A 115,343-nucleotide genomic window follows, 5' to 3' on the forward strand; every position below is an offset into this window, starting at 1 on the left:
GCGCCGCTCGGCGTCGGTCGGCGTGCGGACCGGCGAGGGGGCGGGTGCGGGCGTGGGGATCTCGCGGGCCAGCGGAACCCTGCGGCCTTCCTGCGCCGCGACCAGGCCGAGCTTCTGGAGAACCGGGATCGGCGCCTGCGGATAGATTGCGAGCCGCGCCTTGACGGCCGCGCGCGTGGCATCGTCGACCTGGTCGATCAACCGCGTCGCAAGCTCGATGAATTGCCGCTGTTCGTCGTCGCTGTGGGTGTTCTTCTGGACGTAAAGGTCGGTCAGCACGCGCAGCAGCGTCGGCCGAACATCGACGCCTTCGCGACGGGAGAGCGACATCAGCCCGTCGAATCCGGGAAACAGCGACTTGGTCATGGAGGATACGCGACCTGGAAGAGATACTCGTCGCCAGCCTATCGCAGGCTCCTTTAAAGGCTCGTTAAGGAAAACGAGGCGTGAAATCCAACGCTCGATTTGAAGCGATCTCGTGCCGCAGCGGGACGTCGCGGCCGGCCCGTGCGGTTACGGTTCCACCGCGACGTTTACACCCCGTTAACCATGAACTGATCTTAATGAATGCATGTTGCACGGGCGCGCATGATCGCGCGGCAATCGAAGAGAGCTGACATGGGGACCATCATTGAATTTCCGGCCGGTCGCCGGGTGGGCTCGTCGGGGGATGTCGCTCCGCGCGCGGACATGGGAACGATCCTGATCCTTCCCGTCATCCGTATCGAGCGCGAGGCAGACGAAGCCAGCGGAGATCACGGGCCGGAGCAGGGCACAGCGCCGGGGCGCCGTCGTCGCCGTCGCTGATTCCAGGCTTTTGCAATGCCGGACACCGTCCGCCAGATCCGGTCTGTCCTGTCGGCCGTCTTGCTCGCGCTTTTGGCTGCGAGCCTCGCGGCCTGTAGCGGCGGCGATTTCGGCCGCACCCGTGAGAGCATGCGCAGCGACGACATGCATCGCTGGCTGGGCGCGGAGGTCACCGGCAGCGTCGGTCTGAAGCCGTCGCAATTTCAGCTGACCGACGAGGAGCGCCAGCTGCGCGACCTCGCCTATCCCATGATCGAGCCGCCGCTGTCGCGCCCCGCATGGAAGAGCGTGTTCGGCGACTACAAGGCGATGCCCTCGCCGTGGCAGCAGAAGATCGTGTTCGACCGCACCATGTACGGCCGCACGCTGATCGACGAGCCGCACCGCTCGCATTCCTCGCGCTACGCGCAACTGATGGAGGACGTGCGCAACGACATCACCCGCTTCGAGCCGTTCTTCGCCAGTGCGATCCGCGTCATCGACCTCGACAGGAAGCGCAATGCCAGCATGGCCCGCGTCTCCGCGCTCTCGCCGAGGGAGAAGGACGACGCGGTCGCGCGCATGCAGGAGAACTCGCTGATCGTGCAGTGGGTGCAGCAATGCCTGGAGCAACGCATCTCGTCCTACCGCTGGGCGCTGGAGCGCCTGGTGATCCAGGCCCCCGACGGCCTGGCCGCCGACGCCGACCGCCTGATCGGCGAGCTTGCGGCCCAGACCGCCAACCCGCCGGTCCAGGCGCAACCGCCCTATGGACGTGCGGTGGTTTCGAAGGGCTGAGACCCGCAAAGGCCGCTCGTGGCGAGCGGGCCGTCCCCGTCAATCGGCTGCATTGGGATGCGAATCCCGCGCTCTTGCAGTGCTCCCAGGCCGCGCCGCGCTGCATCATAACCTTCATCCCAGCCCAGACTTCGTTCAGGAACCCTGATTGCGCTTGTCCTTCGGGGCCGGATGACTAGGATTATTTTGTTTCTTCAAGTCATTTGCCCAAAGGTCCATAGAGATGCTCCTAGACGCCCTGCGTCCTTTTACGAGCCGTCCGGACGTTTCCCACCGCACCCTGCTGGCTCTTGCCATCCTGCTCGGAACCACCGGTTCGGCCGCCGCGCTTAGCAAGGAAGCGGCGCTGGAGAATTGCCGGATGACCATCGGCAAGCCGATCGTGCAGGCCTGCATGCGTGCCGGTGGCGGCGCCAATCTCGAAGCCTGCCGCGCCAAGGCTTCGCCCCAGGTCAGATCCTGCGTGATGGCGGCGCTGAATGCCGCCAACGGCCGGGCCAATGTGGCTGTCGAGGTTCCCAAGGAGAGCGCGCCCAAGCTCGAGGCGGGCACGGCGCTTCCGAAGGACTTCGTCGCGCCGCCCCGCAGCATCGCGGACATTACCGCCGTCCTCGACGGCGACAGGCCCGACGCGAAGATGATCGCGGAACTGAAGTCCGATGCCGACGCCGTCCCGACGGGCAAAGAGTCGCGCCAGGATCTCGCCCAGCTCTATTTCGATCGCGCCAACGCGCGCGCCCAGCTTGGCCGGCTCGCCGAAGCGATGGCGGACGCAGACAAGGCCGCGGAGGTCGGGCGCGGCGCGGTGGGGCCGAACCTGCTGGGTCGTATCCTGCAGCTTCAGTCCTTGCAGCACGCCCTCGCGGGCGACCCGAAGCGGTCGCTCGAGATCATGCAGAGGCTGCTGCGCGAATCGGCCAGCATGCCCGGCGCCAAGGGATTGCAGTTCAACACCAACCGCGGCATCGCGAGCGTTCTCATCCAGATGGGCGACGTCGCGCAGGCCGAGGGCTATCTGCGCCGCAGCCAGACCGCGATCCAGGAGGCCCGCACCAGCGGTCATCCCAACTGGCGAGCGTCCTATGCCAAGTTCGGCCAGGGCTGGGAAGGCGAGCTGGAGCTCGGGCGAGCCCTGATCTTCGAGGCGCGCGGACAGTTCGCCGACGCCGAGGTCGCCTATCGCAATGCCGAGCTGCGCAAGCGCGCGAGCACGAAGGCGATCCTGGAAGCTGACAATCCGCCCGCCGAAACCATCCTGCTGCAGGCGATCGACGGCATCATCCTGAACCAGGCGCGCATGAAGGCGAAGCAGGGCAGGCTCGCCGAGGCCGAGGTGGATGCGCGCCGCGCGCTGCTCTCGCGCCTGAAGGATACCGGCAAGTACAATTCCGTCACGCCGCGTTTCGTGATGGGACTTGCGGGTATCCTCGTCGACCAGGGCCGCTATGAGGAGGCCGAGAAACTTGGACGTGTCGCCCTTGAGATCGCCAACAAGGTGGGCGTGCCAGAGGATTCGCAAGCGACGGTGCAAGTGTTGTCGCAGCTCGCCGGGATCCTGACGCTTCGGCGTCAGAATGCTGAAGCCGGCGCAATGTTCGCGCGGATCGACAAGGCCGTCACGGGTTGGGATCCTCAGCGCCGTCAGGTGTTCGAGCTCAATCCCTCCCGCATCCTGTCGCTCTATGGCTCCGGTCAGTTGGACGCCGGCATCGCGGCCGCCGAGCAGCTCGTGAAGAAGCAAATCGCGCGCGTCGGCGAGAATCATTTCGACGCCGCATCGGCGCGCGGCACCCTGGCCATGGGCTTGATGCGCGCCGGGCGTGACGCCGAGGCGATCCGAGAATACAAGGCCGCCATCCCGGTCATGATGGCTGGCGCCAACGAGAACGCCGACGACGAGAACACGACTGTCGTCGCCGCACGCAGCCAGCGGCTGCAGGCCATCGTCGAGAGCTATCTGATGCTCCTGGCGAGGGCCGAGGGGACCAATAAGACTGTCGGCGAAGAGACGTTCAGCCTTGCCGACGCCATCCGCGGCCGTTCGGTGCAGCAGGCGTTGGCGGCCTCGAGTGCGCGCGCGGCCGCGAAGGATCCTGCGCTCGCAGAACTCGTGCGCAAGGAGCAGGACCTGACCAAGCAGGTCAACGCCCAGCTCGGCACTCTCAACAACGTGCTCGCCCTTCCGGCGGCGGAGCGCGACGACAAGGGTGTCGCGCAGATCCAGGCCTCGATAGCGGCCCTGCGCGGTCAGCGGGACAAGGCGCGCCAGGAGATCAAGCAGAAGTTTCCAATCTACGCCGATCTCGTTTCGCCGAGGCCGCCCAGCGTCGCCGATATCCGCGCCACGCTGGCCGACGACGAGGCCATGCTGTCGTTCTATTTCGGCCAGAACGCCAGCTTCGTGTGGGCTGTACCGAAATCGGGGCCGGTCGCCTTCGCCGCGGTACCGGCCAAGATCGGCGACATCGAGAGCAAGATCCGCAAGCTGCGTGAAGCGCTTGAGCCGCAGGCTGCGATGATCTCGGATATTCCGCCGTTCGACCTCGCGCTCGGCCATGAACTCTACGAGCTTCTGCTCAAACCCGTCGAGAGCGGATGGAAGCCGGCGAAGAACCTAATCGTCGTGACCAATGGCGCGCTTGGGCTGTTGCCGCTGTCCCTGTTGCCGACCGCAAAGGTGGAGGTGGCTGCCGACGAGGATCCGCTGTTCGTCGGCTATCGCAACGTGCCGTGGTTGGCGCGGACCCATGCCGTGTCGACGGTGCCGTCGGCGGCGGCGCTGCGCACGCTGCGGCAATTGCCGCCGGGCAAGGCCGGTCGCGGCGACCTCGTTGCCTTCGGCGATCCCTATTTCAACAGGGATCAGCAGACCGAGGCGGACGGCGCCGGGGAGAAGGTGCAGGTTGCCGATGCCGGCGGCAATGTCACGCGCGGCGGCCCGCTGAAGCGGCGCAACAGTCCCAAGCTCGAGGGCGTCGACAGCGCCGAGCTTGGTCTGCTGCCGCGCCTACCCGACACCGCGGACGAACTGAAATCGATCGCGCTCGCGCTGCAGGCCGATCCCTCGAAGGTGCTGTTCCTTGGGAAGGACGCCACCGAGAGCGCGGTGAAGACCATGAATCTGTCCGGCTTCAGAATTCTGGCCTTTGCCACCCACGGCCTCATTCCGGGTGAGCTGAACGGGCTGACGCAGCCGGCGCTCGCTTTATCCTCGCCGGCCGTGACAGGCGAGGGCGGTGACGGTCTCCTGACCATGGAGGAGATTCTCGGCCTCAAGCTCGATGCGGACTGGGTGATCCTCTCGGCCTGCAACACCGGCGCGGGAGCGGGCGCCGGGGCCGAGGCGGCGTCCGGGCTTGGCCGCGCGTTCTTCTATGCCGGAACGCGTGCGCTGCTGGTGACGAACTGGTCGGTGCATTCGCAGTCGGCGCGGCAATTGGTGACGGACCTGTTCAAGCGGCAGGCGGACGATCCCAAGCTGTCGCGCAGCGAAGCGCTGCGCCAGGCGGCGATGGCGCTCGTCGATGGTCCCGGCTATCTCAACAGCGAAGGCAAGACCGAGTTTGCGTATGCGCATCCGTTGTTCTGGGCGCCTTACACGATCATCGGCGATGGCGGCTTGCGGTGACCAACAGGTGACGGAAGGGGTGAAAAGACGATGACGCGGAATGTCTTGTTAGGCGTTGTGGCGGCAGGTTTATTGCTTTCGGCTCCTGCGCGCGCCACGCAATTGATCACCGAGGAAGAAGCCAAGCTGCCGCCTCCGAAGGGAGCAATCGCAGCCGACCGGCGCGGCATCCTGCGCGGCCCGAAGGTCGAGTTCATCTCGCCCGGCGATTCCATGAGCTCGCCGATGCCGCTGGTGCTGAAGTTCGAATCGTTCGGCGGAGCAAAGATCGACCCGGAATCGGTCAAGATGATCTTCCTCCGCACGCCGAACGTGGACCTCACCCCGAGGGTAAAGCCCTTCGTGAAGCCCGAGGGCATCAACATGCAGGATGCCGAACTGCCGCCGGGCGAATACACGGTGCGGGTCGATATCAAGGACAGCGACGGCCGGGCCGGTACCACCATCTTCACCTTGAAGGTCGGGCCGAAATGAGCTGTCCTTACTGCTGCGCCGGCACTGCGGAGGGCGCAATGGTCTGCCCCTCCTGCGGGCGCGACATCGCCGTTCCCGCCACCCTGCTCGCTGAGCGGGACGATCTCCTGCGCAAGCGCGAGGAATTGCGCGATGAGTTGAGACGGGCCAGAGACGAGGTCGAAGCCATCACAAGGCGAAGGAAGTCGCGCTAGCGATGGAGTGTCCGTTCTGCGCCGAGACGATCAAGGACGAAGCGATCGCGTGCAAGCATTGCTCGCGGGACTTGCGCATCGTGCGCCCGATGCTGATCGAAATCGACGCCATCGTCGCCGACCTGGACAAGCTCAGGCGCGACCTCGACCGCGTCCATGTCCGGCTTGAACGCTACAAGAACCCGCTGCGCTATTACCTGACGCATGCGGTGCTCTACGTTGCGATTCCGTCCGTGCTGCTGGTGATCGCGCATGTGCTGGTGACCATCACCCTCAACGTGTCTCCGATCCCGCTCCGGATCGCGTCGATCGTGATACCGCTTCTGTTCGGCTTCGTGGCCTATCCGCTGCACCGTGTCTCCGCGCTGACGGCCCTTGTGCTGGCTTTCCTGACGGCGACGGTCAGCGTGCTTTCGATGCTGACGGTCACCGGCGTTCACGATCATGTCCCGATCCTGCCGGAAGCCTGGATCGAGTGGCGCGAGGTGTTCGAATACGGCGCCAGCATTCTGCTCGCCTTCGTCTCCGGAAACATCTTGAGCGTGGTGATCTTCCAGGTGCTGCCCCGCGTGTTGACGCAGGGCGGCAAACCGAACGCATTCGCCTTCCGCGTCGCACGCCTCTTGGGGCAGCACGTCGGCGAAGAGCAATTGCGCCGCCGTGCCCGGCTGATCCAGGACCTCATGCAGACGATCGGCCCGCTGGCGGGCGTCGCGGCCACGGGCGTCGGCTCAATCTATGCGGGATTGAAAGGCCTGCTCGGATAGGGAGGACGCAACGCCTCTCGCCGCCAAGGCGTGAGTTCATGCGCAGCCAGCCTCCGGTGATGGTGCTCATGCGTTTCTCCGATCGACGATGGGTTCGCCGATCGATGGCGTGCTCGTGATGCGCGGGTTCAACCACGCGGGCGTCTCGAAGTTGCGTCCTGCTGTCGCCTGACAGCTGCTGCCATCGAGGCCAGTCTACCGCGCGTCGACCACTTCGCCGTCTTCCTTGACGAACCGGCCGACCGGACGATCCAGGAGACCGATGACGGCTTCGGAGGGCCGGCACAAGCGCGCGCCCATCTCCGTCACCACGATCGGGCGGTTGATCAGGATGGGATGCGCGAGCATCTGGTCGATCAGCTCGTCATCGGTCCATTTGGGATCGTCGAGGCCGAGCTCGCGAAAGGGCGTGCCCTTCTCGCGCAACAGCGCGCGGACGGAGATGCCCATCGCCTTGACGAGCTCGAGCAGCTTGTCGCGCGAGGGCGGCGTCTTCAGGTATTCGACGACGACGGGCTCGATGCCGCTCTGGCGGATCATCGCCAGCGTGTTGCGCGAGGTGCCGCAGTCGGGGTTGTGATAGATCGTGACACTCATGCTCGGGTTTTCCGCTTCACTGGCGCGCTTCCAGGGCTGTGGTGGCTTTGCCGGCGCCCGCTTCGTACCAGCCCCGGGTCGCCTTGACGATGCGGACGACGGACAGCATCACCGGGACCTCGACGAGCACACCGACCACGGTCGCCAGCGCGGCGCCGGAGTCCAGGCCGAACAGGCTGATCGCGGCGGCGACCGCCAGCTCGAAGAAGTTGCTCGCGCCGATGAGGGCGGCTGGAGCCGCGACGCACCAGGCTACGCCAAATCGTCGGCTCAGCCAGTACGCCAACCCCGCGTTGAGATAGACTTGCACGAGGATTGGAACGGCAAGGATGGCAATGACGAGCGGTTGCCTGACGATCTGCTCTCCCTGGAAGCCGAACAGCAGCACCAATGTCGCGAGGAGCGCGACCAACGACAGTGGCTGCAGCGCCCGCATGACGCGGTCGAAGCCGGCCGCGCCGCTTCGGAGCAGCACCTTGCGCCATAACTGCGCGACGATCACGGGAACCACGATGTACAGCAGGACCGAGAGCAGCAGCGTGCCCCAGGGAACACTGATCGAGGCCACGCCGAGCAGCAGTCCCACCAGCGGCGCAAACAGGAACACCATGATCACGTCGTTCAGGGCGACCTGGCTCAGCGTGTAGTTAGGCTCTCCCTCGCACAAATTGGACCACACGAACACCATCGCGGTGCAGGGCGCGGCCGCCAGCAGAATCAAGCCGGCGATGTAGGACGAAATCTGGCCAGCCGGCAGCAGCGGCGCGAAGAGGTGGCCGATGAAGAAGGAGCCCAGCAGGGCCATCGAGAACGGCTTCACGGCCCAATTGATGAAAAGGGTGACGCCGACGCCGCGCCAGTGCTCCCGGACCTGACCGAGCGAGCCGAAGTCGATCTTCAGCAACATGGGCACGATCATGAGCCAGATCAGCACTACGACCGGCAGGTTGACCTTGGCGACCTCAGCGGCTGCGATGGCTCCGAAGAAGCCCGGCAGGACGTGTCCCAGTGCGACGCCGACGACGATGCAAAGCGCAACCCACAGAGTGAGGTATCGTTCGAAGATGCCCATCGTCACGCCACGTCGTCTCGGTGGGATGTCGCGCCATCGGAGCGGCCGATCTCGCGCAGCCTGGTTCCGAGCGACAGCCTGTCGATGCTCCTCAGCGGCAGGTTCAGGAAGGTATCGATCCGATTCTTGAGATAGCGGAACGCAGTGACGAACGCCGCCTGCTTCTGCAACTCGGAACCTTCGGCCGCAGCGGGATCTTCAATGCCCCAATGCGCCGTCATCGGCTGGCCCGGCCAGATCGGGCAGGATTCGCCCGCTGCGTTGTCACAAACAGTGAAGACGAAATCCATCACGGGCGCATCGGCGCTCGCGAATTCCAGCCAGCTTTTCGAGCGCATCCCGTCGGTCGGGTAGTCCATGGCCTCGAGCGTGCGCAGTGCGAGCGGATGCACCTCGCCCTTTGGCGTGCTCCCGGCGGAGAAGGCTCGAAAGCGGTTGGCGCCGTCCCTCCGAAGGATCGACTCGGCCAGGATCGATCGCGCCGAGTTGCCGGTGCAGAGAAACAGCACATTGTAGATCTGGTCAGACACGGCTTCGTTCCTTCCGTTTCGGCGAGCAGCAGGATTGCAATGTTTCGACGACGGGATCGCAGACCTCCGGTCGCCCGCCGCAGCAATCGCGAAGCAGGAAGAGCGTGACGTCGCGGAATTCGCCGAGATTGGCGCGGTAGACGATCGAGCGGCTGTGCCGCTCGGAGGAGACGAGGCGCGCCCGGCTCAGGATCGCCAGATGTGCGGAGAGCGTGTTCTGGGGAACCTCCAGCAGGCGGGCGAGGTCGCCGGCGGCGAGACCCTCGGGCTCGTGCCTGACCAGCGTCCGGAACGCCTCCAGACGGGTCGACTGAGCCAAAGCGGCAAGGGATAGGACGGCTTCTTCGTTTTCCATATATCCAGATTTATGGAATAGATGAGGAGGCGTCAATCGGAATCTCGTATCCCCAGCCGGCTATAATTCGAATATTCTAGAAATATGGTTTGACAGCCGGCATGGACAAGCGCAGCGTGAGGGTCATGAAGATCGCCGACGCAGCAGCACGTTTGGAGGCCCTGGGTAATCAGACCCGGCTTCAAATCTATCGGGCGTTGGTCCGTGCCGGGCATGCCGGCATGCCGGTCGGTCGCCTCCAGGACAAGCTGAAGATCCCGGCGTCGACACTGTCGCATCACATCAAGACCTTGGTCTCGGTCGGCCTCGTCAGCCAGATCAGGGAATCGACCACCCTGATCTGCCACGCCAATTTCGATGCCATGCGGGGCCTCGTCGATTTCCTGGCGGCGGAGTGCTGCGCGGACGAAGTCGGATGCAAGGATACGCAGACGGCCGCCTGACGTTTACGGTTCATTATTCGATGATTCTAGAAAGATGGGAGAAGCTCAATGAACGCCAGGACGGTCGCCATCATCGGAGCCGGGCCGGTTGGCCTTGCTGCGGCTGCGCATGTGCTCGAACGCGGCATGTCTCCCATCGTGATCGAGGCCGGCCCTGAAGCCGCGCACGCGATCCGTCAGTGGCAGCACGTCCAGCTGTTCTCGCCATGGGAATACAATGTCGACAAAGCGGCGGCACGGCTGCTCGCGCCAACCGGATGGAATTCGCCGGACCCTCACGCCTATCCGACCGGCGGCGAGCTGATCGATCGATATCTCACCCCGCTCGCAACACGCACGCCGCTTCGGGAGACAATTCGGACTTCGAGCCGGGTCACGGCCATCAGCCGCGTCGGCTTCGACAGGGCGAAAACGAAGGGCAGGGAGCAGGCGCCGTTCGAAATCCGCTATCAGAACGGCGGGGGTCCCGAGATGCTTCGCGCCGATGCCGTGATCGACGCGTCAGGCACGTGGTTCTCTCCCAATCCCGCCGGCAGCAACGGTCTGCCTGCGATCGGCGAACGCGAGCGCGCCCGCCGCATCGCTTATGGTATGCCGGATGTGCGGGGCGCTGATCGTGCCAGATATGCCGGCAAGACCGTTGTCGTGCTCGGTGCAGGCCATTCCGCCGTGGGTACGCTGATTGATCTCGCGCAGCTCGCGGGTGAGGTGCCGGGCACGCAAGCGATCTGGCTGTTGCGCGGCACTGATCCTTCAAAGGCGTACGGTGGCGGCAGCAATGACAAGCTTGCTGCGCGCGGCGCGCTGGGCTCGACTTTCGCCGCGCTGGTGGCCGCAGGAAAGATCAGGGTCGAAACAGGCTTCGGCGTCACGCATCTCTCGGAGACCGACGGCCGTCTCAGGATTTCAGCGGGCAGCTGCTCCGGCGCGCAGAGTGTGGTGGCGGACGAATTGGTCGTCTCGACTGGCTTCCGTCCCGATCTCTCGTTCCTGTCCGAGCTGCGGCTGCGGCTCGACCCGGCGATAGAGGCGCCGGTTGCGCTCGCGCCGCTGATCGATCCTAACGAACACAGCTGCGGCACGGTCCGTCCCCACGGCGCCCGCGAGCTCGCGCATGACGAGCCGGGCTTCTATCTCGCCGGCATGAAGTCCTATGGTCGTGCGCCGACCTTCCTGATGATGACCGGATACGAACAGGTCCGTTCCATCGTGGCCGACATCGCGGGCGACAAGGAGGCCGCGGCCCGGGTCGAGCTCGTGCTGCCGGAAACCGGCGTCTGCACGCGCGGCGGTGTCGAGGCGGCGGGTGCGGGATGCTGCGGCGGTCCCGCGAAGGCGGAGCCGTCAGCCTGCTGTGCTGCCGATGAAACCGCCAAGACGGAAGGTCGCGCGGGGTGCGGCTGCTCGTGACGCAGGTCCCAACGGACCGGGAGACAGGTCCGCTCGCAATTGTCTTCGCACTCGGAACCGCGCAGACCATCGCGTGGGCATCGAGCTATTATCTTCCTGCCATCCTGGCGGCGCCGATTGCGCGCGATCTCGGTCTTGCGCCGACCTACGTGTTCGGCGCGCTCTCGGGGGCGCTCGTCATCTCCGGCCTGCTCGGGCCACGCGTGGGGCATGCCATCGATACGTTCGGAGGGCGTGGCCTGCTAGCGGTCTCGAACCTCGTCTTCGTGGCAGGCTTGCTCCTCTTGTCCGTAGCTCACGGCGTGGTGGTGCTCGTTGCAGCCTGGGTGTTGCTCGGGATCGGCATGGGCATGGGCCTCTATGAAGCGGCCTTCGCGACGCTTGCGCGCATCTATGGCAGCAACGCGCGACGAACCATAACCGGCATCACCCTGATCGCAGGTTTCGCCAGCACTCTCGGCTGGCCCCTCACGACGTGGCTGGCTGCCGAGTACGACTGGCGCGTGGCCTGCCAGGTGTGGGCGGCGATTCACATCTGTCTGGCGCTGCCGCTCAATCTGTCTCTGCCGCGCGCCGTTCCTTTGGACCAGCAGCCTCGTCCGGATCCGGGAGCGAGCCCAATATCCGGACAGCAGAGCGAGACGTTCGCGATGGTGCTGCTGGCCTACATGTTCGCGGCGGCGAGCTTCGTCAGCTCGGGTGTCTCGGCCATTCTACCGACCATGCTGGTGGCGTTCGGCGCGACGCCAGCACAGGCCCTGCTCGCAGGCACCCTGGTCGGGCCTGCACAGGTCGGTGCCCGCCTTCTGGAAGCAGGGTGGCTCGGCCGGTTTCATCCGCTGTTGTCGGCCCGGCTCGCCATGCTGATGAATCCGATCGGCGTGGTTGCTTTGGTCGCGGGCGGCCCCTTGCTCGCATCGACTTTCACGGTGCTGTATGGCGCAGGCAACGGCATCATCACCATTGCCCGCGGCACGCTTCCTTTGGCACTGTTCGGGCCGGCGGGCTTCGGCCGGCGCGTCGGCACGATCTCGCTGCCGTCGCGGGCGACCGGCGCGCTCGCTCCGCTCGCGCTCGGAGTGATGGTGGAGCGGTTTGGCAGCAGCGCGCTCTGGATCAGCGCGGTGGCCTCGATCTCCGCGTTTTTCGCGCTTCTGTTGCTGCGTGCGGACCAGACAAAATAGGGACGGAGGGGAGGCGAGCATTCGGAGTTTGAGCGGGGGGCCGCTGATCGCGGTGATGTGTATCGGCCAGCTCGGCAATCTGCTGCCGCACGTGACGTTGTCCGCGAATCTGGCGCAGCATCTGATGCCGGCGTGGGGGCTGTCCGCCGCCGAAGGCGGCCTGATGGCGAGCGGCTATGCGTTCGGCTACATGCTGGCCGTCCCGGTGCTGACGACGCTGACCGATCGCCTCGACGCGCGGATCGTGCTGTTGTGCGGCTCCGTCGTCAGCGGCATGGCGACCATGGCCTTCGGCATCTTTGCCCAAGGATTCTGGTCGGGCACCATCATCTGGTCACTCGCGGGACTGGGCTTTGCCGGCGCCTACATGCCCGGCCTGAAGGCATTGACCGACCGTTTGCCCGCAGGCGACACCTCGCGGGCGGTGACGCTGTACACGTCGAGCTTCTCGGTCGGCGTCGGCCTGTCGTTCCTCGTTGCACAAGTCCTCGCCGATCGCTGGGGATGGCGGACCGCGTTCTACGTCACCGGCGTCGGCCCCATCGCGATGGTGATCGCGTGCCTTCTGATCGGGGGCCATCGGCCTGTCCCGAGGACGGGACGGCTGCTGAATTTCGCACCCGTGTTCGCCAATCGTGAGGCGCTCGGCTACATCCTCGGTTACGGTGCTCACTGCTTCGAGCTGTATGGCATTCGCACCTGGCTGGTCGGGTTCTGGACCTTCGTCGTCGCGCATCAAGGCGGGCCGTCCTGGATGACGCCCGTGCTGATGAGCTTCTGCTTTGCGGTGATCTCGATGCCGGCCAGTATCCTCGGCAACGAGGCCGCTCTGAAATTCGGGCGGCATCGGGCCATCACGGTCGTGATGGTCGCTTCGGCCTGTGTCGCGCTGGTGATCGGTCTCAATGCAACGGCCCCCGCATGGGTGCTCGCGCTGCTGCTGATGATGTACGGCCTGACGGTGCCGGCTGATTCAGGCGCATTGACCGCAGGTATGTCGGCCGCGGCCGTCTCCGAGCATCGCGGTGCAACGCTGGCCCTGCATTCCACGGTCGGCTTCGGCTTGTCGGCGCTCGGCGCGTGGGTCACCGGCGTCGCACTCGACATGGCCGGCGGTCCGCAGAGTGCGGGCGGATGGCTGCTGGTGTTCATCGTGCTGGCGGCCGGAATCGCGCTGGGGCCGTTGGCGTTGCTGTGGGCGCGACGAGCCGGTGCCGAGGGCGTCGCGCGGCGGACGTGATGACGTCGCCGCGTGACGTTCGACGTGTTCAGAAGCTGATCCCCAGCCGCGGTTGCCTTCGCTTTCGGATCGCTGGCGATCGGAACCAGGGAGCTGCTGGTCGACGATTGACGGCACGTAGCGGGACTTTGACCTGGCGCAATGCCGTCAAGGACGAATTCGGATGAATTGCGTCCGCAATGTTCGATTTCGACCAGCCGCTGTTCATCGCCGGGCTCCTGCTGGGCTTTTCCTCGAGCCTGCATTGCTTCGGCATGTGTGCAGGCATCGCTTCCTCCTTGCACTTCGCCGCCGACTTCGGTTCGAACCGGCCGCGGCGGGGTCTGCTGACGACGACGGTTCTGATCAACGCGGGGCGCATCTCGGCCTACATGCTGGCAGGCGCCACGGTGGGCGCGATCGGATCGAGCGTGTTCGGATCGTTCGACCACGCATTCGCCCATGCGATCCTGCGCTGGGCCGCGGCCGCGGCTCTCGCCTGGATCGGACTTTCGATGCTCGAAGTGCTGTCGCTGCCGGCGGGGCTGTCGCGGCTGGCTGGGGCGGTCAGCGCCAGGATCAGCACGGCCGCGCGTGCGACGAATCTGCCACCGACGCTGGGGCTGTTCGTCAGCGGTGCGGTCTGGGGCTTTCTGCCTTGTGCCATGGTCTATGCGGCATTGTTCTACGCCATGCTGTCCGGCTCGTGGCTCGGAGGCGCGCTGGCGATGAGCGGCTTCGGCCTCGGCACCCTTCCGGTCCTGCTCGGTGCCGGGTTGGGACTTCCGTTGCTACGGCGCCGTGCGACCGCGGGATGGCTGAGAAACACGGTGGCGCTCGCCATCATCGCGGTGGGGATCGTCAGCGCCGGCGTGTCGCCTTCGACCTTGGCCGTGTGGTGCCGAACCTGACCGGCTTGCCGACCTCTTCGATCGTCGGCCGCAAGCGGTGCCGGGCCCATTGAGGGGGGAGGCCGCAGCAGTGTCGCCCGCTGTGGCTCTTTCCGCCGCTATGGCTGCGGCGGATAGCGCTCGAACGTCGGCAGTTCGTGCGCGTGCTCCATCCAGGGAAGCCGCTCGGCGACCTGGATGTGCATCGTCGCCGGCACGGCATCGGGATCGTCGTAAGTCGCGCTCTGGATGTCGATGATGCCGGGCAGCATGTCGGCATTGACATAGAACAGGCCGGTGCCGCAATGGCCGCAAAAGTGTCGCCGGCCGTGTTCCGAGGAATTGTAGACCTTGGGCTCGCCTTTGGTCACCTTGAGTGCGCTCTCCGGATACATCGTCCAGCCGACGACGGGAGCGCCGGCGTGGAGCCGGCAATCGCGGCAGTGACACAGCGCATGCACGATCGCGTCGCCCTCGACCTCGTAACGGATTGCGCCGCAGTGACAGCCGCCGGTGATGGTGCTCATTCGTTTCTCCCGGTCGAAGGCAGGTATCGCAGATCGATAACTCCCGGGACGCGCGGCTTCAACGACGCAAGCGATTTGAAGTTGCGTCCTACTGTCGCTTGACAGCTGCTGCCACGCCGGGCCTTCGACGCCAGGCCTTCGGTGTCGCGGCATCGCGGGGGGATCTGCAGCGCCGGTTTTCCACACCCACGACCGGCAGCATCAAATTGCGGATCCAGCCTACCAGCTATCGATAATTTGCCAGCGCCGCCGAGCGCAGCTTTGATCGCGGCATGAGCACCAAATCACGCGAGGTCATCTGGGGCGGCCGAATTCTGGGTGCGGAAATTTCGGCCAAGCACGCGCGCGAGGAGGCCAGGAAGGCCGTTCGCGAGGCCGACCGCGCTGAAGCCGAAGCCTGGTCGGTCCGGATGGAAGGTTACGGTGGCCCTTCACAGCCGTCTCCGACGATCGCGCAATGCCTCAACGGTGGCATGGGCTGGCTCGAGGTCGAGTGCAACAGGTGCAAAGCACGCGCGAGCCTGCCGCTCGATGCGATCCGTCGTCCCCGCGATACGCCGATCTGGAAGCTGGAGGCTTCGCTCAAGTGCCGGTCATGTTCCGCACCGCCGGTCCACATGATCAAGCTGACCGCCACGCGAAGCATCACGCCCTACAAATGGGTGCATCCGACCGAGGAGAGATAGGCGGCGAACATCGCAAGCTACGTGCCCGATTTCACCGCGAAAGCCCTTCCTTGCCGGACAGTTTCGAGTCGCGACACCGCCGCATCCAGCTCAAGACGTCGTTGGGTTTGCCCTGCAGCACGCGAAGCGACTTGCTTCCGCGTGACTCGGCTTTGGCGTCGCGGAAACGCCAGAGCTCATTGATGATGACGACGTGCCAACGCTGCCTCGACGGTGCTTCGAGCCGCAGGTCCAAGACCTCGAAAACAAAGGCGTAGGCCTGGCCGCTGAACCGGTGCCGGTCAATCGAGCATGTCACGCCATGCGACGTCCAGGTGGTCACGTCACTCCCCGCCCCCGGGGGATCGACGACGTACTCTATGTCGGCGATCGTCCGGGCATTTCCAATCCGCGCCATGACGCTGCCTACCGCGTGAGGAGCATGTGCGAGACGGTCCGGGCGAACGTGACGTCCATCGCGTCGGTGCCGCTCCAGAACCAGGGAAAATGGCCGTAACGGAATGAAAGTTGAGCCGCCGCCTCCGACGGGGGGCTCTTGTCGATCATCAGCTTATACAGCGCCGAAGCCAACCCGGTGCGATCGGCTCCACCCTCGCAGTGAATGAGGATGGGCCGTGGCGAGGTGGTCAGCAATCCAACGAGTTGGGCAACCTGCTGATCGTTCAATTCCCGGCTCGCCGAGATCGGGAAATCGACGTGACTGACGCCGGTTGCATCACTCGCCTTGAGCTCGTCGTCGTACCAAGGGCTGCCGGCGTTGTTGCCGCGGAGGTTGATGATTGTGCGGATGCCGTTCTCACGGATACGGGTCGAGAACTGAAAGCCGCTAAGCTGCCCCGATCGATAGACGGCACCGTCGTCGACGACGTGAAAATTGCCGCTCAAGCGCAAATAGCCGGCCCATCCGCCGGCCAAGGCAGCGACGACGCCGACCGCTGCGCCGAACAGCCTGAGTGACTTGATCGCTCTTCGGTCCATCGACGACCGCCTTAGGCTCTATACGCGATCAGCACCGCCCCGCAGGCGATCATGACCACACCGAGCCAGTTCGGTAGGGCGAGCCGCTCGCCCAGGAACATGACCGCGAACAGCGATACGAACACGACGCTCAGTTTGTCGATCGGCGCGACGCGGGCGGCCTCGCCCAGTTTAAGGGCCCGGAAATAGCAGATCCACGATGCCCCGGTCGCAGCCCCTGACAGGACCAGGAAGACCCACGTCTTCCCGGAGACTCCTGAGGGGTCCTGCCAGTGCCCAGTAGCCCAGACGATGGCGCCTGCTGTGGCCAGAATGACGATGGTCCGGACGAGCGTCGCGAAGTCGGAATTGACGTTCTCGATACCTACCTTGGCGAAGATCGCCGTGAGAGCGGCGAACGCAGCCGAAAGGAGAGCCCAGAAGAACCACGAACCGATGATGCTTTTCACGACGGCTACGCGCGCAGCACTTCTTCGATCTTGACCACGTCCCCCGTCAAATTCCAGTGTTCGACGTGCTTGTAGACGATAACCTTGCGTTTGAGCATATCGCCGTGCGTGCGGCAAAATTCCTCGAGATCCGACCGCGGCGCGATGAGTTCGACGCACATCGTCAATTCCGGGTTGGGCACTTCATAGCCTTCTTCTTCGAGCTTGCCGCGGTTGCTGTAGCCGAAATGGGTGTGATGCGCGGTCGCATTCATGATGCCCGCGGCCTTCGCCTGCATCACCAATTCGCGGTAGAGCGGACGGGCGCCAAAGAAGCGACGACCAACTCCAACGGCCTTCTCGCGCGGCTTCAGGTAGATGCGAATCATACCGATTTCCTTGTGGGCGAGCGTATGGCGGGCCATGACGTCTTCTTTCTTTTGGATTGGGAGGATGTTGGAGCGTGACTGGACCCGGTCGACGAAGTCGCCGAGGGCCTGGACGTTCAGATCCCGGACCTGCCGCATGGACAGATCGGGAGGAATGTACGCAGCTGCCGTCTTGGGTGTGCCGAGGCGCTGCGACATGTAAATGCTGGAGTGCCCGCTGCAGAGGTACGCCACGAAGCAGGCGACTGCGATGTAGACGGAATGAAGTGAGCCGAAGAGTTCCACTCCCATGATCATGCAGGCGAGCGGCGTGTTGGTCGCGCCGGCGAACACCGCGACGAATCCGAGACCCGCGAACAGATCCGACGGCGCGCCGAATAGCGCGGCGAGAGCGTTTCCAAGCGCCGCGCCGATGAAGAACAGAGGCGTCACCTCGCCGCCCTTGAAGCCGCTACTCAGTGTGACGACGGTGAAGACCGTCTTCCACAGCCAGCTCCAGTGATCGACATGGCCGGGCAGAAAGAATCCGGCGATCGTGGCGTCGGCCGGGTTGGGCGACCAGACACCCAGGCCCAGATATTCCCGCGTACCCAAAGCGTAGACGAGACCGATCAATATGACGCTGGCAATGACCGGGCGCAAAGGAGCGTATGGACATATGGCCTTGAAGGACGCCGTCACCAGGTGGGAGAATTCGCTGAAAAAGCGGGCCGCGAGACCGAAGAGACCGCCGGCGATAATCACCTTGAACAGCAACAGCGCGTTCAGGTGAAAGCCGGTCGCGTCGGTCGCGTTCGCGAGATAAGCGATCGAGTAGTGGGTGTGCTCGATCCCCCAAGCGTGACAGCTCCAGTCGCCGGCGATGGCTGCCATCAGACACGGCAGCAGCGCTTCGTACTGCATGCGGCCGATCGTCAGCACTTCGAGTGCGAATACCGCTCCTGCGATAGGTGTCCCGAAGACCGCGCCGAAGCCGGCGGCGATACCGGCCATCAGGACAATGCGCAGGTCCGCCTGCGAAAGCTTGAACGTCTTCGCGAAAGCAGCAGCGATGCTGCCGCCCAGTTGGACGGCCGTGCCTTCGCGGCCGGCTGAGCCGCCGACCAGATGAGTCAACACGGTCGTCACCAGGATGAGCGGCGCCATCCGGAGCGGGACGCCGCCACCCGGCTCATGGATCTGCTCGACGATCAGATTGTTGCCGCCCTCGGCGGACCGACCGAAGTGCTGATAAGCCAGCACCATCAAAAATCCGGCGATCGGCATGCCGTAGATGAGCCAGGGAAAATCGAAGCGAGCGCGAGTTGCCTGGTCCAACGCCCACAGGAAGAGGGCGCACAGAGATCCGACGGCTGCGGCCATCGGCACGACGATGCCGATCCACTTGACCAGACTACGCAGTTGCTCGGCGCGGAGACCGAAGAAGCCAACCGGCGACATCACGATACACCGCCTGAACGGCCGGTTATCACGATCGACAAGATTGAAATCAGAACTCGAAGCACGACCCTACTCCTTCGCCGCAAGGGCAAATCAAGTAGGAATCATCAGCTTCTCCTGGAAGCGGTTCGGCACTAAGCCCGGCAGAAATCCATTACCGTGGGCTTAGTTATCGGTAGGACAGCAAAGCTGTCAATATCACTTTGTTGGGCAGCAGATGCCTAGAAAATGTGTCGATACGGCGTAGCGCCGTCCGCCGCAGTTCGGTTCCTAACTGTTGAAAGAAGCCTTGCCTCAAAAGAAGTCGTGCGTAATTCTTCGTATCGATGGGGATGGAGTCCCCCGACAACCGCCGCGAGGCTGATGGCTCCTACCGGGTGCAACGCGCCGGTAGGAGCTTGTACGCTGCCGGTCCCGTTGCCCTCAACCAAAGGGGTGACAGATGACAAGACTTCCGAACTCTCTATCAATCGCGCTCTGCCGGCAATTCGTGATGGCCGGTTTCTGCGGTGGATACGCCACACGCTCCCTTATGGGATTGAGTACATTCATCCTGATTTTGGACGGGCACTGGCTGCTCGGCGTTGGATACGTCATGGGGTTGTTTTCGCAGTTTTTGTTTTGAGCGTGCGCGAAAGGCGTGCAATCACCGCCGGCCGCGCGGCGCCTCGGCCTTGGCGGGCTGCTCGGTCTGCGGGCCGCAGCTCGCGGCTTGAAGCGTGGCTTGCGCCTGCGGCATCAGGCCGGGCTCGGGGGCGAGCGCCTTCATCAAGATCAGGCCGGTGGTGCTGGGAGAATCGATGATCAGGCGGTCGGCCGCGGTGATCTCTTCGTCTTCCGGCAACTCGCTGTGCTGCGCTTCCGTCATCAGGTCGAGCTCGATCACCTTGCGGCCCGCCGAGCGGTCGTTGATGGCGTAGTAGGCGATCTCGTTGCGGGTGTAGAACGACACCGAGGTGTAGGCCTGGCTCACCGGCACCGTCAGCTTGATCGGTCCGCTCGAGAGGTCGTAGCGGCAGATCGCCAGCGCAAAGGCGGGATCCATGAACGGCATCGGCGACGTCTGCGGATCGGCGAGGGGAAGCTCGCTGACGCCGTTGAGCTTTGTCATCGGCGTCAGCCGCGAATAGGCGTCCTGCGTCGCGATCCGCGGCAGCGCCAGCACGCTGACGAGGTGGACCACGAGGCCCAGCACCACGCCGGCAACGACGGTGAACAGCAGGCGGATCATGAGCAGCCCACGGTCGAGATGGAGGGCATCGGCGCATCGCGCTGGGTGCGCGTGGCAACGCCGACCGGGGTGTCGTAAAGGCGGAGCATCAAGGCGTAGCGCTCGATGCCGCCGGTCGGCAGCCAGTTGCCGGCGCGCGAGCGCGAGGCGATGCGTATCTCGAACGAGCCGTCGGATTGCCGCACGATCTCCTGGCTGGTGAAGCCGTAGCGCTGCAGCGAATTGGCGACGAGGTGGCCCTTGCGGTCGTAGAGCGTCAGCGTCCAGAACCGCGCCGGCGGCGTCACGCCGGAGACGATCACGTCGCAGCGGCCGTCGAGCGCCTTCTTCTTGTCGTCGGTGGTGGCGGTGAAGGCGACGCCGTCGCCGGTGCCGATCGGCAGCTCGCCGTTGCGCACGATGGTGGCGCGCGAATAGGGATCGACGTCGGCGGTGCCGGTGCGCGGGCGCGCGGTCCAGGGGCCGATGGTCAGCGCGCCGATCTCGGTGCCGCGCGTCGTCGTCATCCAGGTCGCGCCCAGGCCGACCACCGTCGCGAGCAGAAGGGCCGTCAATGTGATCAGGATCAACCGCACTTGTTTCGATCAGTTCTTGCGCGGGGCGGAAGCGTTGGCATTTTCTTCCGCATAGTTCTGCGGAAAGGCGAGCGCGCTCGTCGCCGAGGACGGCCTGGCCGCCTTGGTGCCGGCATCCGCCGATTTCCTTGCGGTCTTGGCTGCGTCGTCCAGCAGCTTCTCGACGCGCACCAAAATGTCGGCGCCGCGCTTGGTCAGCACCGGCGGCGGACCGGGCTTGGTCTCCAGCACCTTCGGCGCCGCGTTGGCCTGCGCGTTGCTGATATGCTGCGGCGGCAGCTTCTGGCCCATGCCGACGCCGGGGATTTCCCGCACCTCGACGCCCTGATGGGCCGCGAGCATGATGTCGTGCCAGGTCTGCGCCGGCAGCGAGCCGCCGGTCATGCGGTTGGTCGGCGAGTAGTCGTCGTTGCCGTACCAGACCGCGCAGGTGAAATTGCCGGTGTAGCCGACGAACCAGGCGTCGCGATACGCGTTGGTCGTGCCGGTCTTGCCCGCGGTCGGAATGCCGTCGAGCGCGGCGCGGCGCGCGGTGCCCTCGCTGACGACGTGGCTCATCATGCCCGCCATGTCGGCGGCGACGGAGGCGGGAATCGCCTGCCGCGGCTTCGGCCCGTCGCGGTCCCAGCGCCAGACTAGGTCGCCGGCGCCGGTGCGCACTTCGAGCACCGCATGCGGCGTCACTGCCTTGCCGCGGTTGGGGAAGGTCGCGTAGGCGACCGCGTGCTCGAGCACGGTGACTTCGTCCGAGCCGATCGGCAGCGACGGCGTATCGGGCAGCGGCGCCTTGAGGCCGAAGCGGCGGGCGACCTCGACGATCTTGGCGCGGCCGACCTTGGCCGGGTTCTGCGCCTTGGGCTCGTTCTTCCGGCCGATCTCGATCGACAGCTTGACCGGCACGACGTTGATCGAGCGCGTGATCGCCTGAGTCAGCGTCACCGAGCCGGAATAGGAATGGCCATAATTCTGCGGACACCAATTGCCGATGCAGACCGGGCCGTCGACCACGATCGAATTCGGCGTGTAACCGTTCAGCAGCGCGGTGGTGTAGACGTAGGGCTTGAACGACGAACCCGGCTGGCGGTAGGCGTCGACGGCGCGGTTGAACTGGCTGGCGCCGTAGTCGCGGCCGCCGACCATGGCGCGGATGCCGCCGTCGAGATCGGACACCACGGTCGCCGCCTGCGTTGCGTGATAGTCGCGGCCGAACTGGCGCAGCTGGTTCTCGACCGCGTCCTCGGCGGCCTTCTGCACGTTGGTGTCGATGGCGAGGCGCACCACGAAGACGCGCTCGGTGTAGGATTTCGGGAAGGTGTCGACCAGCTTGCGCATCTCGTCGAAGGCGTAGTCGAGATAGTAGTTCGGCGAAGCTTCGTCGCGGCGGTCGACCGCGAAGGCCGGGTTGCGGCGGGCGCCGAACACCTGGCCCTCGGTCATGAAGCCGGCATCGACGAGGTTGTCGAGCACGACGTTGGCGCGGGCGCGGGCGGCGGGCAGGTTGATGTGGGGTGCGTATTTGGTCGGCGCCTTGAACAGGCCGGCGAGCATCGCGGCTTCCGCCAGCGTCACGTCGCGCACGGACTTGTTGAAGTAGAAATGCGCCGCGCCGTCGACGCCGAAAGTGCCGCCGCCCATATAGGCGCGGTCCAGATACAGCTTGAGGATCTCGTTCTTGGTCAGGCGCCATTCCAGCCAGACCGCGAGGAAGGCCTCGTTGACCTTGCGCTCGATGGTGCGCTCGTTGCTCAAAAACAGGTTCTTGGCGAGCTGCTGGGTGATCGAGGAGCCGCCCTGGCGGACGCCGCCGGCTTGCGCGTTGGTGACGAGCGCGCGCGCGGTGCCGGCGATGTCGATGCCGAAATGGTCGTAGAAGCGGCGGTCTTCGGTCGCCAGCGTCGCCTTGATCAGCACGTCTGGAAAATCTTCCAACGGAATCGAGTCGTTATGCTTGATGCCGCGGCTGCCGATCGGGTTGCCGTAGCGGTCGAGGAACGTTACCGCGAGGTCGGACTTCTTCAGCCAGTCCTCGTCCGCAGTCTCGCGGAAGGCGGGGATGGCGAGGGTGAGCATGACCACCAGGCCGCCGAGCCCGAGGGTTGCGGCCTCCGACAGCGGCTCGATGAACACCCAGCGCTTCCAGCGCCCGACATAGAAGCGGTCCATGAAGGTCGAGTAGCGCTCGTAGAGCTCGCGGATGCCCTTGGCCGAGGAGAACAGCGAGGAATCGATGCGCGCATCGAGGTCCAGGAAGAAATTCCGGGCCTTCTGCTTCCAATGCGATGGTATGATCTGGCGCACCTAGAACCCTTGAGGCTCGCTTCAAAAGCGTTCAAGCACCCGGCCGGGGGCGGCATCGAGACGTCTTGAGGGAATGTTGCGGCAAACCCAAGGCGCCCGGCCAGCATCCGAGGGACTTGCTGTTCCTTCTAGCCGAGCGGGGCCCATAAACCAATGGTCACGCTCGCGATTTTGAGCAACAGGCTGAATTGACCCCGGTTCATTACGGGCCTCGAAGGCGCCTTGCTTGCACCACCCCGGCCGCACGCCCTAGATGGCTTCAGCCGTAGCTCTTTCGAACTTTTGTTGAGGCGCATGACCGCAGCTCCCAAACGACCTTCAGGCCAGGAAGGATTCTTCTGGAAAACCAAGACGTTGGAAGAGATGTCGGCGGGCGAATGGGAAAGCCTGTGCGACGGCTGCGGGCGCTGCTGCCTGAACAAGCTCGAGGACGAGGACACCGGGCAGATCTATTTCACCCATGTCGGCTGCAAGCTGCTCGACGGCGCCAGTTGCGGCTGCAAGGACTATCCGAATCGCTCCAACAAGGTTCCGGATTGCGTCCGCCTGACCCCGGCCAATGTCCGCACCCTGAACTGGCTGCCGCCGAGCTGCGGCTACAAGCTCGTTGCCGAGGGCCGCGACCTCTATTGGTGGCATCCGCTGGTCTCCGGTGATCCCAACACCGTGCATGAAGCCGGCGTCTCCGTGCGCGGCCGGGTCGAAGGCAGCGAGGTGGAGATTCCGGACGACGAACTCGAGAACCACATCGTGCAATGGCCGGCGCAGCTGCCGAAACGGGCCCGCCTGAAGCGACGCCCGAAGGACTGAGCCGCCGCGCGGCGCCCATCACGTCTTCGGGATGACCCGGGGGCGGGATGCACCCATGCGCCGCGATGCCTGCCCGGGACAAATTTTGCTGTCTACATTGGACTGCATAGAACGAATCCTTCGCGGCGTTGCGCCGCCACACGGCACCCGAGCGAGATGAACAAGTTCGACCGGCGGAGCAGTTCTGCCGACATCCAGACTTTGCCCGACGACATCGCCGAGGAGCTGTCCCGGCTTCCGAGCGAAGTCATCAGCGTCGATGATGCCCCGTCGATTGCGCCGCCGGTGCCGCTGTCGCAGGACGAGGTCCGCACTATCGTCATCAGCCTGATGCTGACGATGTTCCTGGCCGCCCTCGACCAGACCATTGTGGCGACCGCGCTGCCGACCATCGGACGCCAGTTCCAGGACGTCTCCAATCTCTCCTGGGTCATCACCGCCTATCTGCTCGCCTCGACCGCGGTGGCGCCGGTGTTCGGCACGCTCAGCGACATCTATGGCCGCCGCGCCATGATCATCATCTCCCTCAGCCTGTTCGTGGCGGGCTCGGTGCTGTGCGCGATCGCGCCGAGCATGCCGATGCTGATCCTGGCGCGCGGCCTTCAGGGTCTCGGCGGCGGCGGCATCATGCCTGTCGTGCAGACCGTGATCTCCGACGTCGTCTCCCCGCGCGAGCGCGGCCAGTATCAGGCCTATTTCTCCAGCGTGTGGATGGTCGGCGGCATCCTCGGTCCGGTCATCGGCGGCGTGTTCGCCGAGCATCTGCACTGGTCGATGATCTTCTGGATCAATCTGCCGCTGACTGCCGCGGCGCTCGCGCTGCTGCTGCCGAAGATGAAGAAGATCCCGGTGTTCCACCGCAAGCGCAAGGTCGACTGGCTCGGCGGCGTGCTGCTGATGGCCTCCGCCGTCGTCTTCATGCTGGTGCTGACCTGGGGCGGCACGCGCTATCCCTGGCTGTCGCCGACCGTGCTGGCGATGGTGGGCGGCGCCGTCGCGCTCGCGGTCAGCTTCGTCTGGCACGCGCGTCGCGCGGACGAGCCGTTCCTGCCGTTGAAGATGCTGACCGGATCGGTGGCGCCGTTCGCGATGACCGCCGGTGGCTGCGGGCTCGGGGCGATCACCGGCCTCACCGTGCAGCTGCCGCTTTATTACGAGCAGGTCTACCATCTGAGCGCGAGCGAGGCGGGGCTTGCGCTGATCCCGCTCGCGGCGGTTTCGACCGTTGGTGCCGCCGTCGCCGGCCGCACCATGGCCCGTGCAAAACACTACAAGCGCGTCGCCATCATCGGCACGTCCTGGGCCGCGCTGTGCGGCCTCGGCCTCACGCTCACCACTCTGCCGCTGTGGGGCCTGCTGATGCTGATGGCGGCGTTCGCGCTCGGGCTCGGCACCACCTTTCCGGTCTGCGTGGTCTCGCTCCAGAACTCGGTCGCGCGCCCGCAAGTCGGCACCATCACCGGCGCGATGAACTTCTTCCGCTCGCTGATGTCCTCGTTCACGGTCGCCGCCTTCGCCGCGATCCTGCTGATCGCGCTCGGCATCGACGTGCCGCTCGCCGGCGAGCACCACGCCGCAAGCGCCGTCGCTATTCCCGCCGACGACATGCGGCACGCCTTCCGCTACGTGTTCGGCGCCGCCACCGCGCTGATGACCACCGCCGCGCTGTGCCTGATCGCGATGGAGGAGCGGCCGCTGGCCGGTCCCTCGGTGACGCAACCCGTCGAGATGGCGGAGTAGGGCTCAGCCCGCGCCGTTCGGGAAGCTGCTCTTCCGCGGCAGCACAATGGTGAATTCGGTGAACTCTCCCGGCATCGTCGCGACGTCGATCGTACCGCCATGCTGCTTCACCACGATGTCGTGGCTCATCGACAGGCCGAGGCCGGTGCCTTCGCCCGCCGGCTTGGTGGTGAAGAACGGATTGAACATCTTCTCCTTCACCTCGTCCGGAATGCCGGTGCCGTTGTCGCGGATGCGGATCTCGACGTGGTCGCCGCGGTCGCGGGTCGCGGCGGTCACGACCGGCTCGTACCCCACCGCCCCGGTCTCCGCCTTGCGGCTGGCGACCGCATGGAATCCGTTTCCGATCAGGTTCAGCAGCACCCGCGTGATCTCCTGCGGGAACAATTCGGCCGAGCCTGCGGCCGGATCGAACTCGCGTTTCAGCGTCACATCGAACTGCGGCTTCTCGGCGCGGGCGCCGTGATAGGCGAGGTTGAGGCTCTCCTCGACCACCGCGTTGATATCGCTCGACCGATGCTCGCCGCCGCCCTCGCGCGAATGCAGCAGCATGTTCTTGACGATGGAATCGGCGCGCTGTCCGTGCTGCACGATCTTGCCGAGATTGTCCTTCAGCAGCCCCGTGAGCTCGTCGACCTCGCTGCGGACGTCGTCCGCGAGCGTCACGGGCGCGAGCACCTCGTTCAGCTCGTCGGTCAATTCGGCGGACAGCGCGGCAAAATTGTTGACGAAGTTGAGCGGATTCTTGATCTCGTGCGCGATGCCGGCGGTGAGCTGGCCGAGCGATGCCAGCTTCTCGGTCTGGATCAGCCGGTCCTGCGCCGCGCGCAGATCGTCGAGCGACTTCGCGAGCTCCCTGGTGCGGTCCTGCACCTCGTTGAACAGCCGCGTGTTCTCGATCGCGATCACGGCCTGGTCGGCAAAGGTCTTGAGCAGGGTGATGGCCTTGTCCGGGAAATGGCCGGCTTGCGGCCGCGTCACGGCGATGGTGCCGATCGCGATGCCGTCGCGCAGCATCGGCACCGCGAGAATGCTGCGATAGCCCCGCGTCCGCGCCAGCTCCTTCATGGCCTCGGTGAGATCAGGCTCGTTCTGCATGTCGCTGCGGAAGGCATATTCTCCGCTTGTCGCCACCCGGCTGTGAATGCCCGACGATGTCAGCGCTGCGGGGAACGAGCCGAGCAGATCGGCGTTGCCGGCTTCATTATCCGTGGTGAAGGCGGCCAGATGCAGCATGCCGTCGATGACGCGGGTGACGGTGGACGAATGTCCGCCGACCAGCGCCTTGGCGCTGTCGGAGATGGCCTGGAACACGGGCGTGACGTCGGCGGGCGAGGCCGCGATCACCTTGAGGATGTCGGCCGTCGCGGTCTGACGCTCCAGCGCCTCCTGTGTCGCATTGAACAGGCTGACATTCTTGATCGCGATCACCGCCTGGTCGGCGAAGGTCTGCAGCAGCCGCACGTGATGCTCGGCAAACGCGCCGGTCGCGCGCCGCGTCGTGATGATGAGGCCGATCGCTTCGCCCTCGCTCATCAAGGGCGCGAACAGCATGCTGCGATAGCCGCGGGCGCGGGCGATGTCGCGCGCGGCCGGCTCAAGCTCGGTATCGGGCAGTTGCGCCGCCGCGCCGTTGGCCACGAGCGAATAGGGCGGGAACTGCGCGAACGGTACCGGGAACGAGGCCTGCAGCACGTGATCGCCGGCAGGATCGGTCGGTGTGAATGCGGCAAGGTGCGCAGCGCCGTCGACATAGCGCAGCACCGCCGTGGAGAAGCCGCCGATCAGCCGGTTGGCGTTGGCGGCGATGGCGTCGAACACCGGGTGCACGTCGGACGGCGAGGCTGCCATCACCTTCAAAATGTCCGCCGTTGCGGTCTGGCGTTGCAGCGTCTCTTTTGTCTCGTTGAACAGCCGCGCATTCTCGATCGCGATCACGGCCTGGTCGGCAAACGTCTGCAGCAACTGCACGAGATCGGCCGCGAATGCACCCGGCTCGGCGCGCGTGACGCTGATCATGCCGACCGGCGTGCCCCGGTTCATCAGCGGCATGAACAGCACGCTGCGGAAGCCGCGCAGCCGCGCCAGATCGCGGTTCAGCTGCGGCACGTCATCGGCTTCGCTGTCGGGAAACTGGATCGTCTCGCCGCCACGCACCAGGGCAAAGGTCGGAAACTCCGCAATCTTGCGCGGAAACGACGCCTTCAGCCCTTCGTCGGCTTCCGGGCTGGTCGGCGTGTAGGCCACGAGATGCAGCTCGTCGCCGATGAACTGGAGCACGGTGGCGGAGAAGCCGTCGAGCAGGCGTTTGGAACTCGACGCGATCGCCTCGAACACCGGCCGGGCATCGGAGGGCGAGGCCGCGATGGTGCGCAGGATTTCGGCACTGGCACTTTGGCGATCCCGCGCAGTCGCGAGCGCGCTGCGCAGCTGCGCATTCTCGGCTGCGAGCTCATCGGCGACGTCATGGAAAGGGTCGGTCATTTGCAATCCGGCTTGATGCCGCGACAGGCGCGGCACCGGGGCGGATTATCACATCTCCTGCGGCCGGAGCCAGCGTCCGGCTTGCCTCACGTTCCCGGCCGCGACACCTCCGTCTCCTTGCTGGTGATGAACTCCAGCAGCACCGGAATGCCTTCCTGCGTCTTCTGGATGCCGCGCCTGATCGCAGGGATGATGTCTTCGGGCTTGGTCACCCGCTCGCCATAGCCGCCGAAGGCGCGCGCCATCGCGGCGTAGTCGCCGGAAATGTCGGTCGAGCGATATTTTTCGGTCGAGATCGGCATCACCTTCAATTCGATCGCCATCGAGAAATTGTTCAAAAGGATCGACATGATCGGGATGCGCTCGCGCACCGCGGTCTCGAAATCCATGCCGGTGAAACCGATCGCCGCATCGCCCCAGACGTTGATGCAGAGCTTGTCGGGCTTTGCCAGCTTCGCGCCCATCGCAAGGCCGAGACCGTAACCGAGTTGCGTCGTCTTGCCCCAGCCGAGATAGGTGAGGGGTTTCGTCGATTTCCAGAACGGCGAGAGCTGATCGCGCGGGCTGCCGGCATCGTGCGTGATGATGGTGTTGTCGATGTCGACGGTGTGCTGCAGGTCCCACAGCACGCGATACGGACTGAGCGGCGCGTCGTTGCTGGCGAGCTTCGGCATCCATTTCGCCAGCCACTCCTTGTGCGAGGCTGCGATCTCGGCCGCGACGGCGGAGGCGTCGCGATCGGATGTGACGGTCTTGCCGATCTCCTCCAGCAGCGCGTCGAGCACGAGGCCGGCGTCGCCGACCAGGCCGATCGCAGCCTCGACGTCCTTGTTGAGATGATTGGGATCCAGCGTCGAATGGATGATGGTCTTGCCCTTCGGCATCGCAATGCCGAAATTGGTCTCGGTGAAGGAGCAGCCGATGCCGAAGATGACGTCGGCCTCGCTGAGGAATTTCGGCACCGCGCGCGGCACCGCGAGGCCGCCGGAGCCGAGCGAGAGAGGATGCGTTTCCGGGAACGACGATTTGCCGCCGAGGCTGGTGGTCACCGGGATCGCCAACCGCTCGGCGAGCCGCTTCAGCTGCGGCCAAGCCTGGGCGTAATGCACGCCCTGGCCGGCATAGATCACCGCACGCCTGGCATTGACGAGCAGGTGGGCTGCCTCCTTCACATGCACGGGGTCGGCGCCATAGCGCGTGCGCAGCACCGGCGTGTAGTCGAGCGGCTTCGGCACCTCCTCGTTCCACATGTCCGAGGGAATTTCGACGATCACGGGCCCACCACGGCCGTTCTTCAGCTTGGTGAAGGCGCGGCGAAAGATGTTGGCGACCTCGGCCGCGAGGATGATCGGCTCCGACGATTTCGCGAACGGTTTCATCGCCTCGCTGGAATTGAAGTTCGGCTCGATATGCGCCAGCCTGCGCTGATAGCCCATCGGCAACACCAGCACCGGCACGGATTCGCCGAAGCACTGCGCGACGCCGCCCATCGCATTCTCCGCGCCGGGCCCATGCTGCATGCAGAACGCGCCGATGCTGCGCCCCGACGTCACCCGCGAGATCGCGTCCGCGATGTGGATGCCGACGCGCTCCTGCCGCACCATCACCGGTCGGATATCGGCCTTGGCGGCGTGCTCGATCAGATGGTTGACGGGGTAGCCGCAGAGGATCTCGATCCCCTCGCGCCGCATGATTTCCGCAATGGCGGTGCCGAGCTTCATGGCGTCTCTCTCCCTGGCGAGGCCTGGCCGGTTGATCCGGCCGCTTGGCAAGAGAGGATCAGGAAATTCGGGAAGCGTAAAGCTGGCGCGGCGAACACTGCGGTAGGCCAGCCATGCATCGCCCGGGTGTAGCAGCGCACGACAGCAGCGACTGCCGCAGTCAGGGGTTGGCTTGCAGTTCGGCCAAAAGGCGTGAGGCGGCAATGAGGTCCTGGGTTTCAAAGCCCTCGGCGAAGTCGCCATGGATTGGAGCGAGCAAGCGCGCGGCTTTTGGTCTGCGGCCGGCCGCCATCCAGTGCGCGGCCAGATCGGCGGCGATCCGCAGCTCGAAGGTTTTGGCCCCTATGCTGCGGGCCTCGGTAAGCGCCTGCTGCAGCCGCTTTTCGGCGCGCACCGGCTCGCCGGTATGGAAGAGGACAGATGCATCGACGCGCACAAGCTCCGAACGGCACCAGCGTTCGCCCTGCCGCTCCTGGTAGTCGAGCGCTTCCGCGATGGTGCGCTGCGCTTCCTGGATCCGGCCTTGCCTGAGAAGCGCGCGGGCGAGCACCGCGAGATAGCTGCCGATCCGCATCAGGAAGCGGCATTCGATCAGTTCGTCGATCGCGGCCCGGATATCGTCCACCGCGCGCGGATCGCCCCTGAGATCGCGGAGGCAGGCCGAGAAATAACGCTCAACCGGAACCCAGCGGGAGATGCGCTCCCGTTCGAGATTTCCACGCAGCCGTTCCGCGTAGCTTTCGAGCGCATCCAAATTGCCGGTTTCGAGCGCAATGGGGAGCGCAGCAAGTCCGAGCGCATTCGACTGGGATACCCATTGACCGCTGCGATCCGCCGCATCGACGGCATCGCGGGCCAGCCTGGCCGCGGTGTCGGGTTGTCCCTGCATCCACGCAACGAAGGGCAGATTGAAGCGGACGGTGATGAACCGGTAGACCTCGTTGGCATCGTTGCGAGACCTGCCCTCGGCCAGCGAATGGGTTGCCGCGAGACGATCCAGAACCGCGCGGCTCGTGTTCAATTCACCCGCAAATGCTTGCGCCCAGGCCAGCGCCCGATCGGCTTCTGACGTCGATGTCAGGTTGCGGTCGCGGTCCGCGAGCCCGGTCGCTTCCTCGAGATAGACGGTGGCACGCGGGATATGACCGATCTGCAGCAGGTAGAAGGCGAAGCCGACCAGTGCGCGTTGCTGATAGTCGTTGTCCTTGGCACCTCTTGCAAAGGCGATCGCATCGAGCCACGCAAGCTCGTTTTCGTTGGATAGTTTGCGTGCGTAGAAAAGGCTCCATCCGAGCGCGCAGGCGAGCTTCGCCCGCAGCAGGTCGTCGCATTCGATGGTTTTGGCCAGCGCCAGTGCCGAGGCCAGCCGCGCCTGTGCCTCCGACAGGATGGCTGTCTCCGACCACAAGGTGATCCCCGCAACCGTCAGCCTGATGCCGAGCAAGGTATCGCCGTCCTCGCCAAAGGCCCACGACAATGCGGCCCTGAGATCACCGATGCGCCAAAGGTAGCGTTGGGTCCAGTCGGCCGGCTCACGCCAGCTCCACTCGTCCTCGGACTGCTCGAACAGGGCAAGGATGCGCTGCGCGTGGTGGTTGAGCGCTTGCTCGCAGGCGGGATCGGCGCGCCGCCGGTCGGTCGCATAACGCCGCGTGCTGTCCAGCAGGCGGTAACGCAGGCCGCGCCCGCTGGACTGCGCGCTCAGAAGGGATTTTGCGACGAGACTGCCGAGCCCGGTGACGACGTCGACCAGATCGAGGCCGGCCGCTCCGGCCACGAAAATCGCGTCCTCGGCTTCGAACGCGTCGCTGAACACGGAGAGCAGGGCGAACAGCCTGGCTTCCTTGAAAGGCAGCAGCCTGAAGCTCCAGTCGATCGTGGCCATCAGGGTTTCATGGCGCGGCGAGGCGCCTTCGGCCCTTGGTGCGCGAAAACTCAGATTCTGATCGAGCGCATCCAGCAGTTCGCGCGGGCTGAACGTTCGGATCTGGGCGGCCGCCAGTTCGATCGCCAGCGGGAGGCCGTCCAGTGCAAGGCATATCGAGGCGATGGCCGCGTAGTCGTCATCGACGAACTCGTAGTCCGACCATTCTGCCGCGCGGCGAACGAACAATTGAACCGCCGGGAATTCGACCGCCTGCTCCGTCGTCGGCGCCTGGCCCGGGCCTGGCGCGGGGAGCGATCCGAGCCGCACGACGTGCTCGGTCGCGTTGCCCAGCGGTTCACGGCTGGTCGCGAGCAGCTTCGAAGGCGAGGTGTCCGCCAGGAATTTCCCGGCAAACATGGTGGCGGCCGGCAGCACATGCTCGCAATTGTCCAGAACGAGGAGCATCTGGCGCTGCCTGAGATAGTCGAGCACCGCGGTCAGGCCGTTGTCCGGATTGCCCCTGATGCCCAGCGCCGTGACCATCGCCGCGCCGAACAGGGTCGGGTCCGAGATTGTGGCGAGATCGACGAAGCAGACGCCGTCGCGATATCGCGACGCGATGGCCTGCGCCACCGCAACGGCAATGGTCGTCTTGCCGATCCCTCCCGCGCCGGCCAGGGTCAGGTGCCTGAGGTCGACCAGCAGACGAGCGATATCGGCGATCTCGACCCTGCGGCCGACGATGCCGCGCCGTGACGGCGGCGGGGAGGCGGGGATCGGTTCCGCCTGCGCCGGGTGCTCCTCGATCTCACCGATGCTCGTTTGCACGTCCGCAACGAACCTGTAGCCCCGGCGGGCCACCGTCGCGATGTAGGCAGGCTCGGTCTGGGTATCACCCAGCGAACGCCGCAAACTCCACATGTTGACCTTGAGATTGCTGTCGTGGAGGAACGTGCCCGGCCACGCCGCTTCCATCAATTCGTCCTTGCTGACCAGCTCGCCGCGACGCTGTATCAGCAGGTGCAACAGCTCGAATGCGCGTCCGCCCAGTTTCACGGCGCGCCCATCGAGGAGAAGCAATTGGCGGCGGGGAACCAGCTGGAATCGGCCGAAGGAGAAGGTGAGTTCCTGTCGGCGTACGTCCGGTTGTTGTATCGCCGTGGCCGGCCGCATTGATCATTACCAATCCAACTACAATTATCGCCTGCAATTATCATGCGGTGCGAAAGTGTTGAACATGCTCCACAAGATTTCCGTGTGAATGCGCAAGGAACCGGCGTCGCCTGCGACCAATCGTCCCCAACAATGCTCTCTGCTCGTCGCAGATGCAGCGGTCCTTACCCACCATGGATCATTGGTCGCGATTGCGGAGATCCGTCCTCTGCATCCCCTGCACGCCGCGCAGCCTCATTCCCAAGTCTACTCATTGCCAAGTCTACTCATTGCCAAGTCTTTGCCCGGCCTGCCTTTTACCTCATTTAACCGCTGGGCCTCTGGACTTCGTTGCGGGCGCTTGTGAGAAATTCCTCATCGGCGTGGCCGCGATCGGAACGCAATTTTTGATGGAATGAAATGATCGTTCGCTCGCGATGCCGGGCCAGAGTTCGCCGCAGCTGGAGCGGAGGTCATGATGCCAACAAGCGACACGAAGATCGACCCGCGCGATTCGGAAAGATCGCGCGGCAGCATCGGGCGGGGTTGCGTGATGATCGCCGGTTCAAGCGCCTGAGTTTCAACAATCCGCAAATGGATATAGCGACATGATCGAGCTCACCGTCAACGGCACCAAGCACCGTGTCGACGTCGTTCCCGAGATGCCCTTGTTGTGGGTGTTACGCGACGAGCTCGGCATCACCAGTGCAAAATATGGCTGCGGGGTCGCGCAATGCGGCGCCTGCACCGTTCACATCGACGGCAAGGCGGTGCGGTCCTGTCAGTCGCATATCGGCGAGGTCGCCGGCAAATCGGTCGTCACGCTCGAAGGCCTGAGCAACAAGGACCAGCATCCGGTGTTGCAGGCCTGGATCGAGCATCAGGTTCCGCAATGCGGCTACTGCCAGACCGGCCAGATCATGCAGGCGATCTCGCTGCTCACGAAGATCCCCAAACCGACGGACGAGCAGATCAATCAGGTGATGTCGGGAAACCTCTGCCGCTGCGGCACCTATCCACGCATCCGCGCGGCGATCCATGCGGCCGCAGCCAAGAAAATGGCGGAGAAGTGATATGGGCCATATGCAGGACCTCTCGCGCCGCGCGTTTGTCTTCGGCTCGGCCGCGATGGCAGGCGGGATCGCCTTCGGATCCTACAGCGGTGCTGAAGCGGCTGCACCGGCCGCCGGCGACAATCCCTTGACCGCAGGCCTCGGGCCGAATTCCGTGACGTTCAATCCCTGGGTCGAGATCAGCCCGGACAAGATCACGCTGATCGCACAGCATGCCGACATCGGTCAGGGCGTCGGCTCGGTGCAGCCGATCATGATAGCCGAGGAGATGGACCTCGATCCCGGCCAGTTCGAAGTTCGCTTCGCTGGTCCCAGTCCCGCCTATTTCAACACCGGGTTCAAGGAGGAACTGGCGCCGTTCCTCGCCGCGGATCAGAGCCCCGCGGCCGAGGCGGGTCGCGCCGCGGCGCTCGAAGGTCTTCGAAAGTCCGGCATGCAGATGACGGGCGGCTCGAGCACGATCCCCGACACCTATGAGAAGCTCCGCAAGGCCGGCGCCATAGCGCGTGAAACGCTGAAGGCCGCCGCTGCCAAGCGATCGGGCGTCGCGGTGGCTGACATCCGCACCCAATCCGGGCACGTGATCCTCCCCGACGGCAAGAAGATTCCGTATGTCGAGCTCGCGGCGGACGCCGCCGGGATTCCTCCGGTGCTCGATGCGCAGACGCGCGATCCCTCCACCTGGCGCTTGATCGGCAAGCCGATGATGCGCCTTGACGTTCGCGCCAAGGTTCTGGGCGAGCTGAAGTTCGGCATCGACATGAAGATGGAGGGCATGCTGTACGCCTCCGTCAAGCTGAACCCCAACAAGGGGCAGCCGCTGAAATCCTATGACGCGAGCAAGGCGCAATCGATGCCGGGGGTGAAGAAGATCCTCGAAATCAAGAACGGCGTTGCGGTGATCGCCACCAACAGCTGGTACGCGATGAGGGCCGCCGATGCCGTCAGGTGCGAGTGGGCGCCTTCAGTGTACCCCGCCGACCAGGCCGACCATTGGAAGGTGCTGCAATCCTCGTTCAAGCCGGAGTTCCTGGGCAAGGAATGGCGCAAGATCGGCGATGTCGAAGCCGGCCTGAAGACGGGCAAGCGGATCGAGGCGGAGTATCGCGCGCCCTACGTCGCCCATCAGCCGCTCGAACCGCTCAACGGGATCGGCCTCGTCACCGACAAGGGGATGGAGATCTGGGTCGGCCACCAGAGCCCTCAATTCGTGCAGCATGTCGCGGCGACCGCGATCGGCCTGAAACCGGAACAGATCACCTTCCACAATCAGTGGACCGGCGGGAGTTTTGGCCACCGTCTCGAGTACGAGAACGTACGTGTGCTTGCCGAGATCGCAAACCAGATGCGCGGCACGCCGATCAAGCTGGTGTTCTCGCGCGAGGAGGATTTTCTCCAGGACATTCCGCGGCAGATCGCGCTCGCCCGGCACAGAGGCAGCATCGACAAGGGCAAGATCGTCGCGGCCGATCTGCAGCTGGCCTCGACGGCGCCGCTCAAGGGGCTGCTCGAACGTTCGGGCGCCCCCTCGAAGGATCCCGACGCTCAATTGGCGGCCGGCCTCTGGAACGTCTACTACGACATCCCCAATTTCCGGGCCACGACTTACGAGGCGCAGGGACTGTCGCCGAGCACCACGTGGCGGTCGGTCGGCGCCTCGACGGCCGGCTTTTTCACCGAGAGCTTCATCGACGAATTGATCCATGCGGCGGGGCTTGATCCGATGAAGGCGCGGATCGAGATGTGCGCCGTGCCACACTACCGCAAGCTGCTCGAGACGCTCGCGGAGATGTCGGACTGGAAGGGACCGCTCGGTAACGGCCGAGGCCGGGGCGTTGCCTTCGTCGAGTCCTTCGGCACACCGGTTGCCGAAGTCATCGAGGTCACCAAGACCGACCGGGGCATCAGGATCGACAAGGTCTGGGCCGCCGTTGACGTCGGCAAGGTGATCGACCCCGTCAATTTCGAGAACCAGGTGCAGGGCGGGGTGGTCTGGGGTCTCGGCCACGCCATCAACTGCGAGCTCACTTACGCCAAGGGCGCGGTGCAGCAGACCAATTACAATCACCACGAAGCCATGCGCATGTACCAGTGCCCGGTGATCGAAGTTCGCGGGCTCGAGAACGATCCCAAGGTGAGGGGCGTCGGAGAGCCGCCCGTTCCGCCGGCCGCGCCTGCGCTCGCCAACGCGATCTTCGCTGCGACCGGGCTGCGCATCCGCGAAATGCCCTTCAACAAGTTCATCGATTTCGTGTGAGGCAGGCCATGAAGATATCGCTGATCGCGCTGCTTCTCGCGGGCGTCGCCGTGTCCGCCGTCACGGGCATCGTTGCCGCCAAAGACGAGGCCAAGCTGGCGGCCAGGGACTTGCTGCCGCGGGGCAGCGTCAGCCGCGTCGAGGGGCTTGAGGCCTGGAAGCGGATCGAAGCGGTGGTGACGCATCCACGTTGCGCCAATTGCCATGTCGATGCCAGGGCCATTCCGATCTGGACCCTGGCCGGCGAAACCAAGCCCCGCGTGCACGGCATGAACATCCACGGCGGCGAGAGCCGCATCGGCACGGAGGCGGTCCCGTGTGCGACCTGTCACATGACGTCGACCCAGGCGAACGAGCCTGCGCCGTCGCCGCCGCGCGCCGGCATCGACTGGCAGCTTGCCCCGGTGGCCTTCATCTGGTTCGGCAAGAGCGGCAAGGAAATCTGCGCGCAGATGAAGGATCCCAAGCGCAATGGCGGTCGCGATGCCGCCGGGCTCGTCGAGCATTTGCGCCACGATGCTTCGCTGAACGGCTTCATTCCGCGAGGCTGGGCGCCCGGAGAGGGACGTTCGACGCCGCCGGGCACGTTCGAGGATCACGTCAAGGATATGGCGAGGTGGGCGGCGGCTGGGCAACCCTGTCCGAATTGACGGCCGGATTTCATGGCGGCCTGGCCGGTCCACCCACCATCCGTTGTGGTGCCCGACGAGCAAAACACGCTAGCGCTGGGTCGAGTGCCCCACGTCAAAATATTCGTATTTACAGAAGTTCGGTTTTGCCGTACAACCTTCCGCATCCCGCCCGCCACAAGGGGCGTTTCGCGATCGTCACGAGACGCGGGCCGGGATGCGGTGGCCGCGACGGCGTCGGCGCGCGATGGAGCTGCAGGGCGGGAAACCGTGAGCAGCGGCAGGCGCGGTACGACACGGCGCTGACAGCGTCCTCGAATGGACTGCACGGTGAGCGCACGCCAGCCGTGGAGAACCCAGCGAAGATGTGCGCGGACGGAGAAGTCGTGTGGTCCTGACGCCCGGGGTCTGTGCGTCAAGTCATGTGGTGATGTGCGGCCAACCGGCGCGCGCATCTGAAATCCGCAAGGCGACGGGGGCAATAGTGCAGCGCTCCCCGAGGAGAGCACGAAGGACACCGTGAAAACCATCGCGCAGGGAAGGCCGGGCGACCGGCAACACCTGTCGTCCACCCCGTGCGCGCTTCTTTCGCACGCGGGACTTCGGGTGCCAGCCGGCGCCCGGCCTTCCCTGCGCCCTTGCTTTCGAAGAGGGGCGAAGAACACAGCAAAGCTCGGGCGAAACCAGCCGCGAGGATGCGAAGGTATGTCCGCGATGTCGTAGGATGGGTAGAGCACTTGCGAAACCCATCATGCTTCAACGTGAAAGAACTGCTGATGGGTTTCGCGTCGCTCTACCCATCCTACGAATTGAACAACGGTCTCGTGCCCCGGAGGCAGCGCAGCGCGCCGCGTCTTCGCGGCGTGGTGCGCTGCAGAGCCGGGGCCCATGCGTCAGCGGAGCGCGCAGCTCCTGGGTCCGGCTCTGCGCAGCAGCGTAAGAGCGCTGCAGCGCATCTGGGACACGAGGGAGCCGCGCTTCAGCTGCCGTCATTGCGCAGCGACCGGCCTCCCGCTACGCCTTCTCCTCCAGCGCGCGGCGCAGCCGTCGGATGATGACGCCGCGGGCGCGGTCGTCGGCGGCCGCTCCAACCCTGTCGTTGATGTCGAGCACCAGCTCGGACATCTCGTTGTGCCAGTCGAGGCGGGTCACGGCCTCCGGTGCGAGGCGCCGGCGGTGATCGACGTCGAGCACCCGCGGTTCGGGCGCGGCGAGCTCGTAGATGTCGTCGAGCAGCGGCTGGTACACCCGGGCCGCCGGAACGATGCGCTCGGCGACGCGTTCGGCGAGCCCCGCGATCGCGGCTTCCTCGCCATGGACCAAGAACAGCCCGCGGGCGATGGGCCGGCGTGCGGCGATCCAGCCGGCGATGCCGGCGGCGTCGGCGTGGCCGGAATATTCGTCGATCATGCGGATGCGGGCCGCGACCTTGATCTCCTCACCCTGGATCCGTACGGCCTTGGTCCCGTTCTGGAGGAAGCGGCCGAGCGTGCCGTTGGCCTGGAAGCCTGCGAGCAGCACGGTCGCGCGCTCGTTCCACAGCCAGCGCTTCAGATGATGGCGGATGCGGCCGGCGTCGCACATGCCGCTCGCGGCGATGATGATATGGAATCCGGACAGGCGCATGATCGCCTTGCTCTCGTCCGCGGTCTCGGTGAATTTGAGATGCGGCGAGTTGAGCAGGCGCGCGGCATCGACGGTCGGGTCGAGGCTCTCGGCATGGCGGCGGAACACTTCGGTCGCGCGGATCGCGAGCGGAGAATCGAGGAAGATCGGTGCGGTCGGAATCTCGCCATGCTCCATCAGGTCGACGAGATCGACGATCAGCTCCTGGGTGCGCTCGACCGCGAAGGCAGGCAGCAGCAGCGCGCCGCCGGCCGCCGCGGCATCGCGCACCTCGGCCGCGAGGTGCTTGCGGCGGAGCGCGGGTGTCGTGGCCTCGCGCAGGCGGTCGCCATAAGTCGATTCCGAGATGACGTAGTCGAAATCGGCTGGCGCTTCGGGATCGGGCTGCAGCAGCTTGGCCTCCGGCCCGACGTCGCCGGACAGCAGCACGCGCATCGGACGCGGCGCGCCCTGCTCGGCGATTTCGAGCTCGATCGAGGCCGAGCCGAGCAGATGGCCGGCGTTCCAGTAGCGCGCGCGAACACCCGGGATCACATCGGTCCAGCGTTCATACTCGACAGCGCGAAACGATTGCAGCGATGCGATCGCATCGGCCTGCGTGTAGATCGGCTGCACCTCTTTGCGCCCGCGCGAGGCGTTGCGCCGGTTGAGCTGGGTGACTTCCGATTCCTGGATGCTGCCGGCGTCGGGCAGCATGTAGGAGCAGAGGTCGATGGTGCCGCGCGTCGCCAGGATCGGTCCCTCGAATCCCGCGCGCACGAGTTTCGGCAACAGGCCGCTATGGTCGATATGGGCATGCGTGAGCAGCACGGCGTCGATATCGGCGGGCCGGAACGGAAAGGCGCCGTAGTTGAGCTCCTTCAGCGTCTTCTGGCCCTGGAACAGGCCGCAATCGACCAGGAAGCGGCCGGTCGCGGTCTGGAACAGATAGCTCGAACCGGTCACGGTGCGGGCGGCGCCGCAAAATCGAACGGTGATGCTCATGGCGTCGTCTCCGGAGGAAGTGTCGTGGTCAGTTCGGACCGCAAGGCGGCCGCGAGACTCTCGTCGAGCGCAATCGCATTGGTCGGATGCGGCACGCTGTCGGTCGAGCGGATCGAGCGGATGCCGGCCCCGGTGAACGCAACGATCATCGCAGGCGGAAACAGCGCGTGCGTCACGACCGCATCGACGGCGGTCGCGCCCATCGCAATCAGCGCCTTCGCCGCGGCCATCAGCGTCGTCCCGGAGGAGACGATGTCATCCACCAGCAGCGCCGGCCGTCCCGCGAGCAGGTCGGGATCGGCAAAACTGATCGCCACGGAACGATCGCCGTGCCGCGTCTTTTTCGCCACCGTGTGCTGCAGCCGCAGCCGGCTCGCGATATCGTTCACCCAGGGCTCGGACTCCATGTCGGGTCCGATCACGATGGTCGCGGGGTCGATGCTCTCAGTTGCCAGCGTGTTCGCGATCGCAGGCATGGCGGACAGGTTCTCCGCTTCGATGCCCGGAAAGACCGACCGGATGTCGGTGGTGCGATGCAAATGCGCATCCACGGTGACGACGCGGTCGACGGTCGTTGCAAGCAGAGCGCCCATCGCGCGCTGGCTGATGGCCTCGCCGGCATGAAACGCAGCATCCTGCCGCATATAGCAGAGATAGGGCGCGACCAGCACCAGCCGCTTCGCGCCGTTGCGTCGCAGCGCCTCGGCCGCGAACAGCAGGGCGATCAGCTTGTCGTTGGGTTGATCGAGCGGGGCATAGAGGATGGTGGTGTCGGTCGCCGGCGCGACGGCGACGCGCAGCTCGCCGTCCGGAAAACGGTGCACGGCGATCTCGCCGCAAGAAAGCTCGAGCCGCGCCGCGAGGCGCTTCGCCGCATCGCTGCCGCCGGGCAGGGTCTGGAGCGCGATCGTGCTCACGACGCCGACTTGTCCTGGAGGGGCTCGTGACCGTTGACGACGTAACCGCTCTCCTCGGTGGCGGCATCGGCAGCCAGATCGTGCTCGGGGCGGTCGAACGTGTAGACGCGATAGAGCGGCTCGCCTTGCTCGACGCGATCGCCGATCTTCCTGAACAGGCGGATGCCGGCGCCCTTGTCGAGCGGCGCGCCGGCGGTGCGGGCCAAGCGGTTCAGGCGCAGGCAGTCGATCGCGGACACGATGCCGTCATGCGCCGCCTTGACGTCGAAGCTGAGCGATCCGAGCTCGCTGCTGCAGGTCGACGGGCCCTGGGCGTCGATGATCTTCTGCATCTGCTTCAGCGCCGCGCCGCTGTCGAGCAGCTCGCGCGCCCTCGCATAGCCGGCGCCGCCGCGCAGCTTCGGATCGTATTCGAGGAGATGGGCGGCGAGGCGGAGCGATTTTTCGCGCAGGTCGCGCGGCGCATCCTTGTCGTTGCCGAGCACCGCCATGACGTCATTGGCCTCGAGCACCGGCCCGATGCCGTTGCCGATCGGCTGGCTTCCGTCGGTCGTGATCACTTCGACCGTGCGGCCGAAGCGGTCGCCGACGAATTCGAACAGCTTGCGCAGCCGCATCGCCTCGACGCCATTGGTGACCTTCGCGGTCGGCCCGACCGGAATGTCGATCAACAGATGCGTCGAACCCGCCGCGATCTTCTTGGACATGATGGAGGCGACCATCTGCTCGCGCGTATCGAGGCTCAGCGGTCGCTCGACCGAGATCAGCACGTCGTCGGCCGGCGACAGGTTCACATGCCCGCCCCAGATCAGGCAGCCGTTGCAGGCCGAGACGATCGCCTTCATCTCCTCGACGCCGACATTCACCCGCGCCAGAACTTCCATGGTGTCGGCGGTGCCGGCAGGCGAGGTGATGGCGCGCGAGGAGGTCTTGGGGATCGGCAGGCCGTGCGCGGCGACGATCGGCACCACGACCATCGAGGTGCGGTTGCCGGGTATGCCACCGATGCAATGCTTGTCGACCACGACAGGGTTCGGCCACACCAATTGCGTGCCGGCCTGCGCCATCGCCCCGGTGAGCGCAAGCAGCTCGTCGCTGGTGATGAAGCTCGCCGAACCGATCAGGAAGGCGGCGATCTCCATGTCCGAGTAGCGGTAATGCGCGAGGTCGTCGATGATCGCGCCGATCTCGGCCTGGCTCAGCGTTCGCCCGCGGATCTTCGCGCGCACGGCTTCCAGGCTCTCCGGTGGCACGGCGGGCCTGACCGTGACCAGCGTGCCGACGCCTTGCCCGAAGCGCCGGAACGCGGGTTCAGAGAGACCGATTTCGTCCGGGGCCGCCATCGTATCGTCGTCCGTGATCAGCAAGGTCGCCAGCAGGACTTTGTCGCCATGTCGCAGCTCGACGCGGCTGAAGCCGCGGAAGATCTCGGCGCGCAGCGCCTTCGACTGCCTGGAGACGACGACAACGTTCTCGCGGCCGGTATCGAGCCGGACGCGGCGGATTTTCAGTTGGGAGCGCGGAAGGTCTGGATGCATGGACAGGCCGGCGGGGAGGGAACGCGACCTCCATGCTTAGACGTCGCCGTCCTGATGCTGTTGACCCAGATCATGGCCCGCGCGAAGGACACGGGTGAGCTGTGGCGGGCTGTCACGCAGGCGCGCTGCTGCAGGCGCGTCGGTCTGGAAATGACAGGGGAAGCCGAATGCCGTGGCGATATCGCCGATGTCGGCCGGCCAAATCGGGGATCGGGCTACTTTATCCCCGTGCTGATCGCGACAAACTTGTTGTTGAGGAGGGCGCCACCCATCGTGTTCACGGCCGTTATGATAGCCAGCGCAATGCCTGCGGCAATCAGGCCGTACTCGATCGCGGTTGCACCATTCTCATCGGCAAGGAAGGACCTAAGCAAACGCATTGCCAACTCCCGTTCATCCGATCCAACGTATGGCCGCGTCGTTATCGGACCTGCAAATAGATCGAATAAGTCTTTATGCGCGCCAAAAGAATTAAGCCCGGGCGGGCGCGCCCCTGCTCATACGACGGCATTCATTAAATTAAGGTTCCATCGATCCGTCCAAATGGATTCACCCCGGCCGGCCTCGGCCGGGCTGCGCGGGCGCAGCGTCCGTCAGGGCACCATCGCGCGGCAGCTTAACCGATTGTTGAGCCTGTTCGTCAGGCGCTCAATCGCGCCGGTCCGCATTCAGCGCCCGCAACATCGCGATGCGGGCGAACATCACCCAGCCGCCGCCCGTTTCGGCCGCATTGATCAGGGTCTCGATGGCTGTCTGCCAGCGCGGCTCGTGCTGGGCGTCTTCGGGCAGCCGCATGACGTAGTCCGCGGCCTCTTGAAGCGTGCGCAATTGCAACTTGTTGCTCACGCGAACGGGTTCGTCGAACGCCGCCGACCAGGGCATGTCAGGCCGCCTGATCGGCGAGGGGTGGCATCACGGCGCGATCGCGGGGGGATGCGGCTAACCGGCCTTCTTCGCCCGCGCCGGCGCGCGCACCGGCTTGTCGGCCTTCTTCGGCGTGGTCGCTGCCTTGGCCGCGGCCTCCTTGCCGCCCTTGCCGGATATCGGCAACAGCATCTCGCGCTGGCCCTCGACGCGCTTTTTCGGCTTCCTGGCCTTGACGGTCTCCTTGGCGACCTTCGCCGCGGGGGCGTCCTTCTCGTTCGCGATGCTCTTCTTCAGCGCGTCCATCAGGTTGATGACATTGCCGCCGCCCTTCGGTGCGGCCTTGGCGGTGATAGGGGCGCCGCTGCGCTTCTTGTTGATGAGATCGATCAGCGCGGTCTCGTAATGATCTTCGAACAGCTCGGGCTCGAATGCGCCGGACTTCTTCTCGACGATGTGCTTGGCGAGGTCGAGCATGTCCCTGGTCAACTTCACGTCCTGGATGTCGTCGAAATACTCGGTCTCGCTGCGGACTTCATAGGGATAGCGCAGCAGCGTGCCCATCAGCCCGCTCTCGAGCGGCTCGAGCGCGATGATGTGCTCGCGGTTGGTCAGCACCACGCGGCCGATCGCGACCTTGTCCATGCTCCGGATGGTCTCGCGGATCACCGCGTAGGCGTCGTGGCCGACCTTGCCGTCGGGCACGAGATAATAGGGGCGGATCAGATAGCGGTTGTCGATGTCGGCCTTCGGCACGAACTCGTCGATATCGATCGTGTGGGTCGAGTCGAGCGCGATGTCGTCGAGCTCGTCCTTGGTGACCTCGATATAGGTGTCGGTGTCGACCTTGTAGCCCTTGACGATGTCCTCGGAGGTCACCTCGTCGCCGGTCTCGGCGTCGACCTTGAGGTACTTGATCCGGTGGCCGGTCTTGCGGTTGATCTGGTTGAAGGAGACCTTCTCGGTATCCGAAGTGGCCGGATAGAGCGCGACCGGACAGGTCACGAGCGACAAACGCAGAAAACCCTTCCAATTGGCGCGGGGGGCCATGGGCTACTCCAAACGCAACAGAGGACAACGTCCCAGAATACCATCGGGGAACAACGAATCATAGCGAGGTCGATCGCTGAATCCGCCAACTGCGTTAACCGGCCGCCGGCCGGCTGGTTGCGGTCTGATCGCACTGCAAATTCGGAACATCATATCAGATCGGGCGTTGGCTCCGGACATAGGCTGCGATGAGGTCGCGGTCATCGGGGGCGACACGCAGAGATCGAGGGCACCATGGCCACTACGCGAGAGCAGCAACAGATCGTCGAAACGCCAACCGAGGCGCGCCAGGGTGAACCCGGGCCGTCCGTTGCCGCACTGCTCGCCATCTCGACCGGGCTTGCGATCCTGATCCTCGCCGTCATCTGGTTCGTCTTCTTCCGGACCTGACAGGACGAATTCCCGGGAAGGGCGGACTTTCCCAAAACTCGCCGCGGAACGCGGCACATTGCGCCCGTCACGCTGCCGGCTTGTCCGGTCGCATGGCGGGCGCAGTCGCGTGGGCTGCAGACTCATCGTATATGACCAAAAAGTAACGCGTCGGGTTCCCCGCGTTCATATTCAGTTCACGCCGGAATTGCTCATCTGGTGCGGTGTTGATGCGGCCTATGTCTGGAGAGAAACGTGCGCCTGCTCGTTGTTGAGGACGACCCCGATCTCAATCGCCAGCTCACCAAGGCCCTGACCGACGCCGGCTACGTCGTCGATCGCGCCTTCGATGGTGAGGAGGGACACTATCTCGGCGACAACGAGCCTTATGACGCCGTCGTGCTCGACATCGGCCTGCCCAAGAAGGACGGCATTTCGGTGCTGGAGGCCTGGCGCCGCAACGGCCGCACCATGCCGGTCCTGATCCTCACCGCGCGCGACCGCTGGAGCGACAAGGTGCAGGGCTTCGATGCCGGCGCCGACGACTATGTGGCAAAGCCGTTCCATCTGGAGGAGGTGCTGGCGCGCATCCGCGCGCTGCTGCGCCGTTCGACCGGCCATGCCCAGAGCGAGCTCAGCTGCGGCCCCGTCACGCTCGACACCAGGACCGGCCGCGTCAGCGTCTCCGGCAATCCGGTGAAGATGACCTCGCACGAATATCGGCTTCTGGCCTACCTGATGCACCATTCGGGCCGCGTCGTGTCGCGCACCGAGCTGGTCGAGCACCTCTACGACCAGGATTTCGACCGCGACTCCAACACCATCGAGGTGTTCGTCGGCCGCATCCGCAAGAAGCTCGACGTCGACATCATCCAGACCGTACGCGGCCTCGGCTATCTCCTGACCCCGCCGGCCGCCTGAGCCGTTCCGGGGCTTGACGGGCAGCGCGACAGGGGCCTTGGTCCGGTCATGACCTCCGACGCCCTGCCATCCTGTGCCTCTCGGGATCGTTCCGATGGCCGCTAGTTCGCTTGCCAACCGACTGTTCCTGTCGGCGACCGCCTGGCTCGTGGTGATCCTGGCCATCACCGGTGTGGTGCTGTCGTCGGTTTACAAGAACGCCACCGAGCGCGCCTTCGACCGCCGGCTCAATCTCTATCTCCGCACCCTGATCGCCGAGGTTGCGACCCCCGACGAGCCGCCGGATCGCCAGTTCCAGTCGCTGGGCGAGCCGCTGTTCGAGCTGCCGCTGTCGGGCTGGTACTGGCAGATCACGCGGACCGGTACCGAGAAGCCGGAGGTGCGCTCCTCGCGTTCGCTCTGGGACAAGAAGCTGCCGAAGCTGGAAGAGCAGGGCACCGAGCTCACCGCCGCCGGCATCCGGCTCGCTTATGTCGATGGTCCCGAAGGCCAGAACCTGCGCATGGTCGAGCGGCCCGTCGATCTTGGCGCCGACGGCAAGTTTCTCGTCAGCGTCGCCGGCGACGACACCGAGATTTTCGACGAGACCCGGAGCTTCGACTATTATCTCGGCGGCACCTTCACTGCGCTCGGCATCGTGCTGCTGCTGACGACCGTGTTCCAGGTCCGCTTCGGCCTCGCGCCGCTCAAGCGCATCTCGGAGTCGATTGCCGACATCCGCTCCGGGCGGGCGGAGCGGCTGGAGGGCGAATTCCCGGTCGAGATCGCGCCATTGGCGCGCGAGACCAACGCGCTGATCGATGCCAATCGCGAGATCGTCGAGCGCGCGCGCACTCATGTCGGCAATCTCGCCCATGCGATCAAGACGCCGCTCTCGGTCATCGTCAACGAGGCCGGCGCCCACGCCGCGGAACCGTTCGCGGCCAAGGTGATGGAGCAGGCCGACGTGATGCGCGACCAGGTCGCGCATCATCTGGAGCGTGCGCGCATCGCAGCGCGGGTCTCGGTGGTCGCGACCGTGACCGAGGTGGCGCCCGCCATCGAGGCATTGCGGCGGACCATGGAGAAGATTCATCGCGATCGCGGCATCGCTGTCGAAGCCAAGGCCGATCCGTCGGCAAAATTTCGCGGCGAGCGCCAGGATCTGGAGGAGATGGTCGGCAATCTCGTCGACAACGCCTGCAAATGGGCGGCCTCGCGCGTCTTCATCGAGGTCCTCGTCGAAGCGCCGCCGCAGCACGGGGTGGGCCCGCGGCTGCGGATCATCGTCGATGACGATGGCCGCGGCCTGTCGGAAGCGGAGCGCGCACAGGTCTCGCGGCGCGGCCAGCGGCTCGACGAGTCCAAGCCCGGGTCGGGGCTGGGGCTGTCGATCGTGACCGACCTCGCCGCGCTCTATGGCGGCAGCCTCTCGCTCAGTGGTGCGCCGACCGGCGGCCTGCGCGCCGAACTGGTCCTTCCGGGCGTATAATCCATTGTTCCGACGAGGTTATTCCCTCCTCGCCGATGCCCGGCCGCAGCAAACCGGCTGGATTCGGCCACACTTGCTAAACGGCTTCTTAAGTGGGGGACTCCTATGATCACGCTGGACCCATCCCATGTCCGCCATTTTACCGTGCATAACCCGGGCGCATGAGCCAGACATCGATCGAGCGGCTGAGGGAATATCTCGCGCAGCTCCCGCCGCAGGCGCAGGCGCTGCTGATGCGGGAGTTCGAGCGCGCGCTGGAGCGCGGCCAGGATACGGCTGTCGCGACCCTGGTGCTCGAGCAGCTGCGCAAGATCGTCCGCAAGTCGGAAGCCGATGAAGCCCCGCCGCCGCGCACGGACGATCTGTCGCGGCTGCTGTTCCAGGCGCTGGAACCGTTCCTGATCGAGGCCGGCGTCCCGCTGCGGGTCGGCCAGATCCGCCGCACCTCGCTGCAGCCGATCTGGCAATGGCTGGGCCGCGATGGTGCGCCGGACAAGGTGAACGAGTTCGAGGCCGCGCTGGCGCGCATGCCCGCCGATAGTGCGGGGCAGGTCGAGGCCCTCGCGCAGAAGCTCCAGGCGGTCGCTGCGGATGCCATTTTCGAGCTGACCGGTCCCGGTGGCGGCGACAAGTCGCGCGCGCTCGCCCGCGTCGGCCCGCCCAACGTGATCGAGGACCTCTATTCGATCGGAGCGGTGCTTCAGGTCCGGGAGGCCATCGCCAGCCTGAACGAGAAATTGCCGCGCACTCTGCGCGCCTTCGGCGATTCCCAGATCGTCTCGGTGACGTCGGCGCTCAACATTCCGGTCCTGCAGACGCCGCAGATGCTGCCGTTCGCGCTCTCGATCGTGGTGCAACGGATGACCGCGCCGTGGCAGATCATCCGCCTCGCCATCAAGATTGCAGCGTCCGACGACGAGATCCGTGTCGCGGCGACGCCCTACGGCGTTGCCGTCACGATGGCGCTGCACGATCTGTCCTGTGTTGCCGCCGCCCTGCGCATCGACATCAAGCGCGGCCATTTCGACAACGTTGCCGGCAACCTCAAGGCGTTGCACGACGGCGTGCGCGGCCTACGCACCGAGCTCGACCTGCGTAACGATTCCGCCTGGGGCAAGCAGTTGACCTCGATCCGGGCCGACATCTCCAATGCGCTGCAATCGGAGATCGACAGCGTTCCCGGCCGCGTTCGCCGCATCCTGCGCCAGCGCCCCGAGAAGGACATTCCGCCGGGAGCGCGGATCGACCGCACCGAGGTGGAGGAAACCGCGGCGCTGATCGATTTCGTCGCGACCTGCCGCAACTACGCCAGCGAGCTTGCGATCAACGAGGTGACGCTGCGCACCTATTCCGACCTCCAGCAATATGTCGAGCGCTCGACCGAGCAGCTGGTGCAGTCGCTGCGCGCGGCCGATCACAAGGTCCGCACCTACAGGCAGCAGCAGGTGCAGGCCGCGATTCGCTTCTGCCAGGTGCTGTTTGGCGATGATTATGCCTCGTTGATGAGCCGGGCCGCGGAAAACGCAGCGACCGGCGAGCGCAAATCGTCGCGCGCAAGCTGATCCAGGCGCATATTTCGCGATCACAATTTATGGTTGACCATCCGGATGGCGCGCCGTACGGTCCCCGTGCAAGTCCGGGGAATTTCTATTTGTGGGCGCATGAAACCCGTTATCAGCTCCATCGAAATCGAGAACCGCGTCGTCGTTGCCAAGTATCAAAGACTGATGGTCGGTGCCAAAGTGGTGCTGGTCGAGAAGGCAAGCGGTCGGCAACTGTCCGAGACAACCACGAGGGTTGCCTCTCCGGTTCCGGTCGGAGCGCTGCGCATCAGATTGCCTGATGCGATCAAGCCGGGAACATACTTCCTGAAGGCCTTCAATGGGCATGGCGAGGACGCCGCGCAAAGCACGGACTTCGAAATCGGCTAAGCCGTTGGATTTTCACCGTTTCAAGACCGCGCGCGGTCGCGTCAAATTGACAATTGTCAATTGCCGCATCGTCCGGCTGTGGTGTAAAGCCACCTATGGGCGCGGTTCGTGCGCTGCCGGAAGTTTGCCAGATGACGCTGTGGTTCGTGTTCGCGCTGATGACGGTCGCGGCGATTTTCGCCGTGCTCTGGCCGCTTGGGCGCAATGGACGCGCGCAAGACCAGGGCAGCGAGGTCGCTGTTTACAAGGACCAGTTGGCCGAGGTCGAACGTGATCTCGCCGCAGGCATGATTCCCGCGCCGGATGCCGAGGCTGCGCGCGTCGAGATCAGCCGCAGGCTGCTCGCCGCGACCGCCAGCGAGCCCGCCATCAATCCGGCCATGGCCCCGAAATCGAATCTCAAATGGCGCCGCGCGGCAGCTGTGGTGGCGCTCGCCGGCCTGCCGCTCGTTGCGATCGGCGTCTACATGCCACTTGGCTCGCCTCGGCTTCAGGATTTTCCCCTGGCGGAGCGCGAGCGCGGATCCGGGTCCGGCGTGGCGCAGTCGCTCGAGAACCTCGTGGTGCAGGTCCAGCAACATCTGGAGAAGAATCCCACCGACGGGCGCGGCTGGAACGTGCTCGCGCCGGTGCTGGAGCGGCTTGGCCGTTTCGACGATGCGGTGCGCGCCTATCGCAACTCGCTCACCTACAATGGCGAGAGCGCGGAACGCCGGTCCGATCTCGGCGAAGCAATCTCGGCTGCCGCCGGCGGTGTGGTGACCGTCGAGGCCAAGACGGAATTCGAGCGTGCACGTGCCCTGAACGCGGACGATCCCAAGGCGAACTACTTCCTCGGCCTCGCCGCCGAGCAGGACGGCCGCAAGGACGATGCAGCCACGATCTGGCGCGCGCTGCTCGCGAAAGCGCCCTCGGATGCGCCGTGGCGTGCCTTGGTGCAGTCCTCGCTGGTGCGGGTCGGCGGCGGGACGATGCCGGCGTTGTCGGATGAGACGATCGCCGCTTCCAAGGACATGGCCGAAGGCGATCGCAACGCGATGGTGCGCGGAATGGTCGATCGTCTGGCCACCCGCTTGAAGCAGAACGGCGACGACGTCGATGGATGGCTGCGACTGGTGCGCGCCTATCTGGTAATGGGCGAGCGCGACAAGGCCGTGGGAGCATCGGCCGATGCCCGGCAGGCGGTTGCCAGCGACGCCGAGCGGCTGCGCCAGCTCAACGATGGCCTCAGGACTCTCGGGCTCGGCGGATGACGATGTCGGGACGAGAGCAGCGGAGAACGGATACGCCATGACGCGCAAGCAGCGACGTATGACCATCATCGGCGGCTCGCTCGCCGTGCTCGCGCTCGCGGCCGCGCTGGTGCTCAACGCACTTCGCGACTCCATCGTGTTCTTTTCGACACCGAGCATGGTCGCCGAGAAGCACGTCGAACCCGGCAAGCGGTTTCGCCTCGGCGGGCTGGTGCAGCCCGGCTCGCTCCAGCGCGGCGACAATCTCGCGGTGACCTTCGAGGTCGCCGACGGCAATGCCAAGCTGCCGGTGGCCTACAAGGGCATCCTGCCCGACCTGTTTCGCGAGGGGCAGGGCGTCGTCGCCGAGGGCGCGCTCGATGCCCATGGCGTGTTCAAGGCCGATACCGTGCTTGCCAAGCACGACGAGACTTACATGCCCAAGGACGTCGCCGATGCCCTGAAGAAACAGGGGCACTGGAAGGACGATTACGGCGGCAAGCCTTCTGACAGCAATAAGACGTCCGACGCGGGCAAGCCCGCGGCGACGACCGCGCAGGGCAATGCGCAGGGAGCAATGCGGTGATCGCAGAATCCGGACATTACGCGCTGGTGCTGGCGCTTGGGCTCGCACTGATCCAGTCAATCGTGCCCCTGATCGGCGCGCGCCTGAACGATGTTGCACTGATGAATGTGGCGCGCTCCACGGCGCTGGCGCAGCTGCTGTTCGTCGGTGCCTCGTTCGTCGCTCTCGTGATGCTGCACGTGAACTCGGACTTCTCCGTCGCCAATGTCTACGAAAACTCCCATTCGATGAAGCCGCTGCTCTACAAGATCACCGGCGTGTGGGGAAACCATGAAGGCTCGATGCTGTTGTGGGTGTCGATCCTCGCACTGTTCGGCGGGCTGGTCGCCGCGTTCGGCAACAATCTGCCGCTGTCGCTGCGGGCCCACGTGCTTGCCGTGCAGGCGTGGGTCGCCAGCGCCTTCTATCTGTTCATCCTCGTGACATCGAACCCGTTCCTGCGTATCGCGAATCCGCCGATAGAGGGGCGCGATCTCAATCCGGTGCTCCAGGACATCGGGCTCGCCGTGCATCCGCCGATGCTCTATCTCGGCTATGTCGGCTTCTCGATCTCGTTCTCCTTCGCAATCGCGGCGCTGATGGAGGGCCGGATCGATGCGGCCTGGGCGCGCTGGGTGCGGCCGTGGACGCTGGTCGCCTGGATATTCCTCACGCTCGGCATCGCCATGGGATCGTACTGGGCCTATTACGAGCTCGGCTGGGGCGGCTGGTGGTTCTGGGATCCGGTCGAGAACGCCTCGCTGATGCCGTGGCTCTCCGGCACCGCGCTGCTGCATTCGGCCCTGGTGATGGAGAAACGCAACGCGCTGAAGGTCTGGACCATTCTGCTATCGATCCTGACCTTCTCGCTGTCGCTGCTCGGCACCTTCCTGGTGCGCTCGGGCGTCATCACCTCGGTGCACGCCTTCGCCACCGATCCCACCCGCGGCGTGTTCATTCTGCTGATCCTTTGCCTGTTCATCGGCGGCAGCCTGGCGCTGTTCGCGGGCCGCGCCACGTCGTTGAAGCAGGGCGGCCTGTTCGCGCCGATCTCGCGCGAGGGGGCGCTCGTGCTGAACAATCTGCTGCTCACGGTTGCCTGCGCGGTCGTGCTGTTCGGCACGCTCTATCCGCTGGCGATGGAGATGCTCGCCGACTTCAAGATGTCGGTCGGCGCGCCCTTCTACAATCTCACCTTCGCGCCGCTGTTCACCCTGCTTCTGCTGGCGGTGCCGTTCGGGCCGATGCTGGCGTGGAAGCGCGGCGATCTGCTTGGCGTGACGCAGCGTCTGCTCGCTGCGGGCGTCGCCGGGCTCGTCGCCGTCGCCATCGCCTGGGGCTGGGCGAGCGGGGGCAGCGCGCTGGCGCCACTCGCGATCGGGCTCGGCGTCTTCGTCATCGCCGGCGCGGTCACCGACATCGTCGAACGCACCGGCCTCGTGCGGCTGCCGTTCGCGACGGTGTTGCACCGGGCCCGCGGCCTGCCGCGCTCGGCCTGGGGCTCAGCGCTTGCGCATGCCGGCCTCGGCGTGGCGCTGATCGGGATCGTCTGCGAGACCACCTGGAACAGCGAACACATCGCGACCATGAAGCAGAACGACGTCGCCCACATCGCCGGCTTTGACGTGAAGCTCGACGGGGTGCTGCAGCGTCAAGGCCCGAACTATCGCGAGATGATCGCCGAGTTCAACGTCAGCCTCGACGGCAAGCCGCTCAGCGTCATGACGCCCTCCAAGCGCAGCTTCACCACCCGCGGCTCTTCGACCACCGAGGCCGCGCTGCTGACGCGCGGCGCGAGCCAGCTCTACATTTCGCTCGGCGAAGCCAATGCCGAAGGCGCCATCGCCGTGCGCATCTATTACAAGCCGATGGTGCTCTTGATCTGGTGGGGGCCGGTGCTGATGGCGTTCGGCGGCGTGTTGTCGTTGTCCGACCGGCGCCTGCGGGTCGGCGCGCCGAAGCCGGCGCGGGCCAAGCAGCGCCTCCAGCCGGCGGAGTGATCCGATGCGCCGGATGATGGCCGCGTTCACCCTGCTGATGCTGCTGGCCTTGCCTGCGGCTCATGCGGTGCAGCCCGACGAGATCATGCCGGATCCGGCCAAGGAAGCCCGTGCGCGCGAGCTGTCGCGCGAGCTGCGCTGCATGGTCTGCCAGAACCAGTCGATCGACGATTCCGACGCGCCGCTGGCGCGTGATCTGCGGCTCTTGGTGCGCGAGCGCATCGGCGCCGGCGACAGCAACTCGCAGGTGCTCGACTTCCTGGTCGCGCGCTATGGCGAGTTCGTGCTGCTGAAGCCACGCTTCGAGCGTCAGACCCTGCTGCTGTGGCTGCTCGGGCCGTCGCTGCTGATCGGCGGCGGCCTGGCGCTGTGGCTGCAAATCCGGCGTCGCGCGCGCAGTGGTGCAGATGTACCAGCGCCGCCACTTACGTCCGATGAGCAGGCGCGGCTCGCGGCCCTGATGTCGGACGAGCCAAAATCTCCGTGAGCTCGTGGGCATCGTTCGCGCTCGGTAGTGCTACGGCCAACCCCGCCCGGTTCATGCAATTTTGACCTTTGTCTGGAAGCTTGTCGCGAGCCTTGTCTCCAGACTCTGAGTCCTTCTGATGTTCGCGAACAGCAATCTGACGATCCGCTTCCTGGTCGGCGCCGTCGTCGCTGCATTGTTGTTTCTGCTGGGCATCGGCGGTGGTACCGGCTTCATCGCGGTGCTCTATCTCAACAACGAGATCACCAGCCTGTCCTCGGACTTCGCCGCACTCAGTGGCCCCGCGCGCGATCACGCCATGCAGATCTATCAGCAGGCGCAGGCCGCGTTCTCCTATTTCCTGATGGCCTGCGGCGTGATCGCCGTCGTTGCCGTCGCGATCTGCCTCACCACCTGGTTCGCCGTGCGCAACGGCATCCTCAGTCCGCTGGCGGCGATCGTGCACGCCATGCGCGAGGTCGCCGACCAGAAATTCCAGACACCGGTTCCGGGGCTCGGCCGCACCAACGAGATCGGCCTGCTCGCCGGTGCGCTGGAAGTCTTCAAGACCAACGGGCTCGAGCGGCGCCACCTCACTGAGCAGCAGCTGCAGGAAACCCAGCACCAGGCCGAGCGGTCGAATTTCCTGGACGAGCGGATCAAGCGCTTCAACGATCTCGTCGCCAGCGTCGTCGACAGCGTGGCCTCATCGGCGGTGCATCTGAAGAGCAACGCCGAGACGTTGTCGCGGACGGCCAACGACACCAGCACCAAGGCCAATGCGGTCGCAAGCGCGGCGAGCCAGGCCAGCGCCAGCGTGCAGACGGTCGCGGGCTCGGCCGAGGAGATGACGAATTCGATCGGCACGATCAGCCGTCGCGTCACCGACGCGACCCAGCGCGCCGAGGGCGCGGCGTCCCAGGCGGAGAAGAGCCGCGACACCATCCACACGCTGTCGGATGCCGCCGACAAGATCGGCGAGGTCGTGCAGCTGGTGCAGGCGATCGCATCGCAGACCAATCTCCTGGCGCTGAACGCCACCATCGAGGCGGCGCGGGCAGGGGAGGCAGGCAAGGGGTTTGCGGTGGTCGCCTCCGAGGTGAAGAATCTGGCGCACCAGACCAGCAAGGCGACGGAGGAAATCACCTCCCATGTCGCCAGCATACAGGGCATCACCGCGGAGACGCGCGGCGCGATCGACGGCATCTCCAAGACGCTGTCGGAGATCTCGTCCATCATGTCCGGCATCGAGATCGACACCGCCCAGCAGCGCAACGCCACGCAGGAGATCACGCGCAGCGCCCAGAACGCCGCGCACGGCACGCTCGACGTCTCCAACCATATCGTCCAGATCACCTCGACGTCGGCGGAGACTGGCCGCATGGCCGCCGAGGCGCGGGATTCGGCGGTCGATCTGTCGCAGCAGGCCGCCACCTTGAAGCGCGAAGTCGACGAGTTCATCGTCAGCGTCAGAGCGAGCTGAGCGCGCCAACAAAGGCGCCTGCTACGCCGTGAGGGAACGGTGGTTAAGTTCCTGTCAGATCACGATTTTCGGCTGCGCTAAACTGCCGCATCCGCGACACCCTTCATTACAAAAGTTTAACCCCGCCGCCAGCGCGCGGTAAGGCGGGAGCCCCCATCTTCAGGACCGTAAGGTGCCGCCGTCAGGCACCAAATGGATTTCAAGGCCCTGGAGATCTGCATGTCCGACCGTATCGACCTCTCGAACCTTCCGTCCTTCCGGCAGCCGCGCCGGTCGGTGTTCTCCGCGCGGAGGTTCGCGCTGATGGCCTCGGTCGTCGCCGGTCTCGGCGCAGCCGTCTATGGCTTCAGCCCGTCGACATCGCCGGCCGACCTGTTCTCGACCCCGGCCCATGCGCAGGTCAACAACGAGGTTCGCAAGGTCGAGCGTCCGGTCGGGTTCGCCGACGTCGTCGAGCGCGTGAAGCCGTCGGTGATCTCGGTGAAGGTCAACATCAAGGAGAAGACTGCGAGCAACGATGACGGCGATGATTCCTCCTCGCCGTTCCAGCCGGGCTCGCCAATGGAGCGCTTCTTCCGCCGTTTCGGCGGTCCGGACGGCTTCCCTGGCGCGAAGGGCGGCCGTGGCCGTGTCGTGCAGGGCCAGGGCTCCGGCTTCTTCATCTCGGCTGACGGTTATGCGGTGACCAACAACCACGTGGTCGACGGCGCCGACAAGGTCGAGGTGACCACCGACGACGGCAAGACCTACAGCGCCAAGGTGATCGGCACCGACCAGCGCACCGACCTCGCGCTGATCAAGGTCGAGGGCGGCTCGAACTTCCCGTTCGCCAAGCTTGCCGACGCCAAGCCGCGGATCGGCGACTGGGTGCTCGCGGTCGGCAATCCGTTCGGCCTCGGCGGCACCGTGACTGCCGGCATCGTCTCGGCCAGCGGCCGCGACATCGGCAACGGTCCCTATGACGATTTCATTCAGATCGACGCGCCCGTGAACAAGGGCAATTCCGGCGGTCCGGCTTTCGACACCAACGGCGAGGTGATGGGCGTCAACACGGCGATCTATTCGCCCTCCGGCGGCAGCGTCGGCATCGCGTTCTCGATTCCGGCGAGCACCGTGAAGAGCGTGGTCGCCCAGCTCAAGGACAAGGGCTCGGTCAGCCGCGGCTGGATCGGCGTGCAGATCCAGCCCGTGACCTCCGATATCGCCGACAGCCTCGGCATGAAGAAGGCCGAAGGCGCGCTGGTGGCGGAGCCGCAGGCCAACGGTCCGGCCGCGAAGGCCGGCATCGAGTCCGGTGACGTGATTACGGCGGTCAACGGCGAGACGGTCAAGGACGCCCGTGAGCTTGCCCGCACCATCGGCGGCATGGCGCCCGGCGCGACCGTGAAGCTCAACGTGCTGCATAAGGGCCAGGACAAGGTCGTGAACATGACGCTCGGCCAATTGCCGAATACGGTCGAGGCCAAGGCGGACAACGACAATGACAGCGGCAAGGGTGCGAGCAAGGGCACCGACGTGCCCAAGCTCGGCATGACCGTTGCCCCCGCCAATTCGGTGGCCGGCGCCGGCAAGGAAGGCGTCGTGGTGACCGAAGTCGATCCGAAGAGCGCCGCGGCCGAACGCGGCTTCAAGGAAGGCGACGTGATTCTCGAAGTCGGCGGCAAGAGCGTGGCCACCGCCGGCGACGTCCGCGAGGCCATCACCGCGGCGCGGACCGACAACAAGAACAGCGTCCTGATGCGCGTGAAGAGCGGCGGCCAGTCGCGCTTCGTCGCGGTGCCCCTCGCCAAGGGCTGACCAGGGCTGAGGCTTCAGGAGGCCCACGAGATGAAGGGTGTCGCCGGCATCAGTCGCCCCCGCCGACGGCGCCCTTCGGGGAAGCAGCGCAACGTTCGCTTCCCCAGTCTACCTTCCGGTGGAATTACGCCCCCCTCCGTCGGAAGGCCTAGGGCGGTGAAGTCCCCCCAGCTTCACCGCCCGCCTTTTTCTCGATGCCAGAGTCTCCCACTCGGCTTGCATGCGATTGCCGCTCGCGCCATGTTTAGAGAAGGTTGACCTCCTTGACCGCCGCCGAACGCACGATGCGCCTCCTCATCATTGAAGACGACCGCGAATCCGCCGATTACCTCGTGAAGGCATTTCGCGAAGTCGGACACATTGCCGACCACGCCAGCGACGGCGAGGAAGGCCTCGCTATGGCCGAAAACGGCGATTACGACGTGCTGGTGGTCGATCGCATGCTGCCCAAGCGCGACGGCCTGTCGCTGATCGGCGCGCTGCGCGACCAGGACAACACCACGCCGGTGCTGATTCTCTCCGCGCTCGGACAGGTCGACGACCGCATCAAGGGCCTGCGCGCCGGCGGCGACGACTATCTGCCGAAACCCTATTCCTTCGCCGAGCTGCTGGCTCGGGTCGAGGTGCTGTCGCGCCGCCGCGGCGGTCCGGCCGAGGACACGCTCTACCGCGTCGGCGATCTCGAGCTCGACCGGCTCTCGCACCGCGTCGCCCGCGGCAAGGACGAGCTGACGCTGCAGCCGCGCGAATTCCGCCTGCTCGAATATCTGATGAAGCATGCCGGCCAGGTGGTGACCCGCACCATGCTGCTCGAGAACGTCTGGGACTATCATTTCGATCCGCAGACCAACGTGATCGACGTGCACATTTCGCGGCTGCGCTCCAAGATCGACAAGGGCTTCGAGCGCCCGCTGCTGCACACGATCCGCGGCGCCGGATACATGATCCGTGACGGCATTCGGTAAACTCGTCCGCACCACGGCGTTCCGGCTGACGCTGGTCTACCTGCTGTTGTTCGCGATGTTCGCGGCCTCGCTGCTGGCCTATTTCGCCTGGAATACGCGACGGCTGATCACCGAGGAAATCACGCAGACGGTCAATGCCGAGACCTCGGAGATTTCCGAGATCTACGGCCGCCGCGGCCTGCGCGGCCTGGTGCTGGCGATCGAGTATCGGGCGCTGCGGCCGGGGGCCAACCTTTATCTCGTGACCACGCCGACCGGGCAGGCGATCGCCGGCAATGTCGGCTCGCTGGCGCCCGGCGTGATGGCGACGCGCGGCTGGTCGGAGACCGCCTACCGGCGGATCGAGGACGCCGACGACCGCGACCATCGTGCGCTGGTGCGTGTCACCGAACTGGAAAACGGCTTCCGGCTTCTGATCGGCCGCGACCTCGCCGAGCGGCGTCGCCTGTTCGGCATCGTCGCCAAGGCGGCGCAATGGTCGATCCTGATCGTCGTCGTGCTCGGTCTCGGCGGTGGCATCTTCGTCGCGCGCCGCGTGCTCCGGCGCATCGACGCCATGACCGGGACTGCGCAGCGCATCATGACCGGCGATCTCAGCGGGCGTCTTCCCGTGGGGCGTAGCGGTGACGAGCTCGATCGTCTTGCCGAAAACCTCAATGCCATGCTGGAGCGGATCGAGGCGCTGATGGCTGGCCTGAAGGAGGTCTCCGACAACATCGCCCACGACCTCAAGACGCCGCTGACGCGCCTGCGCAACCGCGCCGAGGAGGCGCTGGCGAAATCCGGCTGTGAAGCCGATTACCGGGCGGCGCTGGAGCGGACCATCGAGGAATCCGACGGTCTGATCCGCACCTTCAACGCGTTGCTGATGATCGCGCGCGCCGAGTCCGGACAGGCGCGCGGCAACATGGATGATTTCGACGCGGCCGAGGTCGCCGGTGGCATCCACGAGCTCTACGAGCCGCTCGCCGAGGACGACGGCATGACGTTGAAGGTCAAGGCCGAGCCGACACCGGTTCACGCCAATCGCGAATTGGTCAGCCAGGCGCTCGCCAATCTGGTCGAGAATGCGATCAAATACGGCAAGCCGGTCGCACAGACCGGCGGAACCGTGGTCAGCATGGACGCTCGCCCGATCACGATCGAAGCCAGGCGCGATGGCGACAAGGTGCTGCTCAGCGTCACCGATCGCGGTCCCGGCATCCCCGAGGCCGACCGCGCGCATGCCGTCGAACGATTCGTGAGGCTGGAAGCGAGCCGCACGCTGCCGGGCTCCGGCCTCGGTCTCAGCCTCGCCTCGGCGGTTGCGACATTGCATGGCGGTGAGTTGAAGCTGGGCGATGCCCAGCCCGGTCTCGTCGCCACGCTGGTGCTGCCCGCGCGCGCCGGGGCCGGCGACAGGGTTGCTCCGCCAATACCGGATGTGCCACAGAAGGTGGCATGAACCACTCCGCGCCGGGAAACGCGGACAAGCATGGTGAGAGCCTCGCCGCACGCTTCGCGGAGGCTCCCCATATTGCCGCTTCCACAACCGACGAACGACGTTTTGACAATTGGCTGGCCGAGCTCGAGCCGGCGCAATTGGCCCGTCTCGAAGCGTTGCTGGCTCATCCCTTCGCGCGGGATATCCTGACCGGTATCGCGGAATTCTCGCCTTATTTGTTCGATCTGGTGCGCTCTGAGCCGCTGCGCCTGATCCGGCTGCTCGAATGCGATCCGGATACGCATCTGCCTGCGTTGATCGCGGAGGCGAGGGGCGGGGTACTGGCCGCGACGGATGAAGCCGAGGTGATGCGGCTGCTCCGCCGCATGAAGGCCGAGGCGGCGCTTCTCACCGCTCTGTGCGACATCGGCGGGGTCTGGCCGGTGATGCGGGTGACGGCGGCGCTGACCGATGTCGCGGTGTCCTCGGTGCAGGCGGCGCTCCAATACCTGCTGCGGCAGGAAGCCGCACGTGGCAAGCTCTCGCCGCCCAATCCCGAGGCGCCCGAAGAGGGCTGCGGGCTGATCGTGCTGGCGATGGGCAAGATGGGCGCGGGCGAGCTGAACTATTCCAGCGACATCGATCTCATCGTGTTCTTCGATCCCGATTCGACGACGCTGGCGGCGGACATCGAGCCGCAACCGTTCTTCGTGCGGGTGACGCAGGGCATGGCGCGCATCCTGCAGCAGCGCACCTATGACGGCTATGTGTTCCGCGTCGATCTGCGCCTGCGGCCCGATCCGTCCTCGACGCAGGTGGCGATCTCCAGGGACGCCGCGCTGAACTATTATGAGCGGGAGGGGCGCACCTGGGAGCGCGCCGCGATGATCAAGGCGCGGGCCTGTGCCGGCGACGCCAAAGCGGGCGAAGCTTTGCTCGCAGAGATCGCCCCGTTCGTCTGGCGCAAGCATCTCGACTTCGCCGCGCTCGCCGACGTCCACGACATGAAGCGACAGATGCAGACCTATCGCGGCCAGAGCGAGGTCGCGGTGGAGGGGCACAACGTCAAGGTCGGCCGCGGCGGCATCCGCGAGATCGAGTTCTTCGCGCAGACCCAGCAATTGATCGCCGGCGGCCGCCATCCGGAATTGCGGGTGCGGCCGACGCTGAAGGCGCTCGACATTCTCGCCTCCAGCAACTGGATCACGCCAGTTGCGCGCGACGAGCTCGCCATTGCGTATGAATTCCTGCGCCGGGTCGAGCATCGCCTCCAGATGATCGCCGACGAGCAGACCCACGCGCTGCCCGAGGACAAGGAGGCGGTCGAGCGTTTTGCGCGCTTCTTCGGCTATCCGGATCGCGAAGCCTTTGCGACCGACCTGCTGCGGCAGCTCGAGATCGTGCAGGGGCACTATGAAAAACTGTTCGAGGGCGACGATCCGACCGGCACGGCCAAGCTGCCGGCGCTCGACTACAGTGCCGGTCCCGACGATCCGCGCCTGCTCCAGCACCTTGCAACGCTCGGCTTCAAGAAGCCGGCCGCCGTTGCGCAGACGGTGTGCGACTGGATCACCGGCGACTATCGCGTATTCCGCAATGAGGCGACGCGAAACGCCTTCGTCGAGTTCGTTCCTGCCCTGATCGACGGCCTCGCCCATGCCGAGGAGCCGGATCGCGCCGTCGTGGCGTTCGATGATTTCCTCGGGGCGCTCCAGCGCGGCGGCCGGCTGATCACGCTGCTCGGGCAGAACCGCGATCTCGTCGCACTGGTCGCGCTGGTGCTGGGCGCAGCGCCCCGGCTCGGCGAGATGCTGGCGCGGCAGCCGCAGCTGATGGACGGCCTGATCGACCCGCGCTTCTTCGGCGCCATGCCGGACAGGCAGGAATTGTCGGGACGGTTGGCCGCGACCGTGCAGGACGCCGGCTCTTACGAAGAGTTCCTCGATCGCCTGCGCCTGTTCGGGCAGGAGAGCCTGTTTCTGATCGGCACGCGGATTCTCTCCGGCACCGTCTCGGCGCAGCAGGCGAGCACGGCCTTCGCTGATGTCGCCGAGGGCATCGTCCACACCGTGCACGGCCTCGTTGCCGACCGCTTTGCCGCCCAGCACGGCCGCATCAAGGGACAAGAGACCGCGATCATCGCGATGGGCCGGCTCGGCAGCCGCGAGATGACGGCCTCGTCCGATCTCGACCTGATCCTGCTCTACGATTTCGACGGCGACCATCCGGACTCCGACGGGCCGAAATCGCTTCAGGGCGCGCATTATTTCGCCCGCTTCACCCAGCGCCTGATCAGCGCCTTCACGACCCGCACCAATTACGGCGTGCTCTACGAGATCGACATGCGGCTGCGTCCTTCAGGCCGCGCCGGTCCCGTCGCCTCGAGTCTGGTCTCGTTCGCGGATTATCAGGCCAACGAGGCCTGGACCTGGGAGCACATGGCGCTCACACGCGCCCGCGTGGTGTCGGCTTCGCCGGAATTCCGGATGCGGATCGAGCGCGTCATCCGCGATGTCCTGACCCGCCGCCGCGATCCCGGAATCACCGCCAACGACGTCGCCGACATGCGGCGTGCGATCGCCCAGGAGAAGGGCGAGGCCGATTGCTGGGATCTCAAATACGCTGCCGGCGGCATGGTCGACATCGACTTCATTGCGCAATATCTCCAGCTCGTGCATGCGCACGATAAGCCGGAAATTCTGGACGTCGGCACGGTGCAGGTGCTCGACAACGCCTGCAGGCTCGGCGTGCTTCCGCAATCGGAGACCGAAATCTTGCGTGCGGCCGCACGGCTCTATCACGACCTCACGCAGATCCTGCGGCTGTGCGTCAGCGACCGCTTCAAGCCGGAAACCGCCGGCACCGATCTGCAGCGCGTGATGGCGCGGGCCGGCGATGCGCCGGATTTTTCCTCGCTGGAGGCGCATGTGAAGGAGACGCAGAGCGAGGTGCGGCGCGTGTTCAGGGCGCTGCTGGAAGGGACGCCGCCTTCAGCGAGGTGAGCGCCTCGCGGACGTCAGGCTCCAGGCCCGCGCCGCCGGCGTCGAGATGGGCGAAGATCGCGCGCTTCATCCGGGGATCCCAGAACTTCTTGATGTGCTCGGCAATCCCCGGCACGGCTTTATTGTGGCCCTGGCTCTGGAAGAACTTGCCGATCTGGTTGGCCATGTAGATCAGGCGGTCAGGCGACATCGGCAACCTCCGTGGCATGGCGAGCGGCGATCCGGGCGCCATGCGTGAATATCTCGAATCCGTCCTGCCGGGCGATCGCGATCAGGGTGATGCCGGCGGCTTCCGCCGTACGCACCGCGAGCGCGGTCGGCGCGGACACCGCGACCATCACTGGTGCGCCGATCGCGGCTGCCTTCTGCACCATCTCGACCGAGACGCGGCTCGTCAGCAGCACCATGCCGCCGCGCGCGTCGGTGCGGCCGCGCGCCAGCGCGCCGGCGAGCTTGTCCAGCGCATTGTGGCGGCCGACATCCTCGCGCAGCGCGACGATGTGGCCGGCAGGGGACCAGAACGCGGCGGCGTGAACCGCGCGGGTCTGCAGATTGATCGATTGCAGCGGCGCGATCGCCTGCATCGCCGCCATGATCTGCTCGGGCGTGAAGGTCTGGCCGTGCGGCACGACCGCTGCGGGGCGCACGGCCTCGGCAATGGACTCGATGCCGCAGATGCCGCAGCCGGTGGGTCCCGCGACGTGGCGACGGCGCTCGCCGATGCGCGCGGCGTCTTCCGCCGCCAGCCACATCCTGAGCTCGATGCCATCGTCGAGGCGGACCACTTCGAGCGACCGGATGTCGTCGGCCGATTTGACGATGCCTTCGCTCAAGCTGAATCCGACGGCAAAATCTTCCAGGTTCTGTGGCGTCCCCATCATGACGGCATAGGTGCCGCCATTGTAAGTCAGCGCCAGCGGCGTCTCCTCCGGGATCAGCCGCACGCCCTCCGACGCGACGCCGTCGCGCCAGGTCTCCCGGTCGATCGCCTGGACTGGGACATGCATGCGGCTACTCCGCGGCCTCGGCCGGCGCGATGCGGCGGGACTGCCGCGCCTGCGCGTCATAGGCCTTCTGCCAGTCGGACGGGCCGTTCGAGGGCGAGACCTCGACCGCCGTGACCTTGTACTCCGGACAGTTGGTCGCCCAGTCCGAATAGTCGGTCGTGATGACGTTGGCCTGCGTGTCCGGATGGTGGAAGGTGGTGTAGACGACGCCGGGCGCGACGCGGTCGGTGATCTCGGCCCGCAGCGTGGTCTCGCCGGCGCGGCTCTTCAGCCGCACCCAGTCGCCGTCGCGCACGCCGCGCTGCTCGGCATCGTGTGGATGGATCTCCAGCCGGTCCTCGGCGTGCCAGACCACGTTCTCTGTGCGCCGCGTCTGCGCGCCGACATTGTACTGGCTGAGGATGCGGCCCGTCGTGAGCAGCAGCGGATAGCGCGGGCCGGTGCGTTCGTCGGTGGCGACATATTCGGTGACGACGAACTTGCCCTTGCCGCGCACGAAGCCGTCGATATGCATCACCGGCGTCCCCTCCGGCGCCTTCTCGTTGCAGGGCCACTGCACCGAGCCGAGCTCGTCGAGCTTGGCGTAGGAGACGCCGGCGAAGGTCGGCGTCAGCGCCGCGATCTCATCCATGATCTCGGAAGGGTGGCTGTATTTCATCTCGAAGCCCATCGCCCTGGCGAGGCCGATGGTGACCTCCCAATCGGCCATGCCGTTCTTCGGCGTCATCACCTTGCGAACGCGCTGGATGCGGCGCTCGGCGTTGGTAAAGGTGCCGTCCTTCTCGAGGAAGCTCGAGCCAGGCAGGAAGACATGGGCGTAGTTCGCGGTCTCGTTCAGGAACAGGTCGTGGACGATGACGCATTCCATCGCGGACAGTGCAGCCACCACGTGCTTGGTGTTGGGATCGGACTGCAGAATGTCCTCGCCCTGCACATAGATGCCCATGAAGGTGCCTTCGACCGCGGCGTCGAACATGTTGGGAATGCGCAGGCCCGGCTCGGGGTTGAGCTTGACGTTCCACAGTGCTTCGAACTGGTCGCGCACGGCGTCGCCGGAGATGTGGCGGTAGCCGGGCAGCTCGTGCGGGAACGAGCCCATGTCGCAGGAGCCCTGCACGTTGTTCTGGCCGCGCAGCGGGTTCACGCCGACGCCGGGACGGCCGATATTGCCTGTGGCCATCGCGAGGTTGGCGATCGCGATCACGGTGGTCGAGCCCTGGCTATGCTCGGTGACGCCGAGACCGTAATAGATCGCGCCGTTGCCGCCGGTCGCATAGGTGCGCGCGGCTTCGCGCAAATCCTTCGGATCGACGCCGGTGAGGATGGCGGTGGCTTCCGGGCTGTTCTTGGGTTGTGCGACGAAGGCCGCCCATTCCTCGAACTCGCTCCAGTCGCAGCGCTCGCGCACGAAGGCCTCGTTGACGAGACCTTCGGTGACGATGACATGCGCCAGCGCCGTCATGACCGCGACGTTGGTGCCGGGCATCAAGGGCAGGTGCAGCGCTTTCACGTGGGGCGCTTCCACCATCTCGGTGCGGCGCGGATCGATCACGATCAGCTTGGCGCCCTGGCGCAGCCGCTTCTTCAGGCGGGACGCGAACACGGGATGAGCGGAGGCCGGATTGGCACCGATCACGAGGACGACGTCGGTGTCCTCGACCGAGTCGAAATCCTGCGTGCCGGCTGACGTGCCGAAGGTGGTGGCGAGGCCGTAGCCGGTCGGCGAATGGCAGACGCGGGCACAGGTGTCGACATTGTTGTTGCCGAAGCCGGCGCGGATCAGCTTCTGCACCAGATAGGTTTCCTCGTTGGTGCAACGGGACGAGGTGATGCCGCCGATGGCGTCGCGGCCGTATTTCTCCTGGATGCCGCGCATCTTGGCGGCCGCGAACGAGAACGCCTCGTCCCAGGATACTTCGCGCCAGGGATCCTCGATCCGTTCGCGGATCATCGGATTGAGGATGCGTTCGCCGTGGTTGGTGTAGCCCCAGGCGAAGCGGCCCTTGACGCAGGAATGGCCGCGGTTGGCCTTGCCGTCCTTGTACGGCACCATGCGCACGACTTCCTCGCCGCGCATCTCGGCCTTGAAGGTGCAGCCGACACCGCAATAGGCGCAGGTGGTGACCACGGAGTGCTCGGGCTGGCCGATCTCGATCACGGACTTTTCGGTCAGCGTCGCGGTCGGGCAGGCCTGCACGCAGGCGCCGCAGGAGACGCATTCGGAGCCGAGGAAGCTCTCGCTCATGCCGGGCGAGACGCGGCTGTCGAAGCCGCGGCCGGAGATGGTCAGCGCGAAGGTGCCTTGCATCTCCTCGCAGGCGCGGACGCAGCGCGAGCAGACGATGCACTTGGAGGGATCATAGGTGAAGTAGGGATTGGACTCGTCCTTCGGCATCCAATTGTCGTTGGAGCAGCCGTCCGATTTGGCGAAGACGTGGTTCTCGCCCTCATAGCCGTAGCGCACGTCGCGCAGGCCGACGGCGCCGGCCATGTCCTGCAACTCGCAGTCGCCATTGGCGCCGCAAGTGAGGCAGTCGAGCGGATGATCGGAGATGTAGAGCTCCATTACACCCTTGCGCAGCTTCTTCAGCCGCTCGCTCTGGGTGTGCACGACGAGACCGTTCATGACGGGCGTGGTGCAGGAGGCCGGCGTTCCGGCGCGGCCCTCGACCTCGACGAGGCAGAGACGGCAGGAGCCGAACGCATCGACCATGTCGGTCGCGCAGAGCTTCGGGATCTGGTGGCCCGCGTCCATCGCGGCGCGCATGATTGAGGTGCCCTCGGGCACCGTGACCTCATTGCCGTCGATGGTCAGGGTCACCATCGTTTCCGATTTGGAGCGCGGTGTGCCGAAGTCGATTTCTTCGATCAGAGACATTGTCGTTCTCCTATTCCGCGGCCTGAAGCGTGGTCGGCGCCGGGACGAAATCCTCCCGGAAGTGCTTCAACGCGCTGAGCACAGGATAGGGCGTGAAGCCGCCGAGCGCGCAGAGCGAGCCGAATTTCATGGTGTTGCAGAGGTCTTCGACCAGCGCGAGATTTTCGCTCACGCGCTCGCCGTTGATGATCTTCTCGATGGTCTCTACGCCGCGGGTCGAGCCGATCCGGCAGGGCGTGCACTTGCCGCATGACTCGACGGCGCAGAACTCCATGGCGAAGCGCGCCTGCTTGCGCATGTCGACGCTGTCGTCGAACACGACGATGCCGCCATGGCCGATCAGGCCGTCGCGCGCGGCGAAGGCCTCGTAGTCGAACGGCGTGTCGAACAGCGCGCGCGGGAAATAGGCGCCGAGCGGACCACCGACCTGCACGGCGCGAACCGGCCGGCCCGTGAACGTGCCGCCGCCGATGTCGTCGACGAGCTCGCCGAGCGTCACGCCGAAGGCGGTTTCGAACAGGCCGCCGTAGCGGAGATTACCGGCCAGCTGGATCGGCATCGTGCCGCGCGAGCGGCCCATGCCGTAATCGGCATAGGTCTTTGCGCCTTCGGCGAGGATGAAGGGGACGGCCGCGAACGACAGTACGTTGTTGATGACGGTCGGCTTGCCGAACAAGCCGTGATGCGCGGGCAGTGGCGGCTTTGCGCGCACGATGCCGCGCCGGCCTTCGAGGCTTTCCAGCAGCGAGGTTTCCTCACCGCAGACATAGGCGCCGGCGCCGACGCGGACTTCGAGATCGAAGCTGTACGTGGAACCGCCGATCTTGTCGCCGAGATAGCCGCCGCGCCTGGCGGCTTCGATGGCGGCATTCATCGCCTCCACCGCATGCGGATATTCGCTGCGGATATAGATGTAGCCCTTGGTCGCGCCGACGGTGAGGCCGGCGATGGTCATGCCCTCGATCACCAGGAAGGGATCGCCTTCCATGATCATGCGGTCGGCGAAGGTGCCGCTGTCGCCCTCGTCGGCGTTGCAGACGATAAACTTGCGGTCGGCCCTGGCCTGCGCGACGGTCTTCCACTTGATGCCGGTCGGGAAGCCCGCGCCGCCGCGACCGCGCAAGCCGGATGCGGCGACTTCGTCGAGGATCGCATCCGTGCCGAGCGACAATGCGCGCTCCAGCCCCTTGTAGCCGCCATGAGCGCGGTAGTCGTCGAGCGAGCGCGGGTCGATCACGCCGCAACGGGCGAAGGTGAGGCGGGTCTGGCGCTTGAGCCAGGGGATCTCGTCGGTCGCGCCCAGCCGCAGCAGATGCGGTGTGTTGGTGGCGAGCGCATCGAGCAGGGATGGCACATCGGATTCCGTGACCGGGCCGAACGCGATCCGGCCCTGCGGCGTCGCCACCTCGACCAGCGGTTCTAGCCAGTACATCCCGCGCGAGCCGGTCCGGACGATCTCGATCGCCACGCCGCGCTTGGCCGCGGACTGCTCCAGCGCCAGGGCAACTTCGTCGGCGCCGACGGCGATTGCACCGGCGTCACGTGAGACGAACAGACGCAAGCTCATCGCTGTGCCTCCACGATCAATGCATCGAGGCGCTTCTGGTCGAGTCGACCGATCAGCCGGCCGTCGAGCATCGCGGACGGTGCGGTCGCGCACAGGCCGAGGCAGTAGATCGGCTCCAGCGTGACGCGGTCGTCGGCCGTGGTGCTGCCGAGCGACACGCCGAGCTTTGCTTCGGCGCGCGCAGCCAGTGCATCGCCGCCCGCAGCCTGGCAGGCCTCCGCGCGGCAGAGCTTCAGCACGTGGCGGCCGGCCGGCTTGTGGCGGAAATCATGATAGAACGTGAAGACGCCGTGAACTTCGGCACGTGACAGGTTGAGCGCTTGCGCCACCATGGGAATGGCCGCCTGCGGCACATAGCCGAACGCCTGCTGAAGCGCGTGCAAGATGACCAGCGTCGCACCCTCTTGGCTGGCAAGTTCGGCGATGATTTCAGCGCCGCGCGTTTCATCCCAAGGTTCGTAACTCGCTGTCATTCTTCGTTCTCAAATTGAGCGTTTCCTCGGTCCAAACTAGTTGGAATCATTCGAAGATCAATAAAGCCGTCCCGTGCTGCGATTGCGAATTCCGATCGATTTGCAAGTGCAATCGCTCGATACGAATTTCCGATGAAGGTTGGATCGGCTGCCGGTTTTTGCGTGTTGGTGCAGGCCCGGCGTGCTAGCTTGCATGCCACGTCAGAATTCGAGGGGACGCCCGGTTGATCGACAAGCTTGAATTATTGCTGGCGCTGGCGAAGGAGCGTCATTTCGGACGCGCGGCGGAGGTCTGCGGCGTGACGCAACCGACGATGTCGACCAGTCTCAAGCAGCTTGAGGAGATCCTCGGCGTGATGCTGGTCCAGCGCGGCTCCCGCTTCCAGGGGTTCACTCCCGAGGGCGAGCGGGCGCTCGACTGGGCGCGGCGGATCGTGGGCGATGCCCGCGCGATGCGCGACGAGATCAACGGGCTGAAGCATCAGCTCTCCGGCGAAATCCGCATCGCGGCGATCCCGACCGTGCTCGGCATGGTGGCATCGCTGACGACACCGTTCCGCGCCCGGCATCCCGAGGTGCGTTTCAGCATCCGCTCGACGACTTCATCGGAAGTGCTGGGGCTGCTGGAAAATCTCGAGGTCGATGCGGGGCTGACCTATATCGAGAACGAGCCGATCGGCAAGGTGCGCACCATTCCGCTCTACAATGAGAGCTATCGCCTCCTGACCGCGCCGGATGCGATGTTCGGCGACCGCGAGTCGGTGACGTGGAAGGAGGTCGGGCAGGTGCCGCTGTGTCTGCTGACGCCGGACATGCAGAACCGCCGCATCATCGATCGCGCCTTGCGCTCCGTCGGCGCGGAGGCGACGCCGACACTGACCTCGAACTCGCTGCTGGTGCTGTTCACGCATGTGAAGACGGGGCGCTGGGCGAGCGTGATGCCGGCCAAGCTTGCCGAGACGCTCGGCCTGTCCGACACGGTGCGCTCGATCCCGATCACCGATCCCGACGTCAATTACAGCATCGGCATGGTGATCCCGAAGCGCGATCCGATGACGCCGCTGATCGCGGCGCTGGTCAATGTCGCGCGCGAAGTCGCGCCGTCGCTGCAGCTCTAGGAGGCTAAGCTGCAGCCGATATCTTGGATGCCTTGATCGCGTCGCGCGGCAGGGTCACGCGCACGACGGTGCCGACCTCGAGCCTGGAGCGCAGCCGCATCGAGCCGCCGTGGAGTTGCGCCAGCGAGCGGGCGATGGCGAGACCCAGGCCCGAGCCGTGATAGGTCTTGGTGAGCTGGCTCTCCACCTGCTCGAACGGGCGGCCGAGCCGCGCCAGCGAATGCGGCGCGATGCCGATGCCGGTGTCGGCGATCATCAGCACGATCCGGTCGTCGAGCTGCCGGCTGCGCACCACGATGCGTCCGCCGTCGGGCGTGAACTTCACCGCGTTGGAGAGCAGGTTGACGATGATCTGCTTGGTGGCGCGGCGGTCGGCGACGACGGAGATGGATGTCTCGATGTCGGCATCGAGCGTCAGGCGCTTGTCCTGGGCCCGGCCGGTGACGATCCGCAGGGATTCCGCGAGCGTCCGCGCCAGGTCGAGCTCTTCCATGTCGAGCTTCATGCGGCCGGCCTCGATCTTGGACATGTCGAGGATGTCGTTGATGACCTCGAGCAGATAGTGGCCGCTGGTCAGGATGTCCTGGCAGTATTCCTGGTACTTCTCGCTTCCCAGCTCGCCGAACATGCCCGAGCCCATGATCTCGGAGAAGCCGATGATGGCGTTGAGCGGTGTGCGCAGCTCGTGACTCATATTGGCGAGGAACTTCGACTTGGTCTGGTTGGCTTCCTCGGCCCGGGTCTTCTCGCGCTGGTACTTCTCGGCGAGATCGGCGAGCTCGACCGCCTGGCGCTCCAGCGCGGCTTGCGAACGCTTCAGGTCGATGACGGTGGCACGCAGGCGCAGATCGTTGTCGACCAGCTTCTGCTCGTGCTCCTTGATGCGGGTGATGTCGGTGCCGACCGAGACGTAGCCGCCGTCCTTGGTGCGGCGCTCGCTGATGTGCAGCCAGCTGCCGTCGTCGAGCTGCGCCTCGAAGGTGCGCGCGCCTGGGCCCTGGGCAGCGGTCTCGTTGTGGCGGGTGCGCACCTCCGGCATGCGGCCGACCTCGAGCACGGTCTCGTAGGAGGTGCCGGGGATGACGGCGCTGTCGGGCAGCTTGTGCAGGCGCTGGAAGTGCGAGTTGCAGAGCACGAGGCGGTCGCTGGCGTCCCACAGCACGAAGGCTTCCGGAATGGTCTCGATCGCATCACGCAAACGAAGATCGGCTTCCACCGTCCTCTCGGCGAGGCTCTTCTGCTCGGTGATGTCGACGGCGATCCCGATCAGGTGCACGCTGGAATCGGTCGCCCCGCGCGTCTTCTCGCAGCGGACGCGAAGCCAGATCCAGTGGCCGTCGACATGCTGCATGCGGAAGGTCTGGTCGATGTGGTCGATCTTCTCGGAGATGAGCTGGTCGGCGATCGCGAACAAGTCGATGTCGTCGGACTTCACCAGCGCGTTGACCTCGCCGAAGGTGAGGAGTTCGTGGCGGCCGTCGAGGCCCAGCATCGAGAACATCGACTGCGACCAGAAGATCCGGCCCCGCGACAGGTCCCAGTCCCACAGCCCGCAGCGGCCGCGGTTGAGCGCGGTGTCGATACGGCCGCGCACGGCGTCGTTGATGAGGTCGCCTTCGCGGGCGCGGGTGGACTGCCAGTGGAAGGCGAAGCCCAGGATCAGGACGACGAATCCCGTCGTCGCCGACAGCGTCACCGAGAGCGCTGCGTCCGAGCCCCAGATCGGTTCATTGCGCTCCTGGATCACAGTGACGAAGCCGGGCAGCGACTTGATCTGCCGCGAGGTCGCCATCGCGGCGTTGCCGCTCGGCAGCGTCATGTCGGAGACGTCGCCGTCGCGCGTCGGCGCCGCGAGCAATTGTGCCGTCGTGATGGCGTCGAGCAGGCGGTCGTTGCCCGAGGGGCTGCTGTCGACCGGGATACGGGCGAGGACGCGACGGTCGATGCCGGCGGAGGTGACGATGACGTGGCGGCCCGAGGCCGTGCCCCAGGACGGGATCATATCCGGCAGTAGCGCCGGCAGGCTCTCGATGTTCTTGAGCCGCTCCTGTCGTCCGGAGGTGAGGCGGTCGATGCGTTCGGCGAGCAGATCGGCCAGCGCCGAGATGTCGTGCCGGACCACGAGCCGCTTCTGGCGCGTTTGATCGACGACCTGCACGAATGCGCCGAGGCAGATCGTGATCAGAAAGGCGATGATCAGCGTCGGCACGGCGCGACGAAGCGCTGGCTCTGCAATCAAGAGCCGATGATAGGCAGGTTTCGCGATCGACTGCGCCAATCCTTTGATCGAATCGGATTGGACGCACACGTTCGCGGCGTCTGCACGCGGCATGCCTTCGGCCCCCTAAAAACCTGATTGCAACTGAAGTTCGGAGGCAGCCCCACATCGCTTCCGAATCACAGCGATTTGAATCCAGTTTTCGCGGGGTGTCGAGAGTCAATGAATCGTTAACGCGGAATTATTCTTATCCAATGCGCAGTTTGTGCAGCGCGCGTCCTCAAACTCACGGGCGCGAGGAGTCCGAAACGAGAACGTGTGACTCATCGCACATTCTTCGTCACGCGCGCGGCGGTTCGGCGTGGCTGATCACGCGCTTCACGTTGGGGAACGCGCGCCGCAGCGCACGCTCGATCGCGTCGACATGCTCGTGCACCTTGATCACGCTCATCGACGGTGTCGCGCGGCAGTGGAAGTTGACGATCTCGCCGGCATCGGTGTTGCGGACACGGACATTGTGGATGTCGTGGATCTCGCCGCCGGCGGCATATTCGGTCAGTGCATCGGCGATGGTCCGCACCCTCTCGGGCGTGGCGTCGACCCCGAACGGAAGTTCCGGTTCCAGCGGCTCGATGTGGACGTCGACCTCGACGTCCTCGCCGAACTCCTCCTTGATCTTGCGCTCGAGCGTGTTGGCGACATCGTGGGCGGCGTCGAGCCGCATTCCGGCGTCGACCTCGAGATCGATGCTGACGATCAGCTTGCCACCGAGATCGTGCACCGTGACGTGGTGGACGGCGAGGCCCGAATTGTGCGCGATCACCATGATGCGGTCGCGCACGGTCTCGTTGTCGCGCGCAACGGGAACGGCGGTGAAGCTGAGGTCGGTATCGCCGAACGCCTTGTCGACGGCGGCGTGCGCCTTGCGCTTGATGTCCTCGACACGGTCGATCGGATAGGTCCGCGGCACCTTGGCAATGGTGTCGATGAACGTGGTCGCCCCGACCATGCGCACCCGCAGCCGCTCGATATCGATCACGCCGGCCACGCTCCGGATCGCGGCGGTGGCCTTTTCGTGCGCGCCCTCCGGGGCGCGGTCGACCAGTGTCTGCACGGTCGAGCCGGCCATGCGAAGGCCGAGCAGGGCGATCATCACGGCGACTGCGGCGGCTGCGGCCGCGTCGCCCCACCAGAAGCCGAGGGCGGCGAGGATCAGGCCGATGATCACAGCGAATGATCCCAGCACGTCGGAGGCGAAATGCAGCGCGTCGGCCGCGAGCGCCTGGCTCCTGGTCTCGCGCGCGGCGCGGTGCAGGGCGCGGGCGCGCCAGAGATTGACGAGGATGTCGATCACCAGCACCACGAACGGCACGGCCGAAATGGTCGGCGGCGGGGTTCCCTCGCGCAGCCGGCTGTAGGCCTCGACCAGGATGCCGCCGGCGAGCACGTAGAGCAGGGCGGTGACGCCCAGCGCCGAGACGCTCTCCAGCTTGCCATGGCCGTAATGGTGCTCCTCGTCCGCCGGCTTGTCGGACACCCGCACCACCGCCCAGGTAATGATGGTCGCGATCAGGTCGACCGAGGAATGCAGGGCCTCGGAGATCAGAGCGAGCGAGCCGATCGCGATGCCGACCGCGAACTTGGCCGCCGCCATGCCGCCGCTGGCGAAGATCGAGATCGCGGCGACCGAGGTTTTATTGTGCTGGGAGGTCATGGCGGGGATTTAGCAGCCCGGGGATGAACATCAAGCGATGATCCACAGGGGTTGTCGCTAGTGATTTGCAGGAGCGAGATGCCAGCTCCGTCATGCCCGGGCTTGTCCCGCCTGTGCGGCCGAAGCCGCTTCGGCGAGACCAAGGCCCGGGCATCCACGTTCTTCGTGCCACGCGGCAAAGACGTGGATGGCCGGGACAAGGCCCGTCCATGACGGGCGGAGGGAGAGGGGCCATGCCGCTCTCGTTCCGCTGCCGCACCACTCACATCGTCACGACGATCTTCCCCAGATGCTTGTTCGCTTCCATGTGCTCGAACGCCTGGTCGATGTCGGCGAATGCGAACACCCGGTCGATCGGCAGCTGGAGCTTGCGCGATTCGACCGCGCCCCAGATGTCCTTTCTGACCTCCTCGAAGATCTCGCGGACCTCTTCGATGGTGCGGGTGCGGAAGGTGACGCCGACATAGTCGATGCGGCGCGCCGCGTGCAGGTCGAAGTTGAAATCGGCATGGGTGCCGCCGAGCCGGCCGACATTGACGATGCGGCCCTTCACCTTGGTCGCGGCGAGGTTCTGGCTCGCGACCTTGCCCGAGACCTGATCGACGATGAGGTCGACGCCTTCGCCGTTCGTCGCCTTCAGGACCTCGTCGACCCATTTGGGATCGGAGCTGTCGACCGCGAGGTCGGCGCCGTACTCCTTCAGCCGGCCGCGGCGGGTGGCATCGGTCGAGGAGCCGATCACGAGCTTTGCGCCCTTGAGTCTTGCAATTTGCATCGCCATCAGCCCGACGCCGGAGCTCGCGCCCTGGATCAGCACGCTCTGGCCCGGCTGCACGCCGCCGACGGTGACGACGGCGTTGTGCATGGTCGCGAGCGCGACGGGCAGGGTGGCGGCTTCCTCGAAATTCATGTTCGAGGGCGCACGGAACAGCCGGCCGTGATCGGCCAGCGTGTACTCGGCAAACGCAGCGCTGCCCGAGCCCATGATGCGGTCGCCGACCTCTAAGCCCTTGGCGTCCGGCCCGAGCTCGGCGACCTCGCCGGCCCATTCCATGCCGAGCACGGTGCCGGCGCCGCCGGCCGCACCGTGCGCGTGCCCCTTGCGCATGCCGGTGTCGGCGCGATTGAGCCCGCAGGCGCGCACGCGGACGAGCACTTGCGTGCCCTTGGGTTTTGGTTGAGCGACGTCGGAAATCCGAGCGCCATCAGCGCCATAGACATAAGCCTTCATGTATTGCTCTCGCTTGTTGCAGTGATTATTCCGCGGCTTGCGCGCTTGGATGAGCGATCATGCCCTCGAGCCGGCTGCGGATGATGGCTTCCGCCTCGCGCACGATGCGGGAGACCAACTCGGCGCAGCTCGGGATGTCCTGGATCAGGCCCTGCACCTGGCCGGCCGACCAGATGCCTTCGTCGGAATTGCCTGTTGCATACACCATCTTGCCGCGGGCGCCCGCGACCAGCTCGCGGATATCCTCGAACTTCGCGCCCTCCTTCTCCATCGCGACGACCTTGGTCGAGATCTCGTTCTTGGCGACGCGCGAGGTGTTGCGCATGGTGCGGAAGATCAGCTCGGTCTCGCGCTCGTCGTTGGCGACGATCTTCTCCTTGATGAGCTGATGGATCGGGCTCTCCCTGGTCGCCATGAAGCGCGTGCCCATGTTGATGCCCTCGGCGCCCAGCGCCAGTGCCGCAACGAGGCCGCGGGCGTCGGCAAAGCCCCCCGAGGCGATCATCGGGATCTTGATCTTGTTGGCCGCGGCCGGGATCAGGATCAGGCCGGGCGTGTCGTCCTCGCCGGGATGGCCGGCGCATTCGAAGCCGTCGATCGAGATGGCGTCGACGCCCATGCGCTCGGCCGAGAGCGCGTGGCGGACGCTGGTGCATTTGTGCACGACCTTGACGCCATGCTTTTTGAACTCGTCGACATGCTCCTGCGGCTTGTTGCCGGCGGTCTCGACCACGGTGATGCCGGCTTCGATGATCGCGGCGCGGTATTCGGCATAAGGCGGCGGCTTGATCGCGGGCAGGATGGTGAGGTTGACGCCGAACGGCTTGTCGGTGAGGTCGCGGCAGCGCGCGATCTCCCTGGTCAGATCCTCCGGCGTCGGCTGGGTCAGCGCGGTGATGAAGCCGAGCGCGCCGGCATTGGCAACGGCGGCGACCAGCTCGGCGCGTCCAACCCATTGCATGCCGCCCTGGACGATCGGGTGCTCGACGCCGACGAGTTTCGTGAACCGTGTCTGCAACATGATGTTCCCCCTGGGCGGCGTAGGCTTTGTTATCGGTTGATGCGTGGAGGATGCCGCCGGGGTTGGCAAAAGTCTATCAGCGGGGCGTGCGGTGGGGGCAGGGCGATCATGCAGGGAGGGGGAGGATTCCGTGGCGTGGATAATCCTGGGCACGGATAACCTCGATCCGGCTTTTCAAACACTGGACACACCTTCGCGCTCTCGCGGCATCTCGCCCGAGCTTTGCTTCGTCGCGTTGCCCTCATGAAAGACAAGGGCGCAGGGAAGGCCGGGCGCCGGCTGGCACCCGTAAGTCCGTGCGCAAAAAGACGCACACGGGGTGGACCACAGGTGAGCCGAACGCCCGGCCTTCCCTGCGCGATGGTTTACGGCGTACTTCGTGCCCTCCCCGGGGAGCGTTGCACTATTGCCCCCGTCGCCTTGCGGATGACTGATGCGCGCACCGGTTGGCCGCCACATCACCACAGGACTTGACGCACAAACCCCGGGCGTCAGGACCACACGACTTGACCGTCCGCGCACGTCCTCGCTGGGAATCCGAGGGGTGGCGTGTGCTCGCCCCCGAAGCCATGCGAAGACGCTGTCGGCGCCGGGTCGTATGCGCGAAGCGTGCCTTGCTCACGGTGTCCCGCCCTGCAATGCTGCCCGCGCCCGACGCCGTCGCGTCCATCGCACCCCGGCCCGCGGTTCGTGACGATCGCGATCCGCCCCTCGTCTCGGGCCAGAGTGAGTTGTTTGTACGGCAAATCCGAATTTCGGTAAAGTGGAATATTTGTGTGGGCGGGGATTGACAGGCGGGGTCGCGGATTTGATGGGGTGTTTTGCCCGACGAGGCTGGGCAAGAATTGGTCGTTGGCCGTCCTAGGCGGTAGCGCACCGGGGAGTTGCGAGCGGAGGCCGAAATATTCGCCAGAACGTCGCTAGAGCGACCTTCATGCCCTGCAGGAGGGCTGCGAAGGGGCATCGGCGAGGAGCGAGCGTCTTTGCGAGCGCGGCCAAGAACGCGTCGAAGCTGAGGATGTTGAGCACGCGGGTGAAATTGTAGCAGAGTGCCATCAAGCTCCACTCGCCGCCAACCTTGTTGAAGCCGCGGACCAGGAAATGACGATAGCCGGCACGGCATTTGAGCGTGCCGAAGGGATGCTCGACGATGCCAGAACGACGGCGCATCAGCTCGCCTGCGCCCTGCATCCGTGCGCGATGACGCTCAAGAACGTCTTCATGCTCCCAGCGACCGATCGCCCGGTAGGCCGCGTTCGAGCCGAGGCAACGGACCTTGAGGGGACAGGTCCTGCAGATCGCCCCACGCGCCGCGTAGCGGATCTCGATGCGGCCACTGGTGTTCTTCTGCCTGCTCTTCATCGGATGTAGCAGTTGGCCGGCGGGACAACGGTAGGTGTCGGATACGCCATCATAGTTGAAGTCCTTGAGGACAAAGCGGCCTTGCTTCTCAAGCCGGGAGTTGCCCTCCGGCACCGGCACATAGGCCACGATGCCATCATCCTCACAGGCCTTCAGTTCGCGACTGCTGTAATAGCCCTCATCTGCCAGCACCTGCAGGGCCTTGACCTCAAGGGCTTCTTTTGCGGCCATGGCCATCGCATGTAGCTGGCCGACGTCGCTGCTGTCGTTCACCACCTCGCTGGCGACAATGAGCTTGTGCTTGTCGTCGACGGCGGTCTGCACGTTATAGCCTGCGACCCCTTGGCCGCTCTTGACCAGAAGCCGGGCATCCGGATCGGTCAGGGACAATTGCGTCTCGCCGTTCTCTTCCAACCGAGCAAGATCGGCTTGTGCGCGCGAGCGCTTGGCCATCAGCGCCGCGACCTTCGCGCCAAGGTCACCTCCACCTGCGCTGCCACCATCGGGCCCATCCTTGCCGGGCTTCTTGGCTTCCGCGGCATCATTGTCCTCGAGGGACTTGCCGTAAGCCTCGATCTCCAGGTCAAGTTTTGCGATCTGATCGGCAAGCCTCTTGCGCGTAAAGATACTAGCCTTGCTGGCGTCGCCATGGAAAAACGAGCCGTCAATCGCAGCAACGCTGCCGCCGACAAGACCAAGCTCGCGCATCAGCAGCACGAAGCTGCGGTTGGCCGCCTTCAGAGCCGCCCAGTTCTCCTTGCGGAAGTTGGCGATCGTCCGATAGCCTGGCTTCAATCCCTTCAGCAGCCAGATCAGTTCCAGATTGCGGCCAGCTTCCCGCTCCAACCGACGCGACGACCTGATTTGGTTGATGTAGCCGTAAAGGTACAGCTTCAGCAGATCGGCCGGATCGTAAGGCGGCTGGCCGACCCCTTCGGCCTTGCGGTCAGCATGGCGAAAGCCGAGCTTGGCAAGGTCGAGGACGCCAACGAAGCTCTCGATCGCCCGGACCGGGTTGTCCGCCCCGACATAGTCCTCAACTCGCGCAGGAAGCAGACTGGGTTGCTCTCGGCTCTCGCCGGTCTTGAATGTGCGATTCGTCATGAACGGAATCGTACATCAACTCCCCAAAATGCCGAGTTCTTGCCCAGCCTCGTCGGGCGAGGGCGTCACGCCGGACGCGGCCGGTGCACTAAGGGCACTCCTGCATCAATGACGGCAGAGCTACTCCGCCGACAGCCGCATCATCTGGCGGCCGCCGTTCATGTCTTTGAGGCTGTTGACGAAGTTTTCCGGGCGCTGCCAGCGATAGGGGACCTTCAGGCCCATGAACTCGGCGATGTCGCCGATGAAGCCGGTGCAGTTCATGGTCTCGGCGTTCCAGACCGGCGAGTTCGCCTGCAGTTTCTTGATGTAGGCGAACACGCGCCTGGCGTCGGGCTCGTTCAGATAGACGCGATAGCTGGCGGTCAGATATTCCGGATCGAGATCGCCGTAGCTCGCGCCGGTCTCCGATGGCACGAAGGTGAGGTGGCCGAGCACGTAGGCCAACGTGTCGCCGGCGGGCGTGAGGCCGGCGACCTCGACCGCCTTCTCGCTGGTCTTGCCGTACCAGACGAAGGCGTGGCCCCAGCTCGCGGCCGTGCGGGCGCGGAAGTCGACGTAGTAGGGACCCTTCTCCGCGCGCGCGACGGAGCGCCGCGTCGATTGCGGCGCCGGTCGTGACGTGGAGTCGGTCGTGGCAAGCGCATTGGCGTCGGCAACGCGCTTGTTCGCTTCGTGGGCCGAGGTCGAGGGCGTCGTACACGCGATCATGGCCGCGAGGGCGAACCCCGCAAGGATGCAGGGTCCCGATCGATCAGGTTTGTTCGTCACGCGATGCCCCTCGACTGTCGGCCGCTTGCGCTGGTTTTGCGCTGAGTCTTAGTAGCGTGCACCGACCGGGCCAGGCGCCTTGCCGATCGGAGCTTTTCCAACCGGGCTTTTGCCAATCGGCATCTTGCCGATCGGTGCCTGCTCGGCCGGATAGACAGGCACGGGCTGGCGGCGCGGAAGATCCGCAGCGTTCGCAGCCGTCACCAGAGCAAGCGTGGCACCCAGAGCAATTATAATCTTCTTCACAGCGATACCCCTAGAAGGTTTGGTCGAAACACGGCCATGCCGTGCCCCCAGACACGCCTTCCAGAAGGGCGGCCGAATGCGACCAAGTTGCGGCGCGCGCGGGACATGTTGGCGGCATTGATCGGGCGCGCGCAGATGTGATGTGTACGGATGTTTCCCAGTTGCGCGGCTCCTGACGCCGCCGCAGCCGTTCGCGGGAGGGGCTTGCTTCGCGCGACCCGTCCCGCGAATTTCCGGGTGTTGTCACTCTTCAGGAGAACAGCAGCCGATCCTTGATCTTGTGCCCGACGGTGAAGTCGTCTTCGAACCACGCCTCTTCGCCCGGGCCCGGCGGCCGCGCCAGATGCAGCCTCTCGCCCTTGCTCTTGGCCTGCTTGACCGCGACCCGGAACGTGTAGTGGTCGAAGATGCTGAGCGCCTCGATCATGTAGGACACGGCGATGCGCCGGTCCTTGATGATCAGGAGATTTTCGCCGTTCTGGCGATCGGCGGGCTTGGAGAAATTGTACGATCCCAGATAGACCCGCGCTGTCGGCTTGTCGAAGTCGATCACGGTGAACTTGTGATGCATGCGCGTGCCGGTGCCGCCGGTCGGCTCCGACTTGAAGGGTTCCGGCACGTTGGCGCCAAGCTCGGCGGCGAACACCGGCGTGACGTTTCCGTTGGGGTCCTGCACGTCGATGCCGCCGACCTTCTTGTCGGATATGCCGTAGACGAAGATATTGCTGTCCTTGGTGAGGTCTTCGATGGCGTCACGCACGGAGCCGCCCGTCTGGAATAGAAAGGCGAGCGAGTAGAGCAATGACGACGTCGTGCTCTTGAGGTCGGCCGCGATCTCGTCAAGCTTGGCGTTGGCGGCGCTGTGCGGAGAGAACGCCACCTTGGCATCGATGCCGGGAAGGCCGAGATCTCGCCAGTCGGCCGAGGGCGTTGCGCCGAAGCCTGCGGCGCTGTTGCTCCGGGCGACGTAGCTGTCGAATGCTTCGAAGGCGAGATCGACAGGCTTCTGGCCGGTCACCTCCAGGGCGTTGTTGGCCTGCACGTAGAAGCCGCGCCAGGACAGGTTGGTCGATCCGAACACCACCTTCTTCACGGTCGGCCCGTTCACCGCGATCGTCTTGTTGTGCTGCAGATTGCCCATATGCTGGCGCAGCACGTTTTGACGTCCGGCCGAGGCGACCAGCCGGCTCTCCGCAGCAGTCTCCGCGGAATCGCTGTCGCCGTGCGCGTCGCTGTCGTCGATGATGATCTTGAGCGACGGTCCAAGCTGGACGAGACGGTCGAGGATTTCAGGCAGATTGAGGTCGTAGGCGACGACGCGGACCTCGGCCTGGTCGGCGATCGCCTCGTCGAGGGTTTGCAGGATCGCGCCGCGCGCCTCAAATCCCATCCAGGCCAGCGCGGCCTGCGTGTCGGGATGCGTCGGCTTGAAGTCGAGCCCCTTCGCGGCAAGCGGCGCTACCAGCGTGTTGATCGGGCCATGCGCCAGATAGCGGTCGACGAAGGCCTGCGACGAGACGAAGCCGCGGGTGAAGGTGACATTGGCGATGCCGGGATAGGTCTCGCGCGCGAGCTGGATCGGCGCCTGCTGCGGCTCGCCCTTGCTGAGGGCGCCCTGCGCATCCATGAACATCGGCGTGACGCGATAGATGAAGTCGCCGACGAGTTCGGCGTTACGTGGGAAATGCACCCAGCGGAATTTCTGGATCGGCGATTGCAGGGTCGAAAGCTTTTGGGGATTGACGTTGCCCGAGGCGTCGAGAAAGCCAAGCCGGTTGTTCAACGCAAAGAACGTGCTGCCGCTGGGCTCCTGGTACTCGATCGCGAAGCCGACGAAATTCGCCGGCGGCTGGCCGGCCTTCCAGTTCATCGCAACCAGCGTCATGCCGTCGCCGCGATGCAGTTTCAGCGAAAACGGCGCATTGGCGTTGGTGCCAACGACCTGGAAGCCCGACGCGCCCGGGGGTGGATTCGACGGGGTGGGCGGTGTCACTGCCGGCGTGGAAACGGCCGGCGGCGTCGTGGCTGGCGGCTTGGTCGACGTGCCCGCCTTCTCCGCGGGCTTGCCCGTGCCGGTCTCCTTCGTCTTGGACGCGCCGGTCTTGCTCTTCTTCGTAGTCTTGCTCTTCTTCGCCTTGGCGGCTTTCTTGCTCGCCTTGGACTTGCTTACCTTCTTGCCCGCCTTTGATTTGGCAGTCTTTGATTTGGCAGTCTTGGACTTCGCAGTCTTGGACTTCGCAGTCTTGGCCGATTTGGATTTCTTGGCCGACTTAGACTTCTTCTTGGCTGGTTTGGATTTGGCGGCGGTCCTTTTTGCCTTGGCTTTCGTCTTGGCTTTCGTCTTGGCTTTTGCCTTGGCCTTTGATTTCGACGTCTTTGCTTTGGAGTTGGTCTTCTTGGCAGACTTGGTGACTTTCCGGGCGGCCATAGACGCATCCTCCGAATATCAACGTTGGCCGGCATCGGCGTGCCGGTGCCGGCGATGGAATGATGATCGAGTCGAAAAACCAGAAATCCAAATGCTCGCGCCAAGATTGTATCACGGGCCGACCGAACCGAGAATAGCTGGCGGTCTCGATTTGTTACGGTGCAGGGGCAGTGTCATCCGATCCGGTTCAGGCCATTACGGATCGTCGAGAAGATGCCGCCGATGTCCTTGCGCAAGGCATCGAGCGCGTTGAAATTGTCGAAGACGCGGGCGAGGCGGTCTTCGACCTCGCGCTTGCTTTGGGTCAGCGCGTCGACGCGTGAGGCGAGGGTGACGTCGCCGTTCGCCTCGATCTCGCCGACGGTCCTGGCGAGGAGATCGCGGGTGGTGCCGACCTCCGCGATCAGGGCTTCGATTCCGAACACCGGTGCCTTCAACGGGACGAGGTCGGCCTGCGATTTCGACAGCTCCGCCTTGAAGGCGTTCAGCATAGCCAGCGTCGCCTGCAGAGCGCCGAGGCGCTGGCGCGACTGCAGGACGAACTCGTTCAGCGCGTTCTGGCGGTCGGTGAGGGTCTTGCCGTCGGCGTCCGTCTCGACATCGGCGAGGGAGCGTTCGAGCTGGGCCTGGCGCTGGCCGAGTTCCTCGAAGTCGAGCCTGATAGCCTTCAGGATGTCGAAGCTGTCGTCGATGCGGGCGAGGCGTTGCTCGATCTCGATCTTGTTCTTCGACAGCGTCTCGACGCGGGCGGGAAGCGGCGTCTCGCCGCCGGTCTCGAGCTCGTCGATGGTCTTGGCCAGGCGGTCATGGCTGAGGCTGAGCTCGCTGATCAGGGCGTTGATGCCGGCGTCGCTCGACCGTAAAGGCACGAGCTCGGCGTGGGATTTGGCGAGGTCTTCCTTGTACTGGTTGAGGGTCGCAAACGTCTCCTGCACCGCGCTCACCCGACCCAGAAGCGCCGCCACGTCGCGCGCGATGTCCCTCTGCCGGTCAGCGAGGTTGTTCTTGCGGTCGTCGGTCTCGAGGTCGTGCAGGGAGCGTTCGAGCTGGTTCTGACGGTCGCGGATTTCGGTGAAGACCGGCTCGACCGCGCGACGCTGGTCGGCGACCTTGCCGACCATCTCACGCAACGCCTGTTGGCGGCGGCGGATTTCGGCGAGCTGGTCGTGCATGTCGGTGGACTGGTTGCGGCCCTGCTGGAGCAGCGCGCGCTGCTCGGTCTCGTCGAGCTTGTCATGCAGCGCGGAGACCGCCTCCCGGGGATCGCTCTCGATCAGATGCTGGACGGTGGCGTCGAGATGGTTCTGCAGGGCGTGGGCGACGACGGCGTCCTCGCGGGTTTTCTTGAGGCGGTCGCGGAGCGTCTTCAGGCTGCGGTCCTGGCGTGACAGCCGCCAGGCGGAAGCGCCGATCAGGGCCAGCGCAAGGGCTGGGATCACCCCGGTCGCGATGCGTTGCGGCACCGGCAGGCTCGCGAACCAGGCGGGCAGGTGACTGATGTCGTAACCGAGCGCCTGCTGGGCGAAGACCGCGACGACGGCTAGCAGGCCGAACCAGGCAACCAGAAAGAACAGCCACATCGTGAATGCCTCACGCCGGCACAATCTCGCCATAGTTGCTATTGGAGAGCGGAACCGAGATCAAGGGGCGCGGGGGTCGCACGGCGTTTACCGCCGCACGATCCACAACGGGCTCGCGCAGGGCGTGCGGGCGGAGCGCCGGGCCCGCTTCACCAGCGACAGGATACGCGGCCAAATGCGAGGCGGCGCGTGCGCGTGCAACTCGGCGGGTTCGGACCGGGGCCAACACCAGGGCCAACGGCAATCGGCGGCCCGCTTCGGGCTATCGTTTCCCGAGGAAATTCGACCGCATCTTGTCGGCGAGCCAGACCACGAATATCGCAACGAATGAGAGAGCGGAGTACAGGGCCGTCCAATAAAGTGCGTTGGTGGCATTCGTCATGGCGTCCTCCCTTGCAATAGACATCGGTCTCTTGACAGGGAAGGATAGCGACAGCAGCGATAGCCGAACTTGCGGCGGATCAATATTACTGCGCTGCAGCGCGGATTTCCGGCGAGCCGTCATTTCAGGTTTTCGGTGTTGCGACCCGGAATGACAGCGAGAGCTACAGCCGAAACTCGTTGGTGAGCTCGCCGATGCCGTCGATCGCGACGGTCACCGTGTTGACCTGCTCCTTCATCACGCCGACGCCGACCGAGGTGCCGACGGCGATGAGGTCGCCGGGCAGCAGGGTCATGTCGTGGGAGATTTTGCTGACCAGCTCCTGTGCTGAGAAGATCATGTCGGAGAGCGGATAGTTCTGTCGCTCCGCGCCGTTGAGGATGGTGCGGACCACCAGCTTTGCCGGATCGAGGCCGGTGGCGATGACCGGGCCGAACGGGCCGTAATCGTCGATGCCCTTGGCGCGGGCCCATTGCGGGAAGGTGGGGTCGCTGGTCAGGATGTCGTTGGCGGTGATGTCGTTGACGCAGGTGTAGCCGAAGATGCAGCCGTGTGCCTCGGCCGGTGACACGCGGGCGCAGGTCTTGCCGATGACGATGCCGAGCTCGCCTTCATAGGTGGTCTTGCCGTCGTAATAAGAGGGGCGGCGGATCACGGCGCCGGGCGTCGTGATGCTGGTGGTGGCCTTGAGCAGATAGAGCGGCTCCGGCGGCTCGGGCTGGTTCAGCCTGGCCGCGAGCGCGTGGAAATTATTCCAGAGCGCGACGATCTTGCTGGGCGCGCAGGGCGCCAGCAGCTCGACCTCCGACAGCGCCAGACTCTTGCCGGTCGCGACGTTGCGACCGAACATCTCGCCCTCGTGCACGCTGATGCCCGATGAGCTCAGCGTTCCGAAGCCGGTCGCTCCGTTGTTCCGGAAGCGCAGCCATTGCTTCGTCTCGACCGCCATCACGCCACCGCCAGTGCGCGGGGATCGCTGGGTGTCGAGACGCCGTCATAGAGCCCGGCGATGCGGGCGCGCTGGGTCACCATCGCCAGCACGGAGTCGAGCGCGGGCGTGGCGATGCCGGTCAGCCGGCCCATCTCCTGCACCACGGTGACGAGCGGGTCGATCTCCATCGGCCGGCCGCGCTCGAGATCCTGCAGCATCGAGGTCTTGTGCGCGCCGACCTTGCGGGCGCCCTCGATCCGGCGCTCGACGTCGACGCGGAATTTGACGCCGAAGGTTTCGGCGATCGCTTGCGTCTCCACCATGATCGCGCGTGACAGCGCGCGCGTGGACGGATCGGTGCAGATCACGTCGAGCGTCGCATGGGTCAGCGCGCTGATCGGATTGAAGCAGACATTGCCCCACAGCTTGAGCCAGATCTCGTCGCGGATGCGATCGAGCACCGGCGCCTTCAGCCCGGCCGCGACGAACAGGTCGGCGAGGCGCTGCACGTCCGCGGTGACCTCGCCGGAGGGCTCGCCGAGCGGGAAATTGTTGCCGTAGACGTGGCGGATCAAGCCGGGCGCCTCGATCTCGGTGGCGGGATAGACGATGCAGCCGATGGCGCGCTCGGCGCCGATCTCGCGCCATTGCCGCCCGCCTGGGTCGATGCTCTCCAGCGTCGAATTCTCGTATTGGCCGCCATGCTTGAAGAAGTACCAATAGGGGATGCCGTTGACGGCGGTGACGATGCGGGTGTGGGGCCCGAGCAGCGGCTGCATCCTCTCGATCACACCGGTGATCGAATGCGCCTTCAGCGTGATGATGATGAAGTCCTGCACGCCGAGCTCGGCGGGATCGTCGGTGCAGCGCGGATGCACGGTGTGCGTCTCCCCGCCCGCGAGCAGCGTCAAGCCGTGCTCGCGCATGGCGGCAAGATGCGCGCCGCGTGCGATGAGGCTGACATCGGCGCCGGCGCGCGCAAGCTGAACCCCGAGATACCCGCCGATCGCGCCGGCGCCGTAGATGCAGATCTTCATGAAATCCTCGCGGGTGACCGGAATTTTGGACGAAAGATCCGGTCCGGCTCGGAAGGATCCGAGCCGGGGCCGGTAGTCACAGGGGAAGGGTCGTATCGCTTAGGCGGCGGCTTGCGGCTTGCCGTTGATGGCTTCGTCCATGGCAGCAGCGATGTCGCGCATGCTGATGACGGAGACGAGGCTGTAATTGTCGATGACAGGCAAATGGCGGATGTGATGCCGGTTCATCGAATGGCGGACCTGCTCGATCGTGTCGATCGAGCTGCAGGACACCAGCTGCTGCACCGAGACCAGCTGCGAGACCTTGACGTTGACGGCGTTCGCGCCGTGCTCGGCAACGGCCCGCACCACGTCGCGCTCGGTGAACATGCCGACCGCGGTATTACCCTCGGAGCGGACCACGTCCTTGACCACGAGAGCGCTGATGTTGTTGGCGCGCATCAGCTTGGCGGCGATACCCACCGTTTCGTTCATCCGTACCGTGACGACGCGTGGCGTCTTCTTGCGCAGAATGTCTCCGACCAGCATTGCAACCTCCCTGGGTGAATGTTGAAGCAAGTGTGGTATACATAATACCAATCGTCAAGCGCTGGTTTGGGTGATCCGAAAAATCTTGCGACAGCAATACTGACGTTGCCGGATGCGCGAGGGCGAAGGAGCCAAAGAAAAAGGGGCGCATCGCTGCGCCCCTTCCGACCGATCCGATGGCGCGTGGTCGCTACGCCGTCTCGGTCTTGGCGCTCGTCGTTGCGGTATTCGCGCTCTCGGCTTCCTTGCCCAGGATGAAGGAGCGGCGCAGCGGCTTGATCACGAACAGCGCCATCAGCGCCGCCGTCGCGTTCAGCGCCACGGCCACCACGAACACGGCCTTCCAGCCATAGGCGGTCGAGATGACGCTCGCGAGCGGCACCAGCAGCGAGGCGGTGCCCTTCGCGGTGTAGAGCATGCCGTTGTTGGTGGTCGCGAATTTCGAGCCGAAGGTGTCGCCGCAGGTCGCCGGGAACAGCGAGTAGATCTCGCCGAAGACGCCGAAATACACCGCGGTCGCGAGCACGAACACGACCGGGACGTGACCGTAGGCCGACAGCGCCAACAGCATGAGGGCTGCGGTGCCGAAGGCGATGAACATGGTGTTCTCGCGGCCGATCGTGTCGGACACGAAGCCGAAGAACGGGCGACCGAAGCCGTCGAAGATGCGGTCGAGCGAGATCGCGAACGTCAACGCCGCCATCTGGAAGCCCGCGAGCGTAACAGGCGTGTCGGCGATCTTGAAGTCGTGCGCGATCGGCGCGATCTGCGCCGCGGTCATCAGACCGCCGGAGGCGACCATGACGAAGACGAGGTACATCACCCAGAAAATAGGGGCGCGCAGCACCTGCGGCGGCGTGAAGTCGATCTTGGTCTGCGGCAGATTGAGCTGCTTCTTCTTCGGCGGGATCGAGATTCGCGGCGGCTGGATGAAGAAGGCGAGCACGAACACGATCACGCCCTGGCCGATGCCGAAGCTCAGGAAGGCGTGCTGATAGCCGCTCGATGCGATCATGTTGGCGATCGGCACCACCGTGATTGCGGCGCCGGCGCCGAAGCCGGCGGCGGTTGCGCCGGCGGCGAGGCCGCGGCGATCGGGAAACCATTTGAGCGCGTTGCCGACGCAGGTGCCGTACACCGCGCCCGCACCGATGCCGCCGATGACGGCCGCCGTGTAGAGCAGGGGAAGGCTGTCGGCGTAGGAATTGAGGATCCAGGACAGCGCGATCATCACGCCGCCGAACATGACGACGATGCGCGGGCCGTACTTGTCGACGAACCAGGCCTCGACCGGCACCAGCCAGGTCTCGGTGACGACGAAGATGGTGAAGGCGAGCTGGATCGCGGCGCGGCCCCAATGGTGGGCGTGATCGATCGGATCGACGAACAGCGTCCAGCCATATTGCAGGTTGGCGATCATCGCCATGCAGACGATGCCCATGGCGAGCTGGAGCCAACGGAAACCTGTGCGAAGAGGCGCGGCCGTGACGGCGCCATCCGTGCTGGAAATCATCAAGAACCTCCCAATGCGCCTGATTGAATGCGACGTGGGATTGCAAGATGACCCAGTGTCGCAAATATTGTGTCTTATCGTCGCAAGCGCTCTGCGGAGCTTGGTATACCATATTCCAGAAATCAAGCTCTAACTGCGGCGGATTGTCACAAATCTACGGTTCCATGGCCGTGGGGAGGCGGGGACTCGCCAAACGAAAACGCCCGGCCGCGAGGCCGGGCGTCTGCTCGGTGAAGAGCTATGGGGAGCGCGTCAGGCGAGGGTCGAGTTGGCGACCACGACCTTGCGCCACGGTTTGAGCACCGCGATCGCCAGCAGCGAAGCCAGGACGTTGGCGCCGGCCGCGATGATGAACACGCTGTCCCAGGTACCCGACGATTGCTGCATGTAATTGGCGATCGGCACCAGCAGTGCGGCGGTGCCCTTCGCGGTGTAGAGCAGGCCGGCATTGGTGGTCGCGAACTTGGCGCCGAACGTGTCGGTGCAGGTCGAGGGGAACAGCGAGTAGATCTCACCCCAGGCGAAGAACACGAAGCCCGAGAGCAGCACGAACCAGATCGGATCGTGGCCCCAGAGGTAGAGCATCCAGATGCCGACACCTTCCATGCCGAAGGCGATGAACATCGTGTTCTCGCGGCCGATCATGTCGGAGATCCAGCCGAAGAACGGACGCGTCAGGCCGTTGAGCACGCGGTCGATCGTGGCCGCGAACGTCACTGCCGTCATCGTCACCGCCATCAGCGTGACCGGTACGTTGTCGACCTTCCAATCGGCCGCGATGGGCTTCAGGTTCGCCGTCACCATCAGGCCGCCGGCGCCGACGATCACGAACATGAAATACATCAGCCAGAAGATCGGTTGGCGCAGCACTTCGGTCGGCTGGTAGTTGCGCCGGGTCTGCAGCAGATTGGCGTTCGCCACCACGTTCGGCACCTGACCCGCTTTCGGCGCGAGCAGGAAGAAGGCCAGGATGCAGATGATGATGCCCTGTCCGAGGCCGAAATAGAGGAAGGTGGTCTGGAATCCACTGTCCTTGATCATGGCCTGGATCGGCGCGACGGTCAGCGCGGAGCCCGCACCAAAGCCCGCGGCCGTGATGCCCGCGGCAAGACCGCGCTTGTCCGGAAACCATTTCAGCGCGTTGCCGACGCAGGTGCCGTAGACGCCGCCGGCGCCGATGCCGGCGACGATCATGCCGAGATAGTAGCCGTTGAGCGTGGTGGCCTGCGCGTTGATCGCCCAGCCGATGGCGCAAAGCACGCCGCCGACCAGCACCACGAGTCGCGGACCGTATTTGTCGACGAACCATCCTTCGATCGGGACCAGCCAAGTCTCGAACAGGACGAAGAGGGTAAAGGCCCATTGGATCGACGCGCGATCCCAGCCGAACTTCTTCTGGATGTCGGGGACGAAGAACGTCCAGCCGTATTGATAATTGGCGATCATCACCATCGCCGCTACACCCACCGCCAATTGCGCCCAGCGATACGTGTCGCTAACGCGCCCGGCTGTAGGGGCCGTTGCCTGCACCATGTCCGTCATTAAAAACCCTCCCGAACGCGCCGATCATTTTTATGCATGCGCTGGCGGGCATACTGGTATGCATTATGCCAAGATTCAACCGAGGGAGAGAGAGGTGCGGCAAAATAACGCGTGTTCACATGCGCGATGAGCGCGGGATTGTAAAGCCCCATCGCTGTCGAGCGTTGTCGGCGCCAATGGCGGCTGATCCCATTCAAAGCGCTGATTGAATAGATACTATTCGTTCGGCGGCGGCGCCGTAAGCGCGACGTAGAAGGCCGCGCGCTGGGGACTTCGATGCGTGCACCGCTTTGCGGCCGCCGACGCGCGGTCGATCGGAGATCGCGCAATTCCTGGAATTCTATATTCCAGAAGTCCGACCTGCGGCAATTTGGCGTTGGCGGCGTCGCGGATTGCGCGCCTCACGCCATCGACGTGCGCAGCCGGCTGTAACCTTCCTGGATCAAAGACCAGAACAGGGCGACGAGACCGAGCGCCATGATCGTGCTGACGAGGCCGTTGGAGAAGAACACGCCGAGCGAGCCCTGCGATCCCAGCAGCGATTGCCGAAAGGCCTCCTCCGCCTTGTCGCCGAGCACGATGGCGAGCACCAGGGGCGCGAGCGGGTAGTTGCACTTCTTCAGGAGATAGCCGAGCACGCCGAACACCAGCATCAGCATCACGTCGAAGGTGCTGTTGTGCACCGAGTAGGCGCCGATTGCACAGAGCACGAGGATCAGCGGCGCGATGATGCCGAAGGGCACCCGAAGGATCGCGGCGAAGATCGGCACGCAGGTGAGCACGACGATGAGGCCGGCGAGATTGCCGAGATACATCGAGGCGATCAGGCCCCAGACGAATTCCTTCTGCTCGACGAACAGCATCGGACCGGGCTGCAGGCCCCAGATCAAGAGGCCGCCAAGCAGGACGGCCGCGGTCGGGGAGCCGGGCACGCCGAGCGAGAGCATCGGCAGCAGCGCCGCGGTGCCGGCGGCATGCGCCGCCGTCTCCGGCGCGATCACGCCTTCGATCTCACCCTTGCCGAAGTTGTTGCCGCGCCGCGACACCCGTTTGGCAATGCCGTAACTCATGAAGGATGCCGGCGTCGCGCCGGCGGGCGTGATGCCCATCCAGCATCCGATCACGCAGGAACGCAGCGAGGTCATCCAATAGGCGGGCAGCTCGCGCCAGGTCTGGAGCACAACCCGAAGATTGATGGCGGCATTGCCACCGCGGAATGCCAGCCCTTCCTCCATGGTCAGCAGGATCTCGCCGATGCCGAACAGGCCGATCACGGCGATCAGGAAGTCGAAGCCGTTGAGCAGCTCCGTGACGCCGAAGGTCAGCCGCAACTGCCCTGTGATCGAATCGAGGCCAACCGCCGCGAGTGCAAAGCCCATCATCATCGCCGCAATGGTCTTGAACGGGGGCTCCTTGCTCAAACCGACGAAGCTGCAGAAGGCGAGGAAGTACACGGCGAATTTTTCTGCCGGACCAAACCGCAGCGCGAAGCTCGCGACGAGGGGCGCAACGAGGGTGATCATGATGACCGCAAACAGCGCCCCCACGAAGGACGACGTGAAGGCGGCGGTCAGCGCTTCGCCGGGTTTGCCCTGTTGCGCCATCGGATAGCCGTCGAAGGTCGTCGCCACTGACCAAGGCTCGCCGGGTATGTTGAACAGGATCGAGGTGATGGCGCCACCGAACAAGGCCCCCCAATAGATGCAGGACAGCATGATGATCGCCGACGTCGGCGGCATGCTGAAGGTCAGCGGCAGGAGGATCGCCACGCCGTTGGCGCCGCCGAGCCCCGGAAGCACACCGATGATGACACCGAGCGTGATGCCGATGATCATCAGCATGATGTTGTAAGGTTGCAGGGCGACCGCGAAGCCGTGAAACAGGTTGGCTAACTCTTCCATGTCGATGAGTCCTGCAGCAGTAACTGAATAAATATGCGGCTATTACAGACCGAGCCACTCCTCGAGCGGACCCTTGGGAAGCGGGACCAGGAACCAGCGCTCGAAAACCAGATAGGTCAGGACCGGCATGCCGACCGCAATTGCAATGGTCGTCAGCCAGCGATAGCCGCCGAGCCAGCGCATGAACCAGGCGATGAAGACCATCGATGCGACGTAGAGACCGATGAACGGCATCGAGCCGACATAGATCGCGGTGGGCACGACGACGCTCATGACCTGGCGCAGCTGTCCCCACTCTGCGAACAGCCGGCCGTCGTCGTCGCGTTGCGCGTGCCAGAGGTTGATGGCGCTTGCGCCGACGATGGCGGCCCCGACATAGAAGGGAAAGAAGCCGGCACGTGGGCCCTCCGCACCCCAGTTGATGCCGGCCTTCAGGCTGCCGAAGATCACGACCAGCCCGAAGACGGCGATCAACAGCGCCATGCCGATTTCCAGCGTCTTGTGTGCGGGGCCAGATCCGGATCCGGATCGTTCAGTCATGGGACCTCCAGGCGGAAACGCAGTCTTTCGCGGTCGCGGCAGGCGTGAGGACGACCAGCGTCCTCAGCCGTCGTCGATGGCGCGGCTCAATTCGCCGACGCGAGGAAGCCGGCTTCCTTCATCAAGCCTTCGTGGCGCTTCTCCTCCGCCTCGATCCACTTGGCGTAGTCGGCGCCCGTCATGAAGGTCGTGTTGAAGGCGCCGCTCTTCATGAACTCCTGCCATTCTGGCGTGGCGCGGACCTTCTTGAACAGCTCGACGTAATATTCGATCTGATCCTTCGTGGCCTTGGGCGGCATGAAGATGCCGCGCAGCATCAGGTATTCCATCGCCAGGCCCTGCGACTTGCAGGTCGGGATATCCTTCCACGCCTTGCCGTCGGCGATCGGCTCGTCATAGGCCATCGGCTGGCCGTCAAACACGCAGAGCGGACGGAGTTTGCCGCCGCGCCATTGCGCGACCGCTTCGATCGGATTGTTGACGGTCGAATCGACGTGGTTGCCGACGAGTTGCACCGCCACTTCGCCGCCGCCCTTGTAGGGAATGTAGGTGAACTTCGTGTCGACCGCTTTCTCGATGCCGACCGTGATGATCTGGTCTTCCTGCTTGGAGCCGGTGCCTCCCATCTTGAACGAGCCGGCCGGGGCCTTCTTCGCGGCGTCGACGTAATCCTTGACGCTGTTGTACGGCTTCTCGGCGTTGACCCAGAGCACGAATTCGTCGAGTGCGAGCATGGCGACCGGCGTCAGGTCCTTCCAGTTGAACGGAATTCCGGTCGCCAGCGGTGTCGTAAACAGGTTCGACAGCGTGATGATGATCTTGTGAGGATTGCCCGATGCCGTCTTTACGTCGAGAAATCCTTCGCCGCCGGCGCCACCGGCCTTGTTGATGACGACGAGCGGCTGCTTCATCAGATTGTGCTTGGTGACGATGCCTTGGACGGTGCGCGCCATCTGATCGGCGCCGCCGCCGGTGCCCGCAGGCACGATGAACTCGACCGGGCGGACCGGCTCCCAACCCGCAGAGCTTGCGGTGCTGACGCACGACACCGCGATCGCCGCCGCGGCGACATTCAGAACAAATAGCTTCATCTTACTCTCTCCCTGTCCAACCCTAACCGCGCCGCTCTTTGTCGGCTTGCGTCAGCCCATCCCGGATTACGTGCCTTGGATCATCCTTTGCGGATCGCCCATTGCAGTGGTCTTACCAACTGAACTTTATGAGGAGGGACAAGGCCCGGCATCCGCTTCTTTGGGATAAGTTTCTCGGCCGCTCCCACCCTGCATCACGCACCCTGCTTAACACCTTGGGTTGCGCCACCATTATTTTGAATAATGGTATGCGAGATGCCAGTGGACAAACAATTGGATCAGCTGGCGCCCAGCCGGACCAATCGTCGCACTTGCCCCGGCAGGAGGCCGCGCGAGGACAAAAAAATGGCCCCCTTTCGGGGGCCATGTCGGTCTGCCGGTTTTCCGGCGAGCAGGCTCTGTTTCTGTTGAAGCGCCTGCGCGCTTCAGAGGCCGAAACGGGGCAGGTCGCCGTTGCGGTTGGAAACCTGCGCGCTCGCCATCAAGAATCGGTCGATCGAGGCGAGCAGGCGGGCGAACAGCGAGGCGGAGGGGGCGAGAGCGACGGAAGCGGTCTTGGACATCGGAATTCCTTTCTCGAGACGGTCAGCAGTGCTGTCTCTTTTCGAGAGGAACTCTATGTATACCAGATGCCAAAGTCTACGCGCCTGTTTGCATAGCAGCACGCGCTCTCTCGCATTGCAGCATAACGCCGCGTTAACGGGCCGTTCGGACATAAGATTGCAAGCGCGGCGCGGTCCGCGGATCTTTCGCAGCCGAGGGACGGAAAAAGGGCTCAAATTGTCGGCCCGCAGCGGGAGTCTCGCGGCAACGGGCGCCAAGTTCCGGAGCGCACTGCAGCGAGCGGGCCTTGGCACGGCGATGCAAAGCCGTTAGTGGTTCGCCCCCTTTTCCAATCATCTGTCAGAGTGGTTCATGTCGAGCGCCTCGCCCGCCGTCTCGATCGGCATCGATTTTGGGACGAGCAACACCGTCGTCGCGATCGCGGCGGACGATCGCCGGGTCGAGGCCATCCGCTTCGACCACGGCGGACAGCGCCATAGCGTCTACGTGTCGGCTTTGTGCTTCTGGGAGGACCGGCCGGGCGCCGGCGCCCAGGCCGAGGGCGGCCCCTGGGCGATCGAGACGTTCCTCGAAGGACGCCACGTCTACCGCTTCCTGCAGTCGTTCAAGACCTTTGCTGCGAGCTCCAGCTTCCAGACCACGCAGGTGTTCCGGCAGCGCTTCAAGTTCGAGGATATCCTGGCGGCGTTCCTGCGGACGTTGGCGCGCCATGGCGGCGAGAAGTTCGGCTTCGAGACGTCCAACATCACGGTCGGCCGCCCGGTGCGCTTCGCCGGCGGCAATCCCGACGAGGCGCTGGCGATGCAGCGCTACCGCGCCGCGTTCGAGCGCCTGGGCGCCGGCCATGCGCGTTACGTCTACGAGCCCGTCGGTGCGGCGTTCTCCTTTGCCCGCCGGCTGGAGCGCGATGCCACCGTGCTGGTCGCGGATTTCGGCGGTGGCACCAGCGACTTCTCCGTGATGCGTTTCTCGCGGACAGGCGGAGCCCTCCGCGCCGAGCCGCTCGGACACGCCGGCATCGGCATCGCCGGCGACACGTTCGACTATCGCATCGTCGACCATGTCGTCTCGCCGCGGCTCGGCAAGGGCTCCAGCTTCCGCTCGTTCGACAAGGTGCTGCCGGTCCCCAGCGGCCATTACACCAACCTCGCGCGCTGGCATCAACTGGCGATGATGAAGAGCAACGGCGACCTGCGCGAGCTCAGGGATCTCGCGCGCACCGCGTTGAAGCCGAAGCTGCTCGAGGATTTCATCACCATCGTCGATTTCGACCTCGGCTTTTCGCTGTACCGCGCGGTGTCGGACGCAAAGGTCGCGCTCTCAGTGCAGGACGAGGTGGATTTTCGTTTCAAGGGCGGTGGCGTCGATATCGGCGCGGCCATCACGCGGAAGAAATTCGACGCCTGGATTGCCGACGATATCGCGCGGCTTGCTGCGACCGTCGACAAGGTGCTGGCCGAAGCCGGCGTCACCGCGCGCGAGATCGAGAAGGTGTTCCTGACCGGCGGCACGTCCTTCGTGCCTGCGGTGCGAAAATTGTTCGCCGAGCGGTTCGGCAACGAACGGCTGATGTCGGGCGACCAGTTCGAGTCGATCGCCTATGGCCTCGCGCTGATCGGGCACAGTCCCGACCCCGACCGCTGGACTGCCGGCGGTGGGCTCGAGGCGAGGGCAAAACGGGGGGCGAGCCGCGTCCCTTCGGCGCTGTTCGGTCGTTATTTCTGCTGAATTCGGTTCAGGTAATCGATCACGGCGAGAATGCGAGTCCGCACCACGACCTCCGGGTTTTGCTGGGGCCCGGCTTTCTGCCAATAATAGGGATCGACGGCGTGGGGCAGGTTGATGATGGGGTTGAACCGTTCGCCCCAGATCGGCATTTCACGAGTGCCATGAGCTGGAACTGATTTCGACCCATAGAGGGTTTCGTACACGGCGTTGGTGGGAAACACCCCGTTGTTGTTCCTGGTCAACATGGTCAAGTCGGAAGGCGTGGTCTTGAGCTGCCCGCTGACCGGCCCGTTGCCCTTTGCATCGGCGCCATGACAACTCGCGCACGAAGACTGAAATTCCGCCTTGCCGATATCAACTTCCTCGGCCCTGGCGGCGATCGCGAAACCAGCGGCAAGACCGGCAACCATCAACCATTCGACAGCAAATCTCATCATCTCGCCTCCGACGCCCGCAGGGAAGACTTCTGCTCCTAGCCGCTTTGTCCTTCTGCCAGTTTGACGCACATCAACACCGCACATTCGGTGCCGTCGGATGTCGAAGGCGCGGAGCGCCTTGCCCATCATCTTTCCAGGGTTGAGAGAGCATCGGTGGGCGCGCTGGGCTTTGCCCACCCTGCAATCCTGGTGGTCGCTACTGATTGATCTCGGGCTCGACGAGCTTCGCCAGATTGCGCAGCGATTCCTGCCAGCCGAGATAGCAGGCCTCGGGCGGAATCACGTCGGGAATGCCGGCCTGCGTGATGTCCACTTCCGTGCCGACCGAAACCTTCTTTAGGACCACGGTGACCTCAATCTCGCCGGGCAGGTTGGGGTCGTCGAACCTGTCAGTGTAGCGGAGGCGTTCGCCCGGGACGAGCTCGAGATATTCGCCGCCGAACGAATGGCTGTTGCCCGTGGTGAAATTCCGGAACGACATCTTGAACGTGCCGCCGACCTTGGGCTCGAAATGATGCACGGTGCAGGTGAAGCCGTTCGGCGGCAGCCATTTCGCCATCGCATCGGCCTCCAGGAAGGCGCGATAGACTTTTTGCGGGCTGGTCGCGAGAACGCGGTGCAGGCGGATCGTGCTGGGCATGGTTGTTGTCCTCAGTGATTGATGGGCCCAGGATTGGTGTCTCAGAATTGGTGTCTCAAGATTGGCGTCTATGGCCCATTCATGTCACGAGGACGACCGCGAAGCCGCCGATCCGACAGGCGTCCTGGATTTTTTTAGAGGTCGTCCGGCCGGTCTGCTAGGTGGCTGCGACATCCTGCGGCGTCATCGTGAGTGACAGCCTGAAGCGGCCAACCAGGATATCCTCGCGAGCGCCCGCTGCGCGAAGTGATGACGGCGAGAATCGGCCGGCGGTCACGTCCTCGACCACATTCGCATCGTAACCCGACAGCAGGACGATCCAGTCGGCGGCGCCGTCCTTGCCGCGGATCTGCTGTTCGGTCGTGGGCGCGCTCATGCGAGGCGTGTCGGTGAGAAGGAGATGGCCGCCTGTCAGCCCCGGCCGCTGCGCCAATGCGCCGAGCGTTTCGGTGAGACTCATCTGCAACTCCGCATCCCGTCCGGCTTCCGGCGACAACCTGACGGTCGCGAGCGAGCTCGCGACGCCGCCGCCGAAGCTCGCCGCCACCCGGCACTGGCTGCGGACCATGCCGAGATGATGCGGCATCATCTTGGTCGACCATGGCGTCGGCGCGTTGAGCCGGTCGAGATATCCAGTCGAGGTGAGGACCTCGTACTGTTCGAGTTCGTAGAGCACGAAGAAGCCTTCCGCGTCCGTCGTGCTTGTCCAGCGCGAACCGCGCCGGAAGCCGGCAATGCTCATCCGCTCCGGAAAGTGCTCATGCGAATGCCAGTCGCTGAACTCCTCGCGCTGGTCCGGACGGATACTCCACCACATCGCGACGGCGGCCTTGCCCAGAAGTGACATCGTGACCTCCCATTCCGAGCGTTAAGACCAGCCCCAGTGTCTACGCTTCATCAACAAAAGCCACAATTCCGCTGCCGTCCTTCGTTCAGAAATTCATGACGTGCCGGCAGGCCATTTTGCGTTCCTCGCTCCGTGTTCTCCCGAACTCGCGGCCGCTGTCCCGCGCATCTGCACGGACGTGCCGGCGGGGTTCGACCGGGCAGGCTTTCACCGCGAGTTCAACGCGGCGGTCGTGACGTTCTTCCGTGAGCAGCTCTCTGGCGGAGATCACTGAGCGTTCGCCCGAGGAGGCCCCGGGTAGTCGCCTCAGATCAGGGACCGTTCCCGCCGTTCCCTGGTGCAAATAAGCTTGGCCAAGCCTTGCAAGTGGGGATTGTGCAAGTGCGGATTGTGAGGTATACCTTAAATCCGTTCGTTCAGCCGCTGTGCCTTGTTGAATGCGCCCGCGGGCTCTTTTTCCAGAGACATCGACGAGTTGAATTGGTTCCGCGTGAGCGTCACGCGGGATATGCGCTCGCGCGCTTTGGAGAAGAAAATGACGACAGGTACCGTGAAGTGGTTCAACGGCCAGAAGGGCTTTGGATTCATTCAGCCCGACGACGGCGGTAACGATGTGTTTGTTCACATCAGCGCGGTCGAGCGGGCTGGTCTTGCGGGTCTCGCTGAGGGCCAAAAGGTCAACTTCGAGGCCAAGACCGACAAGATGCGGGGCAAAGTCAGCGCTGAGAATCTCTCGCTGGCTTGAGCTCTCTGGTGCCGTTTCACGGATGTACTGAAACGGTGACGCTGCCCGCTCGATCGTAAGGATTGAGCGGGTTTTGTCTGTTGTGGAGCACGGTGAAGGATGAGCGCCAAGAAATCGGCCGAACCGTCACCCGAAGGTATCGCGCGTTCCAACCGTCAGCGCCTGGCGGCTGAAGAAGGAGCGCGGGCGATGGCGGATGCCGAAAAGCAGGGGGTCGAGGTTCGCAAGAACATGGCCCGGCTTCGGGAGCTGCGCCAAGCCAAGGAAGCGGCTGACGCAACCCTTCGCGCATCGTTGCCGGCACCGACCCCGACGAAGCGCAAGAAGAAACCGCCGCAATAGTCGACTTCGGCAGCGCCCCTGACGACATCTGGAGGGACCGGTCACATGCTAAGGAGTGCTGGTCGTGCGTAGAGCCAAGTCGGACGGTGGGGGAACAATCACCTTTTTTCTGGCGCTTGGTGCAGGCCGGCAGACGTGCCGGCTCGCGACGACATATCAAACGCAGAAACAGGCCTTCAGCTATTTTCAGAAGCACCGAACCGAGTTCGAGCGCATCGCGCGGACCCGGCTGACATCCGGGGAGCTCGAAGACGGCATCGTCGTCCTCTCGATGCTTTAACGCCTGATCAGGGAAGCGCGTAGCGGCTCCCAAAAAGATCATGCTTGGACAACAACTGCGCTTCAGATCGACATCAGACGTCGATTTCGGCGGCCTTCAGTTGGCCGGATCCCAGATCGTCGTCAGCGACAGGACGCTTCCTATTCGGGAAGCCCTTTCAACCCTGCCTCGCGCGCCAATCGCTCGGCTTTCAGCCGCTCGCGATTCTCGTTCTGGGAGTGCTGGTCCTTCGCATAATCATTCATCGGCTTCTGCGTCGTGACAGGCTTGAACGCCTTGTCTGCTTCGCGCTTGGCCCGATCAGTGGATTGGTCCTTCACCATTTCAACCTCGCTTCGATCAACGGGCATGGATCAATGGACATGGATCAATGGACATGGCCCGCGAGCGCCGGACACGACGCCTCCCGCTTTTAAGCCGATATGGACTGACTAGTCACCCTCAGAACGGCAGAGTGGATCATTCTTCAATGTCGGGCGGGGCTGGCGCGAGGCTTGGTCACTCGCCGTACCCGCACACTCCAACTTTCCAAGTACGCCGGTCGAAAGAATAACGGCCTCCGGCTGCGTTGGGTTCCTTCGGCCCGTACAAAAAGGCCGCCGAAACCGGCGGCCTTCGTCGTTCACCGTTACGCCCGCCTACTCGGCGGCCTGCTTCTGCGGCGGGTCGAGCGCGCCGGATTTGTGGATGTCGGCGACCTGATGGTCGCTGAAGCCGAGCACCGAGCGCAGGATCTCGTCGGTGTGCTCGCCGAGCAGGGGGGAGCGCTCGACGTCGCTCGGACTATCCGACAGCTTGATCGGGTTGCCGACCGAGAGGTACTTGCCGCGGGTGGGGTGGTCGATCTCGACCACCGTGCCGGTCGCGCGCAGCGACTGGTCTTCGGCAAGCTCCTTCATCGACAGGATCGGACCGCAGGGGATGTCGTCCTTGTTGAGGATTTCCATCGCCTCGAACTTGGTCTTGGTCATCGTCCACTGCTCGATGCGGGCGAAGATCTCGTTCAGGCGCGGCAGGCGGGCCGCCGGCTTGGCGTAGTTGGGATCGGTCTTCCAGGTAGGCTCGCCGATCACGTCGCAGATCTTCTCCCAGACCGGGGCCTGGGTGATGAAGTAGATGTAGGCATTGGGATCGGTCTCCCAGCCCTTGCACTTCAGGATGCGGCCGGGCTGGCCACCGCCGGAATCATTGCCGGCGCGCGGCACGGCATCGCCAAACGGGATGCCTTCGCCGAACTGGCTGTATTCCTTGAGGGGGCCGTGGGCGAGGCGCTGCTGGTCGCGCAGCTTGACGCGGGCGAGGTTGAGCACGCCGTCCTGCATCGCGGCGGTGACGCGCTGGCCCTTGCCCGAATGCGTGCGCTGATAGAGCGCGGTGACGATGCCGAGCGCCAGATGCAGGCCGGTGCCGCTGTCGCCGATCTGTGCGCCGGTGACGAGCGGAAGGCCATCGCGGAAGCCGGTGGTGGAGGCGGCGCCGCCGGTGCACTGCGCGACGTTCTCATAGACCTTGCAGTCTTCGTACGGTCCGGGGCCAAAACCCTTGATCGAGGCGACGATCATCTTCGGGTTGATCGCCTGGATCGTCTCCCAGGGGAAGCCCATGCGGTCGAGCACGCCGGGGCCGAAGTTTTCCACCAGCACGTCGCACTTCTTGATGAGCTCGGTGAGGACTTCCTTGCCCTTGGGGTTCTTGGTGTCGAGCGTGATCGAACGCTTGTTGTGGTTGAGCATGGTGAAATACAGGCTGTCCACGTTCGGGATGTCCTGCAGCTGGCCGCGGGTGATGTCACCCACGCCCGGACGTTCCACCTTGATCACGTCGGCGCCGAACCAGGCGAGCAGCTGCGTGCAGGTCGGTCCTGACTGAACGTGGGTGAAGTCGAGAATGCGAACGCCCGTGAGCGCTTTGGTCATGCTGTTGCTCCTGTTACCACTTTGTTTTCGTCATGCCCGCGAAGGCGGGCATCCAATATTCGCTGTCGTTTCGATTGGGCTCAGTGCTCGCCACTCATGTGGTTTCGGCGAGCACTGGACTCCCCGCCTGCGCGGGGAGTGACCCGGCGGCCTGTTACTTCTTCTTCTGCAAGACGCTCTGCGGATTGAGGTTGCCGATGCGGCCGCTCTCCGAGCCGGCGGCCGGATCGATCACCGCGTTGATGAGTGTCGGCTTGCCGGACTTCATGGCCTCGTTGACGGCGCGCTTGAGCTCGTCGGGCGAGGTGGCGTTGACGCCCACGCCGCCGAAGGCTTCCATCATCTTGTCGTAGCGCGCGCCCTTGACGAACACCGTCGTCGCGGGATCCGCGTTGACGCTGTTGACGTCGGTGCCGCGATAGATGCCGTCATTGTTGAAGATGACGATGCAGATCGGCAAATTGTAGCGGCAGATGGTCTCGACCTCCATGCCGGAGAAGCCGAACGCCGAGTCGCCTTCGACCGCGAGCACGGGGTGACCGGTCTCGAGCGCAGCGGCGATCGCCTGGCCCATGCCGATGCCCATCACGCCCCAGGTGCCGACGTCGAGACGCTTGCGCGGCCGGTACATGTCGATCACGCCGCGGGCGAGGTCGAGCGTGTTGGCGCCCTCGTTGACGAGGATCGCCTCGGGATGATCCTTGATGACGTTCTTCAAGACGCCGAGCGCGCCGTGATAGTCCATCGGCGACTTGTTGTTCATGAGCTTCGGCGCCATCTTGGCGACGTTCTCTTCGCGCTTGGACGAAATCGCCTTCGTCCATTCGGCGGGCGGGGCGGTCCAGCCCGACGCCATGGCCTGGTTGAACGCGGACACGACCGATCCGATGTCGCCGACCACGGGGGCGACGATCTCGACGTTGGAGTCCATTTCGCGCGGCTCGATGTCGACCTGGATGAACTTCTTGGGCGCTTCGCCCCAGTTCTTGCCCTTGCCGTGCGAGAGCAGCCAGTTCAGCCGCGCGCCGATCAGCAGCACGACGTCGGACTCTTTCAGCACCGTCGACCGGGCAGCGCCTGCGCATTGCGGATGGGTGTCGGAGAGGAGGCCCTTGGCCATGCTCATCGGCAGGAAGGGGATGCCGCTCTTCTCGACGAAGGTCTTGATCTCCTCGTCGGCCTGGGCGTAGGCCGCGCCCTTGCCGAGGATGATGAGCGGGCGCTTGGCGCCCTTGAGCACGTCGAGCGCGCGCTTGATCGAGGCCGGCGAGGGGATCTGCGCAGGTGCTGCGTCGATCACCTTGACCAGAGACTTCCGGCCGGCATCGGCGTTCATCACCTGGCCGAACAGTTTTGCCGGCAGGTCGAGATAGACGCCGCCCGGACGGCCCGAGACCGCAGCGCGGATCGCACGGGCGAGACCGATGCCGATGTCCTGGGCGTGCAGCACGCGATAGGCCGCCTTGCACAGCGGCTTGGCAATCGCGAGCTGGTCCATCTCTTCGTAGTCGCCCTGCTGGAGGTCGACGATCTCGCGCTCGGACGAGCCCGAAATCAGGATCATCGGGTAGCAGTTGGTGGTGGCGTGGGCGAGCGCGGTGAGACCGTTGAGGAAGCCGGGCGCGGAGACGGTGAGGCAGATGCCGGGCTTCTTGGTGAGATAGCCGGCGATGCCCGCCGCATAACCGGCATTCTGCTCGTGGCGGAACGAGATCATGCGAATGCCGGCCGCCTGCGCCATGCGGCCCAAATCCGTGATCGGGATGCCCGGCACATTATAAATGGTGTTGATGCCGTTCAGCTTGAGCGCGTCGATGACGAGATGAAAGCCATCCGTCAGCTCCTGCTCGGTGCCCGGTGCTTCGGACTTGGTCGCGGTGTTCAGCATGGGCCTTGTCTCCCTGGTCTCAATACTGGGGCGAGTTGTTCGCCCTTCTGGTGAACGTTGCTAGAAGAGTTCCTGACCGTGCGCTTCGACGTAAGCGGCAAGGCCGAGGGTGTGATCGCGGGCGCGCTTTTCGGCGAGCTCGGTGTCGCGCGCCTCCAGTGCTTCGATCATGCCGAGATGCTCGGGCAGGGAGGTCGCGGTGCGATCCTTGCGTCCGATGGTCAGCTGGCGATAGCCGCGCACGTGCAGCAGGAGGTCGTTGGTGAGATCGACCAGCACCGGCGATTCCGACAGCGAGATCAGCGCCTGGTGGAAGGCGATGTTGGCGCGCGAATATTCCTCGACGTGATCCTCGGGCAGGCGGTCCTTGCTGAAGTCCTTGAAGTAGTCGCGCAGCGCCGTGATGTCCTTCTTGCGCGCGGTGGTGGTGATGAGGCGCGCGGCCATGCTCTCCAGCGCCGCCCAGGCGCGGATCATGTCGACGATCTCGCTCTTGGTCCGGCGCACCACCATGATGCCGCGGCGCGGCACCGTCTTCACGAAACCGTCCTGCTCGAGCATCGCGATGGCTTCGCGGATCGGGGTGCGGCTGACGCCCAGGCGTTCGGACAGCGCGCGCTCGTCCAGCATCACCGGCTCGGGCGTCGAGTAGATGTCCATCTTGAGGATGGCTTCCTTCAAGGCGTCATACGCCTTGTTCTTGAAGCTCGACTCCGGGGCAATACGAACGATTGCGATATCTGCCTCGGCCATGTTCGGCAACGCCTTGGTTGGTTTCCGCAGTGACACGACGAATCTCCTCCAGTGGGAGTCGTCTTTTACATGACTATTAACGGGAAAGTTTTTGGCATACCAAATACCAGAATGTCAAGCTGGCTATTTTTTGCAGTATTCTAATAAGCGTCGCGGCTTGACAAGTTGGCTTCTGGCATACCAAATGCCATCGCCGGCCATTTTTGATCCACGGCGGCGGAGGTGTCCAGCGCTTTGTGCCACTCCGTTCCGCGACATGGAACAGAGCGCGACGAATGGCAAGCATCACGGGCAGCCGCAAACCACGCGCGCGCTTTGAAAAGAACGAACTGAGCTCAAGGGAGAAGCCACATGTCCAATTCCAAAGATGCCGTCCGCAAGGTGCTCGACCAGGTCAAGGCGGACAACCGCACCAGCCTAACGGCCCCGGAAGGCAAGCTGGTCTGCGACGCCTACGGTATTCCGGTGCCGAAGGAGGGCGTGGCGAAGTCGGCCGGCGAGGCCGGCAAGATGGCTTCCTCGATGGGCTTTCCGGTGGTGATGAAGATCGTCTCGCCGGACATTCTCCACAAGACCGAAGCCGGCGGCGTCATCGTCGGCCTCAAGACCGCCGAAGACGCCGAAAAGGCCTATGAGACCATTCTTTCCAACGCCAGGAAGTACAAGGCCGACGCCAAGATCGACGGCGTCCAGGTGCAGCAGATGCTGGCTGGCGGCACGGAGGTCATCGTCGGCTCGATCACCGACGGCTCGTTCGGCAAGCTGGTCGCCTTCGGTCTCGGCGGCGTGCTGGTCGAGGTGTTGAAGGACATTACGTTCCGTCTCGCGCCCGCGACCAAGGAAGATGCGCTCTCGATGCTCGACGGCATCCAGGCGCACGAGATCCTCAAGGGCGTGCGCGGCGGCGAGGCGGTCAACCGCAACGCGCTTGCCGATGTCATCGTCAAGGTCTCGCAGCTCGTGACGGACTTCCCTGAAATCGTCGAGCTCGACCTCAACCCGGTGTTCGCGACAGCGAAGGGCGCAACCGCCGCCGACGTGCGTATCGTCGTCGACTTCGCCTATGTGCCGAAGCCGAAGCCGCGCCCGACCGAAGAGATCGTTGCTGCCATGAGCCGCATCATGCAGCCGAAGGCGGTGGCTGTGGTCGGCGCCTCCGCCGAGGACGGCAAGATCGGCAACTCCGTGATGAAGAACCTCATCAACGGCGGCTACAAGGGCGACATCTATCCGATCCATCCCAAGGCGGCCGAGATCCTCGGCTACAAGGCCTACAAGAGCGTCAAGGACGTGCCGGGCGTGATCGATACCGCGGTGTTCGCGATTCCCGCGAAGTTCGTGGCCGCGGCGCTTGTCGAATGCGGCGAGAAAAAAATCCCGGGCGCGGTGCTGATCCCGTCGGGCTTCGCGGAAGCCGGCGCGCCGGAATTGCAGGCCGAGATCGTCGAGATCGGCCAGAAGTACAATGTCCGCCTGATGGGGCCGAACATCTACGGCTTCTACTATACGCCGGCCAATCTCTGCGCGACCTTCTGCACGGCCTACGACGTCAAGGGCCACGCGGCGCTATCGTCGCAGTCGGGCGGCATCGGCATGGCCATCATCGGCTTCTCGCGCTCGGCCAAGATGGGCGTCTCGGCGATCGTCGGCCTCGGCAACAAGTCCGATATCGACGAGGACGATCTGCTCGCCTTCTTCGAGCAGGACCCGAACACCAATTTGATCGCGCAGCACTGCGAAGACCTCAAGGACGGCCGTGCCTTTGCGGAGGCCGCAAAGCGCGTCTCCAAGAAGAAGCCGGTGATCGTGCTCAAGGCCGGGCGTACCTCGGCCGGCGCCAAGGCGGCCTCGTCGCACACCGGCGCGCTCGCCGGCAACGACAAGATCTACGAGGACGTGCTGGCGCAGTCCGGCGTGATCCGGGCCCGCAGCCTGCGGCAATTGCTCGAATTCGCCCGTGGCGTGCCGGTGCTGCCGACGCCGAAGGGCGAGAACGTGCTGATCATCACCGGCGCCGGCGGTTCCGGCGTGCTGCTGTCGGACTCCTGCGTCGACAACGGCCTGTCGTTGATGTCGATGCCGGCGGATCTCGACGCGGCCTTCCGCAAGTTCATCCCGCCGTTTGGCGCGGCCGGAAATCCCGTGGATATCACCGGCGGCGAGCCGCCGATCACCTATGTCAACACGGTCAAGCTCGGCCTCTCCGACGAGCGCATCCATTCGCTGATCCTCGGCTATTGGCACACCATCGTCACGCCGCCGATGGTGTTCGCCCGCAACATGGTCGAGGTGAAGAAGGAGATGGAGGCCAAGGGCTTCGTGAAGCCGATCGTCGCCTCGCTCGCGGGCGACGTCGAGGTCGAGGAAGCCGCCGAATATCTCTACCAGAACGGCATCCCGGCCTATGCCTATTCGACCGAGCTGCCGGTCGAAGTGCTCGGCGCCAAGTACAAATGGGCGCGCGGGGCAGGGCTGCTCTGAGACGAAGACTTCACCTCTCCTCGCATCCGCCTTCGCCGAGGCTTCGGCGGACAAGCGCGGGGAGAGGTGACAACTGTCAGGTCGCGATGAGCAAGAACGTGATCCGGCGCAAATCGCTCGAGCCTCGATCATCGGAGGCCGACAACGACACGCGCGACGGCGGCGTGCAGTCCGTCGATCGCGCGCTGTCGATCCTTGAAACGCTGGCCGAGGACGACGAAGGTTATCGCCTCAGCGATCTCGCGGTGCGCACCGGCCTGTCCGCCTCCACCGTGCACCGCCTGCTGGCAACGCTGGAGAGCCGCCGCTTCGTGCAGTTCGATCGCACGCAGTCCAAATGGCATGTCGGCTCGCGCGCCTTCACGGTGGGCGCGAGCTTTGCGCGGCGGCGCAATTTTTCCGCGCAGGCGATTCCTTACTTGCGCAAGCTGCGCGATCTCACCCGCGAGACCGCCAATCTCGCCGTCGTCGACGACGAGTTCATCATCGTGCTGACCCGCATGGAAAGCCGCGAGATCATGCGCTCGCTGACCCTGGTCGGCGGCCGCGTTCCCATGGTGACGTCGGGCGTCGGCAAGGCCGTGCTCGCGACCTATTCCGACGAGGACGTCGGCGCCGTCATCCGCCATCACGGCATGCCCCGGCTGACCGAGAGGTCGATCGTGCGACCGAGCGACCTGTTCAAGGAGCTCGAAAAAATCCGCAAGCAGGGTTTTGCGCTCGACGACGAAGAAGCCTGCATGGGACTGCGCTGTGTTGCGGCGGTGGTCTACAACGACTGTGCCGATCCGCTCGCGGCGATTTCAGTCTCCGGCATGACCGGCCGGATAACCGATCAGAGGTTGCCGGAAATCGGGCAAATCGTCCGCGACGTCGCCGCAGAGCTGACGGCCGCCCTCGGTGGGGTGATCCCGGCGCCCCGCTGACCACGCGCGTCGTCCAGGGGATGTCGCTGGACAGGCCCGGCCGTTTTGGTTGATATGCGACCAAACGACACAATGCGGCGAATGTCCGCATGAGCCTGGAGAGCGTCCTCATGTTCCATTTTTCCGCGCGCCTTGCCGGCGCAGCCATCGCGCTGACCCTTGCAGCGACGGCGCCCGTTTTTGCCCAGCAGCTCGAGCTCAAGCTGATGGCGCCGGCGGCTCCCGGCGGAGGCTGGGACCAGACCGCGCGCTCCATGCAGCAGGCGTTGGTCGCCGCGGGCATCGCGCGCAGCGTGCAGGTCGTCAACGTTCCCGGCGCGGGCGGCAGCGTCGGCATCGCGCAATTCGTCAACGGTGCCAAGGGCGACGGCAACCAGCTGATGGTCAACGGTTTCGTCATGGTGGGCGCACTCGCCATGAACAAGTCGCCGGTGACGCTCGATCAGGTGACGCCGATCGCGCGCCTCACCGAGGAAATCCAGGTGATCGTGGTGCCCGCCAATTCGCCGATCAAGAACGCGCAGGATCTGGCCGCTGCGGTGAAGGCCGATATCGCCAAGGTCACTTTCGCCGGCGGCTCGGCCGGCGGTGTCGATCATGTGATGGCGGCCCTCTTCGCCGGCGCGGTCGGCGCCGACCCCAAGAAGATCAACTACATCCCGTTCTCCGGCGGCGGCGAGTCGCTGGCGGCGATCCTCGGCGGCAAAGTTACCGCGGGCATTTCGGGCTTGAGCGAATATGACGGGCAGATCAAGTCCGGCAAGCTGCGCGCGATCGGCGTGACCTCGGAGAAGCGCATCCCGGGCAGCGACATCCCGACGTTCAAGGAACAAGGCATCGACCTCGTGATCGCCAACTGGCGGTCGGTGGTGGCGCCTCCCGGCATCACGCCCGAGCAGAAGAAGACGCTGAGCGATGCGGTCGAGAAGATGGTGAAGTCGGACGCCTGGAAGGAAATCCTCAAGCAGAAGGGCTGGGAAGACGCCTATCTCGGCGGTGATGCCTTCGCCGACTTCCTGAAGAAGGAAACCGTGCGCGTCACCGACGTGCTGAAATCGGTCGGCCTGGTCAAATCATGACCCAAGATAACGCGTCTGGCGATCCCGCCCAGCCGCCGCGGCGCGTCGATCGCGCCGGCATCGTCATCGCGGCCTTGCTTGCAGTTCTTGCCGCGGTGCTGGTCTTCGACGCGCGCGGCCTGTCGTCCACCATGATGTACGGGATGGGGCCGGAGGCGATGCCGGTCGTGGTCGCCTGTGGCCTTGCGCTGCTCGCGATCGGCAATTTCGTCGACGCGTTGCGCGGCAATCTGCCGGTGCGCGAGAGCGCCGATCCCGTGCCCGTGGTTCTGATCCTCATCGGCCTGGCGCTGCTGATCGCCATCATCGGCTTCGGCGGCGGCTTCATCCTGGCGACCTCGGCGCTGTTCGTGACGACGTCGGCAGCCTTCGGCCGCCGGGCCATTCTCGTCGACAGCATCATCGCCCTCGTGATGTCGACCCTGATCTATCTCGCGTTCGACCGGCTGCTCACGCTCAGCCTTCCGACCGGCCCGCTGGAGCGACTGCTGTGATGGACACCTTTGCCGCGCTGGCTCACGGCATGGCGGTCGCCGTCCAGCCGATGAATCTGCTTTACGCGCTGATTGGTGTGTTCCTCGGCACCGCCGTGGGCGTGCTGCCTGGCATCGGCCCGGCGCTGACGGTCGCGCTGCTGCTGCCGGTGACTTACAAGCTCGACCCCGGCGGTTCGCTCATCATGTTTGCCGGCATCTATTATGGCGGCATGTATGGCGGCTCCACCACAGCGATCCTGATCAACACGCCCGGCGAGAGCGCTTCGATGGCGACCGCGCTCGAAGGCAACAAGATGGCCAAGGCCGGCCGCGGCGGGCCGGCGCTTGCGACCTCGGCGATCGGCTCCTTCGTCGCCGGAACCATCGCCACCATTGGCCTGGCCTTCCTCGCGCCGTGGCTGGTCGATTTCGCCGTGCGCTTCGGCCCCGAGGATTATTTCGCGCTGATGTGCGTTGCCTTCGTCACGGTCTCGGCGACCTTCGGCGATTCCCCGGTCCGCGGCCTGACCAGCCTGTTCATCGGCCTGACGCTCGGTCTCGTCGGCATCGACAAGCTGACGGGACAGGCGCGGTTGGCGTTCGGCGTTCCTGAATTGCTCGACGGCGTCGAGGTGACGACGCTTGCGGTCGGCCTGTTCGCGGTGGGCGAAGCGCTCTATGTGGCATCGCGCCGCCACCACAGCGAGGAGAAGCTCGAGCCGGTACGCGGCTCGCTGTGGATGACGAAGGAAGACTGGAAGCGGTCGTGGAAGCCGTGGCTGCGCGGCACGATGTTCGGCTTCCCGATCGGCGCGCTGCCGGCGGGCGGCGCGGAGATCCCGACCTTCCTGTCCTATTCGACCGAGAAGCGTCTCACAAAATATCCCGAAGAATTCGGCAAGGGCGCGATCGAAGGCGTCGCAGGACCGGAAGCCGCCAACAACGCCTCCGCCGCCGGCACGCTGGTGCCGCTGTTGACGCTGGGACTGCCGACCTCGGCGACCGCCGCGATGATGCTGGCGGGCTTCCAGCAATACGGCCTCAATCCGGGACCGCTGCTGTTCGCCGAGCGGCCCGACCTCGTGTGGGGCCTGATCGCCAGCCTGTTCATCGCCAATTGCATGCTGCTGGTGCTCAATCTGCCGCTCGTTGGCCTGTGGGTGCGGCTACTGGCTATCCCGCAGCCATGGCTCTATGCCGGCATCCTCGTGTTCGCGACCATGGGCACCATTGCCGCCAAGCCGTCTGTGGTCGAATTGTCGATGCTGGCCGGCTTCGGCGTGCTTGGCTTCCTGATGCGCCGGTTCGACTTTCCGATTGCGCCCGTCGTCGTCGGCCTGATCCTCGGCCCGATCGCCGAGAGCCAGTTGCGCAGAGCACTCGCCATCAGCCTCGGCGATCCCATGACGCTGCTTCAGAGCCCGATCTCGGCGACGCTGCTGGCGCTGGCACTGATCGCGCTGCTGGCGCCCTTCGTGCTGAAGGGGATGGGGCGCTTCAAGGCGAACGAGGACTAGCCGTCCCGACGCTTGCGTCGTCTAATGCTGCGTCCACCTTGGGGAAACGTCATGCCTTCGGAACTTCGCTCGCCCCGTCTCGCTGTCCTGATCGACGCCGACAATGCGTCGGCGAAAATCGCCGATGGATTGTTCGAGGAGATCGCCAAGATCGGCGAGGCCAGCGTTCGCCGCATCTACGGCGACTTCTCCAATGCAAGGTCGAAGGGCTGGGCCGACATCCTGTCGAAACACGCCATCATCCCGCAGCAGCAGTTCGCTTACACGACGGGAAAGAATGCATCCGACATAACCCTGGTCATTGACGCCATGGACCTGCTGCACAGTGGCCGCTTCGATGGCTTCTGCCTGGTGTCTTCCGACAGCGACTTCACCCGGCTTGCCGCCCGCATCCGGGAGCAGGGCGTCGATGTCTTCGGATTCGGCGAGCAGAAGACGCCGGAAAGCTTCCGGCAGGCCTGCCGGAGGTTCGTTTACACGGAGAACCTGCTTGCCGTCCCGGCGACCACCCAGGATACCGCCGCGAGATCGACATCGCTTCAACCGCCTGATGCGGCGACCCCCATCATCAAGAAAGTCATCACCCAGATGGAGAGCGAGGACGGCTGGGTCGCGCTCGGTGAAGTCGGACGGCAGCTCGCCAACCTGGCTTCCGATTTCGATCCGAGGACCTACGGCTTCCGCAAGCTGAGCGACCTCGTCCGAAAGACGAATTCGTTCGAAGAGATCGATGAATCGAAGGGCCGGTCGATGCGCATTCGGGTCAAGCCGGCTGCCGCAGCACCGCCGCGGAGGCGAAACCCGCGCAGGCCTGCGAGGTCGGGGGCGACTGGCGGTTCGGCGCCTAAGGCCTAAGCAGAGACTGCCGTTACATTTGCGCTTGCTCGGTCTGGCGCGGAGCGTAACCATCGCATGGTCAAAACGCCACGCGAGGGTCCCGATGACCAGACTCACCCGCTTCGCCGTCGCCCCGCTGCATGCGATGACCCGACGCCTGGCCGATGTTGCCTCGGCGCGCCTCGCGCCGGATCTGGTCATCACTGCCGGGCGGGTGCTCTCGACTTATTCGGAGCGCATCCATGCGGACCGCGAGGTCTGGATTACCGGCGGCCGCATCGCTGCGGTGAAGCCGGCCGGAACGGCAAAGAAGGTCTGGAGTGATGTCGCGACTTACGACGCGGCAGGCGGCATCATCGCGCCGGGCCTGGTCGATCCGCACATCCACATCGAATCCTCGATGGTGACGGCCTGCGCCTATGCGGAGGCGGCACTGCTCAACGGAACCACAACGATCTTCTGCGACAGCCACGAGATCGGCAACGTCATGGACGTCGCCGGCGTCGAGGCGATGCTGGAGGACGCGCGCGAGGCGCCGCTCTCGATCTTCTTGACGGTGCCGAGCACGGTGCCGGCAACGTCGGCCGAGTTGGAAACGGCCGGCGGCGATCTCACGCCGGACAAGATCGCCGGCCTGTTCGACCGCTGGCCCGAAGCCGTGGGGCTCGGCGAGAAGATGGATTTTGTCCCGGTCACGATGGGTGACGAGCGCAGCCACGCCATTCTTGCGGCCGCCTTGAAGCGCGGACGACCCGTGTCCGGCCATGTTTACGGTCGCGAATTCGTGGCGGCCTATGCGGCGTCAGGCGTCACCGACACCCATGAGGCGATCGACCGCGACATCGCCGACGATCTGCTCGATGCCGGCGTCTGGGTGTTCCTGCGCGGGGGGCCGCCGACCACGCCATGGCACTCGCTGCCGCAGGCGATCCGCGCCATCACCGAGCTCGGCGCCTCGCACAAGCGCACGGCCGTGTGTACCGATGATCGCGACGCCGATGATCTGCTGCTGTTCGGCCTCGACTGGGTGGTGCGCGAAGCCGTCAAGGCGGGGATGTCGCCCGAGCAGGCCTGGTCGATGGGCTCGCTGCATGGCGCGACGCGCTTCGGCATGGACGGCGACATCGGCGGGCTCGGTGGCGGCCGCCGCGCCGATCTCGTGCTGATGGACGACCAGCTCAAGCCGCAATGCACCTGGTATGGCGGCGAACTCGTGGTCGAGAGCCGCAAGATCACCGGGCTGCTCGACCAGGCGCTGTCGCAGCGCTATCAATATCCTAAGGCAGCCTATGCGACGGTGAAGCTACCGGAGGCGGCGATGAAGCTGACGCCAGAGCTGCCGGCGAAAGCCTGCACCGTCAACGTGATCAAGACCGCACTCCCGGGCATCACGCTGATCCATGAGAAGGTCGGGATCGAGGCCGCCAAGGATTGGCCGTCTTTGTTCGCGCGCTACGGCCTCTGCTTCGTTACGGTCGTCGAGCGCCACGGCAAATCCGCCGGCAATGTTGCCCATGGCCTGCTCAAGGACTTTGGCCTGAAGCGCGGCGCGGTCGCCTCCAGCGTCGGACACGACAGCCACAACATCATCGTCGCCGGCACCAACGAGGCCGATATGCAAGTCGCGGTCGCCGCCATCAAGGACCAGCAGGGCGGCGTCTGCGTCGTCGCCGACGGCAAGGTGAGGGCGCTGGTTCCGCTGCCGATCGCGGGTCTGCTCTCCGACAAGCGCGTCACGGAGGTCGCCGAAGAAGTGAGGGCGCTGAAGAAGGAATGGACGGAGGCCGGCTGCACCATCCCCTACATGGGCTTCAATTTGATTCCGCTATCGGTCATTCCGGAAATTCGCATCACCGACAAAGGCCTCGTGCTGGTGCCGCAGATGGAGCTGGCGCCGCTGTTCGAGTGAGGCGCTTTCGCGCATTTCTTCATCTAACCGATTGAGGCTGCCGCAATTTTTCTACGGCTGCCGCATCGTGGAAAATAAAATCGATCTCGTTGAGATCGCATCTTGCACGCCCGATGATCCCGCTCGCTGACGCAACTCAGGGCGAGGTCCGATATGGCGAAGATGCGAGCTATCGATGCTGCCGTGCGAATTCTGGAGAAGGAAGGCATCTCCACCGCCTTCGGGGTTCCCGGGGCCGCGATCAATCCGCTTTACTCGGCGCTGAAGAAACGCGGCTCGATCCGCCACATCCTGGCGCGGCATGTCGAGGGCGCCTCGCACATGGCCGAGGGCTATACGCGCGCCAAAGCCGGCAATATCGGCGTTTGCATCGGGACCTCGGGGCCGGCGGGCACCGACATGATCACCGGGCTCTATTCGGCGATCGCCGATTCCATTCCGATCCTCTGCATCACCGGGCAGGCGCCGCGGGCGCGGCTCTACAAGGAGGACTTCCAGGCCGTCGACATCGAGTCGATCGCAAAGCCCGTGACGAAATGGGCCGTCACCGTGCGCGAGCCGGCGCTGGTACCGCGCGTGTTCAGCCAGGCGTTTCACGTCATGCGCTCGGGCCGGCCGGGACCGGTGCTGATCGACATGCCGCTCGACGTGCAACTGGCCGAGATCGAGTTCGACGACGAGACTTATGAGCCGCTGCCGGTCTACAAGCCGACGGCTACGCGAAAACAGGTCGAGAAGGCGCTGGAGATGCTCAACGCCGCCGAACGCCCGCTGATCGTCGCGGGCGGTGGCATCATCAATGCCGATGCCTCGGATCTCCTGGTCGAATTCGCCGAGATCGCCAACGTGCCGGTGGTGCCGACGCTGATGGGATGGGGCGCCATCCCCGACGACCACGTGTTGATGGCCGGCTTGGTCGGCCTTCAGACCAGCCATCGCTATGGCAACGCCACCATGCTCGAATCCGACTTCGTGCTCGGCATCGGCAACCGCTGGGCTAACCGCCACACCGGCTCGGTCGAGACCTACACCAAGGGCCGCACCTTCGTGCATGTCGATATCGAACCGACCCAGATCGGGCGCGTGTTCAATCCCGATCTCGGCATCGTCTCGGACGCGAAGGCGGCGCTCGAGCTGTTCGTCACCGTCGCCAGGGAGTGGCGTCGGTCAGGCAGGCTCCGCGAGCGCCAGGCGTGGCCGGCGTCATGCCGCGATCGCAAAAAGACGATGCTGCGCAAGAGTCATTTCGACAACGTCCCGATCAAGCCGCAGCGCGTCTACGAGGAAATGACCAAGGCCTTCGGTCGCGACACCTGCTACGTCACCGTAATCGGCCTGTCGCAGATCGCCGGCGCGCAGTTCCTCGGCGTCTATCGCCCGCGCAACTGGATCAATGCGGGGCAGGCGGGGCCGCTCGGCTGGACGCTGCCCGCCGCGCTCGGCGTGCGTGCGGCGTGCCCGGATCGCGACATCGTCGCGCTCTCCGGCGACTACGACTTCCAGTTCCTGATCGAGGAACTCGCGGTCGGGGCGCAGTTCAATCTGCCCTACATCCACGTCGTCGTGAACAATTCCTATCTCGGCCTGATCCGCCAGGCCCAGCGCGGTTTCGAGATGGACTACCAGGTCCAGCTCTCCTTCGAGAACATCAACGCGCCGGAGCTTGGCGGCTACGGTGTCGACCACGTCGCCGTCGCCGAAGGCCTTGGCTGCAAGGCGATCCGCGTCACCGATCCGAAGGACGCGCAGGCCGCGTTCGCGACCGCGCGCGAGCTGATGGCCAAGCACCGCGTGCCCGTGGTGGTCGAGTTCATCCTCGAACGCGTCACCAACATCGCGATGGGCACCGAGATCGACAACATCGTCGAGTTCGAGGAGGTGCTGGATCTGCCACTCGACGAGGTCGGCACCACACGCGTACTGCAGCCGGCGGAATAGGGGAGAAGCATCATGCCGAAATTCGCTGCCAACCTCACCATGCTCTTCAACGAGATGCCGTTCCTCGACCGTTTCGCAGCGGCGAAGGCAGCAGGCTTCTCCGGGGTCGAATATCTCTTCCCCTATGATTTCGACAAGGCGCAGCTGCGCGAGCAGCTCGAGGCTCACGGGCTGACGCAGGTGCTGCACAATCTGCCGGCCGGCAACTGGGCGGCGGGCGAGCGCGGCATCGCGATCCTGCCCGATCGCACCGCCGAATTCCGCGACGGCGTGTTCCGCGCCATCGACTATGCCAGGGCGATCGATTGCGAGCAGCTCAACTGCCTCGTGGGTATCGCGCCCGTCGATGCTGATCCGCGCGAGCTTCAGGAGACGTTGGTGGGGAATCTGCGCTTTGCGGCCTCGACGCTGGCGCGCGAAAACATCAAGCTGCTGGTCGAGCCGATCAACACGCTCGACATTCCCGGCTTCTTCCTCAACGGCACCGAGCAAGCAGTGCAGTTGATCGCGGAAGTGCGGTCGAACAATCTGTTCATCCAGTACGATATCTATCACATGCAGATCATGGAGGGTGATCTCGCCCGCACCATGCAGGAATATCTGCCGCAGATCGCCCACGTCCAGCTCGCCGATAATCCGGGCCGCCATGAGCCCGGCACCGGCGAGATCAACTATCCCTTCCTGTTCCGCTACCTCGACGCGATCGGTTATCGCGGCTGGATCGGCTGCGAATACAAGCCGCGCACCACGACGCTGGAAGGGCTTTCGTGGCACGCCGCGCAGACGTTCGAGACTTGAACCGGGGCGGCGGTGCGCTCCCTCTCCCGCCTGCGGGAGAGGGTCGGGGAGAGGGTGCCTCCGCAATGGGATTCTTGCGGAGGAAATCCCAACGCGGAGGCAGCCCTCACCCGGCACTGCGTGCCGACCTCTCCCGCAAGCGGGAGAGGTGCAGCGAGCCCGCGGATCGACCTAACCCAAATCTAAAGGAATGAGACATGATCGACATCGGCTTCATCGGGCTCGGCACCATGGGACGGCCGATGGCCGGCCATCTCCTTAACGCCGGCCATCGTGTTCTCCTGCATGACGTCGCGCCAGTCGCGCCGGAGCTGATCGCGGCCGGCGGCATCGCCTGCAAGACGAGCAAGCAGGTCGCCGAGCAGGCCGATGCGATCATCATCATGGTGCCGGATACGCCGCATGTCGAAGCGGTGTTGTTCGGCAAGGATGGCGTTGCGAACGGCATCTCCAAGGGCAAGATTGTCGTCGACATGAGCTCGATCTCGCCGCTGGCGACGAAGGAGTTCGCCGGGAAGATCGAGGCGCTGGGGACGGACTATCTCGACGCGCCGGTGTCGGGCGGGGAGGTCGGCGCCAAGGCGGCGAGCCTCACCATCATGGTCGGCGGGCCGGAGCGGGCGTTCAACACCATGAAGCCGGTCTTCGACAAGATGGGCAAGAACGTCACCCGCGTCGGCGCCAATGGCGACGGGCAGACCACGAAGGTCGCCAACCAGATCATCGTCGCGTTGACCATCGAGGCGGTGAGCGAGGCGCTATTGTTCGCGTCGAAGGCCGGGGCCGATCCGGCGCTGGTGCGACAGGCGTTGATGGGCGGCTTCGCCTCCTCGCGCATCCTCGAAGTGCACGGCGAGCGCATGGTGAAGCGCAATTTCGATCCGGGCTTCCGCATCGAGCTGCATCAGAAGGATCTCAATCTGGCGCTCGAAGGCGCGCGCACGCTCGGCCTGTCGTTGCCGAGCACGGCAGTGGCGCAGCAATTGTTCTCGGCCTGTACCGCGCATGGCGGCAAGGACTGGGATCATTCCGCGATGATACGCGCCCTGGAACTGTTGGGGGGGCACGAGATCGCCGCGGCCTGAACTGTTACGCCGTAACAGTCTCCGGGTTTGAGGCGTCTTCGGCATGCGGGAACCGGAACAATGCCCCGACCCCGCGGTTGAAGGCGCACAACAATCACTGGAGGCTTACGATGAAGACCCGTCTTGCGATTTCGTTGGCTGCCGCGTCACTGCTGGCGTCGAGTGCAGCCTTTGCCCAGTCGACGACCGAACAGGGCGCCAGGGATGGCGCACGTGCGGGTGGCGACATCGGCGGACCGATCGGCGCGATGGTCGGCGGCACCGTTGGTGCGGCCGTCGGTGCGGGCCTGGAAATTCCCAACGCAATTCTGGGCGGCATTCCGCGGAGTGACTCTGTCGTGGTCGAGGAGCGCGTCGTGGTGGGCGAGCCGTTGCCGCCGACCGTGGTGCTCCGTCCCGTGCCGAACTACACTGAGTATCGCTATGCGGTGGTGAACGATCGCCGCGTGATCGTCGAGCCGCGCACGCGTCGCGTGGTCAAGATCATCGACTGATCGGCGCCAACCCCAGGCGAGAAGAGAAAAAGGCCCTGCGGAGTTCTACTCCGCGGGGCCTTCGCTTGCTGCAGAGGGATTTGCGCGAAAGCGCGACATGACCCAATCGGTGACCGCCGCGAGCGCAAAGCCGAGGCAGGCGGTGAGCGCGTCGACCAGAAAATCCTCCAGCCGGGCGTGGCGTCCGGGTGCCCAAAATTGCATCAGCTCGAGCAGGCCAATCAGGACGACCGCGGCCCCCGCA

101 protein-coding genes, 1 pseudogene and 2 riboswitches (2 of these 104 cut by a window edge) are annotated in these 115,343 nt (G+C 64.9%); of the genes and pseudogenes, 49 read left to right on the forward strand and 53 right to left on the reverse strand.

Annotation, left to right across the window (positions count from 1 at the left end; translation table 11 throughout):
- Positions 1-366 carry the beginning of a DUF2336 domain-containing protein gene (locus IVB24_RS16605; protein ID WP_247773781.1) on the reverse strand. 609 nt of this gene lie to the left of the window's left edge, so only the first 366 of its 975 coding nucleotides appear in the window; it begins with the start codon at positions 364-366; the stop codon falls past the left edge of the window.
- Between the two features lie 252 nt (positions 367-618).
- Here IVB24_RS16605 and IVB24_RS16610 point away from each other — a divergent pair, with 252 nt between their 5' ends.
- From IVB24_RS16610 to IVB24_RS16635, 6 genes are all read left to right on the forward strand, one after another.
- Positions 619-807 carry a hypothetical protein gene (locus IVB24_RS16610; protein WP_140478076.1) on the forward strand — a complete coding sequence of 63 codons (189 nt, stop codon included), beginning with the start codon at positions 619-621 and terminating at the stop codon, positions 805-807.
- 15 nt (positions 808-822) lie between these two features.
- Positions 823-1,584 carry a hypothetical protein gene (locus tag IVB24_RS16615; protein ID WP_247773782.1) on the forward strand — a complete coding sequence of 254 codons (762 nt, stop codon included), beginning with the start codon at positions 823-825 and terminating at the stop codon, positions 1,582-1,584.
- 223 nt (positions 1,585-1,807) lie between these two features.
- Complete coding sequence (locus IVB24_RS16620; RefSeq protein WP_247773783.1) at positions 1,808-5,212, forward strand: CHAT domain-containing protein; 3,405 nt, start codon at positions 1,808-1,810, stop codon at positions 5,210-5,212.
- A 30-nt stretch (positions 5,213-5,242) separates the two neighbouring features.
- The gene (locus tag IVB24_RS16625; protein ID WP_094975159.1) at positions 5,243-5,686 is read left to right on the forward strand and encodes a hypothetical protein; all 444 of its coding nucleotides are present in this window, start codon (positions 5,243-5,245) and stop codon (positions 5,684-5,686) included.
- A gap of 38 nt (positions 5,687-5,724) precedes the next feature.
- Positions 5,725-5,880: a hypothetical protein gene (locus tag IVB24_RS16630; RefSeq protein WP_247773784.1), complete on the forward strand. Its 156-nt coding sequence runs from the start codon at positions 5,725-5,727 to the stop codon at positions 5,878-5,880.
- Positions 5,881-5,882: 2 nt separating this feature from the next.
- Positions 5,883-6,647 carry a hypothetical protein gene (locus IVB24_RS16635; RefSeq protein WP_094975157.1) on the forward strand — a complete coding sequence of 255 codons (765 nt, stop codon included), beginning with the start codon at positions 5,883-5,885 and terminating at the stop codon, positions 6,645-6,647.
- Between the two features lie 195 nt (positions 6,648-6,842).
- Here IVB24_RS16635 and arsC read toward each other — a convergent pair whose 3' ends face one another.
- From arsC to IVB24_RS16655, 4 genes are read right to left on the reverse strand one after another with little or no spacing between them, the layout of a single operon-like run.
- On the reverse strand, positions 6,843-7,244 hold the full coding sequence (gene arsC, locus IVB24_RS16640; RefSeq protein WP_247773785.1) for an arsenate reductase (glutaredoxin): 402 nt from the start codon (positions 7,242-7,244) through the stop codon (positions 6,843-6,845).
- Positions 7,245-7,260: 16 nt separating this feature from the next.
- On the reverse strand, positions 7,261-8,316 hold the full coding sequence (gene arsB, locus IVB24_RS16645) for an ACR3 family arsenite efflux transporter (RefSeq protein ID WP_247774109.1): 1,056 nt from the start codon (positions 8,314-8,316) through the stop codon (positions 7,261-7,263).
- A gap of 2 nt (positions 8,317-8,318) precedes the next feature.
- Positions 8,319-8,846 (reverse strand): arsenate reductase ArsC, encoded by a 528-nt coding sequence (locus IVB24_RS16650; protein WP_094975154.1) that lies wholly within the window; start codon positions 8,844-8,846, stop codon positions 8,319-8,321.
- The gene (locus IVB24_RS16655) at positions 8,839-9,201 is read right to left on the reverse strand and encodes a metalloregulator ArsR/SmtB family transcription factor (RefSeq protein ID WP_094975153.1); all 363 of its coding nucleotides are present in this window, start codon (positions 9,199-9,201) and stop codon (positions 8,839-8,841) included. Before IVB24_RS16655 ends, IVB24_RS16650 begins: the two co-directional genes overlap by 8 nt.
- 125 nt (positions 9,202-9,326) lie before the next feature.
- Here IVB24_RS16655 and IVB24_RS16660 point away from each other — a divergent pair, with 125 nt between their 5' ends.
- The 5 genes from IVB24_RS16660 to IVB24_RS16680 all read left to right on the forward strand — a co-directional run bounded on the left by IVB24_RS16660 (position 9,327) and on the right by IVB24_RS16680 (position 14,368).
- Positions 9,327-9,644 carry a metalloregulator ArsR/SmtB family transcription factor gene (locus IVB24_RS16660; RefSeq protein WP_094975818.1) on the forward strand — a complete coding sequence of 106 codons (318 nt, stop codon included), beginning with the start codon at positions 9,327-9,329 and terminating at the stop codon, positions 9,642-9,644.
- A gap of 48 nt (positions 9,645-9,692) precedes the next feature.
- A complete protein-coding gene (locus IVB24_RS16665; RefSeq protein ID WP_140478086.1) occupies positions 9,693-11,054 on the forward strand; it encodes an NAD(P)-binding domain-containing protein in 1,362 nt (453 codons plus the stop codon).
- The gene (locus IVB24_RS16670) at positions 11,039-12,238 is read left to right on the forward strand and encodes an MFS transporter (protein ID WP_247773787.1); all 1,200 of its coding nucleotides are present in this window, start codon (positions 11,039-11,041) and stop codon (positions 12,236-12,238) included. The genes IVB24_RS16665 and IVB24_RS16670 overlap by 16 nt, the downstream gene beginning before the upstream one ends.
- A gap of 55 nt (positions 12,239-12,293) precedes the next feature.
- Entirely contained in the window at positions 12,294-13,478 is a 1,185-nt protein-coding gene (locus IVB24_RS16675) for an MFS transporter (protein ID WP_247774110.1), read from the forward strand.
- Positions 13,479-13,657: 179 nt separating this feature from the next.
- Positions 13,658-14,368 (forward strand): sulfite exporter TauE/SafE family protein, encoded by a 711-nt coding sequence (locus IVB24_RS16680; RefSeq protein ID WP_247773788.1) that lies wholly within the window; start codon positions 13,658-13,660, stop codon positions 14,366-14,368.
- A gap of 98 nt (positions 14,369-14,466) precedes the next feature.
- Here the strand turns inward: IVB24_RS16680 and IVB24_RS16685 are convergent, their stop codons facing one another.
- Entirely contained in the window at positions 14,467-14,874 is a 408-nt protein-coding gene (locus tag IVB24_RS16685) for a GFA family protein (RefSeq protein WP_247773789.1), read from the reverse strand.
- A 272-nt stretch (positions 14,875-15,146) separates the two neighbouring features.
- Here IVB24_RS16685 and IVB24_RS16690 point away from each other — a divergent pair, with 272 nt between their 5' ends.
- The gene (locus IVB24_RS16690; protein WP_247773790.1) at positions 15,147-15,560 is read left to right on the forward strand and encodes a hypothetical protein; all 414 of its coding nucleotides are present in this window, start codon (positions 15,147-15,149) and stop codon (positions 15,558-15,560) included.
- A 31-nt stretch (positions 15,561-15,591) separates the two neighbouring features.
- Here the strand turns inward: IVB24_RS16690 and IVB24_RS16695 are convergent, their stop codons facing one another.
- The 7 genes from IVB24_RS16695 to IVB24_RS16725 all read right to left on the reverse strand — a co-directional run bounded on the left by IVB24_RS16695 (position 15,592) and on the right by IVB24_RS16725 (position 22,899).
- Positions 15,592-15,882: a hypothetical protein gene (locus IVB24_RS16695; protein ID WP_247773791.1), complete on the reverse strand. Its 291-nt coding sequence runs from the start codon at positions 15,880-15,882 to the stop codon at positions 15,592-15,594.
- An 83-nt stretch (positions 15,883-15,965) separates the two neighbouring features.
- On the reverse strand, positions 15,966-16,538 hold the full coding sequence (locus IVB24_RS16700; protein ID WP_247773792.1) for a dual specificity protein phosphatase family protein: 573 nt from the start codon (positions 16,536-16,538) through the stop codon (positions 15,966-15,968).
- Positions 16,539-16,549: 11 nt separating this feature from the next.
- Positions 16,550-16,987 (reverse strand): EamA family transporter, encoded by a 438-nt coding sequence (locus IVB24_RS16705; protein ID WP_247773793.1) that lies wholly within the window; start codon positions 16,985-16,987, stop codon positions 16,550-16,552.
- A gap of 5 nt (positions 16,988-16,992) precedes the next feature.
- Positions 16,993-18,795 (reverse strand): DUF190 domain-containing protein, encoded by a 1,803-nt coding sequence (locus IVB24_RS16710; RefSeq protein WP_247774111.1) that lies wholly within the window; start codon positions 18,793-18,795, stop codon positions 16,993-16,995.
- 91 nt (positions 18,796-18,886) lie between these two features.
- A riboswitch (Fluoride riboswitch) is annotated at positions 18,887-18,963 on the reverse strand.
- Positions 18,964-19,114: 151 nt separating this feature from the next.
- Positions 19,115-19,175, forward strand: a riboswitch (Fluoride riboswitch).
- Positions 19,176-19,441: 266 nt separating this feature from the next.
- Positions 19,442-20,026, reverse strand: coding sequence for a DUF1254 domain-containing protein (locus tag IVB24_RS16715; protein WP_247773794.1), 585 nt, complete (start codon positions 20,024-20,026; stop codon positions 19,442-19,444).
- On the reverse strand, positions 20,023-20,601 hold the full coding sequence (locus IVB24_RS16720; RefSeq protein WP_094975142.1) for a DUF1214 domain-containing protein: 579 nt from the start codon (positions 20,599-20,601) through the stop codon (positions 20,023-20,025). The genes IVB24_RS16715 and IVB24_RS16720 overlap by 4 nt, the downstream gene beginning before the upstream one ends.
- 9 nt (positions 20,602-20,610) lie before the next feature.
- Positions 20,611-22,899 (reverse strand): PBP1A family penicillin-binding protein, encoded by a 2,289-nt coding sequence (locus IVB24_RS16725; protein ID WP_247773795.1) that lies wholly within the window; start codon positions 22,897-22,899, stop codon positions 20,611-20,613.
- Positions 22,900-23,193: 294 nt separating this feature from the next.
- On the opposite strand from IVB24_RS16725, the gene IVB24_RS16730 reads away from it, so the two are divergent.
- Positions 23,194-23,709 (forward strand): YcgN family cysteine cluster protein, encoded by a 516-nt coding sequence (locus IVB24_RS16730; RefSeq protein WP_247773796.1) that lies wholly within the window; start codon positions 23,194-23,196, stop codon positions 23,707-23,709.
- A 156-nt stretch (positions 23,710-23,865) separates the two neighbouring features.
- Complete coding sequence (locus IVB24_RS16735; RefSeq protein ID WP_094975139.1) at positions 23,866-25,449, forward strand: MDR family MFS transporter; 1,584 nt, start codon at positions 23,866-23,868, stop codon at positions 25,447-25,449.
- Between the two features lie 3 nt (positions 25,450-25,452).
- On the opposite strand, the gene IVB24_RS16740 is transcribed toward IVB24_RS16735, so the two are convergent.
- From IVB24_RS16740 to IVB24_RS16750, 3 genes are all read right to left on the reverse strand, one after another.
- On the reverse strand, positions 25,453-27,933 hold the full coding sequence (locus tag IVB24_RS16740; protein ID WP_247773797.1) for a GAF domain-containing protein: 2,481 nt from the start codon (positions 27,931-27,933) through the stop codon (positions 25,453-25,455).
- 86 nt (positions 27,934-28,019) lie between these two features.
- Positions 28,020-29,654: a thiamine pyrophosphate-requiring protein gene (locus IVB24_RS16745; RefSeq protein WP_247773798.1), complete on the reverse strand. Its 1,635-nt coding sequence runs from the start codon at positions 29,652-29,654 to the stop codon at positions 28,020-28,022.
- Between the two features lie 160 nt (positions 29,655-29,814).
- Positions 29,815-32,577, reverse strand: a complete 2,763-nt coding sequence (locus IVB24_RS16750) for a winged helix-turn-helix domain-containing protein (RefSeq protein ID WP_247773799.1) — start codon at positions 32,575-32,577, stop codon at positions 29,815-29,817.
- Between IVB24_RS16750 and IVB24_RS16755 the strand changes: the two genes are divergently transcribed.
- The 4 genes from IVB24_RS16755 (at position 32,464) to IVB24_RS16770 (ending at position 36,653) form a co-directional block, all read left to right on the forward strand.
- Positions 32,464-32,697: a hypothetical protein gene (locus IVB24_RS16755; RefSeq protein ID WP_247774297.1), complete on the forward strand. Its 234-nt coding sequence runs from the start codon at positions 32,464-32,466 to the stop codon at positions 32,695-32,697. The two genes, IVB24_RS16750 and IVB24_RS16755, sit on opposite strands and share 114 nt — an antisense overlap.
- Before the next feature lie 584 nt (positions 32,698-33,281).
- The gene (locus tag IVB24_RS16760) at positions 33,282-33,746 is read left to right on the forward strand and encodes a (2Fe-2S)-binding protein (protein WP_247773800.1); all 465 of its coding nucleotides are present in this window, start codon (positions 33,282-33,284) and stop codon (positions 33,744-33,746) included.
- 1 nt (position 33,747) lies between these two features.
- The gene (locus IVB24_RS16765) at positions 33,748-36,003 is read left to right on the forward strand and encodes a molybdopterin cofactor-binding domain-containing protein (protein ID WP_247773801.1); all 2,256 of its coding nucleotides are present in this window, start codon (positions 33,748-33,750) and stop codon (positions 36,001-36,003) included.
- An 8-nt stretch (positions 36,004-36,011) separates the two neighbouring features.
- Positions 36,012-36,653, forward strand: a complete 642-nt coding sequence (locus tag IVB24_RS16770) for a hypothetical protein (protein WP_247773802.1) — start codon at positions 36,012-36,014, stop codon at positions 36,651-36,653.
- Positions 36,654-37,646: 993 nt separating this feature from the next.
- Here the strand turns inward: IVB24_RS16770 and IVB24_RS16775 are convergent.
- The 6 genes from IVB24_RS16775 to IVB24_RS16800 all read right to left on the reverse strand — a co-directional run bounded on the left by IVB24_RS16775 (position 37,647) and on the right by IVB24_RS16800 (position 43,611).
- On the reverse strand, positions 37,647-39,242 hold the full coding sequence (locus IVB24_RS16775; RefSeq protein ID WP_166466364.1) for an MBL fold metallo-hydrolase: 1,596 nt from the start codon (positions 39,240-39,242) through the stop codon (positions 37,647-37,649).
- Positions 39,239-40,159, reverse strand: a complete 921-nt coding sequence (locus tag IVB24_RS16780) for a ribose-phosphate pyrophosphokinase (protein WP_247773803.1) — start codon at positions 40,157-40,159, stop codon at positions 39,239-39,241. Before IVB24_RS16780 ends, IVB24_RS16775 begins: the two co-directional genes overlap by 4 nt.
- On the reverse strand, positions 40,156-41,697 hold the full coding sequence (locus tag IVB24_RS16785; protein ID WP_247773804.1) for a thymidine phosphorylase family protein: 1,542 nt from the start codon (positions 41,695-41,697) through the stop codon (positions 40,156-40,158). Before IVB24_RS16785 ends, IVB24_RS16780 begins: the two co-directional genes overlap by 4 nt.
- 215 nt (positions 41,698-41,912) lie before the next feature.
- Positions 41,913-42,077 (reverse strand): Flp family type IVb pilin, encoded by a 165-nt coding sequence (locus tag IVB24_RS16790; protein ID WP_018315817.1) that lies wholly within the window; start codon positions 42,075-42,077, stop codon positions 41,913-41,915.
- A gap of 268 nt (positions 42,078-42,345) precedes the next feature.
- Complete coding sequence (locus IVB24_RS16795; RefSeq protein WP_247773805.1) at positions 42,346-42,579, reverse strand: hypothetical protein; 234 nt, start codon at positions 42,577-42,579, stop codon at positions 42,346-42,348.
- A 57-nt stretch (positions 42,580-42,636) separates the two neighbouring features.
- Positions 42,637-43,611: a Ku protein gene (locus IVB24_RS16800; RefSeq protein ID WP_094975090.1), complete on the reverse strand. Its 975-nt coding sequence runs from the start codon at positions 43,609-43,611 to the stop codon at positions 42,637-42,639.
- A 234-nt stretch (positions 43,612-43,845) separates the two neighbouring features.
- Here IVB24_RS16800 and IVB24_RS16805 point away from each other — a divergent pair, with 234 nt between their 5' ends.
- From IVB24_RS16805 to IVB24_RS16870, 14 genes are all read left to right on the forward strand, one after another.
- On the forward strand, positions 43,846-44,001 hold the full coding sequence (locus IVB24_RS16805; protein ID WP_162848634.1) for a hypothetical protein: 156 nt from the start codon (positions 43,846-43,848) through the stop codon (positions 43,999-44,001).
- A 234-nt stretch (positions 44,002-44,235) separates the two neighbouring features.
- A complete protein-coding gene (locus tag IVB24_RS16810; RefSeq protein WP_018315821.1) occupies positions 44,236-44,901 on the forward strand; it encodes a response regulator transcription factor in 666 nt (221 codons plus the stop codon).
- A 94-nt stretch (positions 44,902-44,995) separates the two neighbouring features.
- The gene (locus IVB24_RS16815; RefSeq protein ID WP_247773806.1) at positions 44,996-46,372 is read left to right on the forward strand and encodes a sensor histidine kinase; all 1,377 of its coding nucleotides are present in this window, start codon (positions 44,996-44,998) and stop codon (positions 46,370-46,372) included.
- Between the two features lie 161 nt (positions 46,373-46,533).
- Positions 46,534-47,934 carry a hypothetical protein gene (locus tag IVB24_RS16820; RefSeq protein WP_247773807.1) on the forward strand — a complete coding sequence of 467 codons (1,401 nt, stop codon included), beginning with the start codon at positions 46,534-46,536 and terminating at the stop codon, positions 47,932-47,934.
- Positions 47,935-48,033: 99 nt separating this feature from the next.
- Positions 48,034-48,303 (forward strand): hypothetical protein, encoded by a 270-nt coding sequence (locus IVB24_RS16825; RefSeq protein ID WP_162308462.1) that lies wholly within the window; start codon positions 48,034-48,036, stop codon positions 48,301-48,303.
- Between the two features lie 131 nt (positions 48,304-48,434).
- The gene (gene ccmI, locus IVB24_RS16830) at positions 48,435-49,556 is read left to right on the forward strand and encodes a c-type cytochrome biogenesis protein CcmI (RefSeq protein ID WP_247773808.1); all 1,122 of its coding nucleotides are present in this window, start codon (positions 48,435-48,437) and stop codon (positions 49,554-49,556) included.
- Positions 49,557-49,593: 37 nt separating this feature from the next.
- Positions 49,594-50,121 carry a cytochrome c maturation protein CcmE gene (gene ccmE / locus IVB24_RS16835; protein ID WP_094975133.1) on the forward strand — a complete coding sequence of 176 codons (528 nt, stop codon included), beginning with the start codon at positions 49,594-49,596 and terminating at the stop codon, positions 50,119-50,121.
- Positions 50,118-52,100, forward strand: a complete 1,983-nt coding sequence (locus tag IVB24_RS16840) for a heme lyase CcmF/NrfE family subunit (RefSeq protein WP_140478144.1) — start codon at positions 50,118-50,120, stop codon at positions 52,098-52,100. The genes ccmE and IVB24_RS16840 overlap by 4 nt, the downstream gene beginning before the upstream one ends.
- Before the next feature lie 4 nt (positions 52,101-52,104).
- On the forward strand, positions 52,105-52,587 hold the full coding sequence (locus tag IVB24_RS16845; RefSeq protein WP_094975086.1) for a cytochrome c-type biogenesis protein: 483 nt from the start codon (positions 52,105-52,107) through the stop codon (positions 52,585-52,587).
- A gap of 118 nt (positions 52,588-52,705) precedes the next feature.
- Positions 52,706-54,049 carry a HAMP domain-containing methyl-accepting chemotaxis protein gene (locus IVB24_RS16850; RefSeq protein ID WP_247773810.1) on the forward strand — a complete coding sequence of 448 codons (1,344 nt, stop codon included), beginning with the start codon at positions 52,706-52,708 and terminating at the stop codon, positions 54,047-54,049.
- 219 nt (positions 54,050-54,268) lie between these two features.
- A complete protein-coding gene (locus IVB24_RS16855) occupies positions 54,269-55,846 on the forward strand; it encodes a Do family serine endopeptidase (protein WP_140478148.1) in 1,578 nt (525 codons plus the stop codon).
- Positions 55,847-56,130: 284 nt separating this feature from the next.
- Positions 56,131-56,811, forward strand: a complete 681-nt coding sequence (locus IVB24_RS16860; protein WP_094975131.1) for a response regulator transcription factor — start codon at positions 56,131-56,133, stop codon at positions 56,809-56,811.
- Positions 56,795-58,255, forward strand: a complete 1,461-nt coding sequence (locus tag IVB24_RS16865; RefSeq protein WP_094975084.1) for an ATP-binding protein — start codon at positions 56,795-56,797, stop codon at positions 58,253-58,255. The genes IVB24_RS16860 and IVB24_RS16865 overlap by 17 nt, the downstream gene beginning before the upstream one ends.
- The gene (locus IVB24_RS16870) at positions 58,252-61,236 is read left to right on the forward strand and encodes a bifunctional [glutamine synthetase] adenylyltransferase/[glutamine synthetase]-adenylyl-L-tyrosine phosphorylase (RefSeq protein WP_247773811.1); all 2,985 of its coding nucleotides are present in this window, start codon (positions 58,252-58,254) and stop codon (positions 61,234-61,236) included. Before IVB24_RS16865 ends, IVB24_RS16870 begins: the two co-directional genes overlap by 4 nt.
- Here the strand turns inward: IVB24_RS16870 and IVB24_RS16875 are convergent.
- The 5 genes from IVB24_RS16875 to IVB24_RS16895 are packed head-to-tail and all read right to left on the reverse strand — an operon-like array spanning position 61,196 to position 67,161.
- Positions 61,196-61,426 (reverse strand): formate dehydrogenase subunit delta, encoded by a 231-nt coding sequence (locus IVB24_RS16875; protein WP_162308463.1) that lies wholly within the window; start codon positions 61,424-61,426, stop codon positions 61,196-61,198. The two genes, IVB24_RS16870 and IVB24_RS16875, sit on opposite strands and share 41 nt — an antisense overlap.
- Entirely contained in the window at positions 61,416-62,243 is an 828-nt protein-coding gene (gene fdhD / locus IVB24_RS16880; RefSeq protein ID WP_247773812.1) for a formate dehydrogenase accessory sulfurtransferase FdhD, read from the reverse strand. The genes IVB24_RS16875 and fdhD overlap by 11 nt, the downstream gene beginning before the upstream one ends.
- Positions 62,244-62,247: 4 nt before the next feature.
- Positions 62,248-65,121 (reverse strand): formate dehydrogenase subunit alpha, encoded by a 2,874-nt coding sequence (gene fdhF, locus IVB24_RS16885; RefSeq protein WP_247773813.1) that lies wholly within the window; start codon positions 65,119-65,121, stop codon positions 62,248-62,250.
- Between the two features lie 10 nt (positions 65,122-65,131).
- Positions 65,132-66,688: an NADH-quinone oxidoreductase subunit NuoF gene (locus IVB24_RS16890; protein WP_247773814.1), complete on the reverse strand. Its 1,557-nt coding sequence runs from the start codon at positions 66,686-66,688 to the stop codon at positions 65,132-65,134.
- Positions 66,685-67,161 carry a formate dehydrogenase subunit gamma gene (locus IVB24_RS16895; protein WP_166466351.1) on the reverse strand — a complete coding sequence of 159 codons (477 nt, stop codon included), beginning with the start codon at positions 67,159-67,161 and terminating at the stop codon, positions 66,685-66,687. The genes IVB24_RS16890 and IVB24_RS16895 overlap by 4 nt, the downstream gene beginning before the upstream one ends.
- Before the next feature lie 224 nt (positions 67,162-67,385).
- Here IVB24_RS16895 and IVB24_RS16900 point away from each other — a divergent pair, with 224 nt between their 5' ends.
- On the forward strand, positions 67,386-68,279 hold the full coding sequence (locus tag IVB24_RS16900; RefSeq protein WP_094975077.1) for a LysR family transcriptional regulator: 894 nt from the start codon (positions 67,386-67,388) through the stop codon (positions 68,277-68,279).
- Between the two features lie 4 nt (positions 68,280-68,283).
- On the opposite strand, the gene IVB24_RS16905 is transcribed toward IVB24_RS16900, so the two are convergent.
- The 18 genes from IVB24_RS16905 to IVB24_RS16990 form a co-directional block, all read right to left on the reverse strand.
- Positions 68,284-70,611 carry a PAS domain-containing sensor histidine kinase gene (locus IVB24_RS16905; protein ID WP_094975076.1) on the reverse strand — a complete coding sequence of 776 codons (2,328 nt, stop codon included), beginning with the start codon at positions 70,609-70,611 and terminating at the stop codon, positions 68,284-68,286.
- A gap of 226 nt (positions 70,612-70,837) precedes the next feature.
- Entirely contained in the window at positions 70,838-72,211 is a 1,374-nt protein-coding gene (locus IVB24_RS16910) for a cation-efflux pump (protein WP_247773815.1), read from the reverse strand.
- Between the two features lie 262 nt (positions 72,212-72,473).
- Entirely contained in the window at positions 72,474-73,442 is a 969-nt protein-coding gene (locus tag IVB24_RS16915; RefSeq protein ID WP_247773816.1) for a zinc-binding dehydrogenase, read from the reverse strand.
- Between the two features lie 25 nt (positions 73,443-73,467).
- Positions 73,468-74,463 (reverse strand): nitronate monooxygenase family protein, encoded by a 996-nt coding sequence (locus tag IVB24_RS16920; RefSeq protein WP_094975073.1) that lies wholly within the window; start codon positions 74,461-74,463, stop codon positions 73,468-73,470.
- A gap of 861 nt (positions 74,464-75,324) precedes the next feature.
- Positions 75,325-76,929, reverse strand: coding sequence for an IS1182 family transposase (locus IVB24_RS16925; protein WP_247773817.1), 1,605 nt, complete (start codon positions 76,927-76,929; stop codon positions 75,325-75,327).
- 120 nt (positions 76,930-77,049) lie between these two features.
- On the reverse strand, positions 77,050-77,700 hold the full coding sequence (locus IVB24_RS16930) for a hypothetical protein (RefSeq protein ID WP_247773818.1): 651 nt from the start codon (positions 77,698-77,700) through the stop codon (positions 77,050-77,052).
- Between the two features lie 48 nt (positions 77,701-77,748).
- Positions 77,749-77,946, reverse strand: a complete 198-nt coding sequence (locus IVB24_RS16935) for a hypothetical protein (protein WP_247773820.1) — start codon at positions 77,944-77,946, stop codon at positions 77,749-77,751.
- Positions 77,947-78,196: 250 nt separating this feature from the next.
- Positions 78,197-79,939, reverse strand: a complete 1,743-nt coding sequence (locus IVB24_RS16940; protein WP_247774112.1) for a phospholipase D-like domain-containing protein — start codon at positions 79,937-79,939, stop codon at positions 78,197-78,199.
- Between the two features lie 608 nt (positions 79,940-80,547).
- The gene (locus tag IVB24_RS16945) at positions 80,548-81,954 is read right to left on the reverse strand and encodes a hypothetical protein (protein ID WP_247773821.1); all 1,407 of its coding nucleotides are present in this window, start codon (positions 81,952-81,954) and stop codon (positions 80,548-80,550) included.
- Between the two features lie 545 nt (positions 81,955-82,499).
- Positions 82,500-83,285, reverse strand: a complete 786-nt coding sequence (locus IVB24_RS16950) for a fumarylacetoacetate hydrolase family protein (protein WP_247773822.1) — start codon at positions 83,283-83,285, stop codon at positions 82,500-82,502.
- Positions 83,285-84,304, reverse strand: a complete 1,020-nt coding sequence (locus tag IVB24_RS16955) for a 2-dehydropantoate 2-reductase (protein ID WP_140478167.1) — start codon at positions 84,302-84,304, stop codon at positions 83,285-83,287. Before IVB24_RS16955 ends, IVB24_RS16950 begins: the two co-directional genes overlap by 1 nt.
- A gap of 99 nt (positions 84,305-84,403) precedes the next feature.
- Entirely contained in the window at positions 84,404-84,832 is a 429-nt protein-coding gene (locus tag IVB24_RS16960; protein WP_094975068.1) for a CBS domain-containing protein, read from the reverse strand.
- Between the two features lie 190 nt (positions 84,833-85,022).
- Complete coding sequence (gene oxlT / locus IVB24_RS16965) at positions 85,023-86,345, reverse strand: oxalate/formate MFS antiporter (RefSeq protein WP_247773823.1); 1,323 nt, start codon at positions 86,343-86,345, stop codon at positions 85,023-85,025.
- A 252-nt stretch (positions 86,346-86,597) separates the two neighbouring features.
- The gene (gene oxlT, locus IVB24_RS16970; RefSeq protein ID WP_094975066.1) at positions 86,598-87,887 is read right to left on the reverse strand and encodes an oxalate/formate MFS antiporter; all 1,290 of its coding nucleotides are present in this window, start codon (positions 87,885-87,887) and stop codon (positions 86,598-86,600) included.
- 401 nt (positions 87,888-88,288) lie between these two features.
- On the reverse strand, positions 88,289-89,788 hold the full coding sequence (locus IVB24_RS16975; RefSeq protein WP_247773824.1) for a tripartite tricarboxylate transporter permease: 1,500 nt from the start codon (positions 89,786-89,788) through the stop codon (positions 88,289-88,291).
- A 42-nt stretch (positions 89,789-89,830) separates the two neighbouring features.
- The gene (locus IVB24_RS16980; protein ID WP_140478172.1) at positions 89,831-90,328 is read right to left on the reverse strand and encodes a tripartite tricarboxylate transporter TctB family protein; all 498 of its coding nucleotides are present in this window, start codon (positions 90,326-90,328) and stop codon (positions 89,831-89,833) included.
- A gap of 86 nt (positions 90,329-90,414) precedes the next feature.
- Positions 90,415-91,419 carry a tripartite tricarboxylate transporter substrate-binding protein gene (locus tag IVB24_RS16985; RefSeq protein WP_094975063.1) on the reverse strand — a complete coding sequence of 335 codons (1,005 nt, stop codon included), beginning with the start codon at positions 91,417-91,419 and terminating at the stop codon, positions 90,415-90,417.
- Positions 91,420-91,844: 425 nt separating this feature from the next.
- Positions 91,845-91,982 carry a hypothetical protein gene (locus tag IVB24_RS16990; RefSeq protein WP_162848635.1) on the reverse strand — a complete coding sequence of 46 codons (138 nt, stop codon included), beginning with the start codon at positions 91,980-91,982 and terminating at the stop codon, positions 91,845-91,847.
- Between the two features lie 352 nt (positions 91,983-92,334).
- Here IVB24_RS16990 and IVB24_RS16995 point away from each other — a divergent pair, with 352 nt between their 5' ends.
- Positions 92,335-93,711: an Hsp70 family protein gene (locus IVB24_RS16995; RefSeq protein WP_247773825.1), complete on the forward strand. Its 1,377-nt coding sequence runs from the start codon at positions 92,335-92,337 to the stop codon at positions 93,709-93,711.
- Here IVB24_RS16995 and IVB24_RS17000 read toward each other — a convergent pair.
- The 3 genes from IVB24_RS17000 to IVB24_RS17010 all read right to left on the reverse strand — a co-directional run bounded on the left by IVB24_RS17000 (position 93,699) and on the right by IVB24_RS17010 (position 95,635).
- Positions 93,699-94,325: a c-type cytochrome gene (locus IVB24_RS17000; protein WP_244642994.1), complete on the reverse strand. Its 627-nt coding sequence runs from the start codon at positions 94,323-94,325 to the stop codon at positions 93,699-93,701. The two genes, IVB24_RS16995 and IVB24_RS17000, sit on opposite strands and share 13 nt — an antisense overlap.
- A 19-nt stretch (positions 94,326-94,344) precedes the next feature.
- Complete coding sequence (locus tag IVB24_RS17005; RefSeq protein ID WP_247773826.1) at positions 94,345-94,788, reverse strand: SRPBCC family protein; 444 nt, start codon at positions 94,786-94,788, stop codon at positions 94,345-94,347.
- Between the two features lie 157 nt (positions 94,789-94,945).
- On the reverse strand, positions 94,946-95,635 hold the full coding sequence (locus IVB24_RS17010; protein ID WP_247773828.1) for a hypothetical protein: 690 nt from the start codon (positions 95,633-95,635) through the stop codon (positions 94,946-94,948).
- Positions 95,636-95,723: 88 nt separating this feature from the next.
- Here IVB24_RS17010 and IVB24_RS17015 point away from each other — a divergent pair.
- The 4 genes and pseudogenes from IVB24_RS17015 to IVB24_RS17030 all read left to right on the forward strand — a co-directional run.
- Positions 95,724-95,909 (forward strand): annotated as a pseudogene (locus IVB24_RS17015) (hydrolase); the annotation flags it as partial.
- Positions 95,910-96,170: 261 nt separating this feature from the next.
- On the forward strand, positions 96,171-96,380 hold the full coding sequence (locus IVB24_RS17020) for a cold-shock protein (RefSeq protein WP_026201564.1): 210 nt from the start codon (positions 96,171-96,173) through the stop codon (positions 96,378-96,380).
- A gap of 99 nt (positions 96,381-96,479) precedes the next feature.
- Positions 96,480-96,722 carry a transcriptional regulator gene (locus IVB24_RS17025; protein ID WP_094975058.1) on the forward strand — a complete coding sequence of 81 codons (243 nt, stop codon included), beginning with the start codon at positions 96,480-96,482 and terminating at the stop codon, positions 96,720-96,722.
- A 55-nt stretch (positions 96,723-96,777) separates the two neighbouring features.
- Positions 96,778-97,002 (forward strand): hypothetical protein, encoded by a 225-nt coding sequence (locus IVB24_RS17030; protein WP_094975057.1) that lies wholly within the window; start codon positions 96,778-96,780, stop codon positions 97,000-97,002.
- 140 nt (positions 97,003-97,142) lie between these two features.
- Here the strand turns inward: IVB24_RS17030 and IVB24_RS17035 are convergent, their stop codons facing one another.
- The 4 genes from IVB24_RS17035 to IVB24_RS17050 form a co-directional block, all read right to left on the reverse strand.
- Complete coding sequence (locus IVB24_RS17035; RefSeq protein WP_094975056.1) at positions 97,143-97,325, reverse strand: hypothetical protein; 183 nt, start codon at positions 97,323-97,325, stop codon at positions 97,143-97,145.
- Positions 97,326-97,640: 315 nt separating this feature from the next.
- Positions 97,641-98,918: a formyl-CoA transferase gene (gene frc / locus IVB24_RS17040; protein WP_247773829.1), complete on the reverse strand. Its 1,278-nt coding sequence runs from the start codon at positions 98,916-98,918 to the stop codon at positions 97,641-97,643.
- 154 nt (positions 98,919-99,072) lie between these two features.
- On the reverse strand, positions 99,073-100,806 hold the full coding sequence (gene oxc, locus IVB24_RS17045; RefSeq protein ID WP_247773830.1) for an oxalyl-CoA decarboxylase: 1,734 nt from the start codon (positions 100,804-100,806) through the stop codon (positions 99,073-99,075).
- 60 nt (positions 100,807-100,866) lie between these two features.
- Entirely contained in the window at positions 100,867-101,559 is a 693-nt protein-coding gene (locus IVB24_RS17050) for a GntR family transcriptional regulator (RefSeq protein WP_162006348.1), read from the reverse strand.
- A 351-nt stretch (positions 101,560-101,910) separates the two neighbouring features.
- Between IVB24_RS17050 and IVB24_RS17055 the strand changes: the two genes are divergently transcribed.
- The 11 genes from IVB24_RS17055 (at position 101,911) to IVB24_RS17105 (ending at position 115,099) form a co-directional block, all read left to right on the forward strand.
- Complete coding sequence (locus tag IVB24_RS17055) at positions 101,911-104,040, forward strand: acetate--CoA ligase family protein (RefSeq protein WP_094975052.1); 2,130 nt, start codon at positions 101,911-101,913, stop codon at positions 104,038-104,040.
- Positions 104,041-104,126: 86 nt separating this feature from the next.
- Positions 104,127-104,966 carry an IclR family transcriptional regulator C-terminal domain-containing protein gene (locus tag IVB24_RS17060; protein ID WP_247773831.1) on the forward strand — a complete coding sequence of 280 codons (840 nt, stop codon included), beginning with the start codon at positions 104,127-104,129 and terminating at the stop codon, positions 104,964-104,966.
- 110 nt (positions 104,967-105,076) lie between these two features.
- Entirely contained in the window at positions 105,077-106,045 is a 969-nt protein-coding gene (locus IVB24_RS17065; protein ID WP_166466340.1) for a tripartite tricarboxylate transporter substrate binding protein, read from the forward strand.
- Positions 106,042-106,539 (forward strand): tripartite tricarboxylate transporter TctB family protein, encoded by a 498-nt coding sequence (locus IVB24_RS17070; RefSeq protein ID WP_247773832.1) that lies wholly within the window; start codon positions 106,042-106,044, stop codon positions 106,537-106,539. The genes IVB24_RS17065 and IVB24_RS17070 overlap by 4 nt, the downstream gene beginning before the upstream one ends.
- On the forward strand, positions 106,539-108,038 hold the full coding sequence (locus tag IVB24_RS17075; RefSeq protein WP_166466339.1) for a tripartite tricarboxylate transporter permease: 1,500 nt from the start codon (positions 106,539-106,541) through the stop codon (positions 108,036-108,038). Before IVB24_RS17070 ends, IVB24_RS17075 begins: the two co-directional genes overlap by 1 nt.
- Positions 108,039-108,089: 51 nt before the next feature.
- Positions 108,090-108,893 (forward strand): NYN domain-containing protein, encoded by an 804-nt coding sequence (locus IVB24_RS17080; RefSeq protein ID WP_247773834.1) that lies wholly within the window; start codon positions 108,090-108,092, stop codon positions 108,891-108,893.
- An 85-nt stretch (positions 108,894-108,978) separates the two neighbouring features.
- Positions 108,979-110,784: an adenine deaminase C-terminal domain-containing protein gene (locus IVB24_RS17085; RefSeq protein ID WP_247773835.1), complete on the forward strand. Its 1,806-nt coding sequence runs from the start codon at positions 108,979-108,981 to the stop codon at positions 110,782-110,784.
- Between the two features lie 153 nt (positions 110,785-110,937).
- Entirely contained in the window at positions 110,938-112,722 is a 1,785-nt protein-coding gene (gene gcl / locus IVB24_RS17090) for a glyoxylate carboligase (protein WP_247773836.1), read from the forward strand.
- Between the two features lie 12 nt (positions 112,723-112,734).
- Complete coding sequence (hyi, locus tag IVB24_RS17095; protein ID WP_247773837.1) at positions 112,735-113,520, forward strand: hydroxypyruvate isomerase; 786 nt, start codon at positions 112,735-112,737, stop codon at positions 113,518-113,520.
- Between the two features lie 197 nt (positions 113,521-113,717).
- The gene (locus tag IVB24_RS17100) at positions 113,718-114,605 is read left to right on the forward strand and encodes a 2-hydroxy-3-oxopropionate reductase (RefSeq protein WP_247773838.1); all 888 of its coding nucleotides are present in this window, start codon (positions 113,718-113,720) and stop codon (positions 114,603-114,605) included.
- 110 nt (positions 114,606-114,715) lie between these two features.
- On the forward strand, positions 114,716-115,099 hold the full coding sequence (locus tag IVB24_RS17105; protein ID WP_061028470.1) for a DUF1236 domain-containing protein: 384 nt from the start codon (positions 114,716-114,718) through the stop codon (positions 115,097-115,099).
- Positions 115,100-115,144: 45 nt separating this feature from the next.
- Here the strand turns inward: IVB24_RS17105 and IVB24_RS17110 are convergent, their stop codons facing one another.
- Positions 115,145-115,343, reverse strand: the 3' portion of a protein-coding gene (locus IVB24_RS17110; protein ID WP_094975043.1) for a VanZ family protein. The gene runs 179 nt beyond the window's last position; 199 of the gene's 378 nt are visible here — the last part of the coding sequence; its start codon lies off the right edge, out of view; its stop codon occupies positions 115,145-115,147.

The organism is Bradyrhizobium sp. 192, assembly GCF_023100965.1.
Taxonomy (GTDB): Bacteria; Pseudomonadota; Alphaproteobacteria; order Rhizobiales; family Xanthobacteraceae; genus Bradyrhizobium; species Bradyrhizobium symbiodeficiens.

Excerpts from the sequence above, each read along its gene's own strand:
- ccmI (WP_247773808.1), top strand. The coding sequence starts at position 48,435 with ATGACGCTGTGGTTCGTGTTCGCGCTGATGACGGTCGCGGCGATTTTC.
- IVB24_RS17060 (WP_247773831.1), top strand. The coding sequence starts at position 104,127 with ATGAGCAAGAACGTGATCCGGCGCAAATCGCTCGAGCCTCGATCATCG.
- IVB24_RS16905 (WP_094975076.1), bottom strand. The coding sequence starts at position 70,611 with ATGCCGCGTGCAGACGCCGCGAACGTGTGCGTCCAATCCGATTCGATC.
- IVB24_RS16665 (WP_140478086.1), top strand. The coding sequence starts at position 9,693 with ATGAACGCCAGGACGGTCGCCATCATCGGAGCCGGGCCGGTTGGCCTT.
- IVB24_RS16775 (WP_166466364.1), bottom strand. The coding sequence starts at position 39,242 with ATGAGCATCACCGTTCGATTTTGCGGCGCCGCCCGCACCGTGACCGGT.
- oxc (WP_247773830.1), bottom strand. The coding sequence starts at position 100,806 with ATGCTGAACACCGCGACCAAGTCCGAAGCACCGGGCACCGAGCAGGAG.
- oxlT (WP_094975066.1), bottom strand. The coding sequence starts at position 87,887 with ATGACGGACATGGTGCAGGCAACGGCCCCTACAGCCGGGCGCGTTAGC.
- IVB24_RS16800 (WP_094975090.1), bottom strand. The coding sequence starts at position 43,611 with ATGGCCCCCCGCGCCAATTGGAAGGGTTTTCTGCGTTTGTCGCTCGTG.
- IVB24_RS17085 (WP_247773835.1), top strand. The coding sequence starts at position 108,979 with ATGACCAGACTCACCCGCTTCGCCGTCGCCCCGCTGCATGCGATGACC.
- IVB24_RS17070 (WP_247773832.1), top strand. The coding sequence starts at position 106,042 with ATGACCCAAGATAACGCGTCTGGCGATCCCGCCCAGCCGCCGCGGCGC.
- IVB24_RS16920 (WP_094975073.1), bottom strand. The coding sequence starts at position 74,463 with ATGTTGCAGACACGGTTCACGAAACTCGTCGGCGTCGAGCACCCGATC.
- IVB24_RS16850 (WP_247773810.1), top strand. The coding sequence starts at position 52,706 with ATGTTCGCGAACAGCAATCTGACGATCCGCTTCCTGGTCGGCGCCGTC.
- IVB24_RS16895 (WP_166466351.1), bottom strand. The coding sequence starts at position 67,161 with ATGACAGCGAGTTACGAACCTTGGGATGAAACGCGCGGCGCTGAAATC.
- IVB24_RS16820 (WP_247773807.1), top strand. The coding sequence starts at position 46,534 with ATGAGCCAGACATCGATCGAGCGGCTGAGGGAATATCTCGCGCAGCTC.
- IVB24_RS16685 (WP_247773789.1), bottom strand. The coding sequence starts at position 14,874 with ATGAGCACCATCACCGGCGGCTGTCACTGCGGCGCAATCCGTTACGAG.
- IVB24_RS16660 (WP_094975818.1), top strand. The coding sequence starts at position 9,327 with ATGAAGATCGCCGACGCAGCAGCACGTTTGGAGGCCCTGGGTAATCAG.
- IVB24_RS16875 (WP_162308463.1), bottom strand. The coding sequence starts at position 61,426 with ATGTCGCCTGACCGCCTGATCTACATGGCCAACCAGATCGGCAAGTTC.
- IVB24_RS16655 (WP_094975153.1), bottom strand. The coding sequence starts at position 9,201 with ATGGAAAACGAAGAAGCCGTCCTATCCCTTGCCGCTTTGGCTCAGTCG.
- oxlT (WP_247773823.1), bottom strand. The coding sequence starts at position 86,345 with ATGATTTCCAGCACGGATGGCGCCGTCACGGCCGCGCCTCTTCGCACA.
- IVB24_RS17075 (WP_166466339.1), top strand. The coding sequence starts at position 106,539 with ATGGACACCTTTGCCGCGCTGGCTCACGGCATGGCGGTCGCCGTCCAG.
- IVB24_RS16825 (WP_162308462.1), top strand. The coding sequence starts at position 48,034 with ATGAAACCCGTTATCAGCTCCATCGAAATCGAGAACCGCGTCGTCGTT.
- IVB24_RS16735 (WP_094975139.1), top strand. The coding sequence starts at position 23,866 with ATGAACAAGTTCGACCGGCGGAGCAGTTCTGCCGACATCCAGACTTTG.
- IVB24_RS17035 (WP_094975056.1), bottom strand. The coding sequence starts at position 97,325 with ATGGTGAAGGACCAATCCACTGATCGGGCCAAGCGCGAAGCAGACAAG.
- IVB24_RS16765 (WP_247773801.1), top strand. The coding sequence starts at position 33,748 with ATGGGCCATATGCAGGACCTCTCGCGCCGCGCGTTTGTCTTCGGCTCG.
- IVB24_RS16915 (WP_247773816.1), bottom strand. The coding sequence starts at position 73,442 with ATGAAGGCTTATGTCTATGGCGCTGATGGCGCTCGGATTTCCGACGTC.
- IVB24_RS16745 (WP_247773798.1), bottom strand. The coding sequence starts at position 29,654 with ATGAAGCTCGGCACCGCCATTGCGGAAATCATGCGGCGCGAGGGGATC.
- IVB24_RS16795 (WP_247773805.1), bottom strand. The coding sequence starts at position 42,579 with ATGCCCTGGTCGGCGGCGTTCGACGAACCCGTTCGCGTGAGCAACAAG.
- arsB (WP_247774109.1), bottom strand. The coding sequence starts at position 8,316 with ATGGGCATCTTCGAACGATACCTCACTCTGTGGGTTGCGCTTTGCATC.
- IVB24_RS16950 (WP_247773822.1), bottom strand. The coding sequence starts at position 83,285 with ATGGCGGTCGAGACGAAGCAATGGCTGCGCTTCCGGAACAACGGAGCG.
- IVB24_RS16730 (WP_247773796.1), top strand. The coding sequence starts at position 23,194 with ATGACCGCAGCTCCCAAACGACCTTCAGGCCAGGAAGGATTCTTCTGG.
- fdhF (WP_247773813.1), bottom strand. The coding sequence starts at position 65,121 with ATGTCTCTGATCGAAGAAATCGACTTCGGCACACCGCGCTCCAAATCG.
- IVB24_RS16855 (WP_140478148.1), top strand. The coding sequence starts at position 54,269 with ATGTCCGACCGTATCGACCTCTCGAACCTTCCGTCCTTCCGGCAGCCG.
- ccmE (WP_094975133.1), top strand. The coding sequence starts at position 49,594 with ATGACGCGCAAGCAGCGACGTATGACCATCATCGGCGGCTCGCTCGCC.
- IVB24_RS17010 (WP_247773828.1), bottom strand. The coding sequence starts at position 95,635 with ATGTCACTTCTGGGCAAGGCCGCCGTCGCGATGTGGTGGAGTATCCGT.
- IVB24_RS16610 (WP_140478076.1), top strand. The coding sequence starts at position 619 with ATGGGGACCATCATTGAATTTCCGGCCGGTCGCCGGGTGGGCTCGTCG.
- hyi (WP_247773837.1), top strand. The coding sequence starts at position 112,735 with ATGCCGAAATTCGCTGCCAACCTCACCATGCTCTTCAACGAGATGCCG.
- IVB24_RS16960 (WP_094975068.1), bottom strand. The coding sequence starts at position 84,832 with ATGCTGGTCGGAGACATTCTGCGCAAGAAGACGCCACGCGTCGTCACG.
- IVB24_RS17020 (WP_026201564.1), top strand. The coding sequence starts at position 96,171 with ATGACGACAGGTACCGTGAAGTGGTTCAACGGCCAGAAGGGCTTTGGA.
- IVB24_RS16625 (WP_094975159.1), top strand. The coding sequence starts at position 5,243 with ATGACGCGGAATGTCTTGTTAGGCGTTGTGGCGGCAGGTTTATTGCTT.
- IVB24_RS17100 (WP_247773838.1), top strand. The coding sequence starts at position 113,718 with ATGATCGACATCGGCTTCATCGGGCTCGGCACCATGGGACGGCCGATG.
- IVB24_RS16910 (WP_247773815.1), bottom strand. The coding sequence starts at position 72,211 with ATGACCTCCCAGCACAATAAAACCTCGGTCGCCGCGATCTCGATCTTC.
- IVB24_RS17105 (WP_061028470.1), top strand. The coding sequence starts at position 114,716 with ATGAAGACCCGTCTTGCGATTTCGTTGGCTGCCGCGTCACTGCTGGCG.
- IVB24_RS16990 (WP_162848635.1), bottom strand. The coding sequence starts at position 91,982 with ATGTCCAAGACCGCTTCCGTCGCTCTCGCCCCCTCCGCCTCGCTGTTC.
- IVB24_RS16760 (WP_247773800.1), top strand. The coding sequence starts at position 33,282 with ATGATCGAGCTCACCGTCAACGGCACCAAGCACCGTGTCGACGTCGTT.
- IVB24_RS16985 (WP_094975063.1), bottom strand. The coding sequence starts at position 91,419 with ATGAAGCTATTTGTTCTGAATGTCGCCGCGGCGGCGATCGCGGTGTCG.
- IVB24_RS16805 (WP_162848634.1), top strand. The coding sequence starts at position 43,846 with ATGGCCACTACGCGAGAGCAGCAACAGATCGTCGAAACGCCAACCGAG.
- IVB24_RS17005 (WP_247773826.1), bottom strand. The coding sequence starts at position 94,788 with ATGCCCAGCACGATCCGCCTGCACCGCGTTCTCGCGACCAGCCCGCAA.
- IVB24_RS16710 (WP_247774111.1), bottom strand. The coding sequence starts at position 18,795 with ATGTCGCCGGTTGGCTTCTTCGGTCTCCGCGCCGAGCAACTGCGTAGT.
- IVB24_RS17065 (WP_166466340.1), top strand. The coding sequence starts at position 105,077 with ATGTTCCATTTTTCCGCGCGCCTTGCCGGCGCAGCCATCGCGCTGACC.
- IVB24_RS16980 (WP_140478172.1), bottom strand. The coding sequence starts at position 90,328 with ATGACTGAACGATCCGGATCCGGATCTGGCCCCGCACACAAGACGCTG.
- IVB24_RS17080 (WP_247773834.1), top strand. The coding sequence starts at position 108,090 with ATGCCTTCGGAACTTCGCTCGCCCCGTCTCGCTGTCCTGATCGACGCC.
- IVB24_RS16955 (WP_140478167.1), bottom strand. The coding sequence starts at position 84,304 with ATGAAGATCTGCATCTACGGCGCCGGCGCGATCGGCGGGTATCTCGGG.
- IVB24_RS16925 (WP_247773817.1), bottom strand. The coding sequence starts at position 76,929 with ATGACGAATCGCACATTCAAGACCGGCGAGAGCCGAGAGCAACCCAGT.
- IVB24_RS16870 (WP_247773811.1), top strand. The coding sequence starts at position 58,252 with ATGAACCACTCCGCGCCGGGAAACGCGGACAAGCATGGTGAGAGCCTC.
- IVB24_RS16790 (WP_018315817.1), bottom strand. The coding sequence starts at position 42,077 with ATGCGTTTGCTTAGGTCCTTCCTTGCCGATGAGAATGGTGCAACCGCG.
- IVB24_RS16675 (WP_247774110.1), top strand. The coding sequence starts at position 12,294 with ATGTGTATCGGCCAGCTCGGCAATCTGCTGCCGCACGTGACGTTGTCC.
- IVB24_RS17055 (WP_094975052.1), top strand. The coding sequence starts at position 101,911 with ATGTCCAATTCCAAAGATGCCGTCCGCAAGGTGCTCGACCAGGTCAAG.
- IVB24_RS16635 (WP_094975157.1), top strand. The coding sequence starts at position 5,883 with ATGGAGTGTCCGTTCTGCGCCGAGACGATCAAGGACGAAGCGATCGCG.
- IVB24_RS16680 (WP_247773788.1), top strand. The coding sequence starts at position 13,658 with ATGTTCGATTTCGACCAGCCGCTGTTCATCGCCGGGCTCCTGCTGGGC.
- arsC (WP_247773785.1), bottom strand. The coding sequence starts at position 7,244 with ATGAGTGTCACGATCTATCACAACCCCGACTGCGGCACCTCGCGCAAC.
- IVB24_RS16740 (WP_247773797.1), bottom strand. The coding sequence starts at position 27,933 with ATGACCGACCCTTTCCATGACGTCGCCGATGAGCTCGCAGCCGAGAAT.
- IVB24_RS16890 (WP_247773814.1), bottom strand. The coding sequence starts at position 66,688 with ATGAGCTTGCGTCTGTTCGTCTCACGTGACGCCGGTGCAATCGCCGTC.
- IVB24_RS16860 (WP_094975131.1), top strand. The coding sequence starts at position 56,131 with ATGCGCCTCCTCATCATTGAAGACGACCGCGAATCCGCCGATTACCTC.
- IVB24_RS16770 (WP_247773802.1), top strand. The coding sequence starts at position 36,012 with ATGAAGATATCGCTGATCGCGCTGCTTCTCGCGGGCGTCGCCGTGTCC.
- gcl (WP_247773836.1), top strand. The coding sequence starts at position 110,938 with ATGGCGAAGATGCGAGCTATCGATGCTGCCGTGCGAATTCTGGAGAAG.
- IVB24_RS16815 (WP_247773806.1), top strand. The coding sequence starts at position 44,996 with ATGGCCGCTAGTTCGCTTGCCAACCGACTGTTCCTGTCGGCGACCGCC.
- IVB24_RS17050 (WP_162006348.1), bottom strand. The coding sequence starts at position 101,559 with ATGGCCGAGGCAGATATCGCAATCGTTCGTATTGCCCCGGAGTCGAGC.
- IVB24_RS16975 (WP_247773824.1), bottom strand. The coding sequence starts at position 89,788 with ATGGAAGAGTTAGCCAACCTGTTTCACGGCTTCGCGGTCGCCCTGCAA.
- IVB24_RS16700 (WP_247773792.1), bottom strand. The coding sequence starts at position 16,538 with ATGGACCGAAGAGCGATCAAGTCACTCAGGCTGTTCGGCGCAGCGGTC.
- IVB24_RS17025 (WP_094975058.1), top strand. The coding sequence starts at position 96,480 with ATGAGCGCCAAGAAATCGGCCGAACCGTCACCCGAAGGTATCGCGCGT.
- IVB24_RS16690 (WP_247773790.1), top strand. The coding sequence starts at position 15,147 with ATGAGCACCAAATCACGCGAGGTCATCTGGGGCGGCCGAATTCTGGGT.
- IVB24_RS16945 (WP_247773821.1), bottom strand. The coding sequence starts at position 81,954 with ATGTGGCTGTTCTTTCTGGTTGCCTGGTTCGGCCTGCTAGCCGTCGTC.
- IVB24_RS16715 (WP_247773794.1), bottom strand. The coding sequence starts at position 20,026 with ATGATCCGCCTGCTGTTCACCGTCGTTGCCGGCGTGGTGCTGGGCCTC.
- frc (WP_247773829.1), bottom strand. The coding sequence starts at position 98,918 with ATGACCAAAGCGCTCACGGGCGTTCGCATTCTCGACTTCACCCACGTT.
- IVB24_RS16785 (WP_247773804.1), bottom strand. The coding sequence starts at position 41,697 with ATGCATCCAGACCTTCCGCGCTCCCAACTGAAAATCCGCCGCGTCCGG.
- IVB24_RS16630 (WP_247773784.1), top strand. The coding sequence starts at position 5,725 with ATGGTCTGCCCCTCCTGCGGGCGCGACATCGCCGTTCCCGCCACCCTG.
- IVB24_RS16620 (WP_247773783.1), top strand. The coding sequence starts at position 1,808 with ATGCTCCTAGACGCCCTGCGTCCTTTTACGAGCCGTCCGGACGTTTCC.
- fdhD (WP_247773812.1), bottom strand. The coding sequence starts at position 62,243 with ATGCATGTCCCAGTCCAGGCGATCGACCGGGAGACCTGGCGCGACGGC.
- IVB24_RS16995 (WP_247773825.1), top strand. The coding sequence starts at position 92,335 with ATGTCGAGCGCCTCGCCCGCCGTCTCGATCGGCATCGATTTTGGGACG.
- IVB24_RS16615 (WP_247773782.1), top strand. The coding sequence starts at position 823 with ATGCCGGACACCGTCCGCCAGATCCGGTCTGTCCTGTCGGCCGTCTTG.
- IVB24_RS16845 (WP_094975086.1), top strand. The coding sequence starts at position 52,105 with ATGCGCCGGATGATGGCCGCGTTCACCCTGCTGATGCTGCTGGCCTTG.